The organism is Flavobacterium sp. LK-23, assembly GCF_058135255.1.
Genome location: NZ_JBYUVT010000020.1, coordinates 1 through 88,523, shown reverse-complemented (window position 1 = coordinate 88,523; position 88,523 = coordinate 1). Strand labels below are relative to the sequence as shown.

The 88,523-nt window shown below is 34.1% G+C and carries 78 protein-coding genes; 44 read left to right on the top strand and 34 right to left on the bottom strand.

The genetic code is table 11. From position 1 onward, the window contains the following. Nucleotides 1-94: 94 nt before the first annotated feature. Both AC3Y25_RS21220 and AC3Y25_RS21215 read right to left on the bottom strand, forming a co-directional pair. A complete protein-coding gene (locus tag AC3Y25_RS21220) occupies nucleotides 95-232 on the bottom strand; it encodes a hypothetical protein (protein ID WP_489904111.1) in 138 nt (45 codons plus the stop codon). A gap of 434 nt (nucleotides 233-666) precedes the next feature. Beyond that, nucleotides 667-1,347 carry a DUF4294 domain-containing protein gene (locus AC3Y25_RS21215; RefSeq protein ID WP_489904110.1) on the bottom strand — a complete coding sequence of 227 codons (681 nt, stop codon included), beginning with the start codon at nucleotides 1,345-1,347 and terminating at the stop codon, nucleotides 667-669. Nucleotides 1,348-1,428: 81 nt separating this feature from the next. Here AC3Y25_RS21215 and AC3Y25_RS21210 point away from each other — a divergent pair, with 81 nt between their 5' ends. The 6 genes from AC3Y25_RS21210 to AC3Y25_RS21185 all read left to right on the top strand — a co-directional run bounded on the left by AC3Y25_RS21210 (nucleotide 1,429) and on the right by AC3Y25_RS21185 (nucleotide 10,154). Beyond that, complete coding sequence (locus AC3Y25_RS21210) at nucleotides 1,429-2,517, top strand: M42 family metallopeptidase (RefSeq protein WP_095929999.1); 1,089 nt, start codon at nucleotides 1,429-1,431, stop codon at nucleotides 2,515-2,517. A gap of 65 nt (nucleotides 2,518-2,582) precedes the next feature. Continuing rightward, complete coding sequence (locus AC3Y25_RS21205; RefSeq protein ID WP_489904109.1) at nucleotides 2,583-3,263, top strand: response regulator transcription factor; 681 nt, start codon at nucleotides 2,583-2,585, stop codon at nucleotides 3,261-3,263. Next, nucleotides 3,260-4,621, top strand: a complete 1,362-nt coding sequence (locus tag AC3Y25_RS21200) for a sensor histidine kinase (RefSeq protein WP_489904108.1) — start codon at nucleotides 3,260-3,262, stop codon at nucleotides 4,619-4,621. Before AC3Y25_RS21205 ends, AC3Y25_RS21200 begins: the two co-directional genes overlap by 4 nt. Nucleotides 4,622-4,705: 84 nt before the next feature. Next, nucleotides 4,706-5,953, top strand: a complete 1,248-nt coding sequence (locus AC3Y25_RS21195) for a TolC family protein (protein ID WP_489904107.1) — start codon at nucleotides 4,706-4,708, stop codon at nucleotides 5,951-5,953. Nucleotides 5,954-5,965: 12 nt separating this feature from the next. Further along, nucleotides 5,966-7,051, top strand: coding sequence for an efflux RND transporter periplasmic adaptor subunit (locus AC3Y25_RS21190; protein ID WP_489904106.1), 1,086 nt, complete (start codon nucleotides 5,966-5,968; stop codon nucleotides 7,049-7,051). Between the two features lie 4 nt (nucleotides 7,052-7,055). Then, a complete protein-coding gene (locus AC3Y25_RS21185) occupies nucleotides 7,056-10,154 on the top strand; it encodes an efflux RND transporter permease subunit (RefSeq protein WP_489904105.1) in 3,099 nt (1,032 codons plus the stop codon). A gap of 164 nt (nucleotides 10,155-10,318) precedes the next feature. Here the strand turns inward: AC3Y25_RS21185 and AC3Y25_RS21180 are convergent, their stop codons facing one another. Continuing rightward, a complete protein-coding gene (locus AC3Y25_RS21180) occupies nucleotides 10,319-10,699 on the bottom strand; it encodes an ankyrin repeat domain-containing protein (protein WP_250837538.1) in 381 nt (126 codons plus the stop codon). Between the two features lie 386 nt (nucleotides 10,700-11,085). Here AC3Y25_RS21180 and AC3Y25_RS21175 point away from each other — a divergent pair, with 386 nt between their 5' ends. After that, nucleotides 11,086-11,622, top strand: coding sequence for an SRPBCC family protein (locus AC3Y25_RS21175; RefSeq protein WP_489904104.1), 537 nt, complete (start codon nucleotides 11,086-11,088; stop codon nucleotides 11,620-11,622). Between the two features lie 69 nt (nucleotides 11,623-11,691). Here the strand turns inward: AC3Y25_RS21175 and AC3Y25_RS21170 are convergent, their stop codons facing one another. From AC3Y25_RS21170 to AC3Y25_RS21135, 8 genes are all read right to left on the bottom strand, one after another. Then, entirely contained in the window at nucleotides 11,692-12,087 is a 396-nt protein-coding gene (locus tag AC3Y25_RS21170) for an ankyrin repeat domain-containing protein (protein WP_489904103.1), read from the bottom strand. Nucleotides 12,088-12,232: 145 nt separating this feature from the next. Further along, nucleotides 12,233-13,366, bottom strand: coding sequence for a glycoside hydrolase family 26 protein (locus AC3Y25_RS21165; RefSeq protein WP_489904102.1), 1,134 nt, complete (start codon nucleotides 13,364-13,366; stop codon nucleotides 12,233-12,235). Between the two features lie 31 nt (nucleotides 13,367-13,397). Then, entirely contained in the window at nucleotides 13,398-14,351 is a 954-nt protein-coding gene (locus AC3Y25_RS21160) for a phosphoribosylaminoimidazolesuccinocarboxamide synthase (RefSeq protein WP_427873872.1), read from the bottom strand. A gap of 91 nt (nucleotides 14,352-14,442) precedes the next feature. Further along, nucleotides 14,443-15,036 carry a hypothetical protein gene (locus tag AC3Y25_RS21155; RefSeq protein ID WP_427873873.1) on the bottom strand — a complete coding sequence of 198 codons (594 nt, stop codon included), beginning with the start codon at nucleotides 15,034-15,036 and terminating at the stop codon, nucleotides 14,443-14,445. Between the two features lie 114 nt (nucleotides 15,037-15,150). Then, the gene (locus AC3Y25_RS21150; protein ID WP_427873874.1) at nucleotides 15,151-15,981 is read right to left on the bottom strand and encodes a Cof-type HAD-IIB family hydrolase; all 831 of its coding nucleotides are present in this window, start codon (nucleotides 15,979-15,981) and stop codon (nucleotides 15,151-15,153) included. 138 nt (nucleotides 15,982-16,119) lie between these two features. After that, nucleotides 16,120-16,482, bottom strand: coding sequence for a DUF1801 domain-containing protein (locus AC3Y25_RS21145; RefSeq protein ID WP_489904101.1), 363 nt, complete (start codon nucleotides 16,480-16,482; stop codon nucleotides 16,120-16,122). A 14-nt stretch (nucleotides 16,483-16,496) separates the two neighbouring features. After that, nucleotides 16,497-17,183 (bottom strand): hypothetical protein, encoded by a 687-nt coding sequence (locus AC3Y25_RS21140; RefSeq protein ID WP_427873876.1) that lies wholly within the window; start codon nucleotides 17,181-17,183, stop codon nucleotides 16,497-16,499. A 140-nt stretch (nucleotides 17,184-17,323) separates the two neighbouring features. Then, the gene (locus AC3Y25_RS21135) at nucleotides 17,324-18,274 is read right to left on the bottom strand and encodes a PhoH family protein (RefSeq protein WP_144212431.1); all 951 of its coding nucleotides are present in this window, start codon (nucleotides 18,272-18,274) and stop codon (nucleotides 17,324-17,326) included. Nucleotides 18,275-18,535: 261 nt separating this feature from the next. Between AC3Y25_RS21135 and AC3Y25_RS21130 the strand changes: the two genes are divergently transcribed. From AC3Y25_RS21130 to AC3Y25_RS21105, 6 genes are all read left to right on the top strand, one after another. Beyond that, nucleotides 18,536-19,363 carry an SAM hydrolase/SAM-dependent halogenase family protein gene (locus tag AC3Y25_RS21130; protein ID WP_095930015.1) on the top strand — a complete coding sequence of 276 codons (828 nt, stop codon included), beginning with the start codon at nucleotides 18,536-18,538 and terminating at the stop codon, nucleotides 19,361-19,363. A gap of 322 nt (nucleotides 19,364-19,685) precedes the next feature. After that, the gene (locus AC3Y25_RS21125) at nucleotides 19,686-19,982 is read left to right on the top strand and encodes a putative quinol monooxygenase (protein ID WP_095930016.1); all 297 of its coding nucleotides are present in this window, start codon (nucleotides 19,686-19,688) and stop codon (nucleotides 19,980-19,982) included. Between the two features lie 147 nt (nucleotides 19,983-20,129). Further along, the gene (gene gldF, locus AC3Y25_RS21120) at nucleotides 20,130-20,855 is read left to right on the top strand and encodes a gliding motility-associated ABC transporter permease subunit GldF (protein ID WP_489904100.1); all 726 of its coding nucleotides are present in this window, start codon (nucleotides 20,130-20,132) and stop codon (nucleotides 20,853-20,855) included. Beyond that, nucleotides 20,855-22,540 carry a gliding motility-associated ABC transporter substrate-binding protein GldG gene (gene gldG, locus AC3Y25_RS21115; RefSeq protein WP_489904099.1) on the top strand — a complete coding sequence of 562 codons (1,686 nt, stop codon included), beginning with the start codon at nucleotides 20,855-20,857 and terminating at the stop codon, nucleotides 22,538-22,540. The genes gldF and gldG overlap by 1 nt, the downstream gene beginning before the upstream one ends. A 107-nt stretch (nucleotides 22,541-22,647) precedes the next feature. Beyond that, nucleotides 22,648-23,766: a DNA polymerase III subunit beta gene (gene dnaN, locus AC3Y25_RS21110; protein WP_095930019.1), complete on the top strand. Its 1,119-nt coding sequence runs from the start codon at nucleotides 22,648-22,650 to the stop codon at nucleotides 23,764-23,766. A gap of 693 nt (nucleotides 23,767-24,459) precedes the next feature. Then, nucleotides 24,460-25,089: a DsbA family oxidoreductase gene (locus tag AC3Y25_RS21105; RefSeq protein WP_489904098.1), complete on the top strand. Its 630-nt coding sequence runs from the start codon at nucleotides 24,460-24,462 to the stop codon at nucleotides 25,087-25,089. Nucleotides 25,090-25,179: 90 nt separating this feature from the next. On the opposite strand, the gene AC3Y25_RS21100 is transcribed toward AC3Y25_RS21105, so the two are convergent. Further along, nucleotides 25,180-25,311, bottom strand: a complete 132-nt coding sequence (locus AC3Y25_RS21100) for a hypothetical protein (RefSeq protein ID WP_256469706.1) — start codon at nucleotides 25,309-25,311, stop codon at nucleotides 25,180-25,182. 222 nt (nucleotides 25,312-25,533) lie between these two features. Between AC3Y25_RS21100 and AC3Y25_RS21095 the strand changes: the two genes are divergently transcribed. The 6 genes from AC3Y25_RS21095 (at nucleotide 25,534) to pdeM (ending at nucleotide 32,103) form a co-directional block, all read left to right on the top strand. Further along, complete coding sequence (locus AC3Y25_RS21095) at nucleotides 25,534-25,851, top strand: hypothetical protein (RefSeq protein ID WP_427873881.1); 318 nt, start codon at nucleotides 25,534-25,536, stop codon at nucleotides 25,849-25,851. A 17-nt stretch (nucleotides 25,852-25,868) separates the two neighbouring features. Continuing rightward, the gene (locus tag AC3Y25_RS21090; RefSeq protein WP_489904097.1) at nucleotides 25,869-26,255 is read left to right on the top strand and encodes a YidH family protein; all 387 of its coding nucleotides are present in this window, start codon (nucleotides 25,869-25,871) and stop codon (nucleotides 26,253-26,255) included. Between the two features lie 41 nt (nucleotides 26,256-26,296). Then, on the top strand, nucleotides 26,297-27,307 hold the full coding sequence (locus AC3Y25_RS21085) for a ligase-associated DNA damage response exonuclease (protein ID WP_489904096.1): 1,011 nt from the start codon (nucleotides 26,297-26,299) through the stop codon (nucleotides 27,305-27,307). An 89-nt stretch (nucleotides 27,308-27,396) separates the two neighbouring features. Then, on the top strand, nucleotides 27,397-28,998 hold the full coding sequence (locus tag AC3Y25_RS21080) for an ATP-dependent DNA ligase (protein WP_489904095.1): 1,602 nt from the start codon (nucleotides 27,397-27,399) through the stop codon (nucleotides 28,996-28,998). Next, nucleotides 28,999-31,458: a ligase-associated DNA damage response DEXH box helicase gene (locus AC3Y25_RS21075; protein WP_489904094.1), complete on the top strand. Its 2,460-nt coding sequence runs from the start codon at nucleotides 28,999-29,001 to the stop codon at nucleotides 31,456-31,458. It abuts the gene before it with no gap. A 6-nt stretch (nucleotides 31,459-31,464) separates the two neighbouring features. Beyond that, nucleotides 31,465-32,103, top strand: coding sequence for a ligase-associated DNA damage response endonuclease PdeM (gene pdeM, locus AC3Y25_RS21070; protein WP_489904093.1), 639 nt, complete (start codon nucleotides 31,465-31,467; stop codon nucleotides 32,101-32,103). Nucleotides 32,104-32,272: 169 nt separating this feature from the next. Here pdeM and AC3Y25_RS21065 read toward each other — a convergent pair whose 3' ends face one another. From AC3Y25_RS21065 to AC3Y25_RS21055, 3 genes are read right to left on the bottom strand one after another with little or no spacing between them, the layout of a single operon-like run. After that, nucleotides 32,273-32,794, bottom strand: a complete 522-nt coding sequence (locus tag AC3Y25_RS21065) for a hypothetical protein (protein ID WP_489904092.1) — start codon at nucleotides 32,792-32,794, stop codon at nucleotides 32,273-32,275. Beyond that, nucleotides 32,772-33,233 (bottom strand): hypothetical protein, encoded by a 462-nt coding sequence (locus AC3Y25_RS21060; RefSeq protein WP_250837554.1) that lies wholly within the window; start codon nucleotides 33,231-33,233, stop codon nucleotides 32,772-32,774. Before AC3Y25_RS21060 ends, AC3Y25_RS21065 begins: the two co-directional genes overlap by 23 nt. A 4-nt stretch (nucleotides 33,234-33,237) precedes the next feature. Further along, nucleotides 33,238-33,684, bottom strand: a complete 447-nt coding sequence (locus AC3Y25_RS21055; protein ID WP_489904091.1) for a hypothetical protein — start codon at nucleotides 33,682-33,684, stop codon at nucleotides 33,238-33,240. A gap of 247 nt (nucleotides 33,685-33,931) precedes the next feature. On the opposite strand from AC3Y25_RS21055, the gene AC3Y25_RS21050 reads away from it, so the two are divergent. From AC3Y25_RS21050 to AC3Y25_RS21040, 3 genes are all read left to right on the top strand, one after another. Further along, a complete protein-coding gene (locus AC3Y25_RS21050) occupies nucleotides 33,932-35,950 on the top strand; it encodes a sensor histidine kinase (protein WP_489904090.1) in 2,019 nt (672 codons plus the stop codon). A 2-nt stretch (nucleotides 35,951-35,952) separates the two neighbouring features. Continuing rightward, nucleotides 35,953-36,693, top strand: a complete 741-nt coding sequence (locus AC3Y25_RS21045) for a LytR/AlgR family response regulator transcription factor (protein WP_489904089.1) — start codon at nucleotides 35,953-35,955, stop codon at nucleotides 36,691-36,693. Nucleotides 36,694-36,826: 133 nt separating this feature from the next. Next, nucleotides 36,827-37,156, top strand: a complete 330-nt coding sequence (locus tag AC3Y25_RS21040; RefSeq protein WP_095930035.1) for a DUF4870 domain-containing protein — start codon at nucleotides 36,827-36,829, stop codon at nucleotides 37,154-37,156. 132 nt (nucleotides 37,157-37,288) lie between these two features. Here AC3Y25_RS21040 and AC3Y25_RS21035 read toward each other — a convergent pair whose 3' ends face one another. After that, a complete protein-coding gene (locus tag AC3Y25_RS21035) occupies nucleotides 37,289-37,582 on the bottom strand; it encodes a winged helix-turn-helix transcriptional regulator (protein WP_250837557.1) in 294 nt (97 codons plus the stop codon). 89 nt (nucleotides 37,583-37,671) lie between these two features. Here AC3Y25_RS21035 and AC3Y25_RS21030 point away from each other — a divergent pair, with 89 nt between their 5' ends. The 7 genes from AC3Y25_RS21030 to AC3Y25_RS21000 all read left to right on the top strand — a co-directional run bounded on the left by AC3Y25_RS21030 (nucleotide 37,672) and on the right by AC3Y25_RS21000 (nucleotide 50,795). Further along, entirely contained in the window at nucleotides 37,672-37,917 is a 246-nt protein-coding gene (locus AC3Y25_RS21030; RefSeq protein WP_489904088.1) for a hypothetical protein, read from the top strand. Between the two features lie 103 nt (nucleotides 37,918-38,020). Next, nucleotides 38,021-40,375, top strand: a complete 2,355-nt coding sequence (locus AC3Y25_RS21025; RefSeq protein WP_489904087.1) for a mechanosensitive ion channel family protein — start codon at nucleotides 38,021-38,023, stop codon at nucleotides 40,373-40,375. A 211-nt stretch (nucleotides 40,376-40,586) separates the two neighbouring features. Then, nucleotides 40,587-41,174 (top strand): phage tail protein, encoded by a 588-nt coding sequence (locus AC3Y25_RS21020; protein ID WP_489904086.1) that lies wholly within the window; start codon nucleotides 40,587-40,589, stop codon nucleotides 41,172-41,174. A gap of 49 nt (nucleotides 41,175-41,223) precedes the next feature. Continuing rightward, nucleotides 41,224-42,354: an ABC transporter substrate-binding protein gene (locus tag AC3Y25_RS21015; protein ID WP_489904085.1), complete on the top strand. Its 1,131-nt coding sequence runs from the start codon at nucleotides 41,224-41,226 to the stop codon at nucleotides 42,352-42,354. A 14-nt stretch (nucleotides 42,355-42,368) separates the two neighbouring features. Continuing rightward, the gene (locus AC3Y25_RS21010) at nucleotides 42,369-48,671 is read left to right on the top strand and encodes an MBG domain-containing protein (protein WP_489904084.1); all 6,303 of its coding nucleotides are present in this window, start codon (nucleotides 42,369-42,371) and stop codon (nucleotides 48,669-48,671) included. A 29-nt stretch (nucleotides 48,672-48,700) separates the two neighbouring features. Continuing rightward, nucleotides 48,701-50,017 carry an OmpA family protein gene (locus AC3Y25_RS21005; RefSeq protein ID WP_489904083.1) on the top strand — a complete coding sequence of 439 codons (1,317 nt, stop codon included), beginning with the start codon at nucleotides 48,701-48,703 and terminating at the stop codon, nucleotides 50,015-50,017. 181 nt (nucleotides 50,018-50,198) lie between these two features. Then, nucleotides 50,199-50,795: a Crp/Fnr family transcriptional regulator gene (locus tag AC3Y25_RS21000; RefSeq protein ID WP_489904082.1), complete on the top strand. Its 597-nt coding sequence runs from the start codon at nucleotides 50,199-50,201 to the stop codon at nucleotides 50,793-50,795. Between the two features lie 140 nt (nucleotides 50,796-50,935). Here the strand turns inward: AC3Y25_RS21000 and AC3Y25_RS20995 are convergent, their stop codons facing one another. Genes AC3Y25_RS20995 through AC3Y25_RS20965 form a run of 7 tightly spaced genes read right to left on the bottom strand, consistent with a single transcriptional unit; the run spans nucleotide 50,936 to nucleotide 57,609 of the window. Then, a complete protein-coding gene (locus tag AC3Y25_RS20995; protein ID WP_111376616.1) occupies nucleotides 50,936-51,307 on the bottom strand; it encodes a group III truncated hemoglobin in 372 nt (123 codons plus the stop codon). 30 nt (nucleotides 51,308-51,337) lie between these two features. Next, on the bottom strand, nucleotides 51,338-52,105 hold the full coding sequence (locus tag AC3Y25_RS20990) for an ABC transporter permease subunit (protein ID WP_489904081.1): 768 nt from the start codon (nucleotides 52,103-52,105) through the stop codon (nucleotides 51,338-51,340). Further along, nucleotides 52,089-52,811, bottom strand: coding sequence for an ABC transporter ATP-binding protein (locus AC3Y25_RS20985; RefSeq protein ID WP_489904080.1), 723 nt, complete (start codon nucleotides 52,809-52,811; stop codon nucleotides 52,089-52,091). The genes AC3Y25_RS20990 and AC3Y25_RS20985 overlap by 17 nt, the downstream gene beginning before the upstream one ends. Further along, nucleotides 52,808-54,040: a nitrous oxide reductase family maturation protein NosD gene (locus tag AC3Y25_RS20980; protein ID WP_489904079.1), complete on the bottom strand. Its 1,233-nt coding sequence runs from the start codon at nucleotides 54,038-54,040 to the stop codon at nucleotides 52,808-52,810. The genes AC3Y25_RS20985 and AC3Y25_RS20980 overlap by 4 nt, the downstream gene beginning before the upstream one ends. 29 nt (nucleotides 54,041-54,069) lie before the next feature. Then, nucleotides 54,070-55,071 (bottom strand): nitrous oxide reductase accessory protein NosL, encoded by a 1,002-nt coding sequence (locus AC3Y25_RS20975; RefSeq protein ID WP_489904078.1) that lies wholly within the window; start codon nucleotides 55,069-55,071, stop codon nucleotides 54,070-54,072. A gap of 54 nt (nucleotides 55,072-55,125) precedes the next feature. After that, entirely contained in the window at nucleotides 55,126-57,099 is a 1,974-nt protein-coding gene (nosZ, locus tag AC3Y25_RS20970; RefSeq protein ID WP_379800731.1) for a Sec-dependent nitrous-oxide reductase, read from the bottom strand. Between the two features lie 33 nt (nucleotides 57,100-57,132). Further along, nucleotides 57,133-57,609 (bottom strand): c-type cytochrome, encoded by a 477-nt coding sequence (locus tag AC3Y25_RS20965; protein ID WP_379800732.1) that lies wholly within the window; start codon nucleotides 57,607-57,609, stop codon nucleotides 57,133-57,135. Between the two features lie 125 nt (nucleotides 57,610-57,734). Here AC3Y25_RS20965 and AC3Y25_RS20960 point away from each other — a divergent pair, with 125 nt between their 5' ends. The 10 genes from AC3Y25_RS20960 to AC3Y25_RS20915 all read left to right on the top strand — a co-directional run bounded on the left by AC3Y25_RS20960 (nucleotide 57,735) and on the right by AC3Y25_RS20915 (nucleotide 67,928). Next, nucleotides 57,735-58,100: a hypothetical protein gene (locus tag AC3Y25_RS20960; RefSeq protein WP_489904077.1), complete on the top strand. Its 366-nt coding sequence runs from the start codon at nucleotides 57,735-57,737 to the stop codon at nucleotides 58,098-58,100. A gap of 72 nt (nucleotides 58,101-58,172) precedes the next feature. Beyond that, the gene (locus tag AC3Y25_RS20955) at nucleotides 58,173-59,015 is read left to right on the top strand and encodes a hypothetical protein (protein WP_489904076.1); all 843 of its coding nucleotides are present in this window, start codon (nucleotides 58,173-58,175) and stop codon (nucleotides 59,013-59,015) included. 60 nt (nucleotides 59,016-59,075) lie between these two features. Next, nucleotides 59,076-61,073 carry a TonB-dependent receptor plug domain-containing protein gene (locus tag AC3Y25_RS20950; protein WP_489904075.1) on the top strand — a complete coding sequence of 666 codons (1,998 nt, stop codon included), beginning with the start codon at nucleotides 59,076-59,078 and terminating at the stop codon, nucleotides 61,071-61,073. A gap of 193 nt (nucleotides 61,074-61,266) precedes the next feature. Then, nucleotides 61,267-62,199 (top strand): quinolinate synthase NadA, encoded by a 933-nt coding sequence (gene nadA, locus AC3Y25_RS20945; protein WP_489904074.1) that lies wholly within the window; start codon nucleotides 61,267-61,269, stop codon nucleotides 62,197-62,199. Between the two features lie 29 nt (nucleotides 62,200-62,228). After that, nucleotides 62,229-63,743, top strand: coding sequence for an L-aspartate oxidase (gene nadB / locus AC3Y25_RS20940; protein WP_489904073.1), 1,515 nt, complete (start codon nucleotides 62,229-62,231; stop codon nucleotides 63,741-63,743). A 30-nt stretch (nucleotides 63,744-63,773) separates the two neighbouring features. After that, complete coding sequence (gene ric, locus AC3Y25_RS20935) at nucleotides 63,774-64,505, top strand: iron-sulfur cluster repair di-iron protein (protein ID WP_489904072.1); 732 nt, start codon at nucleotides 63,774-63,776, stop codon at nucleotides 64,503-64,505. 14 nt (nucleotides 64,506-64,519) lie between these two features. Then, nucleotides 64,520-66,643 carry a ribonucleoside triphosphate reductase gene (locus AC3Y25_RS20930; RefSeq protein ID WP_489904071.1) on the top strand — a complete coding sequence of 708 codons (2,124 nt, stop codon included), beginning with the start codon at nucleotides 64,520-64,522 and terminating at the stop codon, nucleotides 66,641-66,643. Further along, nucleotides 66,624-66,791 (top strand): anaerobic ribonucleoside-triphosphate reductase, encoded by a 168-nt coding sequence (gene nrdD / locus AC3Y25_RS20925; RefSeq protein ID WP_172426906.1) that lies wholly within the window; start codon nucleotides 66,624-66,626, stop codon nucleotides 66,789-66,791. The genes AC3Y25_RS20930 and nrdD overlap by 20 nt, the downstream gene beginning before the upstream one ends. Beyond that, nucleotides 66,745-67,461 (top strand): anaerobic ribonucleoside-triphosphate reductase activating protein, encoded by a 717-nt coding sequence (locus AC3Y25_RS20920; RefSeq protein ID WP_489904070.1) that lies wholly within the window; start codon nucleotides 66,745-66,747, stop codon nucleotides 67,459-67,461. Before nrdD ends, AC3Y25_RS20920 begins: the two co-directional genes overlap by 47 nt. A gap of 20 nt (nucleotides 67,462-67,481) precedes the next feature. Continuing rightward, complete coding sequence (locus AC3Y25_RS20915; protein WP_489904069.1) at nucleotides 67,482-67,928, top strand: copper resistance protein CopD; 447 nt, start codon at nucleotides 67,482-67,484, stop codon at nucleotides 67,926-67,928. Between the two features lie 79 nt (nucleotides 67,929-68,007). On the opposite strand, the gene aspT is transcribed toward AC3Y25_RS20915, so the two are convergent. The 10 genes from aspT to AC3Y25_RS20865 all read right to left on the bottom strand — a co-directional run bounded on the left by aspT (nucleotide 68,008) and on the right by AC3Y25_RS20865 (nucleotide 79,582). Beyond that, nucleotides 68,008-69,702 carry an aspartate-alanine antiporter gene (gene aspT / locus AC3Y25_RS20910; protein WP_489904068.1) on the bottom strand — a complete coding sequence of 565 codons (1,695 nt, stop codon included), beginning with the start codon at nucleotides 69,700-69,702 and terminating at the stop codon, nucleotides 68,008-68,010. Nucleotides 69,703-70,063: 361 nt separating this feature from the next. After that, nucleotides 70,064-71,626 carry a vitamin K epoxide reductase family protein gene (locus AC3Y25_RS20905; protein WP_489904067.1) on the bottom strand — a complete coding sequence of 521 codons (1,563 nt, stop codon included), beginning with the start codon at nucleotides 71,624-71,626 and terminating at the stop codon, nucleotides 70,064-70,066. Nucleotides 71,627-71,660: 34 nt separating this feature from the next. After that, nucleotides 71,661-72,911: a thioredoxin-like domain-containing protein gene (locus AC3Y25_RS20900; RefSeq protein WP_489904066.1), complete on the bottom strand. Its 1,251-nt coding sequence runs from the start codon at nucleotides 72,909-72,911 to the stop codon at nucleotides 71,661-71,663. 112 nt (nucleotides 72,912-73,023) lie between these two features. Then, the gene (locus AC3Y25_RS20895; RefSeq protein WP_141248145.1) at nucleotides 73,024-73,209 is read right to left on the bottom strand and encodes a hypothetical protein; all 186 of its coding nucleotides are present in this window, start codon (nucleotides 73,207-73,209) and stop codon (nucleotides 73,024-73,026) included. Between the two features lie 824 nt (nucleotides 73,210-74,033). Next, on the bottom strand, nucleotides 74,034-75,470 hold the full coding sequence (locus tag AC3Y25_RS20890) for a serine hydrolase (protein ID WP_489904065.1): 1,437 nt from the start codon (nucleotides 75,468-75,470) through the stop codon (nucleotides 74,034-74,036). 126 nt (nucleotides 75,471-75,596) lie between these two features. Beyond that, nucleotides 75,597-76,733 carry a helix-turn-helix domain-containing protein gene (locus tag AC3Y25_RS20885; RefSeq protein WP_489904064.1) on the bottom strand — a complete coding sequence of 379 codons (1,137 nt, stop codon included), beginning with the start codon at nucleotides 76,731-76,733 and terminating at the stop codon, nucleotides 75,597-75,599. 91 nt (nucleotides 76,734-76,824) lie between these two features. Beyond that, on the bottom strand, nucleotides 76,825-77,325 hold the full coding sequence (locus tag AC3Y25_RS20880) for a GNAT family N-acetyltransferase (RefSeq protein ID WP_489904063.1): 501 nt from the start codon (nucleotides 77,323-77,325) through the stop codon (nucleotides 76,825-76,827). A 127-nt stretch (nucleotides 77,326-77,452) separates the two neighbouring features. After that, on the bottom strand, nucleotides 77,453-77,821 hold the full coding sequence (locus AC3Y25_RS20875; protein ID WP_489904062.1) for a hypothetical protein: 369 nt from the start codon (nucleotides 77,819-77,821) through the stop codon (nucleotides 77,453-77,455). A gap of 46 nt (nucleotides 77,822-77,867) precedes the next feature. Further along, the gene (locus AC3Y25_RS20870; protein ID WP_489904061.1) at nucleotides 77,868-78,563 is read right to left on the bottom strand and encodes a LytR/AlgR family response regulator transcription factor; all 696 of its coding nucleotides are present in this window, start codon (nucleotides 78,561-78,563) and stop codon (nucleotides 77,868-77,870) included. After that, complete coding sequence (locus AC3Y25_RS20865) at nucleotides 78,560-79,582, bottom strand: sensor histidine kinase (RefSeq protein WP_489904060.1); 1,023 nt, start codon at nucleotides 79,580-79,582, stop codon at nucleotides 78,560-78,562. Before AC3Y25_RS20865 ends, AC3Y25_RS20870 begins: the two co-directional genes overlap by 4 nt. Nucleotides 79,583-79,723: 141 nt before the next feature. Between AC3Y25_RS20865 and AC3Y25_RS20860 the strand changes: the two genes are divergently transcribed. The 3 genes from AC3Y25_RS20860 to AC3Y25_RS20850 all read left to right on the top strand — a co-directional run bounded on the left by AC3Y25_RS20860 (nucleotide 79,724) and on the right by AC3Y25_RS20850 (nucleotide 83,744). Beyond that, complete coding sequence (locus AC3Y25_RS20860) at nucleotides 79,724-82,111, top strand: outer membrane beta-barrel protein (protein ID WP_489904059.1); 2,388 nt, start codon at nucleotides 79,724-79,726, stop codon at nucleotides 82,109-82,111. A 168-nt stretch (nucleotides 82,112-82,279) separates the two neighbouring features. Then, a complete protein-coding gene (locus AC3Y25_RS20855) occupies nucleotides 82,280-82,867 on the top strand; it encodes a TetR/AcrR family transcriptional regulator (RefSeq protein WP_489904058.1) in 588 nt (195 codons plus the stop codon). Nucleotides 82,868-82,934: 67 nt separating this feature from the next. Then, complete coding sequence (locus AC3Y25_RS20850) at nucleotides 82,935-83,744, top strand: SDR family NAD(P)-dependent oxidoreductase (RefSeq protein ID WP_489904057.1); 810 nt, start codon at nucleotides 82,935-82,937, stop codon at nucleotides 83,742-83,744. A 74-nt stretch (nucleotides 83,745-83,818) separates the two neighbouring features. Here AC3Y25_RS20850 and AC3Y25_RS20845 read toward each other — a convergent pair whose 3' ends face one another. Then, a complete protein-coding gene (locus AC3Y25_RS20845) occupies nucleotides 83,819-84,550 on the bottom strand; it encodes a hypothetical protein (RefSeq protein WP_427873930.1) in 732 nt (243 codons plus the stop codon). A gap of 370 nt (nucleotides 84,551-84,920) precedes the next feature. On the opposite strand from AC3Y25_RS20845, the gene AC3Y25_RS20840 reads away from it, so the two are divergent. Beyond that, on the top strand, nucleotides 84,921-85,820 hold the full coding sequence (locus tag AC3Y25_RS20840) for a carbohydrate kinase family protein (RefSeq protein WP_489904056.1): 900 nt from the start codon (nucleotides 84,921-84,923) through the stop codon (nucleotides 85,818-85,820). 162 nt (nucleotides 85,821-85,982) lie between these two features. Beyond that, nucleotides 85,983-88,160 carry an HAD-IIB family hydrolase gene (locus AC3Y25_RS20835; RefSeq protein ID WP_489904055.1) on the top strand — a complete coding sequence of 726 codons (2,178 nt, stop codon included), beginning with the start codon at nucleotides 85,983-85,985 and terminating at the stop codon, nucleotides 88,158-88,160. The last annotated feature ends 363 nt before the right edge of the window (nucleotides 88,161-88,523 follow it).

The following is an 88,523-nucleotide window of genomic DNA, read 5'->3' as shown; positions in this document are numbered from 1 at the left end:
TGAACTTTCCGTGTTTTGCGGGGTGCAAATGTAGAAAGCATTTTCAAATCTCGCAAGCTTTTTCGAATCTTTTTTTTTGAAAATTTCTTTCCGTCTAATTCTCCTTTCCTGCCAGTATTCCGATGAACGCCTTCGCTGTTGCGGGTGCAAAAGTAGAACCTTTATTTACATTTCCAAGCCTTTTTTTTACATTTTTCCCATCTTTTTTTGCTTTATTTCTTAACTCACTCATAACAGCATATTTACATTTTAAACTTTTTTGAACACTTGTGAGGTTTTTCTTCGTTTTGCTTTTCTTTGGGGTATTCCGCCACAAAGGCGCTAGGGCTCAAAGCTGGATTTTATTTAATCTCGCAAAGGCACAGAGGCACAAAGTTTCTTTTTGGTGCTGTTTTTTCTTCTGGGACCGTCCATTCTTCCCTGTTTTTTTTCTTCTGGAAACCTGTGCCCTAGCCCCGATAGAAGTGGAAATCCTTTTGTGCCGGGGTTCGGCACAAAAGATTGGAGCGGATAGCGGGATTAAGCTCCTTATTATATATTGTATAAAAGGCTTCGACTTCGCTCAGCCAGACAATCTAAGTTTTCTACTTATATATATGTACAAAAACAAACCCGACAGATTTTAAAAAACTGTCGGGTTTATATACCTTATATATATATGTATACTTATTTCTTATTTAGATCTTTTGCTTTTTGCTGCCACTTTTCCGCTAGATCTTCATAATTCAGAGGATTGGCTGGTTTTTGATTTGACAATCGACCAGATTCAAATGCTCTGACCAAAATGGTTTCTATCAAATAGTCTTCATTGACATCATAGGGTTTGTATTCTTCTTTTAAACTAATATCAAACAAATTGGCTGTTGTATTCGAAACGAAGGCTTTGAATCCGCTTTTTAGTGTTTTTATGAGTTCGTACGTTGTAATTCCTGTTTGGCGGTGGACTAGCTTTACTAAAATCTGTCCTTGTTTTCTAGAAAGTTTTTTAAGTCTTTCTTCGAATTCATTATTTAGATAATCTTCTACAATTTTGAAATACTTCTTTTTTTCACGGTTGGTTTTCAAACGCGCCATTCCGTTATTCAGTGCCGTTAATCGTTCTGCAGCCAATTTTGCATACGGATAAACTTTATAAACTCTATTTTGAAGAATTTGAAATTGTTTCATTTCTTCTGGACTCATCTTCTGCCCTTTTGAAATAATTATTTCTGGCAATTGAATGGTGTCGCCTAAAATAGAATCTTTCTCTGTTAATATATATCCCATTTGTTCGTTCTCTTTGGGAGTAACTTGGGCTTTAGAAGAAAAACAAACTAAGAGTATAAATAAAATGGTGGTTAATCTCATTGAATCATAATTTAAGTGTAAAATTATATATTTATACACAACTCTAATACCAAATTTATATTTTAGCAGAAAAATATTTTTATGAGCACAAATTCTATCTTAAATGATACTTCTATAGCATTCTTAGAAAGCTACCTTAATAACGCTTCTCCTACCGGTTACGAAAGTGAAGGCCAAAAACTTTGGATGGAGTACTTGAAACCATATGTTGACACTTTTATAACTGATACTTACGGAACTGCTGTGGGAGTAATCAATCCTGACGCTCCGTATAAAGTTGTTATTGAGGGACATGCTGATGAAATTTCGTGGTATGTGAATTATATTACGGAAGATGGTTTAATATATGTTATTAGAAATGGTGGTTCTGATCATCAAATTGCTCCTTCTAAAAGAGTCAACATTCATACTAAAAATGGAATTGTTAAAGGCGTTTTTGGATGGCCTGCAATTCATACTCGTTTACGCGACAAGGAAGAGATTCCTAAACTAAGTAATATTTTTATTGATTTAGGTTGCGAAAACAAAGAGCAAGTTGAAGCTTTAGGCGTTCATGTTGGATGTGTTATTACTTATCCGGATGAATTTATGATTTTGAACGAAAACAAATTTGTCTGCCGTGCGATCGACAATAGAATGGGCGGTTTTATGATTGCTGAAGTTGCTCGTTTATTAAAAGAAAACAATAAAACCCTTCCTTTTGGTTTATATATTGTAAATTCTGTTCAGGAGGAAATTGGTCTTCGCGGTGCCGAAATGATCGCACATAGAATAAAACCAAATGTTGCGATTGTAACCGATGTTTGCCATGACACCACTACTCCAATGATTGATAAAAAAGTGGAAGGCGACCTTAAAATGGGGAAAGGTCCTGTTATTGGGTACTCTCCTGCTATTCAGAATAAACTTCGCGATTTGATTGTAGATACTGCCGAAGAAAACAAAATTCCTTTTCAGAGACATGCTACTTCTCGTGCTACAGGGACAGATACTGATGCTTTTGCTTATAGCAATGGAGGTGTTCCTTCTGCATTGATTTCGCTTCCATTGCGTTACATGCATACAACTGTAGAAATGGTTCATAGAGAGGATGTTGAAAATGTTATTCAATTGATTTATGAGTCATTACAGAAGATTGAGAACAATGAGACGTTCTCTTATTTCAATTAAAACAATACCTTATATTAAATTCGGCTGTTTCTCAAAATGGCCGAATTTATAAATTTCCTTCAAGAATGAAAATACTACTACTCGAAGACGATTTTACTTTGTCTAAAGAAATCTCAGCATTCTTTACCTCTAAGAAGTTCGAGTGTGTTCCTTATTATGATGGTTCGTTATTGCTGAAGAAATATTTTCCTTACGAATACGATTTGATTATTCTTGACATCAATGTTCCTGGATTAAACGGAATAGAAGTTTGCAAAGGCATTCGCAAAATTGATAATAAAACGCCAATAATCATGCTGACCGCTTTTAGTGAAATCGAAGATAAACTATCTTCTTTTGATAATGGTGCAGATGATTATTTGGTTAAACCATTTCATTTTGAAGAATTATACGCTAGAGTACAATCTCTTTTAAGACGAAAGGAAGTTCCACAACAGATAGAAAGCAAAATTGTAGTCAAAGATTTAGAAATTTTTGAAGAAGATATGAAGGTCTTTAGATCTAATGAAGAAATTAAACTTACTCCGAAAGAATTTAAGTTGATTTTAATTTTGGCTCATGCCAAAGGAAAAGTGCTTTCGAAACAATTTATTGCTGAAAAACTTTGGGACTACCATATTGAAACCAATCAAAATACAATTGAAGTTTACATTAACTTTTTGAGAAAGAAAATAGACAAGGATCACGAAATAAAACTTATCCGTACTAAGGTTGGCTACGGCTATTATCTAAGCGATCAGGAATGACATTAAAAAATAGAATATCACTTTTAGTAAGTTTACTGTTTACCATCCTTTTCGGGCTGGCATCTACAGTGATATTCATTTTGTATTCTAATTATAGAAAAGAAGAGTTCCGTGATCGATTAGAAATTAAAGCTTTATCGAACATCAAATTATTGGTGAATGTCAAACAGATTGATAACCAGCTTTTAAAAATAATAGATCAAAATTCTATTAACAAACTATATGACGAGAAAACCTTAGTTTTCGATTCTAATTATAAGCTAATCTATAGCAGTATTGACGATGCCAAAATTAATTGGTCGGTTGAAGACTTGAAATATTTAAAAAAGAATAAAACTTTTTTTAAGCAACAAGGAGATTATGAAGTCTATGGCGTTTTTTATGATACAAACGACAAGGACTTTTATGCTTTGATATCAGCAACTGATGATTATGGCAAAAAGAAATTACTTTTTTTAAGATACACATTAGTTGTTTCGTATATTTTCTTTACTACGATCTGCTGGCTATTAACCTCTTTTATGGTTAGAAAAGCGATGAATCCGCTTCTTGCTTTTCATCAAAAAATAAAAAACATAAACGAAAATAATCTCGATACCAGAATTGCATCCAACAGCACCAGAAATGAAGTCGATCTGCTTGCCGATGAGTTTAATTTTATGATGGATCGAATTGAAGTTTCGTATCAAAAACAGAAGGAATTTACTGCTCATGCCTCACATGAATTAAGAACACCGCTTTCTAGAATGACTTCTCAGATTGAAAACGCTATTGCTGATCCAGATCTAAAACCGAAGAATAATTCTTTCCTTAAAAATATATTGGCTGATGTTAATCATTTGGGCGAACTAATTAATTCGCTGCTTATTCTTTCAAAAATCGACAATAGGAACACAGAAAACATAGAAGTTCAACGTCTAGATGAAATTTTATTTTCTTCAATAGAAAAAATCAACAAAACATTTCCCGATTTTGTTATTCTTTTTGAAATGGAAGAAAGTGACGATCTGGATACTGCTTTGGAAATAAAAGGAAATAGAAATCTTTTGGAAATTGCTTTAACTAATATCTTAAAAAATGCCTACATCTATTCGGACAATAAACAGGCAAAAGTAAAAATAAGCACTGACCATTACCATCTTATCATTTCCGTTTCGAATACTGGAGACACTTTAAACGAAGAAGAACAAAAAAATCTTTTTGAGCCTTTTATGCGCGGACAAAATTCAAAAAGAACTTCTGGCTTTGGGCTTGGTTTAAGAATTGTTCATCGCATTCTGACGGTTCACAAAGCTAACATAACCTACTCAGCACCAAATATTAACACGAATTTATTTCAATTATTTTTCGAATTGTAAACTTTTTTAAGCTATTTTTAAGGTAGATTTTAAGCTCCCCTAAAGCCTGTTGATAGCATATTTGTATAACTCAAAATCAATACAATGAAAAAGTTATTCGCATTGCTGTTATTTGCAGTTTTGAATCAGACTGCAATAGCGCAAAAAACAGTCACTCTTCAGGACTGTGAAAGCCAATTTTTAAAAAAGAATTTATTCTTGCTGGCATCGCAATACAACATCGATGCTTCAAAGGCTCTAACCATTCAGGCGCGCATTTGGGAAAACCCTGTAATAACAGCCGAACTGAATGCGTACAACCCCGAAAGAGATAAGTTTTTTGACATAGGCAAAGAGGGGCAAAAAGTATTTGGCATTGAACAACTTATTTATCTTGGCGGTAAAAAGCGCAATGAAATCAAACTTGCGCAAACCAATGCGCAATTGGCCGAACTTTCATTCAATGATTTATTGCGTACTTTAAAACTACAACTTCGCAAAAGCTTTTACACCGTTTATTACAATACCAAAAACCTTGAAAATACTGATAAACAGTTAGCTCATATCGAAAATTTGATCAATTCTTATTCCGTTCAAGCTCAAAAAGGAAATATTCCTTTAAAGGATGTTGTTCGTTTGCAATCGTTGTATCTCAACTTTAAAAACGAACGTTTGGAAGTAATTAACAACAATATAGAAGAACAAGCTAATTTGAAATTGCTGTTGAATGAAACTGAAAATGTAATTCCTTCTGTTAGCAAAGAGGATTCGAATAAATATTTAAAAGTTATTGCTTTTGACCTTAAAAGCTTTGAAGAACAAGCTATTGCAAATCGACCTGATTATTTAGCAAAACAGAAAGAGATTGAAGCCAATGAATTGAATGTAAAATGGCAGAAATCACTTGCGATTCCAGATCTTACTTTAGGAGCCAATTATGATCAGCGAAGTGGAGCTTTCAACAACGAAGCCAATGTTAGTGTTGGGATTCCGTTGCCGTTATGGAATAAGAACAAAGGAAACATTAAGTATGCCCAAACTATTTTAGAACAATCTAAGGTTGAAAAACAGAATTTTGAACTGCAACTTCAAACTGAAATTACTTCGGCTTGGACAAAATGGGATGAATCGAGACAAAACTACAGTGTGATTAAGCCAACGGTAAACTCAGACTTTGAAGCCGTTTACAATGGAATGCTAACCAATTTTCAGAAACGAAATGTAAGCCTTTTAGAATTTACCGATTTTATGGAAAGCTACAATCAGGCAATAATTCAATTAAACGAATTAAAGAAAAAAGTAGTAATAGCCGGCGAAGAATTAAATAGTACCATTAACAAAGATTTATTTTAAAACAGCAAAGAAATGAAACATACATTATTCATAGGAATCGCAATTGCAAGTCTATCCCTAACAGGCTGCAAAAAACAAGTAGAGAATCCTGAAACAAATACGTCTTTTGTTTTAAGTAATACTATGCTAAAAAGCACTACAACAGCCGAAGCTAAAACTCAGCCGTTAAAAAACGAACTTAGTTTTTACGGAAAAATTACTGCTGACAACAATAAAATGATTGATGTTTACCCACTAGTTGGCGGAAATGTTATGAAGGTAAATGTGGAACTTGGGGATTATGTAAAAAAAGGACAAGTTCTGGCAACGATAAAAAGTACCGATGTCGCCGATTTTGAAAAACAAGCTATAGATGCTAAAAGTGATTTGCTTGTTGCTAAAAACAACTTGAAGGTTGCACAAGAATTATTTGACGGAAAATTAAATTCTGAAAGCGATGTTCTCCAAGCGAAATCGGAAGTAAATAAAGCGCAGTCGCAATTAAGCAAGATTCAAGAAACGTATAAAATTTACAATATCAAAGCGGGATCTATTTACGAAGTAACAGCACCTATAAGCGGTTTTATAATTCAAAAAAGCATTAATCAAGATATGCTTTTGCGTAACGACCGTTCTGAAAACATATTTGATATTGCAGAAATTAGTGAAGTATGGGCAATGGCCAATATTAATGAAATAGACATTAATAAAGTAAAGTTAGGAACTTCTGCTGCGGTAACTACTTTAAGCTACCCAGATAGAATATTTCAAGGAAAAGTAGACAAAATCTACAATGTAATTGATCCAGAAACTAAAGCAATGCAGGCTAGAATCAAACTGAGCAATCCAGATTATATGCTTAAGCCAGATATGAATGCTAATATTAAATTGTCTTTCAATGAAAATCAATCTATGATAGCCGTGCCGAGTAAAGCAATTGTTTTTGATAAAAGTAAAAACTTTGTTGTGGTATTTAAAGACCGTAATAATATAGAAACAAGACAAGTAGAAGTTTACAGAGTTGTTGGTGATACTACTTACATTTCAAGCGGATTAAAGGAGAATGAAAAAGTAATCACAAACAATCAGCTATTTATTTATGGTGCTTTAAACAACTAAGAACATGAACAAATTCATAAAAAACATTATTGCTTTCTCTTTAAAGAATAAAGCATTCACCTTCTTTTGGGTAGGATTATTGGCTGTTGCTGGATTTATTTCATTCAAAAATATGCCTATCGATGCTTTCCCAGATGTTACCAATACACAGATTATCATCATCACGCAATGGAACGGAAAAAGTGCTGAAGAGGTAGAGCGTTTTGTAACCTCTCCAATTGAAATTGCGATGAACTCTGTTCAAAAGAAAACAAGTGTTCGAAGCATTACCATGTTCGGTTTATCGGTTATCAAAATCATTTTTGATGATGGCGTTGATGATACTTTTGCTCGTTTTCAAGTAAACAATTTATTGAAGAATGTTTCACTTCCCGATGATGTAGAACCAGATGTTCAGCCACCTTACGGGCCAACAGGCGAGATTTTTAGGTATATTGTAAAAAGTGACAGCAGAGACAGTAGAGAATTATTGACGTATCAAAACTGGGTTATCGACAAACAATTGCGCTCGCTTCCAGGTGTTGCAGATTTAAATGTTTTTGGAGGTCAGACTAAAACGTATGAAATTGGAGTTGATCCTATAAAATTAGCCAAATACAATATTACGCCTTTGCAAGTTTACAATGCCGTAAATGCTGGAAACATAAATGTTGGTGGTGATGTTATTGAAAAAAACGGACAAGCTTTTGTGGTTCGTGGTGTTGGTTTGTTAAAATCAAAGGCAGATATTGGAAATATTATTGTTGATGATGCTGCTGGAAATCCAATTTTGGTTAAAAATCTAGCCGAAGTTTACGAAAGTTCAATGCCAAGAGTTGGTCAGACCGGTCTTGGAGATAATGACGATGCCGTTGAAGGAATTGTAGTAATGAGAAAAGGTGAAAACCCTCAAGAAACACTTGCCCTTATAAAAGCAAAAATCAAAGATCTCAATGATAATGTCTTGCCAAAAGATATTAAAATTGAAACTTTCTACGATCGTGATAATTTGATGAATTTTACGACCGAAACCGTAATGCACAACTTATTTGAAGGTATTATTCTGGTTACTGTCGTGGTATTCTTATTTATGGCAGACTGGAGAACTACTTTTACAGTTTCGATCGTAATTCCGCTTTCTTTATTATTTGCTTTTTTATGTCTTAAAATGATGGGAATGAGCGCCAACTTATTAAGTTTAGGTGCTGTCGATTTCGGGATTATCATTGATGGAGCCGTTGTAATGGTCGAAGGCTTGTTTGTAGTTTTAGATCATCGAGCGCATCAATTGGGCATGGAGAAATTTAATAAAATTGCCAAAGGAAGCTTGATCAAAAGAACAGGAACTGAAATGGGTAAAGCTATTTTCTTTTCAAAGTTAATCATTATCACGGCTTTGCTGCCTATATTCTCGTTCCAAAAAGTAGAAGGAAAAATGTTCTCTCCCCTAGCCTTTACATTAGGTTTTGCATTGTTGGGAGCGCTTATATTTACATTAACTCTAGTACCCGTTCTTTCGCATATTTTATTGAATAAAAATGTAAAAGAAAAACACAATCCGTTTGTTAATTTTTGGGATCGAATTGTTTCTAAAGGTTTTGCATGGACATTCAAACATAAAGTACAAACTCTAATTGCTTCTACGGCGCTACTGGTTGGTGTTTTCTTTTCTGCAGGTTTCTTAGGAACAGAATTTTTACCTCAATTAAATGAGGGCGCATTATGGGTTACTGCCGAATTACCAATGAGCACTTCTCTTCCCGAAAGTGTTAAAACAGCGGCAATAATTAGAAAAGACTTAGAAAGTTTTCCAGAGGTAAAAAAGGTATTATCGCAAACTGGACGAAGCAATGACGGAACCGATCCAAATGGTTTTGGGTTTATCCAGCTACAAGTAGACTTAATTCCGCAAAAAGAATGGAAACGTAAAATTTCTATGGATGAATTGATTAATGAAATGGATGAAAAACTAAAAGTTCACCAAGGGATAACCTATAATTACTCGCAACCAGTAATTGATAACGTTGCCGAATCGGTAGCGGGATTTAAAGCATCAAATGCGGTTAAGATTTATGGCGATGATTTGAATAAATTGGATCAGCTCGCAAATGAAGTTTTGGCACAGATTAAAAATATTCCAGGTATTAAAGACGCAGGTATTTTAAGAAATGTTGGTCAGCCAGAAATAAGCGTTATTCTTGATAGAGAAAAAATGGCTGCTTACGGAGTAACTTTAAGTGATGCTCAAGCCGTTTTAGAATTAGCTTTTGGAGGAAAAACAGCAACTGAAAAATACGAGGATGAGAAAAAATTTGATGTTCGTGTTCGTTTTTCAAAAGAATATAGAAAAGACGAAAAAGATTTAGAAGAAATTAAAGTTCCAACCATCAGCGGAATCAAAATTCCTTTAAAAGAAATTTGCGACATCAAAACCATTACAGGTCCTGCGTTTATTTACAGAGATAATACCAAGCGTTTTATAGGAGTTAAATTTTCTGTTCGTGATAGAGATTTAGGAAGTACCATTGCTGAAGCACAATCAAAAGTAAATAAATTGAAACTTCCTGCAGGTTACACAACAGGCTGGACAGGAGAATTTGAAAATCAAGTTCGTGCTAGCGCTCGCTTAGCACAAGTTGTACCGATAAGCTTAATTGGAATTTTTGTTCTTTTATTTATTTTGTTTGGAAACTTTAAGGATTCTCTTCTTGTTCTTGCCAACGTTCCATTTGCCATTATTGGCGGAATCATTGCACTTCATATTACAGGAATGAATTTCGGAATTTCTGCTGGAGTTGGATTTATTGCTCTTTTAGGAATTTGTATTCAAAATGGAGTTATTCTGATTTCTAAATTTCACCACAATCTCAAAGCAAAATTCTCTCTAGAAGAATCTATTTTTAGAGGGGTAAAAGCTAGAACAAGAGCTGTAGTTATGACTGCCTTAATGGCTTCTATAGGTCTTATGCCTGCTGCAATTTCTACGGGAATTGGTTCAGAATCTCAAAAACCACTTGCTATTGTCATTATCGGTGGTTTAATGACCGCTACAGTCTTAACTTTATTAGTATTCCCAATTTTATTCTGGGTATTCAATAGAAAAAAAGATGTGCCAATAGAATAAGCAATCAAAATATTTAGTTTTAAATCAATTTGTTGGGATTTAAAAAAGAAGAAGCATCATTTTTATAATGATGCTTTTTTATTTTAGAGTTCATTCTAAAACAAAAAAAAGACCTTCTGCTCACAAAGGTCTTTTTTTCTACTAACTCAAAACTTTTTATACTGTTATTTCAAATCTTTCAAAATCGCAATAGATTCTGAAGCATTTGATAATTCTGCATATTTCAATGCAGTAAAACCATTTTCATTTTTTGCACTAGCTTTTGCGCCATTTGCCAATAAAACTTTAATGATTTCAAATTTGTTATAACGTGCAGCTGTCATTAATGGAGTAAGATCTTCTGAGATTAAATTTACATCTGCTCCGTACTCAATAAATTTCTTAACTGTTTCAATATCTCCTTTGCTAATAGCAACATTTAAAGGGTTTGCTGTATAACCTGTACGTTCAATTGGATTTTTAACAGTTGAAACTCCGTTTGAAGCCATTGCTACATTTCCAAATGCTACTAAGGCTAGTCCTAAATAAATAACTGATTTTTTCATAATGATTGATTGTTTATTAATTGATTATTGATGATTTTTAATTTCTGATGTAAAAGTAATTCATTTCATCGTATTATGTATTACAAAGTACCATGTTTTAACCAATTCTTAACAGTTACTTAATAATACGATAATTAAAGAACCCAAACGTTACCAAATTAATGGTTTTACTATAATAGACTACATAAAAAAGAAAATGTTACAATAAATCTTATTTATTTTTAATCTTTTTTGCAACCACCCTCATTTCAAACTTTCAAATAATTTTTTAAATTTACTATAGGATTAAAAATCAAAAAGATAGCTTTTCAATCTAATGCCCTATAGTTCTTTACTTAGTCAAAAAAAATCTATCCAAAAACCACTAACCTTAAAAACAAAAAAACATGATTTTCATTAAAAGATTACTAGTTATTTTAATTTTATTTATTTCGATTGTTTTAATTGCAGCCTACTTTATGCCGAAGGAATATTCGGTTGAAAGAGAAATTACGATCAACAAACCTGCTGATAGCATTTTTAAATATGTCAGATCATTAAAGAACCAAAATGAGTTTAGTGTTTGGGCCAATAGGGATCCAAAAATAAGGATTACTTATAAAGGTACCGATGGCGCAGTAGGCACTGTATCTTCTTGGGAAAGCAATGTAAAAGAAGTTGGAGTTGGCGAACAAGAGATCACGAAAATAACAGAAAATAGACGCGTTGATTTTGCTCTTCGTTTTAAAAAACCTATGGAAGATACTGCAGTTGGATTTATGTCTACCGAACCTGTTTCGGAAAATCAGACAAAAGTAAAATGGGGAATCAGCGGTGTAATTCCTTATCCAACAAATATTATGCTTCCGATGCTAAAAATGGACCAAATGATTGGAAACGATCTGCAAAAAGGCCTAGAAAATTTAAAAGAGAAAATGGAATAACATTTTATATTTCTAAAATAAAAAAGTGCAATTCCGTTTTTTTGAATTGCACTTTTCTTTTTCTATTTACTATTTATTCTTACGATTCTCTTTTAGCGTCTTCAAAATAGTAATCGAATCTGCTGATTTTGCGTACTCTGCATAATGCAAAGCGGTTAAACCGTGTGAATTTTCGATTGAAGAATCTGCTCCATTCGCAAGCAACAACTTAATAATGTCACAATGGTTAAATCTTGAAGCAACCATTAGTGGTGTCATATTATTTTCCATTTTATTTACATTGGTGCCATACAAAACGAATTTCTTAACGGCCTCAATATCGCCTTTGCTAATGGCGAGATGCAACGGAGATTTTCCATAAACTGAAAATTCTACTTGATTTTTAGCTGCAAATGCCGAATTTGATGCAATTGAAACATTTCCAAAAAGGAAAAATAATCCTAAAATAACTACTGATTTTTTCATGATGATTGTTTATTAAATGATTGATGATGATGATTTACTAGTTAGACGACTTAAAACTCGAGAAGGTTGCATGATTACTTCAAAAAAATAAAAAAACGCAATTTAGTTTGACCTAAATTGCGTTCTTAATTTGTAGAAGAATACACTATATCTTAAATTTTTTGCTGTAAATATTCTTCAAATCCTTTTCAAATAAAGTAAAAGGATCATTATAGAATTTTATAAAGTCTTTTTCGCTTACTTGTCCTGGAAAAGGCGCGTAATAATGCGTTGGACTTGTAACATCGTTTCTCCAAACTAAAACATAAGCTAATTGCAGATTTTGGGATTTTAAAGTTTTAAGTAAAACTTCTGTCCACCACTTTTCATTAGGAATTGACTCCAGTCCAGTTTCTGTAAATGCAGCTAATTTTTTCTTTTTTATAGCCAAATCAGAAAATATTTTAAGTTTTTTTAGCCCAGCATCTAGATCGTATTTACCATCTCTTCCAAAATCTCCATAATCATCCATACCAAGCATATCAACAAATTCATCACCTGGATAACGTTCTAAATATTCTGCTTCAGAATTAAATTTATTATCAGGAGAAAAAGCATAAATAAAATTATGAACCCCTAAAGTATCTTTTAAATAAGAAACCGTAAACTGCCAAACCGCAATAAAATCTTCTCGAGAAGTATGCGTTCTCCCCCACCAAAACCAATCGCCATCAAATTCATGAAAGGGCCTGAAAATCATCGGGGAAAGTTTTCCATCTTTTGCTTTAACAGAATGCGCAAAATCGGCAATAGTTTTTAAAATCTCTTTGTATTCCTCGTGATGAGAACCTCCGGGCTTTATCAAAGACATGGAAGCAGCTGAAATTCCGTCTTTCCAATAAAATCCTCCTTCAGAAGCTGGATTATTAAAATGCCAAGAAATAGTTGTAATTCCGCCTCTTTCATAAGTATCGATTACATTTTTTCGCAATAAATCTTTAGCCTTTTCAATTTGGTCTTTGGAACGACCAGAAAAATCACTAAAATCAATCCCAACAATGGCAGGATGCGAACCCGTAACCGATTTTACATCCGATCGATTAGGCTCATTACTCCATCCGTGCCCGTATTCAAGCGCATGCTGATGCCCGAAAAGAATATGCTTTTTGGAAATAGTTTTAAGATTCTGATATAAGTTTTTAGTTTCCTTTGTCGCATTTTTATCAATCTGCGCAAAAAGAAAATGCCCTGCTGTAAAACATACAAATAGCAGGGCATTTTTTTGGGTTATAAATTTCATGGTTTAAATCGTTAGTTTAAACCCGAAATTACTATTTTGAAGAAAGGTAATCTAATACGTTTTTTTCAATACGTTGATCAATATTGTCAATATCAGCTTTTACAAATTTTTCTCCTAAAATATTCTCAAATAATTCGATGTATCTTTCAGAAACAGACTCGATATATTCGTCTGTCATATTTGGAATTTGCTGTCCTTCCTGGCCTTGAAAACCATTTTCGATCAACCAACGGCGAACAAATTCTTTAGATAATTGTTTCTGCTCCTCTCCATTAGCCTGTCTTTCAGCATATCCGTCAGCGTAGAAATAACGAGAAGAATCTGGAGTATGAATTTCGTCAATTAAAACAATAACACCGTCTCTTGTTTTTCCGAACTCATATTTGGTATCCACTAAAATCAATCCGCGTTTTGCTGCGATTTCAGTTCCTCTTTGAAATAAAGCGCGAGTATATTTTTCTAAAACTAAATAATCTTCTTCAGAAACAATTCCTTTCGCTAAAATATCTTCACGAGAAATATCTTCGTCATGAGAACCATTATCTGCTTTTGTAGTTGGTGTAATAATTGGTTCTGGGAATTTATCGTTTTCTTTTAAGCCTTCAGCCATAGTAACACCGCAGATTTGTTTTCTGCCTGCAGCATATTCACGAGCTGCATGACCAGATAAATAGCCACGAATTACCATTTCAACTTTAAAAGGCTCACATAAATGTCCAACAGCAACGTTTGGATCTGGAGTTGCAATCAGCCAGTTTGGAACGATATCTTGCGTCAATTCCATAAATTTTGTTGCAATCTGATTTAGGATTTGTCCTTTGTACGGAATTCCTTTTGGCAAAACTACATCAAAAGCCGAAAGTCTATCTGTTGCCACCATTACTAAAAGTTCATCATTAATATTATAAACTTCTCTAACTTTTCCGCGGTAAACTGATTTCTGATTCGGGAAATTAAAATCTGTAGTTGTGATTGTGTTACTCATTATCCTTTTGGTTGTGTTGTTTTTAATGAATGCAAATTTAAAACTATTTGACAGAGCAAACAAAGAAAATATTACTTCAATTTTAACTGATCTATTTAAAGCTTAAAATTCCTTTACCAAAAGATTTTATTGACTCGTCTAAACTAGAAATTGTCGTTTGTGGCAACTTTTTAAAATCTCCTGATTGTACAATTAAAATTTGCCCTTCGTTATGCGTTGGTGCATTGGGCAAAAAAATTACGGCATTTCCCATTTCATCTTCCTCAATTAAATGGGCCGGTTGCCAAAAATTTCCATTTTTAAACAAAACTGGCAAGTCTGTAACTGGTTTTGGTTTACTATTTCGCTTTAATAACTTTTCTTCTGCTTCTTTTTTATTCTTTTCGTAACCTGGTAAAAAGATCATTAATTTCTCGTCTACCCACTTTGTAAATCTTTTTAAGAGAGATAATCGCATTAGAAAACCGCTGAAATAAATTAGTGCCAACAGAATAATTCCGCCAGCAATATCAGTTGCATATTTCCCTAATACCAGATCTAAACGAAGAAAGTGCGCAAATTTTTCTCCATAATTCTGAAAGAACTTCCAAACTTTTTCTAACAAAATAAAAAAAACTAAAAGCGGTAATAAAACCAATGCTCCCGAAATACAATTTCGTTCAACTTGAAGTAAAAATCTTTTCATTGTTAAAACAAATTAAGGTTAAAAAAATAAGAGCTAACTCTTTGCGAATTAGCTCTTATAAAAATAACTTATTATTTAATATTCAGCAACAAAGTGAACACAAAACATTCTGAATTAAGTTGTTGCAAACTCTTTATCTAAAATTTTAGATGCAATATATCTTGCAACTCCGTCTTCTGCATTGGTTTGAATTACTTCTAAATTAGGCAAAGCATCTTTTAAAATTGAAGGAGCATTTCCCATAATCAATCCTTTTCCAGTTGCTGACAACATTTGCAAATCGTTAAAACCATCGCCAAACGAAACCGCTTGTTCCATCATAAATCCTTCTTTTTCTAACACTTTTGCAATGGCAACCGCTTTATCTACCGATTTGTCCATAAATTCTAGACAAGTTGGCAAACTAAAAGCATGATGCAAATGCTCTGAAGAGTTAGCTAAAACAGCATCTCTCACTTTTACCAACTTCTCGTGACTATCGCATGAAAAGAAGATTTTAATTGCTTTGAAATCCTCTATCGTTTTGTAATCTACTAATTCTGGACGGTATTTTAATTCGGCTTGAAAAGAATTCAATCTTTCATTCCATTTATTGGTCTGCCACACGTTTTCCTTAAATAACACAACCGTAACATCTGGATCGATTTCGATATTTAATGCCGCTTTAACCACATCGCTGTCCAAATTAAAAGCGAAAAGTTCTTCTTTATCTGGCGAATGAATTCTTCCTCCGTTAGAACTTACCAGATAAACTGGTACTGCAAGTGTTTCGATAATAGCCATGGCATCAAGATGATGACGGCCTGTAGCTACAACAATCAAATAACCTTGATTGTGAAGTTCTTGAAAAATTGATTTGGTGTAATCTGAAATTCTGTGTTGTGGGTTGAGTAAAGTTCCGTCAAGGTCACTTACTACAACTTTTATATTTTTAAGTTTTGTCATATTAATTATCAAATTCGATGATGTGCAAATTTACGGTTTTAAGCTCGGCTAGACAAAGATTACAAGCTCTGAAGGCTAAAATTGAGGTAAGTTTATTATTTATTTAACTATTCCGTTAAATATTGCTGTTTACACATTTTAAATCTTCACAATTCCTATTTTATATAAATTTATTGCTTTTTGAATTATCGTTTCAATCTGATCCAAAGGTAAATCTTCATTACTATCAAACATCATAATCTTCATTCGAGAACGATTTTCCTGAACCAAAAAAGGCTCATCAAAATGTTTTCCTTCTACAATTCCGATATAAGGCTTTTTGATTTTTTTATGAATCCATAAATAGCAGAACATCTTTTCTCTATAACAGAAAAATGGCATTCCGTATTTTAAAGTATTTGTAATATCTGAATCTTGTTTTAGAATGATTTCTTTTAATGCCAAGAATAATCCTTTTATAGGTTCTTCTTGGTTTAGGTAGAAATCATCTAGTTGTTTCATTTTTTAAATTAAATTTAATAATCAAATCCGTCTTTCCAATCTATAATTTCTTTTGGATGATTATAATCATTTGGATAATTCGCTTTGACAAACTCAAATTGTTCTTTAGTTAGCAATACAATTCTTCCATCATTACCACAACTTATTGGATAAAACTGTTCCTTACTTCCTTGCATTCTAAGCTGATCATTTAACATTTCAATAAAATTCAAATACGCTATAGTCCAATCATAATTGCCAAAATTATTATTGAAAGCTATATGTTCTTTTCCGTTTAATTTTATCTTATGAAGTAAATGTTTATCAGTCTGATCTTCGAATTCATCTGATATCAAAAGTTTTAAATTTAATTTATTAAACAAAACTTTTATAGTTTCTAAATATTGAATTAATCCCTCTCCTTCAAATAATGTTTCTGAATCAATAAAATAGAATCTATTATCGGTAAAACTTAAATCATCTCTCATGTGACCTTCAAAAAAACTTAATTCATCATAAGATTTTTCAAAATCATCTTTCACAATTTTTAAATCTTTTTTGTCAGTGAGATTGAAAAAATTTAATCTATTTAGTTCTGAAACAATTTCTTTTCCTGATAATTTCTTTATATAATTATCGGAGTTTTTATTTTCACTTTTTTGAGCATATAATCTAAATGCGGCAAATAGTAATCCCACTACCAAAATAATTTTACTTTCCATTAATTAGAATAAACAATTCGTTTTTATTTTTAAAAAAAATATTCGTTTTGTATTTCTCCGAATGGAACATACAAAACGAATATTAATAAATGTTAAAACACAATTCACGATTTACATTTAACATTTCACTACAATAATTATTAATCGTGATTTTCGATTTGTTTATAAGCGTCAATCACCTTTTTAACCAATCTGTGGCGAACGATATCTTTATCATCCAAATAAATAATTCCGATACCCTCTATGTCTTTTAGAACCAAAATAGCTTCTTTAAGACCAGAAATAGTTCTTCTTGGTAAATCGACCTGTCCTGGATCACCTGTAATCATAAATTTGGCGTTTTTTCCCATACGGGTTAAAAACATTTTCATTTGTGAATGTGTGGTGTTTTGTGCTTCGTCAAGGATTACAAAGGCATTGTCAAGCGTACGCCCACGCATAAACGCAAGTGGCGCAATCTGAATTATTCCTTTCAAAATATAATCCTCTAATTTTTCATTCGGAAGCATGTCACGCAAGGCATCATATAATGGTTGCATGTAAGGATCTAGTTTTTCTTTCATATCCCCAGGAAGAAATCCGAGATTTTCTCCCGCTTCAACCGCTGGACGCGTTAGAATGATCCTTTTTACCTCTTTATCTTTTAGCATTTTAACCGCCATAGCGACACCGGTATATGTTTTTCCGGTTCCAGCAGGACCAATAGCAAAGACCATATCGTTTTTCTTAATCGTATCAACCAGCAATTGCTGATTTGGTGTCATTGCTTTGATAATCTTACCGCCAACACCATGAACTAAGATTTTATCATGATCATAAGCCCTTTTTTCTTCCTGACCATCACTCATAATTACACGCTCAATTACATTATCGTCAATATTGTTGTAACGTGTAAAATGAAGCATTAATCTTTGAAATCTTTTTTCGAATTCGTCTAAAACTTCTTTTTCGCCAAATGCCTTTAAAGTTGTCCCTCGCGCTACGATTTTAAGCTTCGGGTAATACTTTTTAATGATTTCTAAATGGCTGTCCTGCGCGCCCCAAAATTCTTTTGGTGCAATATCTACTAGCTCGATTATTCTTTCGTTCAAATGAAGTAGTTTTAAATTAAAAATTCCTTTTAATATTTAGTGGTTGTCGGGTCTTTTTTTAATCACCGTATTCAGTTCCCGTTTTCAGTTTTATCAAAATAAACTTAAATCCGTGTTACTGAATATTGTAACTTGCAAATGCTTTAAAAATTATAAATTGTCTTTTCTTTCTTTCAATTTGTGTTTACTATTATTAGCTTTGCATTTCTCAAATTTAATGAAATTTAGATTTAAATACTATCAATAGTTATAAACAAAATTATGTCAATAATTACCCTTACTACAGACTACGGCTTGAAAGATCACTTTGTGGGGTCGCTGAAGGGTAAAATACTTTCTGAAAATCCAGAAGTTCAGATCATTGACATTTCTCATGACATTGATCCCTTTAATACTGCCGAAGCAAGTTATATTATTGGAGCTGCTTATTTGAGTTTTCCAAAAGGAACGGTTCACCTTATTGGAGTTGATATTGAACGCAATAAAGAGAACCAGCACATTGCTATGCAGTGGAACGATCATTATTTTATTTGTGCCGATAATGGAATCTTAAGTATGTTGACGCAAAAAATCGTTCCGCAGAAAATTGTGGCAATTAATATCCATGATCGTTTCCCGATTGAAGCTACCGATTTGGATATTTTTATTCAAGTGGCTTCTCACTTATCTAGAGGCGGTTTATTGAATGTAATAGGAAAAGAGATTTCATCTATTAAAGAAGCTACCGAATTACAAGCTCTTGTAGCCGACGACGGAAATTCTATAAAAGGAAACATCATTTACATCGATCATTTTGGAAACGTGGTAACGAATATTTCTAAAAAACAATTCTTAGAAATTTCACGCGGACGTCCGTACGAAATTGTGATGAGTCCAAAAAGCATCAAAACCATTCTGCCCAATTATTCGGCTATTGCAACTTCAGACAAATATCCGATTAAAACGTATGAAGGAGAAAAACTGGCTATTTTTAATGAAGCCGGTTTTCTTGAAATTGCTATTTTTAGAAGCAATCCTTCTAAAGTGGGCTCTGCTAATAGTTTACTTGGTTTAAATTATCGTGATGTGATTACAATTAAATTCTCGTAAAATTAATTTTAGATTTTAGAATTCAGACTTTAGATTAATTCTCTCGCAGATTTTGCTGATTGAGCAGATTATTCATTACATCATAAACATAGCCCGTGGTTTCAACCACGGGGACGCATTATTATAAACGTTGTGTTCCCGTGGTTGAAACCACGGGCTATATTTGAAAAACTTGTTCTGATTATAATTTGAAAAACATGATTTTATAATATTTCATTTTTTATTTAAAACAACAATCAAATTTGGTATTTTTGCGCACCTGTAAGACTTTAGACAATTCAAAAAATCTAAAATCAACAGTCTAAAATCTAAAATTGAATACATGTTTGTTCGAATAGTAAAAATGAGTTTTCACGAAGAAAAAATTCCTGATTTTCTGGAGAATTTTGAATCGGTGAAAGAGAAAATACGAAATGCCGAAGGAAATCGTTTTTTAGAATTGTATCAGGACAAAAATGATAAATGCATCTTTTTTACCTACAGTTATTGGGAAACCGAAGAAGATTTAGAAAATTACAGAAACTCTGAACTATTTAATACCGTTTGGGATTTTACAAAAAAATTATTCAATGCAAAACCAGAAGCATGGAGCGTTGATAAATTGGTGAGTTTAAATTAAAATGATATCTAACCGCAAAGAACGCAAGTTTTTTTCTTAACAAGCTTTATAAAAACGCTAAGTTCACAAAGCTTTCAGCAAAAATTTTGCGAACATTGCGTAAAACTTTGCGTTCTTTGCGGTTAGAAAAAACTTGAAACAAAATATATGAAGTCTATAATTCTAAGAGAAATAAAATCCTTTTTTGGTTCTCCTATTGGCTACTTGGTCATTGCGATTTTCTTAATCAGCAACGGACTCTTTTTATGGGTATTTGAAGGAGATTACAATATTCTAAATACTGGTTATGCCGATTTAACTCCGTTTTTCACTTTGGCGCCATGGATTTTAATTTTCTTGATTCCAGCAGTAACCATGAGAAGTTTCTCTGACGAAAAAAAACAAGGAACTTTAGAATTACTTTTGACAAAACCTTTATCAATCTGGGAAATTGTAAATGGTAAATTTTTTGGTTCATTTTTGTTGATCATTTTAGCCATTATTCCAACCTTAATTTATGTAAAAGTAATTTCAGATTTAGGTTCGCCAGAAGGCAATATTGATATAGGAAGTACAATTGGTTCTTACTTTGGACTGTTATTTCTAATTGCTTCTTATTCCGCAATCGGAATCTTTACTTCTACCCTTTCCGAAAATCAGATTGTGGCTTTTATTGTTGCCGTTTTCTTATGCTTTTTCTTTTATTTTGGTTTCGAAGGGCTGGCTACTTTAATACCTGGTTCAAACAATTTTATTTCGGTTTTAGGAATGCAGAATCATTTTAAAAGTATGAGCCGTGGTGTCATCGATACTCGAGATATTATTTATTTCTTAAGCATTGCTATCGCTTTCTTGTCTTTTACTGTTTACCAATTAAAATCTTTTAAAGCCTAATGAAACTATCTACAAAGCAAAATTTAAAGACATTAGGCATCACTATTTTTATTTTAGTTTTTCTAAATGTTCTCGGAACACTCTTTTTTCATCGTTTTGATTTAACAAAAGACAAACGTTATACCTTATCGCCAACTTCGTTAGGGATTGTAAAACAAGTTCAGAATCCGCTTTCTATAAAAATTTATATGGCTGGCGATCTTCCTGCAGATTTTAGACGTTTGCAGCAGGAAACCAAACAGTTATTAGAAGAATTTCAAGCCTATAACAGCAATATTGTTTTTGAATTTGTTGATCCTTTAGAAAATGAAGAAGAAAGTGACGAATTGACAAAATCACTTTTCCAAAAAGGCTTAACTCCAATAAATATTACAGTCGACGACAAAGGAAAACAATCTCAAGCAATGGTTTTTCCTTGGGCAGTTGCAGTTTATAATAACAAAGAAGTTAATATTCCATTATTAAAAAATATAATGGGAGCTTCTACGACTCAGAAAGTAATCGGATCAATTCAGCATTTAGAATATTCTATTGCCGATGCTATCAATAAAATCACCAAAGACAAACAGAAAAAAGTTGCGATCATAAAAGGAAATGGCGAATTGAAAGAAGTTCACGTTGCAAAAATGCTAATGCAAATTCGCGAAAGCTATTTCATTGGCCCTTTTACTTTGGATTCTGTTGCTAAAGATCCGAATGGGACTTTAAATGCATTAAAAAAATACGATTTAGCCATTATTTCTAAACCAACAGAAAAATTCTCTGACGAAGAAAAAGAGGTCCTGGATCAGTTTATTATGAACGGCGGAAAAACGCTTTGGCTAATTGACCAAGTGGCTGCTGATATGGATAGTTTGTATAATGATATGGGCGCAACTCTGGCCTATCCAAGAGATTTAAATCTAAACGATATGTTCTTTAAATACGGATTTAGAATTAATCCTGATTTAATTAAAGACGAACAGGGAACTCCGATAAAATTAGCAACTGGCGAACAAGGAAGCGCTACACAATATCAGGATTTTATCTGGAAATTTGCTCCACAGGTTTTTCCTACGAGCCAACACCCTATTGTTAAAAATCTAGGCGGAATTAAATTCGATTTCACAAATCCGATTGACACTTTGAAAAACGGAATCAAGAAAACCGTTTTATTGCAATCTTCTCAATACTCAAAGACAATTGGTTCACCTGTAGAAGTTAACCTGAATATGGTTACCGAAAAAACAACTCCGCAGGATTATTTGAATAAAGGAAATAAACCACTTGCTGTTTTATTGGAAGGTTCTTTTCATTCTGCTTTTCAAAACAGAGTATTGCCTTTTAAAGACAATTCTTTTACAGCGCAAGGAAAACCAAACAAAATGATTGTGGTTGCTGACGGAGATATTGCAAGAAATCAATTGGATAAAAACATGATGCCAGTTGAACTAGGTTATGACCAAAGAACAGGAAACCTATATGATAATAAAGACTTCGTAATGAATTGCATCAATTATCTTTTAGACGATACTGGACTTATTAACATTAGAAGTAAAGATGTAGAACTGCCTTTATTAGATAAAGAAAAAGTTTACGAAAGCTACACCTTTACGCAATTCATAACTATCGGAGTTCCAATTCTAATTTTATTGGTTTTCGGACTTGTATTTACTTTTGTAAGAAAAAGAAAATACAGCAAATAGATGTTAATAAAAAAATGTAATACTTTAGATAGTTTAAGATATATTTGTAATCCGTATATTTAGCCCTTTATTTGCTAAAGCATCCATCAAAAAATAAAATAAAACAGATGAAATTTATAGTATCGAGTTCGTACTTATTAAAACAATTACAAGTTTTAGGTAGTGTAATCAATAGCAACAATACGTTGCCAATTTTAGACAACTTTTTGTTTGAACTAAACAATAATGAGTTGACCGTTTCGGCTTCAGATCTAGAAACGACTATGTCGGCTACATTATCAATCGATTCTACAAGCAAAGGAAGTGTAGCTGTTCCAGCGAAACTTTTGCTTGAAATTTTAAAAACTTTCCCAGAGCAGCCGTTAACTTTTACTGTTGAAGACAATAACACAGTTGAGATTAGCTCTAATTCTGGTAAATATGCCTTGGCTTATGCTGCAGGAGAAGAATTCCCTAAAGCAGTAAGTCTTGAAGATCCATCTGTAACACTTGTTCCTGCAGAGGTTTTAGCAACTGCGGTAAGCAAAACTATCTTCGCAGCAGGAAACGATGATTTACGTCCGGTAATGTCTGGAGTATTCTTCCAGTTTTCACCAGAAGGATTAATCTTCGTGGCAACAGATGCTCACAAATTGGTAAAATACTCTCGTACAGACGTTAAAGCGTCTCAAGTTGCAGATTTCATCATGCCTAAAAAACCTTTAAACATTTTAAAAAGTATTTTAGGAACTTCTGATGCTGAAGTAAAAATTGAATACAACGATTCAAATGCGACTTTCTCATTTGACAATTATATCTTAATGTGTCGTTTAATAGACGGGAAATATCCAAACTACGAAGCGGTAATTCCGAAAGAGAATCCAAACAAATTAATGATTGATCGTTCTTTATTCTTAAGCTCTGTTCGTCGTGTTGCGATTTTCTCTAACAAAACTACGCACCAGATTCGTTTGAAAATTGCTGGAGCAGAATTAAACGTTTCTGCAGAAGACATCGATTACTCAAACAAAGCAGAAGAAAGATTGACTTGTGATTATCAAGGTGATGATTTACAAATTGGTTTCAACTCTCGTTTCTTAACAGAAATGCTAACAAACCTGCAGTCTGACATGATCATGCTTGAAATGTCTTTACCAAACAGAGCTGGTATTTTAACGCCTGTTGATGGTTTAGAAGAAGGAGAAACAGTAACAATGCTTGTAATGCCTGTAATGTTAAATAGTTAACATTAAAGTTTCTTTCTGTTACAGGGATATTTTTTAGTTTTAAATAAAAGATCTATCATTGTAAAAAAAAAAAAGATATCGCTATTAACCAACCATTTTTTATACCTAGAAACCGCAATTCCTATAAAGAGTTGCGGTTTTTTATTTTGTTTCAGGTTTCAAGTCTCAGGTTTCAAGTTGATATGCTTTGTCTTTAATTTTTACCGCAAAGTGCGCTAAGATTTTACGCAAAGTTCGCTAAGTTTTCTTTTCTCTAGGTCTTTATAAAGAGTAAAAGTTTGCAAAGCTTTGTGTGCTTAGCATTCTAAAAAAAATAAACATAAAACTTAGCGAACTTTGTGTAAAATCTTTGTGCACTTTGCGTTCCAAAACAATCCGAAACAAAAACTTTAGCGAACTTTGCGTAAAACCTTTGTGCACTTTGTGTTTCAAAACAATCCGAAACAAAAACCTTAGCGAACTTTGCGTAAAATCTTTGTGCACTTTGCGTTCCAAAACTATCCTAAACAAAAACCTTAGCGAACTTTGCGTAAAACCTTTGTGCACTTTGTGTTTCAAAACAATCCTAAACAAAAACCTTAGCGAACTTAGCGTAAAATCTTAGCGCACTTTGCGGTTAGAAAAACGCATAGCATATCAACTTGAAACCTAAAACATGAAACCTGAAACAACAATTTTCTATATCTTTGTAAAATGAAAATAGAAATTTGGTCGGATATCATGTGTCCGTTTTGTTATATCGGAAAAAGACAGTTGGAAACTGCGCTTGCAGTATTTCCTAATGACGAATTTGAAATTGAATGGAAAAGCTTTCAGCTTGATCCAACAATCACATCGCAACCAGACATGGATGTTTACACGTTCTTAGCAGAAAGAAAAGGCATGTCCATTGAACAATCTAAAGAAATGCACAAAGGTGTCGCAGAACGCGCTAAAAGTGTTGGTTTAGATTATAATTTTGATAAGGCTGTTATCTCAAATTCTTTAAACGCGCATAGAATCATTCAATTGGCTAAAACTAAAAATATGGGCGATCGAATGGAAGAAATATTCTTTAAGGCTTATTTTACTGATGGAGAAGATTTAAACAATGGTCAAACCTTGATTAAATTAGGAATGCAGGCCGGTTTAGAAGAAAATGAAATTAGAGAAGTTCTAGAAAGCGAAGACTTATTTCTTAAAGAAGTACAATCAGATATTAAAGAAGCTGCCGAAATAGGAGTTCAAGGAGTTCCTTTCTTTGTATTTGATCGCAAATATGCTGTTTCGGGCGCTCAGCCTATTGAAACGTTTGTAAAAACAATTCAGGAAGTTTTAAAATAAAACTTTAAGCTTAATAAAACGTAAAAGCGTGCTGTTTATATTTAAACAGCACGCTTTTATTATTTAGTTTTACTTAGAAAACTAAAAAAATTAATGCCCAGCTCTACCTTTTGAATCTGTTGATTTTGTTGTAGTACTTTTTGCTCTAGAACCAGATGTTGATTTTTGAGTTTTTCCAGAATCTTTCATTCCAGATTTCGAATCTTTTCTTGAAGTTTCCATAATGTTATAATTTTTTAAATTATTAATATATACAAAGTTGCAAAATACGTAAGTGCTTATTTTACAGAATTATAATTGAATTTTATAAAATAAAAATTAAGACAAAATTTTACAGAAACGAATCATATAAAATTAAAATCAAATCTTATAATTTTTTCAAGTATCTAATTTTCAAATTTGTATATATCAAAAGTCGAAAATTACAACTTAAAAATAGTAGTTATGAGAACAGATACTGACAACCTAAAAATTGCAAGATTAAACAATCTTAAGTGCAGAAAACCTGATCATATTGATACTGCACATGAAAATGAAGCTTTGGATGAAGAGTTTACTTCAGGGCAAAATCATGATACCAATTATAGAAATCAATGCGATCATTTTTCTGATGGTTGTTACGAAATCGTAGAGAGCGGACTAAATCTGGCTGAGGACAATACTTTTCCTTCCTATAACGAATCAAATCCTTATGACAGCTACAATCTAGATAATGAGGATGACAAATATAACTGTCCACCTTATACCAATTTTGAATACTAAAAAATCTTAAAACAGTTATGTCGCCAAAAAATGATCAGGAAGCTATGAATGAATACTTGTCTAATGAAAGAACTTTATTAGCATGGCTTCGCACTGGAATTGGGATCATGGTTTTCGGATTTGTAGCAGTAAAATTTTCCTTATTTCTAAAACATGTTCCAGCTAAACATTTAGCAGAAACTGTCCCGCCCAATAGTAACTTTACCATCTATTTAGGTATTGGTTTATTAATTGCTGGAGCATTGACTATTTTGCTATCATACTTACGCTACATTCACACTATCAAACTATTAAAAAAAGGAAAGTATCAATATTCGACCGCAATGCTTACCTTTATTACAATGATGCTGTTTGTATTAAGCATATCACTCATAGCCTATCTCATTATCGCTGCAAGCGCATAAAATGATCTAATTGCCAAATTTTCTAATTATGAAATTAAAAAATGAATCCGCCATTATTACAATTTAACGACAAAGGAATCTACTGCCAGCAGGCCGATGTTTATCTCGATCCGTGGCGGCCGGTAACCAATGCCATTATTACACATGGCCACTCTGATCATGCTAGATGGGGACACCAAAATTATATTACACACTATTCTAATATTCCGATTATAAAACATCGTTTGGGAGACATTAATGTTTCGGGCAAAAACTGGAATGAAACTTTTACTATAAATGGCGTAAAATTCTCTTTTCATCCAGCAGGACATATTATTGGTTCAGCACAAATTAGAGTGGAATACAAAGGCGAAATCTGGGTTTTTACAGGCGATTATAAAACAGAAGACGATGGAATTTCAGTTCCATACGAAGTCGTAAAATGCCATTCTTTCATAACCGAATGCACTTTCGGTCTTCCCGCTTTTAAATGGGAACCGCAAGCAGATGTTATGACTGAAATTAATAATTGGTGGGCTGAGAATCGAGCAGAAGGAAAAACTTCTGTCTTATTTGGATATTCTTTAGGAAAAGCGCAACGATTATTAAAAAATCTCGATACAAGCATTGGACAGATTTACACGCATGGCGCAATTGAAAATATGACCAATATCGTTCGTCCAATGATTGATTTGCCTCCAACTACACGAGTAACTGCCGAAACTAAAAAAGAAGATTTATTAGGCAATATTGTAATTGCTCCGCCAAGCGCACACGGAAGCACTTGGATTAGAAAAATGACTCCTTTTGTAACAGGAACAGCAAGCGGTTGGATGGCTTTTAGAGGCGCAAGACGAAGACGAGCCGTTGACCGCGGATTTGTCTTAAGCGATCACTGCGACTGGACCGGTTTATTGGAAAGCATAAAAGCAACAGGTGCAGAAAGAGTCATCTGCACTCATGGATATTCAGATATTTTCTCAAGATATCTAAGAGAATTAGGTTACGATGCCAGAACAGCCAACACTCAATACGAAGGAGAAACGAACGACGCAAATAATGATGAATTGTAAATTATTAATTTCAAACTCATAACTCATAACTCATAACTCATAACTCATAACTCATAACTCATAACTCATAACTCAAAATTCATAATTAAATGAAAAACTTTGCCGAGCTTATAAAAACCTTAGACAGTTCTAATAAAACATCGGTAAAAGTTGATGCGCTGACGAATTATTTCCTAAAAGCAAACGACAAAGACAAAGTCTGGACAATCGCTATTCTTTCGCATCGTCGCCCTCCCCGTCCCGTTAATACGACTTTATTGCGTTTATGGGCAAACGAATTGGCTAATATTCCGCTTTGGCTGTTTGAAGAAAGTTATCATATTGTGGGGGATTTGGCAGAAACGATTGCGCTTGTAATTCCAACCACAAAAGAACATTCCGATAAAAGTTTGACTGAATTTCTACAAGAAATCATTGCTTTAAAAAAGAAAACAGATTTAGAGAAAAAAGAATATCTGCAAACCAATTGGCTGAATTTGAATTATTATGAACGATTCGTTTTCACTAAATTAATAACGGGCAGTTTCAGAATTGGTTTAAGTCAGAAGTTAATGACTCGAGCGCTTTCTAAAGCCGAAAATATTGATGAAGACACGCTTGCTTATAAATTAATGGGCGACTGGAATCCAAATACGATTACGTTTCAAGAATTGATTTTGGACGAAAGAAGCAGCGATTATTTATCAAAACCTTATCCGTTTTATTTGGCTTATCCAATTGAAGGCGAACTTGAAAATCTTGGTAATCCTGAAGACTGGAGCGCCGAACATAAATGGGACGGAATTCGATCCCAAACTATTATTCGCGATAACGAAATTTATGTCTGGAGCCGTGGCGAAGAATTGGTAACCGATAAATATCCTGAATTTCAATCTTTCATTGGCAATATTCCCGACGGAACTGTTATTGATGGCGAAATTCTTCCCTTTATTGAGAATCAAATTGGGACATTTAACGATTTGCAAACCCGAATTGGCCGTAAAAATGTATCGGCTTCTGTTTTAAAAAATACACCTGTTATTATTAAAGCTTACGATTTATTAGAATGGCAGGGAAAAGATATTCGAAATCTTCCTTACGAAGAACGCCGAACCTTATTAGAAGAATTATTTACGACTTTGATTGGAAAAGAGATTCCGCTACAGCTTTCAGAAAGGATTCATTTTTCGACTTGGGAAGAGGTCACAAATGAAAGATTAAAATCGCGCGAAATGAAAAGCGAAGGTTTAATGCTGAAACGAAAAGATTCTCCCTATTTAGTTGGAAGAAAAAAAGGAGATTGGTGGAAATGGAAAATTGAACCTTTAACGATTGATGCTGTTCTCACCTACGCTATGCGCGGTCACGGAAGACGATCCAATTTATTTACCGATTACACTTTTGCTCTTTGGCAGGAAAATGAAAACAACGAACGTGAACTTGTCACTTTCGCGAAAGCGTATTCTGGTTTAACCGATGCGGAATTTAGAATGGTCGATGATTTCATCAAAAAAAATACTTTAGAACGATTTGGACCCGTAAGAAGCGTCACGCCAAAATTGGTTTTTGAAATTGGTTTTGAAGGAATTGCACTTTCCAAAAGACATAAAAGCGGAGTTGCAACCCGTTTTCCGCGTATTTTAAGATGGCGACACGATAAAAAAATTGAAGAAGCCAATTCAATCGAAGATTTAAAAAATATGATTTTATAGATGAATAGAGAGCAGTTATTTAAGATCGCCAGCGAATGGTTTGAAAGTCAGGGATGGAAACCTTTTCCGTTTCAGACTCAGACTTGGACTGCTTTTCTGCAGGGCAAAAATGGCTTGCTAAATGCTCCAACAGGAAGCGGAAAAACCTATGCGCTTTGGCTTCCCATCATTTTAAACTACATCAAAGAAAATCCGAATTACAAAAATAAACATAACTCAGGATTAAAAGCAATTTGGATTACGCCTCTACGGTCTTTATCTGTTGAAATAAAACAAGCTGCTGAGCGAGTTTTAACAGATTTAGATATTCCAATGACAGTTGGAATTCGTTCCGGAGATACATCTTCTGCAGAACGTGCCAAGCAAAAAAACAAAATGCCCGATTTGCTCATTACAACTCCCGAAAGTCTGCAGCTACTTTTAGCAACAAAAGGGTATTCGAATATTTTTAAAAATTGCAGTTCAATCGTAATTGACGAATGGCACGAATTACTCGGAACCAAACGTGGCGTGCAAATAGAATTAGGTTTGTCAAGATTGAAAACTATCGCGAAAAATATTCGTATTTGGGGAATCTCAGCCACAATTGGTAATCTACAGCAAGCGCAGGAAGTTTTGCTTGGAGTAGATTCTGAAGCGTATAATAATTCTGTTTTAATCAAAGCGGTAATTAACAAGAAAATAAAAGTCATTTCCATAATTCCAGAGAAAATGGATACGTATCCATGGCGCGGACATATGGGTTTGCATCTGATTGATGAAGCGGCAAAAATTATAAAAGCCAGTAAAACGACGCTTATTTTTACCAATGTTCGTTCGGCTTGCGAAATATGGTATCAGAGATTATTAGAGAAATATCCTGAATTTGCTGGCGAAATGGCGATGCATCACGGAAGCATTGACAGAGAAACCAGACTTTGGGTAGAAAATGCTATTCGGAATGAAGAATTAAAAGTCGTAGTCTGCACTTCTAGTTTAGATTTAGGTGTTGACTTTGCTCCTGTCGAATCGATTATTCAAGTTGGAGGGCCAAAAGGCGTTGCTCGATTTATGCAACGTGCCGGACGAAGCGGACATCAGCCTGGAAAAGAAAGCGTTATTTATTTTCTTGCCACTCATGCCATTGAATTAATCGAAGCTTCGGCCTTGAAAAAAGCGGTTGAAAATAGTGTTATTGAAGATCGTGTTCCGTATTTAAACAGCTGGGATGTTTTGGTTCAATACCTTAATACGTTGGCAGTTTCTGACGGATTTTATCCAAACGAAATTTTCAAAGAAATTCAGGGAACTTTTAGTTATCAAACCATTTCGGATGAAAATTGGAACTGGATTCTAAATTTTATTACACAAGGAAGTCAAAGTCTTCATGCTTACGACGAATTTAAAAAAGTGGAAATTGACGAAAATGGCTGTTACAAAATAAACAGCAGAATGATTGCCATGCATCACAGAATGCAGATCGGAACTATTGTTGGCGATGCCGTTATGAATGTAAAATATCTCAGCGGTGGTTATATCGGCACGATTGAAGAATGGTTTATTTCTAAACTAAAACCAGGTGATACTTTCATTTTCGCCGGAAAAAAACTCGAATTGTTCAAAATCAGAAACATGCAGGTTTTGGTAAAAAAAGCGAGTCCAAAGAAAGAATCTAAAATTGCGAGCTGGATGGGCGGACGTTTGGCTCTTTCTTCTCAAATGAGTGAATTGCTTCGACAGGAACTATATCGCGCCAATACCGATAATCTTTCGCCAGAATTAAAAGCTTTACAGCCTTTATTAAAAAGACAGCGCAAAGAATCAATCGTGCCCAGTTCAGATGAATTTTTAATTGAAACCTTCAAAACTCGAGAAGGATTTCATGCGATTTTTTATCCTTTTGAAGGACGTTTTGTTCATGAAGCTTTAGCCAGTTTGTTGGCGTTTAGAATAAGTTTATTGCAGTCGATCACATTTTCTTTGGCTTATAATGATTATGGTTTTGAATTGCTTTCGGATCAGGAAATTGACATCGAAGCCGTTTTAGACAATAATCTATTTTCAACCGAATATGTGCACCACGATTTGCAGAAAAGTTTAAATTCGACCGAAATGGCGCGAAGAAAGTTTAGAGATATTGCCGTAATTTCCGGATTAGTCTTTACTGGTTTTCCAGGAAAAATGGTTAAAACAAAGCATTTACAAAGTGGTTCTCAGCTGTTATTTGAAGTTTTCAGAGATTTTGAACCTGATAATTTATTATTGCATCAAGCCTACCGTGAAACTTTTGAGCACCAATTAGAAGAAGGACGTTTGATTTTGGCTTTGGAACGAATTGCAAATCAAAAAATAATCTGGAAACAATGCTTGAAACCGACTCCTTTTAGTTTTCCTATAATTACCGATCGATTGAGAGAAAAACTTTCCAGCGAAACTTTGGCTGAAAGAATTCAGAAAATGACTGCATCTTATATGAAATAGATCTTTATGAATATTCAAATACAAAACGAAAACTTTATACTTCATTCAAGCGGAGCTGTTTTTTGGGAAAAGCAAAAAATGGTCATTATTTCTGATGTGCATTTGGGTAAAGTAACGCATTTTAGAAAACACGGAATTGCCATTCCACAAGACGCCATTTCTGAAAATTTTAGAAAAATCACAGAAGTTTTGGATTATTTTCAACCTGAAAAAATCATTTTTTTGGGAGATCTATTTCACAGCGCCAAAAATGCTGAATGGGATTTATTTGAAGAATGGATTTCCAATCATAATCAAGAAACTTATTTGATTGCAGGAAATCATGATATAATAGACCAAAAACATTATTACCAAATTGGAATCCTTGTCATTGATTCACTAGAGATTGATCATTTTCTCTTCACCCATCATCCTAAAGAAAAAGAAAATTTTTTCAATTTCTCAGGACATATACATCCTGGAATAATCCTCCGCGGATTGGGGCTTCAAAGCTTGAAACTACGTTGTTTTTTTCAAAAAAGCAATCAAATGATACTGCCTGCTTTTGGAGAATTTACTGGAAAATTTATCATGAAACCTGAACCCGAACATACCGTTTTTGCTATTGCTGGAGATGAAATTATTTTGATAAACAAAAACAATTGAAACAATCTATTTAATTTATTTACAGTATTATAAAAAAGAAAATCTAAAGTATCTATTGAATTATCTCTAGCTCTCACTAGAGATAATTTAATAGATATTTTTCGTCTGCAGCATTGGCATCTGCCCTAACCTTTTAGTCTGCGTGAAAAAAAAGTCACGTCTTATCTAATTAATTATTGCGATTGGAATTTACATTTTCTTGAAGCTTACCGATTTTTACTAAAATCAGATTCTCGTACGCATCTTGCCTTTCGTCGCTTTTTCTCCCTGAACTAAATCCTTCACTAATTCTATAACTCTTAATAAACTGGCTTTTCTTTGCTCCTAAAGCATAATGCCAGCTTCCCATTTCTGATTGAACAAAAATTATGGCTTCATCCAGATTCATTATTTTCTTTTTTGAAATTAACGGACTTGTTTTATAAACGGCATTATTACGAGCATCAAACGTAAACCGAATTTTAGAAGCTATTTGAATATCATATAAAAAATGAATCAAAAAGTATACTAGAAATATACCAATCACCCAACGCATTTCTTCTCCTAGATCATTAAAAAACAATAGTAAAGCTATTACTCCTGCCGTTATTCCAGCCAAAAACCACCATGATTGATTTACTGATGGTTTTTGTGGATTAAATGAAAAAGAATACAGCGTTTCTTCGATGTTATATCTTTCTCGAATGTTCATCTAAAATTTCATTAATTTCATTAATCAAATTCTGCATGGATCTAGCTGTAAAACCTTGTGCAATTCCAGTGCATTTCTCCTTGTTATCTTTTCTGTAATAAAGATTTAAGCAAACGTTTGTTGTGATAAAATTATGTCTGACTTTGACCACTTCAAAATTGAGAAAATCAGCAATCGGAATCAGAACGGGTTTATTAACCAATCCGTTTTTTATTCTAAACTCCTTTCTGTCGAGATCAATACTAAATCCTTCCTGCCAAATCGAAATAAAACATAAAACAGCCAAGACTCCAAAAATGCCAATTACTGCATTATTTTTATAATAAATGCCTCCAATAGTAAAAGCAATCATTCCGAGTACCACAATTAGTCCAAAGCCGTATTGCCTTTTCATGACATACAGATTTCCTTCTTTTGTGAATTTCTTAAGTTGATTCATTTCTCTACTCAATTTTAACGCCATCAATAATCAGAGAATCACAAAGAAGTGAGATGTAAGCACTGGTATAATCGGCAGTTAATTGATCGCTTAAAGAATCTACTCTTCCTTTTGTGAAATCAAATTTTCTCGTAGGTAGCTTTCCAAATATATCGGTCATGGTAATCTGACCATCGACTCCAGCTTTATTTTTCATTAAAACTGCCAGTAAGGCAATATCTTGTTTTTCAAAATCAAGAGAAAAATAATAATTGTTTTTTACCTCCGATTCTGTTCCACTAACGGTAGATTTGGTAAAAGAAAATGTAGCAGATCGCAATACCGCTTTTGTCGTTTTGTTACCATCTTTCAAAGCGATTTCTATTTTAATGCGTCTATCTTCTTGCCCATAACTTAATGATGACATAAAAAGGCAAGCTACTACTAATAATGTAAAAAAATTCTTATTCATAATTTTATAGTTTTAAAAATAATTTATAACAGCAAGATTACTACGAAGATCAACTTGCCACAATTCGAAATTGGCAAATGGATGCTTTAGATTTTTATTTGGTAATTCTATACCAGTATCGAGAAAATACGCTCTTTAACCACTTCTACACAGAGACTTTGCAAGGGATTTTCTTGTCAAATTTGAGGAGTGATTTTTTTGGTCAGTCTATTTTCAATTTGTACTTTGGCCTTAATTACCACAATATATGCACGAAAAAACTACTTTAAATCAGATCAAAAACAGGAAAACGAAATGGTTGTTCTCGTTTCTAATTTTGTTTTTCATCACCACTTTAAATGCACAAATTTCGGCTGTCGAAAAGATTGCATCCTATGGCTATTCCAAACGTTTTTCTGATTCATCTGCCAGTAAAAAAATTCAGCAGCAAGCTCTTACTTTAGCCAAGAAAAAAAAGAATATCGACGATGAAGTTATTTGTTATTCGTATCTCGCTCTTACACAAAGACGTTTATTGCATTTAAAAGAATTTACTCGTTATGCAGACACTGCTTATATTTTAGCTCAAAAAAGCAACAAAATAAGAGTTAAAGCTTTTGCTTCGCTAGCAATGGGAAATTTAAAGTCTTATATAGATGACAAACCTCAGGCCATCGATCATTTATTGCATTCGTATACGCTTTTCTCAAAAATAAATGCTCATGATCAATGCGCTAAAATCGCGTCCGATATATCGTATCTATTTTCTCCAGCATCGCCAGAAAAGGTTCATAAATATGCGCAAGAGGCTCTTGAACATGCTTATAAAGCAAAAGATCCAGAAAGCAAACTGTATGCAAGATTGGCTTACGGAGGATATTTGACCGATAAACTCGAATCTGGAACGGAGAAAGATTGGCAAAAGACTTTGGATTTTTTGAAAACTACAGTGGCACTTGCCGAAAAAGAATCTTTTGATATCATTAGCAAAAGCAATATCGGAATTGCTTACATCAATCTGGCAGATCTTTATTCTAAAGGTCCGAAACCAATTAATGAAACTGCCTTGTTTGACAACCTCGAAAAAGCTACTGCAATTGCCAAAAAATACAATATTAAAATCATTTACAGAAGCGCCATAGGCCTTCAAGGTTTTTATTATACCGAAAAAGGAAATTATGTAAAAGCCGAAATGCTTTTTATTGAAGGAATAAAATACCAGCTTAGCCTACCTTATACCGATAATTATTTATTGGCTACTTTTTATAATTGCTTAAAAGAAGTTTCGGCAAAACGTCATGATTTTGAAGCCTATTATGCATACGATACCTTGTTTACGAAATACAATCAGTTAAAATATAATGAAACCACTCAGAAGCTTTTGCAAAATGCAGATGCCCGATTTGAGTCTTCCAAAAAAATGGAGCGTATAAAACAGCTTGAATTGGAAAATGAATTGGAGCAGCAAAATAAACTTTTAGGCTACGGAATTGCCGGCGTTCTTTTGCTTGGACTTGTTTTTATGTTTCGTTCGTACTATTTCAGGCAGCGTTATTATTTAAAGCGTGAGGAAATTTTAAAACAAGAACAAACCAATAGTGAATTGAAGCTGCAATTAATGGAAAAAGAAACCATTGAAAACCTTGCAACCAGACTTTCGTTAGAAAGAAGATTATTGCGCTCTCAAATGGATCCGCATTTTATTTTTAATGCTTTGGGAAATATTCAGAGTATGATTTTGCAGAAAGATACGATTCCGGCGGTTTCTTATTTAAATAAATTTGCCAAACTCACACGCCAGATTCTAGAACAATCAAGAAAGGAAACCATTTCGTTAGAAGAAGAAATTGGTACTTTAAAAAATTATATCGAATTGCAGCAATTGCGTCTGAATAATAGTTTTGAATATGCGATTGTTTGCGACGAATCGGTTGAAGAGGATATTCTTATTCCACCACTTTTAATTCAGCCTTTTATTGAAAATGCTGTTGAACACGGATTAAAACCAAAACCAAAAGAAGAAAAAGGTCAATTGCAGATTAATTTCTCACAGCAGACAGAACAAAAAAATCTAATCTGCACCATAAAAGACAACGGAATCGGACTTACAGCTTCGAGAAATTTGAAAACAAAAGAAAATCATAAATCTCTTTCTACCACAATTACTGACGAAAGATTAGCAAAAATGCAAAAAGATCATCCGCATGCTGGTTTTCAGGTTTTAGAGCGCAATGCAGACAACGGAGAAACGGGCTGCATTGTTATTATTAATATTCCAATATTGTAAAAATGTACAAAACTATCATTATAGAAGACGAACAACGCATTCGCGAAGCTTTATCCATCATGTTGGAAATGGTTGCCCCAGAAGAAATTCAGATTATCGCTTACGCGGAAAGTGTCGAAGAAGCTGTAAAATTAATTGACCGTATGCAGCCCGATTTGGTTTTTATGGATATTATGCTTCAAAACGGAACTGGATTTGATGTTCTAAAACAAATTTCCTTCAACTCTTTTCATCTTATTTTTACAACTGCTTACGAACAGCACGCCATTAATGCTTTCAAATACAGCGCAATAGATTATCTGCTAAAACCAATTGATCCAGACGAACTTAGAACTGCAATTGAAAGGATTTCGCTTCTAAAAGAAAGAGTTTTAGAAAAACAGCAATTAAGCGAATTGCAAAATAACCTTTCTAAAACTCCCGATCGTATTATATTACCCACTCAAGAAGCTATGTATGTAGTTAAATTAGAGCAAATTATAAGATGTGAAACTTCTGGTTCTTACACCACTTTCTTTTTGACTGATGGCCGAAAAATTATGGTTTCTAAACCTTTAAAAAATTATGAAGGTTTACTGGAACCGCCAATGTTTTTTCGCGTTCATCAGTCGCATTTGATCAATGTAAATTCCATTATAAGCTATTCTCGCGAAGGAATGGTTCACATGAATGACAAATCGGTTGTGCCCATTTCGCGAGGAAAAAAGGAGCAATTTTTCAAATTAATGAAAGAGGAAATTTAATCTTTTAAAAAACACATTTTACCTCTTACCGATTTAAATACAACCAATACCAACCAAAAAGCACAGTAGACAAAGTAACTATTTCAGGCCCTATTCCAAGTTTCTATCTTTGACCCAATAAATAACTTAAACTATGAATAATAAAACCCTTTCTATTCTTAGCTATGTCACTATTATTGGTTGGATTATAGCTTTTGTTAAAAGTAAAGATTTAACACCTAAAAGTGATTTGGTGAGATACCATTTAAAACAAGGATTCGGAATTTTTCTGGTTTCTTTAGTCGTAAATGTTGCTTTGTCTATTATTGTAACGATCGTTCCAGCGCTTTACTTTTTAAGCTATATCGGATACGTTATTTTTATTTTATGGATTTTCGGAATCATAAATGCGGCTAACGAACAAAAGAAACCAATTCCGTTAGTTGGACAAGTTTTTGAAGATAAATTCAGCTTTATTGACTAATCAGTCTTGCTTTTTTTAGCTGACGTTTTTATTTTTTGGATGTAGGAGATGATTCTCAGAGAACTTTTGTGGCTATGGTAGCACTGAATAGTATTTGAGGATCTTTCTACTTTTAAAGCAAAAACTAAAAATTTATGCCAACCCTTCCAATTGCTGAAAAACAGGAATTAAAGCTTTTCCTTTTTCTGTTAAATTATACTCGATATGAAGAGGTTTCAGTTTAATAGTTATCTTTTCTAGTAAACCTTCTTCTTCCAATTCCTTTAAAGCTGTAGCCAAAGATTGCTTATTTGAGCCCTGAATTTGGCGAAGCAAATTATTAAAACGTAAAGGCGATTCTGTAGCCAAACGAAAAATTTCTGCCTTCCATTTGCCCGATAGCATTTTTAGGAGTCTTTGTGCTGGACAAGTTTCTATTTCTTCCATAATTATTGTGGGTAGTCAAAAAAAATTGACCTATTGTTTTCGAACGTTTTTTACTTAAAATTTGCTTTAATTCTAAGTAAAAATATAAAATGAAAGCAAAGAAACCAAGCGAAATGACTGTCGAAGAGTTATTAAAAACGCAAAAAAAAATTAAAACAACCATTAAGCTTTTGATTCTAATTGCCATCTTATTACTTCTCCTTATTGTATTTATTTTCCTCAAAAAAGGATTTCTCTCTTTAATGGTCTTTCCTTTATCTATGGCTTTTCTTATTGTCAATTCTAATTTTCTTAAAGAAATTCAAGAGGAAATTGCTTCGCGAAACCTAGAATAGCATCACAAAATGAAATCGGCTTGTTTATTTAAATTTCATTTTTCTTAACTGAAAGTCTTGCAAAAAAAATTACATTTGAGCTCCCTAAATAAGCCCATAAATTATGATTATTAGCAAAAAGACTTTTTATTTTTCCGCTCTATTTTTACTTCTATTATTTTCGCAGTTTAACTACGCGCAACAGCAACAAACCGTTAAAAAAGAAAGCCGCGGAAGACTATTTAACGACTCTACAGCCACAGACAGCGATTATTTAATGGCCATTGAAAAAGCCAGCGAAGTATTAGAATCTGCCTACAATGATATTGATTTTGCAGGCGATACACGTCATCTTTTTGGCGATATGAAACGTACAGAAAGCAAGCTGGATTTAATCTTAGCTAGTTTAAAAGGAGCAAATCCGAATGTGCGCAACCAACAGATGTACCGACTGGTTCTACAAGAAATCCAACAAGAATTAGAAGAGCAGAACAAAGCAATTAATGCTAAAAATCTGGATCTTGAGAACATCAAAAAACGTGTAATTGATCTTCGTAAAGACAAAACTTTAATTAGTTTATTAAAAGATACTATTCGTCGCAAACAGTTTCAGAAGGAATTCGGAAGTCTTAGAAAAAGATATCTTGCCACTGATAGTTTAATGACGAGTAACCAGACTACTTTAAACAATAAAAAACGACTTACCGTACAGCGAAAAATTTCTGTTTCTAATGCTTTGGTGGCCGTTGAAGGAAAACTGGAGAAATCTGGAATCAGTATTTTCAATAAAGAATATCCTTCTTTATGGCAGATTAACGATTCTGCAGCAAAGAAAAAAGTAACACACAATATAAAAGCAAAAATCATAATTGAAGAAAATGTTGCCGCTTATTACTTAGGTTACAAAGCAGGGGGACTTATTACGCTATTTTTCTTTATGGGTCTTTTATTTTGGTATATTTCTCGAAATATCAAATACCTTAATACAAACGGTTATGCTGAAAACCTACAGCTTTTAAACTTTAAATATTTAAATCGAGGTGTTTTATTGCCTGTTTTAGTCATTGCACTAAACATTGCTGTAGTGACCAATTTATACGCTCCTGCCCTATTTTTAGAATTAATTCAGCTTTTCTTGCTTGGGGTTTTAATCTTCCTTTTCAAAAATCAATGGTCTGGAGTTGCCATGAGAAATTGGCTTTTCTTGTTAGGATTGTTCTTTGCTCTTTGTTTCCTAGACTTGTTTATTACAATCGGATTATTGCAGCGATTTGCTTTTGTAGCGATTAATATTTTAGGCATTCGTTACGGTTTGGTTCAGATTAAAACACTTAAAGAAGAACTTTATATAAAAGGCTTTTTTAAATGGGCAAGTATCATTTTTATTAGCTTGAATGTCTTGTCTATTCTTTACAATTTATTCGGAAGAGTTTCTCTCTCTAATATGTTAAGCATTACAGCTTTTATATCGCTTACTCAAATTGTTGCTTTAAGTGTGCTTTTGAAGATTATTTTGGAAATTATTTTGCTTCAAATCTATACGACTAGAGTAAAAAGAGGAATTGAAAAAATGTTTGATTACGAAAGTTTATCAGACACTTTGAAAAAGCCATTTATTATTGCCATTAGCTATATGTGGCTGATTGTAATTGCTTCAAATTTGAACATCTGGGAATCACTTCGCGGTGCTTTAGCGAAGTTATTAAGCCATCCAAATACCATTGGAAGCATTACGTTTACTTTAGGCAATGTTGTTTTATTCTTTATTATTATTTGGGCGGCGCACTTACTACAGAAATATGTTGCTTATTTCTTTGGCGAAATTGACGATGAAAACGAAGAGAACATCAATAAAAGACAGCATTCCAAATTGCTTATTACGCGATTGGTTGTTTTAATAAGCGGTTATCTGCTTGCAGTTGCAGCTTCTGGAATGCCATTAGACAAATTGAGTATTCTTTTGGGAGCTTTAGGTGTCGGTGTCGGACTTGGGCTTCAGAATGTGGTGAATAATTTTGTTTCGGGAATTATTTTGATTTTTGATAAGCCAATTCAGGTTGGAGACGTTGTAGAAATTAGTTCAGAATCTGGTCGAATAAAGTCTATGGGTCTTCGTACCACTAAAATTAATGCTCCAAACGGCGCTGAAATTATTATTCCGAATGGTAACTTGTTATCTCAAAATATCACTAACTGGACGTACACTGACAATTTTAAATTGGTTGAAATCACTTTTGAAATTAATGGAGAAACAATTCCAGAAGAAATTAATACTGTAGTAAATGAAACGCTTGCTAATCTTCCATTAGTAAACAATTCAAAACCATCACAAATATATTACAGCTCAATTTCTGATGGTAAATATAAACTTCTAATCAAGTTTTGGTGCAGTATTTATCGAACGGAAGAAACGATAAGTTCGGCGCGACAGGAACTTTATATCAGTTTTAAAAATAAAGGATTAACTTTCTCCAGTTAGATTTAAGACAAAAAAGGCGGTAATTGATTACCGCCTTTTTTTATGCCATACAATTTGCAATTTTTTCTATCTTTTTATAGTAATATGTTAAATAATAGCATTTTACTAAAAACAGGTAAAAACCCGTGTACCCAGAATTTAGTTATAAAGTAATTTAGCATTGTAGTAAAATACTACGAAAACTAACATTAACTATTAAATCTTAAAAATTATGATGGAAGTATACATGGGAACAATTTTGAGTTTCGCATTTAATTACCCACCTAGAGGCTGGGCTGCTTGTAATGGCCAGCTGGTAGCAATCACTCAGAATTCAGCTTTATTTTCATTGCTTGGCACAATTTATGGCGGTGATGGTGTCACCACATTTGGTTTACCTGATCTAAGAGGAAGAACTCCTATTCATTTTGGTCAAGGACCAGGTTTAAGCAATTTTGTAATAGGACAAAAAGCAGGTAGCGAAACGATGACTTTATTAACGCCAAACATGCCTGCCCACGTACATAGCCTTACAACTGGTACTGTTTCATTAGCTTTAACAACTAATTCTGCAACTGGAGGAACGATTTCTAACGACACTGATAATGGAAACAACTCTTTATCTTCAGGTGGTTCAACACCAAATATCTACAGTGAACCAGGAACTGGAACTGCTAAAATAGGCGGTATTTCTGCAACTGCAACTTTAGGAGGAAGCACAAGTATAGCTGGAGGCACTCAACCTTTTGATTTACACAGTCCATATCTTGCTGTCAATATGTGTATTGCATTATCTGGGCTTTTTCCATCTAGAAACTAATAATTCAAAATAGAGGCAAAAAATGCCTCTATTTTTTTAATCTCATTTTATGGATAACGACATTAAGATAGGTATTTTAATTCCAAAGTCGCAACAGTATCCTTCATTAGATAAAGATTTTATAAGGGGTTTAAAACTCAATAATTTAAATGTAAAATTTTTTGTAGAGAGTATTGGTGTTGGCGCTGATGAAAAACTAATAATTGACAAAATTCAGAAACTTAACTTTCAAGAAGATGTATCAATTATAATTGGTTTTATGGGACATTGCAACATGTCTGAGGTTTATAATTATGCTTCTAATAATGATATCTTATTTTTGGCCGCAGATTTAGGAGCAACAACTCCTTATCGAACATCTGAATATGAAGGTATATTTATAAATTCATTAGGACTAACAGATTCTTGCTATTATTTAGGACAATACTTTACCGCTAAAAAATATCAAATAGCCTCTTCTACTTCATTTTATGATTCAGGATATGGTTTGCTTGCTGCATTAGAATATGCATTTAAAGAAAAAAATCAATTTACGGGACATTATATTACTCCTTTTATGCCAAGAGAAAATGAAGCATTACATATGGATCACACTATAAATACACAGCAACCCAATGCTGTTTTTGCGTTTTATAGTGGTTTATATGCTGAAGAGAATGCTACTTTTCTGAAACAAAATAAACTTACTCAAAAGTATCCTTTTTATGTAACTCCTTTTTTTATTAACGATAAAATTTTGGAGGAGTATAAAAATAATCCTTCTGAGCTTTATGTAGTGAGCAGCTGGATGCAAAATGATACTACTTCAACCAATTTCACTTCACTTTATAAAGAGGTTTACAAAGAGATTCCTTCTTTCTTTTCAGTTTTAGGATACGAAAATGGATTAATATTAAAGAATATACTTTTAAATGCTGACAGTTTAAAAACTAGCTCTTTAATTGAAGAAATGTACAAATTAGATATTGATGGACCAAGAGGTAATATCCGATTTGATACCACAACCAACAGAACACTATTCAATCATTATATATACCAATTAAATTTGGATTCTTTTAACACTATAAGCTTTAGAAAAATTGAAACGTTATTAAACGATGGCGGTTTTATTAAAGCTTTTGCCTCACTAACAAAACCCGACCATATAGGAGGCTGGGACAATGCTTATCTATGTCATTAACTAAATTGTATGTTATGAAAAAAAAATTACTCTTATTTTTTACGTTCTTTTGCGTCTTTGGTTTACATCAAAATATAAAAGGACAAACTTTAGGACCCGGTGATATTGCTTTTATCGGCTTTGATACTGGAGGTCTAGATGGTTTCAGCTTTATAGCCCTAAAAAATCTACCAGCAGGAGAAATTATATACTTCACTGAAGAAGGGCTCTATGCAAATGGCTGGATAGGCAGTAACGAGCCACACATCAAATGGACAATACCTGCTGGCGTTACTTGTGGAAAAATCATTTCTTTTATAGAAACTTCAACAAACAATATTTTTACAGTAACAGGCGGATCAGTGGCTGATTTTGTAATTAATCCAGAAGGTCCCGTTTACAGTTTTAACTTATCTTCAGGAGATCAAATGCTTGCATACCAGAGTGTTAGTAACACCATGAGACCCGTAATTTCACCAACTACCATAACTTTCTTAGCAGGTATTCATGGCGATTTTAATTCTTCCAATTATGACCCTGATACACATTGGAATAATGACGAAGTTTTATTAAATCTCGGCGGTGCTGAAAGTATCATACCACCGGGATTAACTAACGGAGTAAATTGTGTTGCCTTATTTCCTGGTGTAACAGAGCCAAGTCAATATTTCGCAAAATATACAGGTACTTTAACTGGTACTTCTACTGCTTTAAGAGCAAGTATCAATAATTATTCTAATTGGACAATCACATCCGCAAGTACAACTCCTCCTGGTACTACCCAAGGAATTTTACCTAGCAACTATTCTCCAAATTTAACTTGTACATCAGTTCCAACAGTAACTACAACAACTCCTGCTACAAATATTGGAGCACTAACTGCTACATTAGGAGGCTTTAACAATAATGGTGGCGATACTGGTACTCTAGATAGAGGTATCGTTTGGTCATTAACGACAAATCCTGTGATAGGTGGTGGTGGAGTAACAAAATTATCAACGGCTACACTTAATGGTATTGGTGCTTTTACCGTAAATGTAACTGGACTTCCTCCAGGAATACCGATATATTATAGAGCATATGCGGAAAATTCAGTAGGAATTGGATACGGAAGTACGGCCTCATTTACAACTAATGCAGCTCTATCTGCTACACAATCACAAACAAATACTTGTAATGGTACCAATAATGGGACAGCGACAGTAGTTCCTGCGGGAGGAAAATCACCTTATACTTATGCATGGTCTAATGGTTCGACTACTGCAACAATAACAGGTTTATCGCCATCTAATTATTCTGTTAATATAACAGATGGCGAAGGAACTTTGATATCCAAAATCTTTAATATAGGACAAGATTCAGCTATACAAGGAACAACCAATATTACTAATGTATCTTGTAACGGAGGCAATAATGGATCTATAGACCTTACTCCTTCAGGTGGCAGTGGATCTTACACTTATAACTGGGGAGGCGGAATAACAACTCAAGACAGAACAAATCTTGCTGCAGGTACATACTCCGTAACCATTACAGACTCGAACAATTGCAGCGCAGTTGTAAGTAATATTGCGGTTGGTCAGCCAACAGCGCCTTTAAGTTTACTAACTGGAGGAGGCAAAACAGATGCTTCTTGCTTTGGAGGTGGTAATGGTACTGCAACCGTTGCGCCAACTGGAGGAACTTCTACTTATACTTATTCTTGGAATACAACTCCTGTTCAAACAACTGCTACCGCAATAGGGCTTATTGCTGGTACTTATACTGTAACGGTAACTGATGCTAATGGATGCCAAGCAACCAGAAGCTTTACCATTAATCAGCCTGCAGCAGCACTAAGCGCCGCAACTGGTGGAGGGAAAACAGATGTATCTTGCCGTGGAGGTAATAATGGTACTGCGACTGTTGCGCCAACCGGCGGAACTCCTAATTATACGTACTCATGGGATACAACTCCTGTTCAAACAACTGCTACCGCAGTAGGACTTATTACAGGTACTTATACTGTAACGGTAACTGATGCTAATGGATGCCAAGCAACCAGAAGCTTTACCATTAATCAGCCTGCAGCAGCTTTAAGTGCAGCAACAGGAGGAGGAAAAACAGATGTATCCTGCAATGGAGGCGCTAATGGTACTGCAACTGTAGCGCCAACTGGGGGAACTCCGGGTTATACCTATTCTTGGAATACTACTCCTGTTCAAACAACTGCTACAGCAACAGGACTTGCTGCAGGTACTTATACGGTAACGGTAACTGATTTTTATGGATGTCAAACAACTAGAAGCTTTACGATTAACCAGCCAGCAACATCTTTAAGCGCATCTCCAGCTGGACAGACCGATATTTTATGTAACGGATATGCCACAGGATCTGCAACTGTTAGTGCAACAGGAGGAACACCAGGTTATACTTATTCATGGTCTCCATCAGGAGGAACTGCTGAAACAGCAACAGGTCTTACTGCTGGAACTTACACTGTAACGGTTACTGATGCTAATAGTTGTCAAGCAACACAATCCTTTACTATTACAGAACCAGGGGCTTTAGTTGCAAGTCCAGCAGCTCAAACCAATATAGCCTGTCGTGGCGGTCTAACTGGATCTGCTACTGTTACTGCAACAGGAGGAACAGGAAGCTACACTTATTCTTGGGCACCTTCTGGAGGAACTGCGGCAACAGCAACAGGACTTGCTGCCGGAACTTACGTCGTAACTGTTACTGACGCTAATAATTGTCAAGATATTCAATCATTTACACTTATAGAGCCCGCAACGGTACTTACAACCACAGCAGGTACTATAAACAATACTTCGTGTTATGGAGGCGCTAACGGAACAGCAACGGTTATAGCATCAGGAGGAACTCCTAGTTATTCTTACTCTTGGAATACAAATCCCGTCCAAACAACTGCTACCGCATCAGGACTTTCTGCTGGTACTTATAGAGTAACGGTAACCGATGCTAATGGCTGTACAGCAAACAGAGACTTTACTATATCCCAGCCACTTGCTCTATCAATAACTCCAAGCCAAACTAATGTTTCTTGCAATGGAGGGACGAATGGTACGGCTACGGCATCTGTTAGTGGAGGAACTGGAACTTATACTTACTCTTGGTCTCCTACTGGAGGAAATGCAGCATCAGCAACTGGTCTTCAATCTGGTACCTATACGGTTACAGTTACAGACGCTAATAACTGTCAGATTACACAAAGTTATACTATCGACCAACCAGCAGTCCTAACAGCAACACAATCACAAACGGAAGTTTTGTGCAATGGTTCTGCAACAGGTACAGCAACAGTTGTTGCCTCTGGCGGATCTCCTAACTATAGCTATTCATGGTCACCATCTGGAGGAACTGCTGCAACAGCAACTGGATTAGCCGCTAACACCTATACTTGTACCATCACAGATAACAATGGTTGTTTCATAACAAAAACATTCATTATTACTCAGCCAGCTGCTCCATTAACTGCTACTACTTCTCAAAATAACGCTACCTGTTCAACAGGTGGACAAGCAGGTGTGTCACCAGCTGGTGGCACGCCAGGTTATAGCTATCTTTGGTCACCAGGAGGTGAAACAGCACCTATCATTACAGGTAAAGCAGCAGGTAATTACAGCTGTATAATTACAGATGCAAACGGATGTTCTATTACCAAGAACTTTACTATCGGTACAACTAATACGCTCGTTGCTAGCACCTTTAAAACTGATTTACTTTGTAATGGAGGAAACACTGGTTCTGCTGGCGTAGTTCCCTCTGGAGCTCCTGGGCCATTTACTTATGTTTGGGCTCCTTCTGTCAGCGCTACTGATACAGCGGTAAATCTTACCGCAGGAAACTATTCGGTAACGATTACTTCTTCAAACGGATGCTCTATTGTGAAAAACTTTACAATTACTGAACCTTCAGCACTTAATATAACTCCATCGCAAACAAATGTTAGCTGCAACAGTGGATCAAACGGATCTGCTTCTGTAACCGTAACTGGAGGAACTGGAACTTATACCTATGCATGGTCTCCTTCTGGAGGAACTGCAGCAACTGCAAATGGACTTTCGGCTGGAACTTACACTGTAACTGTTACAGATGATAATTTATGCTCCAAAACACAAAGTTTTACCATAGCAGAACCTGACGCACTTACTCCATCAGTATCTCAAACAGATGTTTCTTGTAATGGTGGTTCAAACGGATCTGCAACTGTAAGCGTTACAGGAGGAACTGGTACTTATAGCTACCAATGGTCTCCTTCTGGAGGAACTGCTGCAACCGCAACAGGCCTATCGGCGGGAACTTATAGTGTTCTTATAAAAGATAGCAACTTATGTGAGACAACAGCAAGTGTAACAATTATTGAACCTGCTTTACTTACTGCGACAATAGACAAAACAGACGTTTTATGCAATCAAGCAAATAACGGAACAGCAACTGTAACTGCTTCAGGAGGAACTGGAACTTATACGTACTCTTGGTCTCCATCGGGAGGAACTGCTGCAACAGCAACTGGATTAAGTCCGAACACTTACTCTGTTACCATAACCGATGCAAATGGATGTTTTATAACAGAAACTGTACAAATTACAGAACCTACGGCTCTTTCGGCTACAAACACACAAACAAATGTATCTTGTAACGGAGGAAATAATGGTACCGCATCTGTAGTGGCTTCTGGAGGAACAGGAAACTACAGCTATTTATGGGCACCTTCTGGCGGAACTGCTGCAACTGCAACTGGCCTTACAGCAGGAACTTATACCGTAACCGTTACAGATGAAAACGCATGTTCTGTTACCAATACAATTGTAATTACAGAACCAAATGCTTTAAATTTAACATCGACTCTTGCAGAAGTTTCATGTTATAATGGAAATAATGGCTCGGCTACAGTAAACGTAACTGGTGGAACAGGTTCTTACTCCTACTCTTGGTTTCCATCTGGAGGAACGGCTGCAACAGCAACGGGTCTTACAGCAGGAACTTATACTGTAACGGTAACAGACGACAATTCTTGTACTGCTTCATTAACTGTAGAAATATTGCAGCCTGCAAATCCTGTTACTTTAAATACTGCTGTTATTTCACAAATAACAGCAAGTGGTGCTTCTCTATCTGGAAGTGCATCTTCTAACGGAATAAATACAGATAGCGGATCTTGTTTAACAGAAGTTGGATTTGTATATGCACAGCACGCAAACCCAACTACAGCAGATACTAAAATCAATATTTCTGCCGCATTAGGAACATTCACAAATTCTTTATCTGGACTTAGAGGAAATAGAACTTATTACGTTAGAACTTATGCGATAAATAGTAATGGTTTTGTGAATTATGGAAACGAAGTTAGTTTCACGACTCAAAAATATACTCTTACTATAACTGCAGCAACAGGACATACAAAAGTATACGGTACAGAAGATCCTGCATTTAATTACACACCACTAGGTTTTGCTAACGGAGATACACCTTCAATAATTACAGGTCTGCTTTCTAGAGATGCTGGTGAAAATGTTGGAAAATATAATATTAAGTTAGGATCAATTAGCGCTGGTGCAGATTATACAATTGCTTTTACTGGTGCAGAATTTGAAATTACTAAAGCGGACCAAACAATCACTTGGGACCAAACTTTAGAATTTGGATGTATAGATTCTAATAACGTAGCCTTAACTGCAACAGCAGACAGCGGATTGCCAATTTCGTACACTATTGCAAGTGCAGCATTAGGAACAATTTCTGGATCAACATTAAACATCACTGGATCAGGAAGCTCAACAATTACAGCTGTACAAAACGGTGATCAAAATCATAATGCTGCTACAGCGGTTGTTAAGCCAATAGGAGTTAGCCATTCTGGACTTGTAACACAACAGTGGGCAAATGTGCTATTCTTTGATAATAAATCGAACAATTACGTGGCATGGCAATGGTATAAAAACGGAGTAGCTGTTTCTGGTGCAACTCGTCAATATTATAGTGAGGTTCAACCTTTAAACGGAAGCTATTACGTAATTGCAAAAGACAAAAACGGAAATTCAATTAAATCTTGTCCAATTGAGACTACAGGAACAGTTTTTACCAAAAAGATAAAAATCTATCCAAACCCAGTTAAACCTGGAGCTGAATTTACTTTAGAGTGTGATTTTAGCGATTCTCAATTAAATGGATCTGAGGTGGTTATTTATGACATTACAGGAAAATTAGTTCAGACTATTTCAAATGTAAAAGCCAAAAATGAAATCATCGCTCCATCGCAGGCAGCCTTATATGTTGTCGTTCTTAAATTGGCAAACGGCCAGTTAAAAACAATCAACTTATTGGTGAAATAAAAATGAGATTTAATTTAAAATTACAAGCAATGAAAATTAAAACCACAATAGCCATACTACTTCTGTGTAGTGTCACAATAAAAGCGCAGGAAATTAATGTCAAGATTAATGGAGGTCCATCAGGAATTCTTTATGATAGTACTTTTGGAGATGGCAAACTCAAATTTGGCGGAGGAATAGGTGTCGGTTACACCTATTTCTTCAGCAGCCACTGGGGAATTTCGACAGGAATAGATGCAATGTACAATCAGAATAGTTTTGAACTAAAAAACGGAACAACAATTTCGACTTATGAAGTTGATGACCAAACTTCTGCATTTGAGTATCAAGTAACCCCGACAAACTACAAAGAAGATCAGCATTTCATTTCTGTTGCGGTTCCGCTTATGATGCAGTACAGAACATCAATTGCATCTCAAACTCAACTTTATTTTGGGTTTGGAGGAAAAATTCTGTTTCCAGGAAAACAAACCGCAAAAGCTTCTGCATCAGAATTGCAATTGAGCGGCTACTATCCTGATATGAATCTTTTAATTGATGATCTGCCTTCTCACGGATTTGGTAAAGTAACCAATTGGCAAGATAAAGCAACCGTAAGCTTAGATCCTTCTTTTCTTTTAAGTGTTGAAACAGGTCTTACTTTCAAACTAAAAGAAAATACGCAGCTTTATACTGGTGTATATGTAGACTATGGTTTGACAGAAATGGCAAAAGAAAATGCCAATCTTAACATTGTTGCGTACAACCCGAGCGGATTGGATAACATTCAAGCAAATGGTACGAGTGGCAATAGAAAAATTGTTCAAGAAAGCCGTTACTTCTCTGCAGGTGTTCAACTGAAATTAGGTTTTATGCTAAATAAAAACAAGCCAGAACCAGTAGCCGTACAACAAAAAGAAGAAGTGGTAACTAAAACTGAAACACCTGTTCAAGAAAAAGCGCCTGTGCAGCAAAAAGTGGTTGAAACTCCACCAGCTAAAAAGGAACTTACCACAACTGAGCGCACATATGTTGAAAAACCGCTTGCTTTCCAAGAAGTCGGTAACACCGATGTAACGCCACAATTGGCTACAAGATTGGATGAAATTGCTAAAATTCTAAAATCAAATAAAGACATAGATCTAAATATTACAGGATATACTTGTGATATAGGAACAGAAGCACGCAATCTTGAAATTGGAATGAAAAGAGCGCAAGCAGTTTCAGATTATTTACAAAATAAAGGAATTGAATCTAATCGCATGCATTTATTTTCGAAAGGTGAAAGCGAACCTTTGGTTCCAAATACTCCAGCAGAAAATAGACCGCTGAACAGAAGAGTTACTCTAACATTAGTAGATAGATAAATTCTGAAAATCTATAATTTTAAAAAGCATGAAAAGAACTTCCTTTTCATGCTTTTTTTTTGATAAAATTCAAAAGCTAACAATTATCATATTTTATTCTCCTCTTTAAAACGTTCTTTGTCTTAATTAAAACTATACCAATTACTTAACCAATCGTTTACAACGTATTAATTGTTTTGTCATGCACATTGATACTGACTTACTTTATACTTGGGGAGCTGTAGCCAAAAAGATTCCTAAGAACTCCATTATCTTCTTCGAAAATGATGTTGCCATTTCTTACTATCAAATTTTAGAAGGGACGGTAAAAATGAGCTATACCAACGAAGATGGCAAAGATTTAACGGTTGGTATTTTTAATGAAGGTAATAGTTTTGGCGAACCACCACTTTTTATCGGACAACCCTACCCTGCTTCTGCAATTGCTCAAACAGATTGTATCATTTTAAAATTATCCAAAAACAGTTTTTTTTCTTTTCTTGAAGAAAATCCAGAAATGCAATTTAAAATACTTAAACTATTTGCATGGAAAATCTATAACAAAATTGTTTTTTCTAAAAACATAGTCAATCATAAGCCCGAATATCGTATTCAGTATTTTTTAGATAATCTAAAAAAACAAAATAACATAGCCACATCAATAAAAATGAAAATTCCGTATACGAGACAAGAAATTGCTGATTTTACAGGACTACGGGTAGAAACCGTAATACGCACATTATCACTTATGAGCAAGAACAAAAAAATTGAAATTATAGATCACAAATTATTTTATTAATTTGATATCTTATGATTTGAGTCATACCAAAACAAGACGATTTTTTCTTTTTTTGTATAAGGTTAAAAGAAATTATTAATTCATCTCTTATATCTTTAAAAACTAAAAACGGGAACTTTTTTTGAGTTCCCGTTTTTATATTAAGAAATGACTTTGTTCATCATCCATTTAGAAATATTCTCTGCCCTTACTTTTATTTCATCGGCTTTTTCACCTTCAAACAAATCATCTACTGTTTTTTTCCAAAGTTTGGTCCAATGCTTAAAATGAGCTTCTGTAAGTGTACTTTTCTGATCCAACATTCGATGTTTCAACATAGGGTTTCCGTCAAAATTTCCGGTATGAAAAATAATATTATCCCAAAAATCATACATAATCGGAAGGTGTTTCTGCCAATTGACCATAGCAACCTCAGTAAACAAATACCCTATGGTGGAGTCTGTTTTTACTTTTAAATAAAAAGCATCGACCAATACGGTTATATCATCTTTATTTCTAATATCTGTTTTCATATTTTTTGATTCTGAGTGAATAATAAAATATTAAAGATCCTTGCGGTCAAATTTTCTAATCGAAATTAGAAACGGAACCGCAATCCACAAAACGAGTAACACGAAAGAAACTAACAAACCACTAGCTGTTCCAAAAAAGTCTTTAAAAATAGCTCCTGTATATCCCATCATGGCAGACTGATCTAAATGCAACAATATCTGTATTCTGGCCAAATCAATAGGGCTCGAAGCTGTAATACCCACCATGGCTTCTTCTATTGGATATTCTGCAAACTGAAACAAAAGGAACAATACCAAAGCATCAAACAATATAGCGAAATACATCCAAAATAAAATGGCCAAACCTATTCCTTTTGCTTTATCGCGAGTTAGAATACAGCTCAAAAAAGCCAATGATACAAAAACAATCGAAATTAAGCTTCCCGACAAAAGCATCATCAAGCCCGCCATTCCTGATGCATTTAATAAAAGTGGAATTCCTGCACCAAGAAAAAAAGCTAAAAACATTGCAATGGCAAGACCTGCAAACAAACTAATCCATATTTTTTTTCTTTTGATGGGCTGGCTAAGCAAAAGCTCTATAAATTCTGAACTATTGTAAATATAAATAGTCGAAAAAAGAATAGATACCAACGGAACGGTAAATAAAATAACATTCAAAATCGTCAGTAAACCTTTGGCAGTATTGTCTTCAAGCATAAAAGATCCCCAAGAAAGCAATGCCAGAATTAAGGTATAACTCACAATAATCTTATTTTTAAGAATATCTAATAATATAATTTTAATTATTCTGTTCATGCTGTTTCTCTTTTAATATAGTAGCAATAGATTTCGAAATTTTAGTTTCGCCAGTTGATTCCAAAAGATCTGTAATCGTTTTATGAAAATGTACTTTTCCGTCCTGCATAAAAATAATCTGGGTAATCATATCGTCCAATTCACTCAACAAATGTGAAGTAATCAAGATTAGCTTTCCTTTGTTTTTCTCTTTTATGATTTTTTCTTTCAGAATTTCTGCCGCCAACGGATCTAGTCCTGCTGTGGGTTCATCTAGAATTAAAACATCGGGATTAAAAAGAAAAGCCAATGTTGCACTTACCTTTTGCGTTGTTCCTCCAGAAAGCGTTCTCATTTGCTTCTCACTCATTTTATCGAGCTTAAAAGCTTTTATCAAATCTTCATCCAATTGGTCTTTCGAATTTCTAATCTGCTTGATCATTTCTATAATCTGAGCAATGGTCATATGATCAGGATAACGGCCAATTTGCGGCATATAACCAATTCTTTTTCGGTATTCAAACTTCTTTAAAATAGATTCGTCATGCAGCAAAATGTCGCCACTGTCGGGTAAAACCATTCCTAAAACAGATTTTATTAAAGTGGTTTTTCCACAGCCATTCGGACCAATTAAAGCGATGCATTCTCCGGCTTTAAACTCGAGGTTTACATCTTGCAAAACCTGTAGTCTTCCAAATTTTTTATTTATATTTTTTAACGTAATCATAATAAAAGAGATTTTATTTCGGGAGATTCATCAACAAAATTATCAGGCGTAATACTTGGCAGGATTTTCTCTGATTTGTCTAAAAGCGTAATCATAAAACTTCGAAACAAAAGCATCGCCGACGGATTATTCTCTGTAATTACAGCAAAAAGGCTTAGCGGATGAAAAGGCACATCGCCAATACCATCCCGGTTCAAATCATAGCCTTCATATTTATCCCAGTAATTATTATTGAAATGATTTAAAACTAAACTACCGTTTGTGCTGATATCGAAAGTATTCGAAAGAAAATTATTAAACGAGATCACATTTTCCATACAACTTGCCTGAACTTTCATTCCCCAGCCATTATCCTTAAAAATATTCCGTTCCAATTTTACACGGCTCGTCCCTTCCATATAAATTCCTGAAGTGTTGCGGATAAATTTATTTCCATTTATATAACTATCCGAAATTTCTTTAAGCAGCAAGCCGTAAGCCGCATCTCCCCAATTCTCCTCGAAATAATTGTTGAACATTTTTACATTTTTGGTAAACATTACTGCTACTCCTGCTCCATTATTTTTAAAGACATTTGAAATATAGGCATCATCATTAGAAAACATAAAATGAAGACCGTAACGTATATTGGCTTTAGAAACATTTCGCCAGATTACAGAATTAGAAACAAATTCAAAATAAATTCCGTCGCGATGACCAGAAATTCTATTTCCTATAATCTGCATACTCTCGCTTTTCCAGCAATGAATTCCGTTTCCAATACGCTGTTCTTCCTTTTGATAGGCTTTTATAGTATTGTTTTTCACAATGCAGTTAATACCTTTTTGAACATAAATTCCAAAAAAATTATTCTCTAGAAAATTGTCTTCTACGACAACTCCTGTTTTGTTGTATATTTTAATTCCACAGGGATCATTCAGGGAGGCATACCCTGAATTGATAACTTTAAATCCAGAAAAAATTACGCTATCGGCTTTAATAGAAACTACTTCATATTTTCTTTGTCCGTCTAGAATTGGCCAGTCTTTTCCCTGCAGAATTACTTTTTTATCTACAATTATATTGCCTTCGCGGTAAACTCCTTTATTTACTATAATGGTATCACCAGATTTTGCGAGTTCGATCGCCTTTTTAATGGTTTTAATCGACTTGTCTCGCCCTACTTCAATCTTCTGAGACCAAAGACAGTTTAAAAAAAATAAGAGTGAAAGACAAAAATGTAGCTTCATGATTTTATATTTTAATTTAAGACCGTATTTTACTTATTCAAAATTGCTGTCCATTCTTTTTCCTCCCCTTTTGATTGTACTTCAAATGCTTTGGCTTCACTTTTATTGGTAAAAGCGGCTGTATTACCATTCATTGGACTTTTTATCGTTCCACCCCAAACAAAAAAAGCGCTTTCAGCAGGAATCAATTCGTTGTTTTTTGTATAATCATGCACGTAGTATGCCTTAATCTTAGTGTTTGCATTGTCTCTGCAGTAATGTGACATACACGCAATATCATCAAACTTGTAAACTCTCCCTTTTTCTGTAATAATTTCTGCGCCATGTCTTCCATCACTAATTCCCATCATACAAAAATCGCAGTTGTCAACATTTAGTTTAATAGGAACAGGTTTGTCGCTAGAGCATGAAAAAAGAAAAACGGGAACCAGCAAAATGCCCAAGAGCCGACCAGATGGTTTAGCATACTTTTCTTTTACAATAGCAGCAAAAAGCAGTATTCCAACTGCAATAAGCATGCACCCTCCTAGATCGGGAATTGAATAGGCGCCAAAGTTTAACAATTGCTTATACCCCAACATTGGAGGCTGATAGGCCATTCCAGGGACTCTAATTGCAGCATTCGGATCAAGATTATGTCCATATTCATAATTCCATCTATAGAAATCGCAGGCAGACAATATTCCAAACAGCACAAAAGAAAAGAAGAATACAAAAAGTCCTTTTCTATTTGCTTTCCATGCACATAGTATCGAAATAGCGCCTAATCCAGCTAAAATAAATGGTAGAACTTTAAACTCAATAAAATCTTCTGTATGCAACGTTTTCATTCCGATATAATGGTTCAACCCGTTGATAATGTCAACATCCCCGGCAATTTTAGAGGCGTGAAGTTTTAAGGCCAAACCTTCAGGATATTGTGGCGCCGTAAGCTCTATTCTCCAGATCGGAAAAAATATAGCCCCAATCAATAGAAGTCCAGACAAGAAGAGCGCAATTTTGGAAAAAGCGGTTATTTTTTTATATCTCATAATAATTCAAAATAAAAGGGAACAAAGAATACTTTGTTCCCTTATGGTTACTGGCTATTCTTTTGGTAGATTGGTACCTACACTATAAGTAATTGGAACATTACTTCCTGCTGGTGAAACTCTCACATAACCTTGCATTTCTTGGTGCAGTGCACTACAGAAATCGGTACAATAAAATGGGAAAATTCCTTTTTTCTGAGGAACCCATTTTAATGTTAAGGTTTCTCCTGGCATAATAAGCAACTCGGCAGTATTAGCTCCTTTAATTGCAAATCCATGAGGCACGTCCCAGTCTTGTTCTAAATTCGTAACATGGAAATAAACTTCGTCGCCCACACGAATTCCTTCGATATTATCTGGTGCAAAGTGAGAACGAATACAAGTCATATAAATGTGTACTTTATTACCTTCTCTCACTACCTTAGTTTCTTTTTCTCCTTTAGTAGCATAAGCATGGTTATTCTCTGCAATTTTGTAATACTTCAACTGTCCGTTATTAATCACTTTTTCTGCGGGAATACCTTGTGCATAGTGTGGCTCGCCAATTGTTGGATAATCTAGAAGCAATTTCATTTTATCTCCACTAATATCAAATAACTGAGCACTTTGTGCCAATTCTGGACCAGTTGGCAAGAAACGGTCTTTCGTAATTTTATTGTAAACCACCATATATTTTCCAAATGGCTTTTCTGTATTTCCACCAGGAATCATTAAGTGTCCTGGAGAATAATAAGTTGCTTTTCTGTCTAAAACTTTTAAATCTTTGATATTCCATTTAACCACTTCAGACGAAACAAACATTGTAGTGTAAGCATTTCCTTTTCCGTCAAACTCTGTATGTAAAGGCCCTAAACCTGGTTTTTGAACTTCTCCATGAAGAGCAGCTTCGTATTTCACAACTGGAATTCCAGCATAATTGCCATCAAATTGTTTTTTAGCAATAGCATCTTTCAATTTTGTAAAACTGAATACAGGAATTAAAGCCGCTAATTTTCCACTACCTACAATATATTCACCTGTAGGATCAATATCGCAACCATGAGGCGATTTCGGACAAGGAATCATATAACAGATATCTTTAAGCTCAGAAGCATCAAGAGTAAGAACTTCATTTTTAATCTCAGATTTAGCAGTTTGAGTTTTTTCATCCCAAGTATTGTGAGCATATTTTGCAGGAATTCGTTTTCCTTTTCCAGCTTTAATATATTCCTCTGCTTTTTTCCAGTTTACCGCCATGATAAAATCTTTATCATTTTTAGAAGCATTAACCTCCAATAAAGTATTAGCTTGTTCTGTATTATAGCAAGAAAAGAAAAACCATCCATGAGATTCTTTTTTACCAGGGTGGCTAAGGTCAAAATTTACACCTGGAGCTACAATTTGAAAAGCAAGATCCAATTCTCCTTCTTTTCCAACTTTTACAAAACTCAGATATCCTTTAAAATTTTTCTTGTAAGTATTAATTGGAACATCTCCATTATCATTATCAGCAGGAACGCTGAAACGGCTTGCTCCTACTACATACTCTGTGTTTTGGGTAATAAAAGGAGAAGAGTGATTTCCTCCACAGTTTGGAAGTTCAATAATTTCTGCTGTCTTGAACGTTTTCAAATCAATACGTGCAATACGTGGCGTATTATTGGCATTGGCAAAAATCCATCTTCCATCAACTTCTCCATTGGTTTGTGACAAATCCAAGTGATGCTGATCATCCCAAGGCACATAACCATGCGAAGTATTCAACATAGGTTTTGTTTCTTCGCTGTACCCGTAACCACTTTGCGGATCTTCAGAAAACACCGGCATCACTCGTAACAATCTTCCGCTTGGAAGTCCGTATACACTCACCTGACCGCTAAATCCGCCCGATACAAAGTTGTAAAATTCATCATATTTTCCAGGTGCCACATATACTTTTGAGGCCGCATCGCCTTCAACAGCATCCGTAGAGTCTTTTGGTTTACACGAAACAAAAAGAGCACACCCTAACGTAACAACGAAAATCGATTTTAAAAATTTATTTTTCATAAGGCTATTTATTTTTGATTTTGATTTCTTTATTTATTTTACCCCATCATTCTGGCGCATATATTCCAAGATAGATCTTGCTTCATCTTCCGTTAATCCTTGATTAGGCATACGAATCATGCAAAGCTCTAATTGCGCCTGTAATTCAGGATCTTTATCAATCATTGGGTCTGGATTGGTAATAAAATTCATGATCCATTGAGGTGTTCTTCTTTCTGTAACTCCTTTCCATCCAGGTCCAACTAATTTTTCGTCAGTAGGTTTATGACATGAGGTACATTTTACTTCAGCCGTTTTAAGTCCTTTTTCAGCCAGTGCTTTATCTAAAGAAGCTCCTAACTCAACTGTTTCATATTTCCCGATACCTCTTTTAGGATCGTAGGATTCTGCATCAGCTGTTTTTTCTGTAGGCGCAGGAGCTGAAAAATCCTGATCGGTATTTGACTTTTCTTTTCCGCACGATACCATAAGGAAAAAACCAAACATTGTTAATAGGAATAATTTGTTCATGACTTTGTTTTTTTAATTGTTAAACTTTTGATCAAAATTCTAAAACTTGTTTTTCACAAAGTATGATTACAATCATATCCTCAAAAAAAAGTTCATAATACCTTCGTATTCTCAAAAAACAACCAATGAAGTTTTGCGTTTACATATTTTTATTTGCAGTTGTGTTTAGACCCGCTTTTCCGTTTTTGGATTACGTCGTCAACTACCATTACATCACAACTGAATTATGCGAAAACAAAAATGCTCCCGAACTTCACTGTAACGGAAAATGCCATTTGAAAAAAGAGCTGGCAAAAAGCTATAAAAATGATACGCCAGCTTCTAACGAAAAGAAAAGTGAAACAGAAACTCTAGTGCTATTTATGGTCAAAATTCCAGTATTTTACTTTAATGAAAACAGGGTTTCCCATTTCATAATGCATACATTTTACAACAACTTATATTCTCATTTAGAGGCCGTCAATATCTTTCGTCCTCCTATTATCATCTGATTTTATTTGATTTTTTTTCCTTCCGAATAGTTTCGGCAGACCCTTTATTATCATTACTTAAATCACAATCACATGAAAATTTTAAAACACACAGCACTTTTATTTTTATCAATTGTTTTATTCTCTTGCTCTTCTGATGATGCTTCAGAAATTCCAGCAGATGAAACCACGGGACTTCATAAAATACAGGAAATCGCAAATGACACTCATACAATAGAGTTATTTTCATCAACAGGTTCTTTGGTTCAGGGATATAATCATGTTTCTCTTCGAATAAAAGACAAGAAAACCAACACTTATATTCCAGATGCCGAAATCAGCTGGACACCGTTAATGCATATGGCCATGATGCAGCATTCTTGCCCAAGATCGGAAGTAGAAAAAGTAGACAAGAAAACGATTTTTGAAGGAGATATTATCTTTCAAATGGCGCAAAACGAAACGGAATATTGGGAACTAAGCATTTCATACAAAATTGATGGTGCCAGTTATACCGCAACCGACAAAATAAATGTTCCAGCATCGGCAAAACGTACCGTAAACTCATTTAAAGGAAGCGATGGAAACAATTATTTAATTGCTTACATCGCACCATCTTCTCCAAAAGTGGCACTAAACGATATGACAGTCGGTATTTATAAAATGAAGGATATGATGACTTTTCCTTTCGTTGATAATTTAAAAGTCAAAATAGATCCAAGAATGCCAAGTATGGGAAATCACGGTTCTCCAAACAATACAGATTTGCTTCAATCTGAAGCCAATGGCTTTTATAAAGGAAAACTTTCTCTAACTATGACAGGATATTGGAAAATAAATCTTCAGATTTTAAATGCTGATAATGAAATTCTAAAAGGAGAAGCGGTTACAACAGACAATCCGTCAAGCAGTCTTTATTTTGAAATTGAGTTTTAGATCTAAAAAACAACAAGAAAGAGGCAAAACACAATTTGTCTCTTTCTATTAAAGTATGAAATGATGAAAAATCTAACAGCACTCTTTTTGGCTGTGTTTTCAACAATATGCTGGGCGCAGGAAAAAGCAAATGATAGTCTTGAAACCGTAAAACTAAATGAAATAATTGTCATTGGAAATAAACCTTCTTTACATCTAAAACAATCAAAATCATTGACTTCTGTAGAAGAATATCTCTCAAAATCATCAAAAGTAAATATGATCAAAAGAGGAGCCTATGCTTGGGAACCAGTTATAAATAACATGGCTACAGAACGCACCGTGATTACGATTGACGGAATGCGCATATTTGGCGCGTGTACCGACAAAATGGATCCAATTACTTCTTATGTTGAGGTTTCAAATTTGGCCGAAGCCAGTGTAGCATCTGGACAGCAGGCAAGCTGTCACGGTGCCGGAATTGGCGGATCTGTCGATTTAAAACGCAATCAGTTTAGTAATAAAAATACAGGCTGGAACGGTAGTTTAAATTCTGGTTTTGAAAGCAATAATCTTCAAAAAATTATTGGTGCGTCTTTAGGGTATAATGATTCTCAATTTTATACCCATATCGATTTTATGCATCGTGATGCCGATAATTATAAAGCTGGTGGCAATAAAGAAGTCCCTTTTTCTCAATTTACCAAATACAATATTTCTGCTAGTGCAGGTTATTTTATAAACCAACAAAACCTTTTAGAAGCCTCTGCAATTTATGACAAAGCCAATAATGTTGGCTATCCAGCACTTCCTATGGATGTTTCTTTGGCTGAAGCTAAAATTGTATCTCTAACTTATAAATACTTGCCAAAATCTAATTTCGTAACCAATTGGGAAACAAAAGGATATTTTAATTCTATAACGCACAAAATGGATGACACCAAAAGACCTAGCGTACCCATACATATGGATATGCCAGGCTGGTCTGATACGTACGGCTATTACTCAAGAATTAAAGGAAAATTTGAAAAGCATAGTTTTCTAGCTGACTTAAACGGATTTTACAATAAATCGATTGCCGAGATGACAATGTATCCTTCAGATCCCAAAGAAAATCTGATGTTTATGTATACATGGCCCGATGTCAGAACTTTTTACAACGGATTGTCTTTAGAAAATAATATTAAAATTTCTGAAAATGATCAGCTAAGAATTGGTGCTAATCTCGGATTTCAAAACAATACCGTAGCGAATGATTTCGGATTAGCGAGTCTCCGCATTTTTTATCCGGAAATGGATGCTTCAAAAAACCGTTTCTTAAAAAGTTTTGCAGCAAATTATACCAAAAAAAACAACATGTTTGAGTTCGGATTTGGTTTGGCTTACGCCGAAAGAGCACCTTCTGTATCTGAAGGCTACGGATTTTATCTCTACAACAGCAGTGATTTTTATGATTATATCGGAAATCCAAATCTAAAAAATGAAAATGCTCTTGAAGGAAACTTTTCTATTGGTTATAAAACATCGCAATTAACCGCAAAAATTACAGGTTCTTATTTCTATTTTTCTAATTATATAATAGGTAAAATCGACCCGAATACGCTTCCTATGACTATTGGCGCTTCTGGAGTAAAAAGATATGAAGCTATAGATAATGCCAAAATATTGAATACCGACTTTAATCTGACTTACGACTTTTTAGAAAATTGGCAATTCAAATCACAACTTACTTATAGCACTGGAAAAGATAATGATGGAAACAATTTGCCCTTTATAAGTCCGATCAAATACAGCGCTGGAATCGACTTCAAGAAAGAAAATTTTAATGCTGGAATTAGTGCTTTAGGAAATCTGGCTCAAAATGAATTTGCCCAAACTTACGGACAAACCAAAACGCCAGACTATCTCATTTTTGGATTTAACGCTGGATATGCTTTTCATTGGAATCAAAACATATTGAAACTGCAAAGTGGTATTGAAAATATATTGGATCGATATTACACCACTTATGACGACTGGAATAAAATTCCGCGAATGGGTCGCAACATTTTCATCAATCTTACTTTCAGTTTTCATTAAAAATGAAATTATAAAGGTTAGCATATAAAAACAAAAATTAAACAGTATGATTAGAATCATGTTTTGAAAAAAATGATGATAATATATTTACCCTATTAAAATTATGTATTAAAATATATTTTGATACAAGCTTAAAAAATAAATCCCCAACAGCTTTATAGGTTAGAGAAGCCGAAAACACAAAGAATAAAAAATGAACAAGAATTTTTTAGTACAGGAGATCATCCGATTGAAAAAAGAAAAAAATGCCGTTATCCTGGCTCATTATTATCAAGATGAGAATATTCAGGAAATAGCAGATTTTATTGGAGACAGTCTTGAATTGGCTAAAAAAGCTCAAAACACAAATGCTGATATTATCGTTTTTGCAGGAGTTCATTTTATGGCAGAGACGGCAAAAATTTTAAATCCAAATAAAAAAGTAGTTCTACCAGATTGGAATGCTGGCTGCTCTCTTGCAGATGGCTGTCCTCCGGAAGATTTTAAATTATTTAAAGAACAGCATCCCGATCACATTGTGGTCACTTACATTAACTGTTCTGCAGAAATTAAAGCCATGAGCGATTTAGTTTGCACATCGGCAAATGCCAAAAAAATAATCGAATCTATTCCAGTAGAACAAAAAATAATATTTGCTCCAGATGAAAATTTAGGTAAATATCTTCAAAAAGAAACCAAGCGCGAACTTGTCTTATGGAAAGGCTCATGCGTTGTGCACGAAGCCTTTTCATTAGACAAATTAATAGAAATATATAACAAAAATCCGACTGCAAAAATTGCAGCTCACCCGGAATCTGAAAGTCATATTTTAAAAGCAGCACATTTTATTGGCTCAACTTCGGGAATTATTAATTTCATTAAAACGGATCCTGCTGCCGTTTTCATTGTGGCCACAGAAGCCGGTATCTTGCATGAGCTTACAAAAGCGGTACCTGATAAAACGTTGATTCCGGCTCCTACCACAGAAGACAACAGCTGTGCTTGTAGCGAATGTGCTTTTATGAAAATGAATACACTCGAAAAATTGTATTTGTGCCTTAAAAATGAAAGACCAGAAATGCTGATTAAAGATGAGCTGAGAATAGAAGCATTAAAGCCTATCAAAAGAATGCTTGAATTATCATAAAAAACGCAATAACCTTAAATCAAAATAACATGCTTAAAACAGATATACTTATAATCGGTTCTGGTATTTCGGGATTATTTTTTGCCATGAAAATAGCAAAAAAACGTCCAGATTTATCTATTGTTATAATGACGAAAGAAACAGCCAAAAATACCAATACACAGCTCGCTCAAGGCGGTATTGCTGTAGTTACAGATCATTTAAAAGACAGTTTCAACAAACACATACATGATACGCTTCGTTCTGGAGGTGGTTTGTGCGATAAAGAAATTGTTAATATGGTGATTACGCAAGCTCCAGAAAGACTTCAGGAATTAATTGAAATTGGAACTTCTTTTGACAAAGATGAAAAAGGCCAATGGAATCTAGGTTTAGAAGGAGGACATTCACAACACAGAATATTACATCATAAAGACAGCTCCGGACAGGAAATTGAGAGTAAACTACTCAAGATTATTAAGAAGATGCCCAATATTGAACTCTTAGAGAATCATATGGTCATTGATATCAATACCGAAACAAAAAAAGCTAAAACTACTTGTACCGGAGTCTTCTTTTATGAAAAAAAATACAATCGCATCAAATACATGAGAACTCGTACTATTGTTATGAGTACAGGCGGATGCGGACAGCTTTTTGAAAATACAACAAATCCGAAAATTGCAACGGGAGACGGACTTGCAATGGCAGCACGCGCGGGAGCAGAAATTGCAGATATGGAATACATGCAGTTTCATCCAACTGCTTTATATACCGGAAAAGAGAATCCACTGTTTTTGATTTCGGAAGCTGTTAGAGGTTTTGGCGCTCATATTGTAAATGATGAAGGAAAAAGATTTTTATTTAAATATGATATCCGAGGCGAATTGTCTACTCGAGATATGGTTTCAAATGCCATCAGTAAAGAACTTCAAATAAGCGGAAAAAATCATGTTTATTTAGACTGCAGACATTTAGATCCAAAAGCTTTTTCGAATCAATTTCCTGTCATCACGGCGCATTGCAATGAGTTAGGCATTAGACCTGAAAAAGATTTAATTCCAGTTGTTCCAGCTGCACATTATCAATGTGGTGGAATTAAAGTAGATCAAAATGGTGTTACTTCTATTAAAAATCTCTACGCTATTGGAGAATGCGCTAGAACAGGTCTTCATGGTAAAAACCGTCTGGCATCAAACTCTCTTCTTGAAGCTCTGGTCTTTGCACATCAGGCTTCAGAAAATGTAGACAAAACTATTGCCGAATTTATTTTTTCAACCAAAATATTAATTCCGAAGTTTCCAAAAGCACATCAAATCGACGATTACCTTGCTTTTGAAATACTTAAAAAAGAATTGCAAAAGCTCGTTACTTCATTTTATACAAGTGAAGAACGCGATGGCGAATTGGCTTTTGAAAAAATAAAAGAGCTTCATAATTATGCCGTTTCGCTTACAGAAACACACGAAATTACGATTCCGTTTATCGAATTTTCAAATATGATTGCTGTTTCTTTATTGATAATTAAGCAATGTAAAACTGCAACGGACCAAAAAATATGCTGAAACCAAAATTAATCTATACCCCTAACCATTATGAAATTAACAAGCAAAACAACCATTGGTGAAATCGTAGCAGATGATTTCAAAACAGCAGCCATTTTTACAAAATTCCATATCGACTTTTGCTGCAAAGGATATCGAACAATCGAAGAAGTTTGTAAAAAAAGAGACATACAAGAAAGTGTTCTTATTGAACATATTGAAAAAGCAAGAAGCAGTTCTGCCAATCAGTCTTTTGATTACAAAAGTTGGTCACCCGACATGATTGCAGATTATATAACCAAAACCCATCATAGATATGTAGAAGAAAAATCTCCTGTTATTTTGGAGTATTTAAATAAATTGTGCGGTGTTCACGGTGCGATTCATCCAGAGCTTCATGAGATCCATACTACTTTTTCTAAAACGTATTTGGATCTAACAGCTCATATGAAAAGAGAAGAGTTGGTTGTTTTTCCTTTTATCAAAAAAATGAAAATCGCACACAGTAAAGGTCAAGAACTGGAAACACCGCCTTTTTTATCTATCGAAACTCCAATAATAACATTAAAAGAGGATCATGTAACCGAAGGACAGCGTTTTAAAAGAATTGCGGCATTAACCAATAACTATACCCCACCTCTTGGCTCATGCAATACTTATAAAGTTGCTTTTCTGATGCTGGAAGAATTTGATAAAGATTTAAAAAAGCATATTCATTTGGAGAATAATATCTTGTTTCCAAAAGCAATTGAACTTGAAAAAACATTTGAAAAAGTGTCTTAAATAAAAAAAATACCATGGAAAAATATGTAATCAAACGCAACGGAGATTATAAGCCTTTTGAAGCTTATAAAATTCAAGATGCCATTCAGAAAGCCTTTCAAAGCGTCAATCAGCCTATAGACAAGAGAATTTTTAAAAACGTTCTTTCTGGTCTTGAGGTAAAGTTTTCGTGGCCTGTAGAAGAAATTCAGGACATGATAGAAAGAGCGCTTTTTGAAAATGGATATTTTCAGGCCATGCGTTCGTTTATCATTTATCGTCATACCAGAAAATTGCAACGAGAACATATTAATGGTTTAAACGATGACACCACTTATATAGACAGTACACAAACTGTTGAAGAATACATTAATCAATCCGATTGGAGAATTAATGCCAATGCCAATATTTCGTATTCAAACGCTGGCTTAGTCAGCAATACCGCAGGAAAAGTTATTGCCAATTATTGGCTCGATAAAATATACAATAAAGAAGAAGGTTCTGCTCATAGGAATGGCGACATACACATCCATGATTTGGATTGTCTTACCGGATACTGCGCTGGTTGGAGCCTACGTGTGCTATTAAATGAAGGTTTTAATGGCGTGCGTGGCCGTGTCGAGAGCAGACCTCCTTCTCATTTTAGAGAAGCATTGGGGCAAATGGCAAATTTCTTAGGGATTTTGCAAAGCGAATGGGCAGGCGCTCAAGCTTTCAGCTCTTTTGACACCTATTTGGCTCCTTATGTTTTTAAAGATCAGCTTTCTTATGAAGAAGTTTTAAAAGGAATTAGAAGTTTTGTTTACAATCTAAATGTGCCTGCACGTTGGGGACAATCGCCTTTTACGAACATTACTTTGGATTGGAATGTTCCAGAAGATTTAAAAGAACAGATTCCGACAAGAAATGATCAGCATTTGTTTTTGAAGGTTACTGATGAAAACTTGATTTCGGAAGCTAAAAACAGAGGTGCTCAAAAATTGATAGACTTAAAATATGGAGATTTTCAGAAGGAAATGAATCTCATTAATAAAGCCTATTATACCATTATGACCGAAGGAGATGCAAACGGACAGCCGTTTACGTTCCCGATTCCAACCGTAAATATTACAGAAGATTTTGACTGGCAAGGAGAAAATGTCGATTTACTTTTTGAAAATACAGCTAAAATAGGTTCTTCATATTTCCAGAATTTTATTGGAAGCCAATATATTTTGGACGAAAATGGAAACCGAATTGAAAACCCAGAAGCTTACAAACCAAATGCCGTACGAAGTATGTGCTGCCGTTTACAGCTCGATTTAAGAGAATTATTAAAACGCGGAAATGGTCTTTTTGGTAGTGCAGAAATGACGGGAAGCATTGGTGTTGTAACTATAAATATGGCGCGTCTAGGATATCTACATAAAGGAAATATCCTCACTTTATTTGAACATTTAGACGAATTACTTCAAATAGCCAAATCGACTTTAGAGAAAAAAAGAATCTTTATTCAGCAAATGTACGACCGCGGACTTTATCCGTACACACAGCGATATCTAAAACATTTTAGAAATCATTTTTCTACCATTGGTGTAAACGGAATGAACGAAATGGTGCTCAACTTTTCTGAAGGGAAACAAAATATAACGGACACCTCAGGAATACATTTCGCTACAGAGATCCTAGATCATATTCGATTGCGAATGAAGCAGTTTCAAGAAGAAACTGGAAATCTCTATAATCTAGAGGCAACACCAGCCGAAGGAACAACATATCGTTTTGCAAAAGAAGATAAAAAGCGTTTTCCAGAGATTTTACAAGCGGGTCAAAATGAAAATATTTACTATACCAATAGTTCACAAATTCCGGTCGATCATACCGATGATCCTTTTGAGGCTTTATTGCTTCAAGACGAATTGCAATGCAAATATACTGGAGGTACAGTTTTGCATCTTTATATGAGAGAAAAAATAAGCAGTCCAGCAGCCTGTAAAAACTTCGTGAAGAAAGTTTTAACTGGCTTTAAACTACCATACATAACCGTAACACCAATTTTTAGCATCTGCCCTATTCATGGCTATCTAAACGGAGAACATGAATATTGCCCAAAATGCGACGAAATTTTACTCAATAAAAACAATCAAAAACACTTGGCTTATGAAAACGAAAACGCTTAAAATTCTAGAAGAAAAAAAATCCCAAAGAAGCAAATGTTTGGTTTATACACGTGTAATGGGATATCACAGACCTGTAGAAAGTTTTAATATTGGAAAAAAAGGTGAACACCAACAACGTACCCATTTCGAAGAAAGCATTATCTATTAAAGGAATATTTAGCCTCACGCCTTTTACTTTATTAGATTATCCGCACAAAACAGCCTGCATAGTGTGGTTTGCGGGCTGTAACATGCGGTGTTTGTACTGCTACAATCCAGACATTGTTTTAGGTAAAGGAAAGATTGATTTTAATGAAGTTCTTTCTTTTTTAAAAACTAGAAAAGGACTGTTAGACGGTGTTGTATTGAGTGGTGGCGAATGCACTTTACATAAAAAAATAATTGATTTTATAAAAGAAATCAAAGCAATGGGATTTGAGGTTAAAATAGATACCAACGGTTCCAATCCAAAAATATTAAATAGCCTGATTCGTGATCAATTAATTGATTATGTCGCGTTAGATTATAAAAGTCTTCCTCATACCTTTAAAAAACTAACGCAATCAGGCTTATTTTCAGAATTTGATGAAAGTTTAGAACTTTTGATTCAATCGAATATTCCGATTGAAGTTCGTACCACTTTTCATTCTTCTTTAATTAAAGAAAATGATTTTGTAAAGATGATCGAATATTTAGAAACAAAGAATTTTGAAGGAAATTATTATATACAGCATTTTATGAATAATGTGCCAACACTTTCAAAACTAGACGATTCAAGTAAAGAAATACAACTTAAAAACTTCTCCACTCCAAAAATAAAAGTTATTTTTAGAGATTGATAACTCAAAATGAATACGTTATGACTTTACATCATTTTGTACTTATAATTCATCTATTGGCAGCGACAATTTGGGTTGGCGGACATTTACTTTTGGCTATTTGTTATCTTCCCACAGCGTTGAAGAAAAAAGATCCGGAGATTATTTTAAATTTTGAAAAGAAATTTGAAGCACTAGGCATGTCTTCTCTTGCTTTACTAATTATTACAGGAATCTGGATGGCCTATGATTTTGGCGTAACAGCCGAAACTTGGTTTCATTTTTCGAGCGGATTTGAAAAAGTAGTTTCCATAAAACTGATTTTACTCTTCTGCACTTTTATCTGTGCCGTCTGCGCTCAATTTTTTGTTATTCCGAATCTTAAAGAAAGTAATATTTACAGAATTGCCATAATTATTCTAACGGTTACTTCAATAGGAGTTGCAATGCTGGTTTTAGGATCGACACTGCGTTATGGCGGAATTTAATTAACTCAACTAACTGATTTTTAATGCAAACGCAATCTCGATTTTTTAGGGATTGCGTTTTTTACTTTATAACATATTATTACGACATCATACCTACAAGTATAGGCCCGAATGCCGTCAATAGTATATTGGCTAATGCGTAGGGAATAGTATAACCTAAAACGGGAAATTTGCTCCCTGATGCATCTTGAACCGCTTTTAATCCAATTGTTGAGGTTCCAGCACCTGTTTGAGCGCCAAGTAATATTAATGGGTTTATTTTTAATACATATCTTCCAAAATACAGTCCGATGATATGAGGAATTAAGGCAACCGCTACACCCGCTAATAAAATACCAAAGCCAGTTTCTTTAAGACCTGAGATAAAACTTGGACCAGCAGCAAGACCCACAAGTCCTATAAATGTTGCAAGACCAACATTGTCAAATATCCACAAGGCGGGTTCTGGAATTCTGCCAAAAACCGGAGTTCTCGAATGCAGCCAACCAAAAATAAGTCCCATTACCAACGCGCCACCACTTGTTGTTAACGTTACTGAAACGCCGAATAAGGTTACCGAAAGCAAACCTAAAAGTCCACCAAGGACAATACCCAGACCAACAAAAATGATATCGGTCTCGGGGCTTAAACGATCCAGATAACCTATTTCTTTCGCTGCTTCTTCTAGTTTTGCAGGCCTGCCTGAAAGATTCAAAATATCACCTCTATTTAAAACCGTCTTCGATTCAAGCGGTATCTCATGATTTTCTCTGGTTATTTTGTTTAGCATTAATCCATGATAAAAACTGCTTTTTCGAAGAGACTTTACTGTCATCCCTTCAATTGCCTTATTGGTAATTGTAACATCTAAATGTGCTAGTGGGAAATTTAGCAATTCTTCGTCCAAAACTTCTGGTCCAATAGAAAAGAGGCTGTCCAAAATGATTCCATGCTGTGCCATAATAACCATTACATCATCTTTTTGAATTATAGTATCGGGATTTGGATCTAGCAATTGATCTTTATGGCGTATCCTCTGGATCACAATATTCTTGTTAGAAATTAATCTTTCAAACTCACTTATACTGATTCCGGTCCATTTCTCATTGGTTATTCTGTAAGCACGAATAATCCATCTCTGATAAGCGCTTTTCATTCCTGGACCATATTCAGTTTCTCCTGAAATGGTTTCAGCCAATTTATCGCTTTCTTTCACTAAATCAATACCAAGCAATTTTGGAGCAATTCCAGTCAGAAAAAAAACAAAAGATGCTGCTCCTACCAGATAAGTTACAGAATAAGCTACGGGAATATTATTGATTAATCGGCTTTTTTCTGCATCAGCAAGATTTAAGTGGCTGATAGCATCTGATGCAGTACCAATCACGGTAGATTCAGAAAACGCTCCTGCTAATAATCCGGCTGCTGTTCCTACATCGTATCCTAAAAAAGTAGAGACCGAATATGCCACTAATAGGCACGATAAACAAATTACCAAGGTGAGCAGTAATTGCGGAAATGCATTTTTTTTAAAACCTTGAAAAAATTGAGGTCCAACTTTATATCCTGTAGAAAACAGGAAAAAGTCAAAGAAAATAGTTTTTACAATATCTGGAATTTCAATATCCAACTGGCCAATTAACACTCCAGCAAACAAAGTTCCTAATACAACACCAATTTTAAATGTACCTATCTTAATACGCCCTATTAAGAATCCAAGAGCTAAGCATAAGAAAAGTGCCAGTTCAGGATGTGCTCTAAGTATAGCTGTAACCATATTGCCTTTTTTTTTCATATAAATTTAATCAAAAAAAGACAGCAACACATTATATTTCAATTATTTACAAGAAATTAATTATACCCACATTATAATAAACAGAAAAATAAAAGTGGCGGATATAAAAACTAACTCTTAAATAATTTTTCATCCAAATAAACAAACCTGTCTGGCCGGCTTCATCTTCGCTGGAAAAAACAGAAAACTAAAAAATCTAAAACCAACTGGCAAGCAGCTTGAATTAGAAACAATATAAAAAAAACAGCCCGAAGGCTGTTTTAATTTTTATGAGATATCGCCATAAACATCTGATTTTCCACAAATATTAGAGGGAGTATTTGCTTTCGGATTTCTTTCCCAAGACCTCAATTATCTTCATTTAAAGATCATCCTCAATCAATTCATTTATGAAATATTCTAAATTTTGCCTATCATACACCTTAGGATAATGATATCCATTAATAAAAAGTGTAGGCGTTAATTGGAAATGGTTATTTTGGCACCAGATGAACTGTTTGGCAAATAATTCATCGATTTTCAAAATATCAAAATCTATTTTATATTTCTGTAGCCATTCGCCAATATTTTTCTCTTCAAACCAATTGGCTAATGCTTCGCTATAAGCCTCTTGTCCCTTTTCCAGATAAATTGCCATCAGGCTCCTTAACAGCAGTTTTTTCTCATCTCTTTCTTTTTCAATATCAATCCCCATCAGCACATTGATTTTTACTTTTTCTCCATGAAGCTTCAAAATTTTAGCCAATAATGCATCGGCATCCTTACAGTAGCCGCAAAAAGGATTTGTGATTATGGTTATTTGGACTTTACTGTTTGCATTTCCAAGTTGGATTGGACTTTGAAGCATATCTAATTTTGATCTGGATAACAAGACAATCTTAAAAATTTTATAGTTGCGTATAAATCTCGTCGCTTTAAAATTCATTTCTTTCAGCTCATTATGCTTTGCCAACATCTGTTTGAGCAGTGACCAAATAAATGATATAGCCAGAAATAGGAATGCAAATATTAAAATTGATCTGAGCGAAATGCCTACACTGTTTTCAAGAAATACTTCGACATACAATAGCTCTGCCAATAAAGTAAATATTATTGCCAAGCATATCGGGCACCATTTTTTTTCAACTATTTTTTGATAATAAAGCGATAGGACAATGATCGGTATAGTACAATAGAGCAATGCTTTTTGAATTATAAAAAAATCATTTGAATTTCCGGCAAGTATCAATACAAAGAGGCCTATAAACTGAGACGCAAAAAACACGATGCTTAAACTACTGAAATTTAAAAATTTGAATAATTTCCATTTATCTGAGTTAAGTATAGCCTCACAGCTTGTGTCGTTTGAAATATTGCAGAATTTTGCAATTAATGCGCTCTTTGTACCAAACAGATCTTTTAGTGCCGCAATTGAAAACAAAAGGCCGATCATTGGGAAAATGGCAAAAATCTTTGTCGTAAGGCTTTCATCAGCATTGAAATATAGGATGCCAAGCAGAATTAAAGATAAAGAGGGCAAAATGAATGAATAATTATTTTTAGATCCCGTTTCAATTTCATTAGTCTTTTCTGCCAATAAAACAGTCCCGCCCCATCTTTGCTCCAAAAGCTCTCTATCATATTCAACTATTTTTTTTCCTTTATATGTGAAATAGGAACTTTCTTTCCTTTCAATAAAATAGGGCGTCTTTTTACCATTGTCATTTTTTAGAACGGCAATAAATCTATCGGGCAAAATTTCAATATCATCGAAATCAATATTTATAGCAAAATTTTCTATAGAGAAAAAATTTAAAGTATCCGATATAGCCAGTAAAGTGGGGTAATCAGGATGCGACTGCACCTGGAATGAAAATTCAGATTTATCAATTGGTAGTTCTTCTTTTTCTAAATACTGAAAAAGATAAGTGAAATTTTCGGTCATATATTAAGCTCTTAATCTAAATGTTTTAGAAATTTTATTCTTTGTCAAAAGTTTTTTCAAGTATTTTTTTTAATTCCATTTTATTTTCATCTCCACTGCCTTTCCATCGTCCAATTATTTCGCCCCGTTTGTTAATTAGAATCTTAACAGGAATTGCTGTCACAAGATAATTATCTTCAATTTTTGTCTGATTTTCAGCAACGGATATATGCTTCCATAAACCAATTTTTTCATCGGCGATTGCTTTCCTCCATGAATTTAAATTCTTATCTCTGGATATGCTGATAATTTCAAATCCTTTATCTTTATATTTCTCATAGGCATCTTTAAGAAAAGGCAGATCATCCCTGCAAGGCTCGCACCAGCTGGCCCAGAAATCTATCAGAACATATTTTTTTTCCCGAAAGGTTGCCAGAGGGATCACCTCTCCATTATAATCTTTTAATATAAAATCAGGAGCAATGCTTCCCACTTTACTGTTTCTAAAGTCGGAGATTCTTTTAAAAAGCCTCACTCCCGATGGAGATTCTTTTACTTCTTTTGACAGTCCATCAGCAAGAGAAATAATAGTTTCATAATTTAAAAGCCCTTCTTTCTTAGCCAATCTGTAGTAAAGTAAAGAGGGAGCTATAAACGAAGACGGATTCTGCCTGATAAAATTAAAATCCATCTCCATTTCTGTGATTTTATTTTGATCTGACAGTTTTTCCAAAATTTCCAATTGATGTTCCAGTTCCAATTTAATCTGCGGGTCTGAGGCGACAGTGATCCTGTCAAAATACGATCTTATAAGCAATGAGATAGAATCTCTTTTACTATATACGCCGTTTTTTACTTTTTGAAGTTGGGAATATTCGTCTTGTGTTTTACTGCCCTTCACCTCTGCTGTTGAAAAATCATAAAAATCTAACTTTATTTCCATTATGGCTGGTTCAAGGAACAATTCTATAGAATTGCTTCTGCTCATACTAAACTCTCGATTATTGCATAAAGTGGCTCTTGTGGGATAATCGATATTTCCTTTCAAAATAAATTTGTTATTATCTATTTTAGCCGAGTCATAGATTCTTTTGTCGCCAACTTCGTAAACCAGATAGATCTTATCAATACTTAATCCTTTACCTGCACCCCTTAGTTCGAATGCAGTTCTATTGCCTAATTTCTGGGCAGATAGAGAAATGGAAACTAAAAAAAGAAGAAGAGCCGTTTTGAACATTTTTTTTGTGTTTCCTAAACAGCTAATTTCAGGACAGTTTAACAAGGAGATTTTTTTTAAATAATGCATTGGCTTATCTATTTAAAGAAGCAGGAATGACAATTCCTGCATTTCTATTTTTTAATGTCAGTAAAGGAATTGCATGCAATTCCTTTACTTTGTTAACTAGGATTGGATAATCTTAGCAGTCGCACTTTCCGTTTCTGCAGTAGTCGCAGTATCCATCACAGCCTCCTGCATCGCCTCCGCATTCCTCACCGCATTCTTTCGTTGCAGCTCCGCACTCGTCACAGCCTCCAGAAATCATTCTCATTTGATCTCTTTTAAGAGCATTTTCTTTCATGTCTTTAAAACTCATTTTTTTCATGATTTTCATGTTTGTTATAGTTAATAATTAATTGAAAATCTTTCGCAGATCATTTCTCTAAAATCTACCACGTGCACTTGGTTTGTTTTTTATAGTTATCTGCTATAGATTTACTCTTTTGTTCTTTGTTTCACATGATCGATATCTCAAATTAAGCCGTACTGTAACAATAATCAAAATTGATTTCTAATAGTGAGTATGCCATCAGGCAGTCAAAAAAAATTCCACCTACATTAATTAATGTCACTTCTTTTCCTGATTTTTTGTTTTGTTTTTTAAATTATATAATAATTTTTTTACACATTCATTAAATAAAATACAAATACACTTGTTAATATATTTTATAATACATTCTTCTATAATTTTTTGCAAATTGATTTAGATGTATTTTAAAATCATAATCACATTATCATTAATAAAAAATTTGTCAGATTTTATTTCGATGTAAATATATTAATTCTATCAAATTAATCAAATTTAAAATACAATTAATTCAATATTTTATCCAGCCGGAAGAACTAACAATATCTTAAAGAAATAAATCAATTTTGAACTTCAGTCCAACGACATTTTAGGATTTAAATTTCCTCAACAAATTAGGGCGTAAAATAGCAGCGAAACCACAACCCTTACCAATAATTCTACTAATCTTATTTAATCCTTAGAAATAAATTGTCCCTAAATAATCTTCTCATTCCCCCGTCACCAGTTAAAATCAAAAATAAAATAAGTCTGAGAAAAAAGATGAAAATTATAACTAACTAAAAGTACAAGAGGGAATTAAATAATTCCCTCTTATGATAAAAGTCAAATTTATGACATGACTAATTACTTTCTTTTATCTTCTCGATTTTCTCTATCATTTTTTCTGCGTTTCCGTTTGTTCCGCCAAGTTTTATTGCTTTTGCATAGCTATTTAATGCCAAATCGTACTGTTTATTAATATAATAGGCTTCACCTAAACTGTCAAACAGATTGGCATTTGAAGAAAACTCTTTTGTTGCCAACTTGAATATCTCTATTGCCCCATTAGTTTTGCCGGCCCTTAATAGTTCATATCCCAATGCATTGAGTTCGCTCGGATTCCCAAAGCTGTATTCCTTTTCAGATTTTTTTTTGAGCAGATAGTAAGCCTCAATGCCTTTCTCTACATCATTTAGCGTTTCCTTTCTGATAGCTAAATGAATAGATTTTTTAGGGATTTCGTATTCCTTTCCTAACATTAGGCTGTGGATGCTGTAGCCTAGATCCCAAACCCTATTCAGATTATTGGACAATAGGATTATCGTTATCTTATTTTTAAAATCGTTTAAGAAAATAGATTCAAATTTATACGATACCCCATTGTGCCTCTGCAGCTCGTCTTTTTCGAAGTATCTGCCAAGTGATCCGCCTTCGTCGACTGCATATGGGTTTTCTAGCAGTGTGTAAAAGGATTTCTCGGATATCAGACGGTTGCTATTCATTCCTTCAATCCATTTATAAAGATCATTTGTATCCGTCCAGAGCCATCCGCTAATAAATTCCAATTCTGGACATCTCGCATTATCCAAATCATAACAAGACGTTCTATTTTTATAGCCAGATTTCGGATCAAATACCGAGTTTGTCATTTTCAATGGTCCAACTATATTTTTAAGGACAAATTCCTCGTATGACATTCCGGATACCTTTTCAATAATTCGTCTCTGTAAAAACACATTGCTATTGTCATACCTGTAGGCAGTTCCGGGCTCAAACAGCAAACTGTCGCTGTTTCTCAAGATTTTCCAAGCCTCTTCGTCATTTTTAGGCACTATGGGGTCAATTCTGGCAATGCCGCTAGCATAATTGATAAGATGCCTTATCGTAACTTTTTCTGACCATTTTGGCAATCCCAAATCAAATTTGGATATATGGTCATCAAGATTAAGAAGCCCGCGTTCAGCTAGAATCATTATTGAAACGGCATTAAATTCCTTTGCGATAGAGCCAATATTGAATATGGAATTGTCACTTAGGAGAGTCTTCTTGGTTTCATCGGTAAAACCGAATGATTTCTGATAGATAATTTTATTGTTTTTAACGATAAGGACGTTCCCATTAAATAGCCCTCTTTCATAGGACGTTGCCATTAGGGAATCAATTTGTCCGAAAACGGCTGACTGTCGTGGGATGGAATTTTGAGGTGTCTTCTTCGCTTCTTTAACGTCACTTGATTTTTGGGCAGAAAGCACATTTGCAGATAGAATGGCTGCCAATAATAAAAACTTGATCTTCATTTTTAATAAATTTTTCGGAGATAGAATTTTGATTGATTGTCTAAAACTTTCTGCAAATATGCTTTAAAACGCTTCAATACGCGACCGATTAAAAAAAGTCGAACCCTTTTCTTGGAAAAAAATGAATTAATTCGAGTCTTTTCTAAAATCAGTCGGAGTTTTTCCGGTATATTTTTTAAAAGAAGAGCTAAACGATGATTTGGAATTGAAGCCTACCTTATAGAGAATTTCAAGAATGGTAAGCTCTTTCTCCAGAGGATCTTTTAGAATTTCTTTAGCTTTTTCAATCCTATACTCATTTACGAAATCGAAAAAGTGCTTATCCATATATAGGTTAATCAGCGCAGACAAATCTTTAACGGGCATTTTCAATTGTTCAGCCAAATCCTGGATCGTCAATGAAGAATCCAGGTAAGGTTCCTTTTCAATCATAAAATCTTTCAAGGATTCTATCTGTCTATTTTTTTCCTCATCCATTGCAGGAGGCGATTTCTGTTTCGAGACAGCATCTGCAATCGGTTTAAATTGGGAATTGATGCCTCTGAAAAACTCTGGATTATTTAACGCCGCAAACAGATACCAGCAAGTGCAGAATAAAAACGCAAACCCGTCAAGAGTTACAATCCAAGCTCTTACTTCTCCCAAACCAAAGATAAAAGTAACCAGCCACCTTAAAAGCACTATAAAATGTAAAGCATAATATAGAATTGTTACTCTATAAAGTGCATTAAGCAAAGAGATATCCGGATTCGTATAATTCTCAAGATAGACGGTTTTAGCTTTTTTAACCGCCAAAAATGAAGCGATAAAATAAACTTGAAATAAAATTTCGAAAAGAAAATAAAAAAACTGCATGACAGATGTTTGATTCATAGCGTTTATGAAACTCACTTTCGCGACTCTATCCTGAAAATATATCCCCGTCATTAAATACAGATTGAAAGCGGCAAACGGAATGACGTGCAGTAAATGCTTCGGTTTCAATCTAAAGCCAGAAAAACAGATCGACAATACATAGAGATAAAAAGAGGCTGGAGCCAAATAGTTGATGGTCCATCGAAATGCTTCTAGATTGATGTAATTAACAGGGAAATCACGCATCAAAAATTTCAATGCATCTGCAGCACATGCAAAAAGAAAAAAGGCAAGAAGGCAATTTGCCAATTTATATTTTGTTTTAACGGTAAACAGAAATAAGGCAAGAAACAGCACCAAAAATATTCCTATAAGTGCCGCTATTTCCAAAAAGCTGTATCTGTTCATAGTTTTTTAACTTAGGCGCAATTTAGAATTTAAATGGGAAAATCTAAAAAAGTATGTATGATTTTGTCCAAATTTTAAAAATAAAATGAAACTACAATCTCTCTATCTTAAAATAAGCAAGCTCCTCCCCGTTTCTTATCAGATTGTTTAATCGTTTGAACCCCACTTTTTGCAGCACATTTTGCGATCCGGCGTTCTCAAGATCTGTTATGGCTACAACTTCATTTGTCTTTGTATTTTCAAAGCTATATTGAGTCATAGCTCTGCATACTTCTGTGGCAATACCTTTTCCCCAATATGCTCTACTAAGCACATACCCGATCTCTATCTGATCTGTATTGTGAACAAAAATACGGGCAACACACATTCCGATAAAACTATTATCCGCAGGGTCGAATATTGCCCAACGGCTGAGATTTTTGTTTTTATAATTTTCTTGCAGTTCATTAAACATTTCGGCACATCTTTCTGGTGAAGTATCAGGAAGATATTGCGTCACCTGTTTATCTACAAAAAGATCAAAGAATGTCTGTTTTTCTTCAGGCAAAAATTCGCGGATAATTATTCTAGGGCTTTGATAAATAATATGCATTGGTAGTATTAGTATAAATGAATTATAAGCTATTTTCTAAATTAGTAATAGAATTTTTCTTTTGTAAATATATCGAAATTTTTAAATCACAAATAACATTCGCTGATTAGAGAGATCAAAACAAAAATTAAAAATAGTCCGAATCTTTCATCCAGGTTATTTGATTATCTTCATGAAATATGGGACAAAGAATTATACTTTTATCTCCTTTCTCATTGAGAATGTACCAATCTGTAGTAGTATCAACTATTAAATCAAGATATTTTTTTTTCTCTTCTGATTGAGCCAAAACCAAATCATCATCCTCAACTCCTTCACCTAATAAAATGCTATCATTTATAGAGAATTTAATATAGTCAGCCAAATGTTCATTTTCAGATGGTTCAGCCAAATAATCAAATTTAAACGAAATATCTCCCGAACTCCTCATATCCCAGTTGGTTTCAACAATCGATCCGATATTAAGGTCCCTCCAATACAATTCGAATTTCTTCATTTCTTTTTACTTTAGTTTAATTCTCTATTTATAAAACATTCCAAACTTACACCAACCATTCACTAACCAACTTCCTATACGTCTCTCCTATTGGTAAAGCATTACCGCTTTTCATTAGAATCTGATTTCCATCAATAACCTTAATTTTATCCTTTGGAATAATATACGAACGATGAATTCGAATAAACTGATTCGGAAGTTTCGCCAAAATATCTTTCATATTCTCCAATGCCATAATTTTTTCGTCATTGGTATGGATGCGGATATAATCTCGTAATCCTTCAATATATAAAATATCGTTTAGAGCAATTTTATAGTGCTTTCGGTCCGCTTTTACAAATAGAAAATCATCTCCCGCTTTTTCAGTAGTTTGAAACGTTTCCTGCCAGCGAATGAACTTTTCTACACTTTGATAAAAACGATTGAACGTAATGGGTTTTAGCAAATAATCAATCACATGAAATTGAAAAGCTTCAAGCGCATATTGCGGATAAGCAGACGTAATAATAAAATTATATTTCTGATTGAACATCTGCATTAATTCAATTCCTGTCAATTGCGGCATCTGGATATCAATAAAAATCAAATCGACAGATTCTGTATTTAAAACTTCAATTGCTTTAAAGACATCACTGTCAGCATACAGAACATTTAACCTTGAAATTTTAGAAGCGTAATCGGCAATTAATTTGACAGCAAACGGCTCGTCATCCAGAATTATGCAGTTTATTTTTTTAGTCATTTTAAATCTATTTCTAGTTCAGCCGTAAAATGGTTTTCGTCGTTTGTGATTTTTATTTGATGTTTTTCGGGATAATGAATCTGTAAACGCTTTTGCAAATTATCTAATCCGATTCCGCCCAAACTATCTTTTTTCTGCGTTCCGATTTTATTTTTCACTTTAAAAATCAATTTTTCAGAAGAAACCTTTAGCTGAATTTCTATGGGTTCTGAGTCTGAAACTTCTCCGTGCTTTAAAGCATTTTCTACCAAAGGCGACAAAATGTATGGCGGAATTTCTTCAAATTCATTTTTGATTTCGACATTCAAATCAACTCGAACATTTTCCTGATGCCTCAATTGTTCGAGTTCAATATACGCTTTTATATAATCAACTTCGTCTGATAATTTAATCTTTTCTTTCTGAGATTCATAAGTTGTAAAACGCATAATCTGGCTCAATTTATCAATCGCAGTCAAAGATTTATCTGATTGAAAATAAACCATGGAGTAAATGTTATTTAAAGTATTAAATACAAAGTGAGGATTAATCTGTGCTTTCAAAAATTTAATCTCGGTATTCTTATTTTCTTCTAGAATAAGCTTGTTATATTCCAAAAGACGAATCGAATAAATGACAAACCAAAGAAACGAACTCAAAATAATCGCCATACTGCTGTAATGCAAATTGTCGAGCATATAGTTCAGAAAATTAACATCGGTATAATTTACTTTATCAAATAAAAGTTTGGTTACAATTTGCTCAAAAAAGAATCTCAGAAAAGTAAAAACGAGATACGAAACAAAAACTCCTGCAAAAAGTCTTTTCCATTTAAAAGTCTTAAAAACCGTTTTCATTACAATCAAATAATTGAAATAAAACGTAATAATAAAAACGATAAAGTATGTACAAAGAAAAAGATCAGGTACAGAAAATTGTCTTCCAATCGGGTTTTTCACGAAAGTGAAATAAAGAATTAAAATCCAATAAATAAAATGAATTAGACATTCGAGCTTTTTGGTAATGGTTCCTTTATACATTCGGTATATTTTTAAAACAAAGATATACATTCATGAAAAAGCATTTTTACGGGTTTGCAGATTAATCGAAGGGGTTTGTCGATAAAAGTGGTTTTTGGGTTTTAATTCTAACAGTTTTGTCCTGTAATTAATTTTAAAACCATGAACAGAATCATTTTAGTATCAGTCTTATTTCTATTTCAAATTAACGTATTTGCCCAACAATTTTCAGTAAAAGGAAAAATCATCAATCAGAACAAAACGCCACTCGAATTTGCAACGGCAACTTTATTAAAAGGAGATAAAACTTTATATCAACAAGCTTCAACGGATAGTTTAGGTAACTTTATTTTAAATACTGAAAAAGGAAACTATAGCTTAATTATAGAACAGTTTGGAACCGAATTCACCAACGAAGAAATAATCGTAAATCAAGATCTTGATTTAGGAACAATCGAGGTGAAAGAATTGGTACAATTAGAGGGCGTAACTGTAAAATCAAGAAAAAAATTGGTAGAGCAAAAAGTAGATCGTTTGGTTTTTAATGTCGAAAATTCTGTTGTTGCAACTGGCGGAACTGCTTTGGATGCTTTAAAATCAACCCCAACATTGAGAGTTCAAAACGAAACGATTTCTATTGTTGGAAAGGGTGAAGTTTTGGTTATGATTGATGATCGTTTGAATAAAATGACTCAAGAAGATCTCGTTGCGTTTCTAAGATCGATTCCGGCAGATAACATTAAAAGTATTGAAGTAATTACAACGCCTCCAGCAAAATATGAAGCGGAAGGAAATAGCGGCTTAATCAATATTAAATTGAAAACTGCTAAAGCGAATTCGTGGACTGCTAATCTCGGAACTACCTATACACAAAGAAGTTATGCAAGCGGAAACATCAATGGATTATTTATTTACAATTACAATAAACTTTCGCTTCAAGCTTCAATCAATAAAGGAACAGAGCAATTTCGCACGACATCAGATAACCGAATTTATTATCCTAATGAAGTTTGGAAACAAGATATTGCAACCAAATCAAAAACCCATTTATTGAGCATTGGTTTTGGTGCCGATTATAAGCTGACCGAAAATTGGACTTCTGGAGTAAAATATTTGGGAAGTTTTAATGACAGAAATGTAGCAAATAATCCGCTCACAACTCGTTACAATACTGCGGGAGAAATCAATTCTTATGTATTGTCTCATGTAAATGCACAGAACAAACCGCAGATGAATTCGGTAAACTGGAATAACGTTTTTAATTTAAATAATGAAGGGGAAAACATTACAGTAGATTTGGATTATTTTGACTACCAAAAAGACGATTCACGTGCGTTTTCGGGAAATGAAATGGATAATCAGAAAGAAAATATTCCTGGAACTTATTTTGCAGCAATTAATTCTAACTTGAACCGATTGAAAAATTATTCAGCAAAAATGGATGTTTATCTTCCTTATTCTTGGGCGAATATTAGCTTTGGCGGAAAAGGATTTTATACGAATACTAAAAATAATTTAACGGTTTTTGACAACGAAACTGGAACTCCAATTCTGGACACCAATTATTCTAATATATTCACGTACAAAGAGTACAACGAGGCAATCTATTTTTCTGCAAATAAAAAATTAAGCGAAAAATGGGAAACGCAAATTGGTTTAAGAACCGAAGCAACACAAACAGAAGGTTATTCTGAAAATCGAAATCAAACTAACAAAAACAATTATATTAAATTGTTTCCAACCGCTTACGTGACTTACAATGCAAATGATAACAATTCCTACTCTTTAAATTACAGCCGAAGAATCCGCAGACCTGATTTTGATTATTTAAATCCGTTTGTGATTAGAACAAGTCCGTTTTATTATTCTGAAGGAAATCCGTTTTTGAAGCCTTCTATTATAGACAATTTACAATTCTCTTACATTCGCAATCAAAAATGGGTAAATAATGTTTATTTCTCTCAAGTTTCTGATTTCGGGCAAGAATTAGCGATTATTGATCCTGAAACCAATATCACGAAAAGCACGCCAATCAATTATGCTGACACTTACCAAATCGGTCTTTCAACATATTACAATTTCAATAAATATTCTTGGTGGAACAGCTTTATGGGATTCAATCTAAATTATCAAAATGTAAAATCGAGAACCAATTTAATTGCTTCTGTAGATGGTTACAATGGTTATATTTACACCAATAATGATTTTACGGTAAATCCATCTAAAACTCTTTTTCTGGGTTTAAATTATGGTTTGCAATTGCCAGGACGCTATCAGGTTTTTAATATTTCTACTTTGAACATTTTAGATGTTTCGGTGAAATTTCTAGCTTTAAAAAAGAACCTTTCGATTACTTTGACAGGAGAAGATCTATTGAATGCACAAAAACCTTTAATTTCTTATTATTCAAACGGAATTAAGAATACAATGAAAAATTATGGAGATTCAAGAGCTTTTAGAATTGCTTTAAGCTACAAATTCGGAAACCAAAGTGTAAAATCTAAAGAGAGAAACTTTGGAAATGAAGAGGAAAGGAATCGAGCGAATTAATTTTCCTCAATCATTTTAATCATGATAAACAGCTTCAAATGTTACTATTTTAGAGTATATGAAGCTGTTTTAGCTATTTGTAAAACAACTAATTAAACAAAAAAAGCAAAATTTATTTGCATAAATGACCAATCGGTCATATATTTGCATCATTAATTACAATCTATCATGACAAAAGGTGAAGAAACCAGACAATTTATTATAGAAAAAGCCGCTCCTATTTTTAATACAAAAGGAATTGCAGCAACTTCTATGAGCGATATTATGGACGCAACCAAATTGTCTAAAGGAAGCATGTATGTTCATTTTGAAAACAAAGATGTTTTAGCTTGTGCTGCCGTAGATCATAATATGAAAATACTAAGCTCTAAACTGGAAATGGCACTTAAAGAAGGAAAAAGCGCCAAAGACCAGCTTTTTGCCTATATCGAGTTTTTTAGTAATCCGATCAATCCACCGGTAATTGGCGGATGTCCTTTGCTAAACTTTGGAACCGAAGCCGACGATACCAACCCAATTGTGAAAGAAAAAGTAAACACCGCCATCAAACGTGGACATCAGCTTTTAACTTCTATTATAGAAAAAGGAATCGCTAATAAAGAATTTGATCCTGAATGGAATGCATCAGAATTTGCCATTGCGCTTTTTGCCATGCTTGAAGGAGGCCATTTAATGTCCCGTATGTCTGGCAATAACGATAATATGAAAACAATAGAAAAAACGCTTAAAAAAATTATATCTGAAAAATTGATATAATTTTTTTTACTCAAAAAGTGACCGATTGGTCATTTTTAAAAATTAATTAATTATAAAAACAAATACCATGTCAAAAACAATTTTAATTACAGGAGCTTCAAAAGGATTTGGAAGAGCTTGGGCAGAAGCTTTTTTAGCTAAAGGATACAATGTAGCAGGAACTGCTAGAAGCCTTGAAACCTTAAACGATTTAAAAGAAAAATACGGAAATGCGATTTTACCTTTAGAATTGGATGTAAATAACCGTCAAGAATCACTAGAAGTGGTTCAAAAAGTAAAACAGCATTTTGGAACTATCGATGTTTTGATTAATAATGCTGGTTACGCACTTACAGGCGCAGTTGAAGAAGCAAGCGAAAGCGAAGCTAGAGAACAATTTGAAACGAATTTCTTTGGGACATTATGGTTAACCCAAGCTGTTATTCCAATAATGAGAGACCAAAAAAGCGGCCATATTATTCAGGTTTCTTCTATCTTAGGATTAGCAACTTTACCAACGGGAATGGGACTTTACAGTGCTTCTAAATTTGCAATTGAAGGTTTAAGCGAAACATTGGCATCTGAAGTAAAACAATTCGGAATCAACGTAACTTTATTGGAACCAAACGGATACGAATCTAATATCTGGCATACTGGAATTACCAGCGAAAGTCTACCTTATTATGACGAAATTAAAAAAGCTCTAGCTGAAAGAGAAAACATATTCGGAAAAGTCCAAGCAACAGCTCCAGCAGTTGTAAATTTGGTAGAATCAGAAAATCCGCCGTTACGATTGTTGCTAGGAAAAGTAGCGTTACCATTCGTAAAACAAAGCTATGAGCAAAGATTAGAAAACTGGGAAAAATGGAATGACGTTTCAGTTGAAGCTCATGGTTAATTAGTTTCCAATTTAAAATAAGAAAGGCAATCGTATGAGATTGCCTTTCTTATTTTATCTGCTTTATTATCAAATCAAAAATTGCCAAACGTATTTCGATATTTATCCATCACGGTTTTGAACAAATCCTTATTGGATGGTGGCGAAAGCACAATTGCTTTTGAGCCCGAATGAATAGATTCTTCAATATTGTTTAGACTTTTCCCTCCAGTTGCCATTACAGGAAAATCGGGAAATTTAGTCGTAATTTCTTTTACAATTTTAGCAGTATGTGATCCTCCAGAAACATGGAAAATATTTACTCCTGCATCGATTTTTCCTTTTAAAAAATCATAATCAGATGAAGCAACAGTTGCTACAATCGGTATTGCAATTTTTTCTCTTATTTTTTTGATGTCCTTATTTTCAAACGGAATATTTACAATAATTCCCGATGCACCTGCTTCTTCCGCATAAATTGCCATTTCTACCGACTTCTTCCCTTTAGTTGTTCCGCCTCCAACACCACAGACAACAGGTTTTCCAGAGAAATCTATCAGCGTTTTGATTATTTTAGGTGATGGTGGAAAAGGATAAACCGCCAAAATAGCATCGGCATCATTATTTTCAATAAGCGCCATATCTGTCGAAAAAAGGAAAGATTTTAAATTTTCGTTTTTTAGCAACAAACCTTGACAATTTTGGCCAATAATCTCTGGTGTAGTCAGTGCTTTACTTACGGTTTTATTTCTTCTGAATAATCGATCCCAGAGAGAGATTTTCTTCTTATTTCCCCAAAATGAATCTGAAATTAAATTGATTTCCATGGTCTTGATTTTTGCATTATGACCAAATTTAGGTTATTGAAATTTATTTTTTTTATAAAATAAATACGAAAAATTACATTTTGTAATGAGTTGGGAAAAATTTGTAGTGAAATGAAATCTGCCTATTAGTTTAATGGGATTTCTAATCTAGGAAACCCCAGATTCTTTTCATCTTCAATTAAATTATAATTTTACAAAACAGGACTATATCGTAAACAAATAGAAATCAAAATCTTATGATTTGTAAAATGAACAGATTGTTATGATTTTTAGATTTGGGTTGCAGAAACCGTTATTCTTTTTTATTTTTATGAAATCGCGTGAAACTCTAATCACTCGATTTAATATTTACAAATAAGAGAAAATTAAAATGAGCAACGACAAAAAACTAAAAGCTGTCGCTTTCGGAGAAGTACTTTGGGATATTTTTGGCAATGAAAAAAAAATTGGTGGAGCGCCATTAAATGTAGCCCTTCGCATGAAAGCCCTAGGCGTTGATTCTAATATGATTAGCTGCGTAGGAAATGATGCAGATGGAGAGGCAATTATAAACGAAGTCAGCAAACTAGGCCTGGAAACAAATACTATTTTGAGATCTGATGATTTCCCGACAGGATTGGTAAATGTAACTTTAGACGAAAGCAAATCGGCTACTTATGAGATTCTTTATCCTTCGGCTTGGGACAAAATTATCCTAAACGAAGAAACTAGAGAATTGGTCGTAAACTCAGATGTTTTAATTTATGGAAGTTTGGTCTGCAGAGATGAAGTTTCTAGAAAAGCATTAGAAGAATTACTCCACACACATACTTATAAAGTTTTTGATGTCAATCTTCGAAAACCACATTATGATTACGAAACTCTACAGCACTTAATGCAGGCAGCCAATTTCATCAAATTTAATGATGAAGAGCTAATGGAAATAAGCGCTGCATTAGATTCTCCTTACAATACTTTAGAAGAAAACATGAACTTCATCTGCTCTTTAACCAATGCTACAGCAATCTGCGTGACAAGAGGAAAAGATGGAGCTTTACTTTTATGGGATAAACATCTGTACGAAAACGAAGGTTATACCATAAAAGTTGAAGATACCGTTGGTGCGGGAGATTCCTTTTTAGGAGCTTTGGTCACTTCACTTTTAAATGGAAAAGAACCGCAAGCGGCCTTAAATTTTGCTTGTGCTACAGGCGCTTTAGTCGCCGGATCTGCAGGTGGAAATCCCGAAATTTCAATCTTTGACATTGAAAATCTGATCAATAAAAACTAAAAGAAAAAACTACAGCCTGATTTAAAAAAATCAGGCTTTTTTTATACTTAAAGCATACCGTTTCTATTAAAAACATGGGAACTATGTAAATTTAAAATGTAATTATTTCTTCCTAATCGATACAAGCGCTGTAACTTGCATTTTTAAAATAATTAATGAAGAATGATGAAAAAATTACGAATTTCTCTTATCAATATACACGGACTTTTGAAAGGGTCTGGTCTCGAAATCGGTCGAGATGCTGACAACGGAGGTCAGACCAAATATATATACGAACTAGCAGAATTTTTATCGCAACATGAAGATGTAGAGCACGTTCATCTTTTTACCAGATTAATAGATGATCCCGCTCTTTCGGCAGAATACGCCGTACCTATAGAAATTATTAATGATAAACTGGATATAAGGCGTATTCCGTTTCTGGGGAAAAAATATAAAGCAAAAGAACAGCTTTGGGAAGGTCTTGATACTTTTGTGAACGGAGCGATGCAACACATCAAACAACACAATATTTTCCCAGATTGGATTCACTCGCACTACGCAGACGCTGGATATGCCGCAGCCGAATTATCAGCCGTTTTAAACATTCCTTTTGCCCATACAGGACATTCTTTAGGATTCTACAAAAAGAAAAAACTAATTGAAAGCGGAGAAACGGAAGAAGAACTGGAAAAAAAGTACAAGTTTAAAGCCAGAATCGCCGCCGAAGAAAGAACATTAGAACTCGCAGAGTTTATTGTCACTTCTACCGAACAGGAAATTGAAACCTACAAAGCATACAAAAACTTTGAATTAGGAAAATACCACGCCATTTCTCCTGGAATTGATACCAGAAAATTTGTTCCTTATTATTATCAAGAAAACGATTCGGACAAACATATGGAAGAAGCGCAACGAAAATACTGGGTTGCAGAAAGCATTTCTAAATTTTTAACCAATCCGCACAAGCCTATAATTCTGGCACTTTCAAGACCTGACCGTCATAAAAACTTGAACACTTTAATTGAAGTTTACGGAAAAGACAAAGAACTCCAAAGCATAGCCAATCTGGTCATTTTTGCGGGTATAAGAAAAGACATTGCCAAAATGCCAGAATCTGAAAAGAACGTTTTAACAGATTTGCTTCTTTTGATGGATAAATACGATTTGTACGGAAAAATGGCCATTCCGAAGAAACATGATGTTGAAAATGAAGTTTCGATTATCTATCGTTATGCCGCAGAAAAAAGAGGTGTTTTTGTGAATTTAGCTTTGCATGAAAACTTCGGCTTGACCGTAATAGAATCGGCTAGTTCTGGACTTCCCGTCGTGGTAACAAAAAATGGTGGACCCTCAGAAATTATTCCGGTTTGTCAAAACGGAGAATTGGTAAATCCACAAGAAGAAAGCCAAATTAAAAAAGCGCTACGTAATATTCTGACCGATGAAAATAAATGGAAATATTATTCGAATAATGGAGCGATCAATATTCAGAAACATTACAGCTGGGTTAGCCACGTCAATCATTATGTAGATATAATTAATGAAAACTTATCTGTTTCCTCGACTGGAATCAAAAAACAGCATTATCCCAATATCAATGTCGACCGATTGAAAAGAAAAATCGATCACATACTGGTTTCAGATATTGACGGCACTTTAATAGAACCAAAACTTGCAAATCCAGGTTTAAAAGAATTAAAAGCTCATTTAACCAATCGCACCGATAAAATGGCTTTTGCAATGGCTTCTGGACGCAATTTGGAACTCGTAAAAAAAGTAATTGACGAAGAAGAATTCCCTCTGCCCGATTTTATTATCTGTTCGGTTGGAACTGAAATCTATTATACAAACGGAAAGGATTATATTCTAGATAAAGGTTGGGCCAAGTTTCTCTCTGGAAGATGGAAAAGAGACGAAATTGTCAATAAACTGAAAGGCATCAAATGGATTAAACTTCAGGAAGAAGAAGCGCAAAACCCTTTTAAAATCTCTTATTATTATGATAAAGAACATTACGATCATGATGAGTTAATTCAAATTTTAGGAACGGGATGGTACAAAGTCAATATTATTCCGAGTCACGGTCAGTTTTTAGATTTTATTCCGAAAAGGGCTTCTAAAGGAAATGCTATTAAATTTTTATGCAGAAAATGGTCAATTCCTTTAGGAAATGTAATTGCTGCGGGAGATTCTGGAAACGATGTTGATATGTTTAGAGGTCCAGTGAAAGGAATTATTGTTGGAAATCGAAGTTCTGAACTTGCCGATTACGAAACAACCAAAAATATTTATGTCGCTAAAAATTCAGCTTCAGAGGGAATTTTGGAAGGTTTAAAACATTATAAAGTTATAAAATAAGCTTTGTTGAGTTTAAAATTCTAAACACATAGAAACATAGGTTTTATTCTGACTTAAAAGAGAAGAAAAAGAAACTAGTTTTCAAACATAGAACAAACTCAACGGTCAACTTTGTCAAAGTTTAGAACCAAGGGTATAATGAACATAAAACATAAATTATAAAATTGTTTTATGCATTTTTGTCATTTCGACGAAGGAGAAATCTCCGCGAGAAGCTCGACAAAGATTGGATTTTCGTTACGGAGTTACTTGCGGAGATTTGCTTCGCCAATTCGCTATCGCTCGAGTCTCCCTTCGGTCGAAATTGTAAAGGTTAGATAATTCGGTAACAAAATTTAACTTTAATAAATTTTGTTGCGATGA

Excerpts from the sequence above, each read along its gene's own strand:
- AC3Y25_RS21220 (WP_489904111.1), bottom strand. The coding sequence starts at position 232 with ATGAGTGAGTTAAGAAATAAAGCAAAAAAAGATGGGAAAAATGTAAAA.
- AC3Y25_RS21215 (WP_489904110.1), bottom strand. The coding sequence starts at position 1,347 with ATGAGATTAACCACCATTTTATTTATACTCTTAGTTTGTTTTTCTTCT.
- AC3Y25_RS21210 (WP_095929999.1), top strand. The coding sequence starts at position 1,429 with ATGAGCACAAATTCTATCTTAAATGATACTTCTATAGCATTCTTAGAA.
- AC3Y25_RS21205 (WP_489904109.1), top strand. The coding sequence starts at position 2,583 with ATGAAAATACTACTACTCGAAGACGATTTTACTTTGTCTAAAGAAATC.
- AC3Y25_RS21200 (WP_489904108.1), top strand. The coding sequence starts at position 3,260 with ATGACATTAAAAAATAGAATATCACTTTTAGTAAGTTTACTGTTTACC.
- AC3Y25_RS21195 (WP_489904107.1), top strand. The coding sequence starts at position 4,706 with ATGAAAAAGTTATTCGCATTGCTGTTATTTGCAGTTTTGAATCAGACT.
- AC3Y25_RS21190 (WP_489904106.1), top strand. The coding sequence starts at position 5,966 with ATGAAACATACATTATTCATAGGAATCGCAATTGCAAGTCTATCCCTA.
- AC3Y25_RS21185 (WP_489904105.1), top strand. The coding sequence starts at position 7,056 with ATGAACAAATTCATAAAAAACATTATTGCTTTCTCTTTAAAGAATAAA.
- AC3Y25_RS21180 (WP_250837538.1), bottom strand. The coding sequence starts at position 10,699 with ATGAAAAAATCAGTTATTTATTTAGGACTAGCCTTAGTAGCATTTGGA.
- AC3Y25_RS21175 (WP_489904104.1), top strand. The coding sequence starts at position 11,086 with ATGATTTTCATTAAAAGATTACTAGTTATTTTAATTTTATTTATTTCG.
- AC3Y25_RS21170 (WP_489904103.1), bottom strand. The coding sequence starts at position 12,087 with ATGAAAAAATCAGTAGTTATTTTAGGATTATTTTTCCTTTTTGGAAAT.
- AC3Y25_RS21165 (WP_489904102.1), bottom strand. The coding sequence starts at position 13,366 with ATGAAATTTATAACCCAAAAAAATGCCCTGCTATTTGTATGTTTTACA.
- AC3Y25_RS21160 (WP_427873872.1), bottom strand. The coding sequence starts at position 14,351 with ATGAGTAACACAATCACAACTACAGATTTTAATTTCCCGAATCAGAAA.
- AC3Y25_RS21155 (WP_427873873.1), bottom strand. The coding sequence starts at position 15,036 with ATGAAAAGATTTTTACTTCAAGTTGAACGAAATTGTATTTCGGGAGCA.
- AC3Y25_RS21150 (WP_427873874.1), bottom strand. The coding sequence starts at position 15,981 with ATGACAAAACTTAAAAATATAAAAGTTGTAGTAAGTGACCTTGACGGA.
- AC3Y25_RS21145 (WP_489904101.1), bottom strand. The coding sequence starts at position 16,482 with ATGAAACAACTAGATGATTTCTACCTAAACCAAGAAGAACCTATAAAA.
- AC3Y25_RS21140 (WP_427873876.1), bottom strand. The coding sequence starts at position 17,183 with ATGGAAAGTAAAATTATTTTGGTAGTGGGATTACTATTTGCCGCATTT.
- AC3Y25_RS21130 (WP_095930015.1), top strand. The coding sequence starts at position 18,536 with ATGTCAATAATTACCCTTACTACAGACTACGGCTTGAAAGATCACTTT.
- AC3Y25_RS21125 (WP_095930016.1), top strand. The coding sequence starts at position 19,686 with ATGTTTGTTCGAATAGTAAAAATGAGTTTTCACGAAGAAAAAATTCCT.
- gldF (WP_489904100.1), top strand. The coding sequence starts at position 20,130 with ATGAAGTCTATAATTCTAAGAGAAATAAAATCCTTTTTTGGTTCTCCT.
- gldG (WP_489904099.1), top strand. The coding sequence starts at position 20,855 with ATGAAACTATCTACAAAGCAAAATTTAAAGACATTAGGCATCACTATT.
- dnaN (WP_095930019.1), top strand. The coding sequence starts at position 22,648 with ATGAAATTTATAGTATCGAGTTCGTACTTATTAAAACAATTACAAGTT.
- AC3Y25_RS21105 (WP_489904098.1), top strand. The coding sequence starts at position 24,460 with ATGAAAATAGAAATTTGGTCGGATATCATGTGTCCGTTTTGTTATATC.
- AC3Y25_RS21100 (WP_256469706.1), bottom strand. The coding sequence starts at position 25,311 with ATGGAAACTTCAAGAAAAGATTCGAAATCTGGAATGAAAGATTCTGGA.
- AC3Y25_RS21095 (WP_427873881.1), top strand. The coding sequence starts at position 25,534 with ATGAGAACAGATACTGACAACCTAAAAATTGCAAGATTAAACAATCTT.
- AC3Y25_RS21090 (WP_489904097.1), top strand. The coding sequence starts at position 25,869 with ATGTCGCCAAAAAATGATCAGGAAGCTATGAATGAATACTTGTCTAAT.
- AC3Y25_RS21085 (WP_489904096.1), top strand. The coding sequence starts at position 26,297 with ATGAATCCGCCATTATTACAATTTAACGACAAAGGAATCTACTGCCAG.
- AC3Y25_RS21080 (WP_489904095.1), top strand. The coding sequence starts at position 27,397 with ATGAAAAACTTTGCCGAGCTTATAAAAACCTTAGACAGTTCTAATAAA.
- AC3Y25_RS21075 (WP_489904094.1), top strand. The coding sequence starts at position 28,999 with ATGAATAGAGAGCAGTTATTTAAGATCGCCAGCGAATGGTTTGAAAGT.
- pdeM (WP_489904093.1), top strand. The coding sequence starts at position 31,465 with ATGAATATTCAAATACAAAACGAAAACTTTATACTTCATTCAAGCGGA.
- AC3Y25_RS21065 (WP_489904092.1), bottom strand. The coding sequence starts at position 32,794 with ATGAACATTCGAGAAAGATATAACATCGAAGAAACGCTGTATTCTTTT.
- AC3Y25_RS21060 (WP_250837554.1), bottom strand. The coding sequence starts at position 33,233 with ATGAATCAACTTAAGAAATTCACAAAAGAAGGAAATCTGTATGTCATG.
- AC3Y25_RS21055 (WP_489904091.1), bottom strand. The coding sequence starts at position 33,684 with ATGAATAAGAATTTTTTTACATTATTAGTAGTAGCTTGCCTTTTTATG.
- AC3Y25_RS21050 (WP_489904090.1), top strand. The coding sequence starts at position 33,932 with ATGCACGAAAAAACTACTTTAAATCAGATCAAAAACAGGAAAACGAAA.
- AC3Y25_RS21045 (WP_489904089.1), top strand. The coding sequence starts at position 35,953 with ATGTACAAAACTATCATTATAGAAGACGAACAACGCATTCGCGAAGCT.
- AC3Y25_RS21040 (WP_095930035.1), top strand. The coding sequence starts at position 36,827 with ATGAATAATAAAACCCTTTCTATTCTTAGCTATGTCACTATTATTGGT.
- AC3Y25_RS21035 (WP_250837557.1), bottom strand. The coding sequence starts at position 37,582 with ATGGAAGAAATAGAAACTTGTCCAGCACAAAGACTCCTAAAAATGCTA.
- AC3Y25_RS21030 (WP_489904088.1), top strand. The coding sequence starts at position 37,672 with ATGAAAGCAAAGAAACCAAGCGAAATGACTGTCGAAGAGTTATTAAAA.
- AC3Y25_RS21025 (WP_489904087.1), top strand. The coding sequence starts at position 38,021 with ATGATTATTAGCAAAAAGACTTTTTATTTTTCCGCTCTATTTTTACTT.
- AC3Y25_RS21020 (WP_489904086.1), top strand. The coding sequence starts at position 40,587 with ATGATGGAAGTATACATGGGAACAATTTTGAGTTTCGCATTTAATTAC.
- AC3Y25_RS21015 (WP_489904085.1), top strand. The coding sequence starts at position 41,224 with ATGGATAACGACATTAAGATAGGTATTTTAATTCCAAAGTCGCAACAG.
- AC3Y25_RS21010 (WP_489904084.1), top strand. The coding sequence starts at position 42,369 with ATGAAAAAAAAATTACTCTTATTTTTTACGTTCTTTTGCGTCTTTGGT.
- AC3Y25_RS21005 (WP_489904083.1), top strand. The coding sequence starts at position 48,701 with ATGAAAATTAAAACCACAATAGCCATACTACTTCTGTGTAGTGTCACA.
- AC3Y25_RS21000 (WP_489904082.1), top strand. The coding sequence starts at position 50,199 with ATGCACATTGATACTGACTTACTTTATACTTGGGGAGCTGTAGCCAAA.
- AC3Y25_RS20995 (WP_111376616.1), bottom strand. The coding sequence starts at position 51,307 with ATGAAAACAGATATTAGAAATAAAGATGATATAACCGTATTGGTCGAT.
- AC3Y25_RS20990 (WP_489904081.1), bottom strand. The coding sequence starts at position 52,105 with ATGAACAGAATAATTAAAATTATATTATTAGATATTCTTAAAAATAAG.
- AC3Y25_RS20985 (WP_489904080.1), bottom strand. The coding sequence starts at position 52,811 with ATGATTACGTTAAAAAATATAAATAAAAAATTTGGAAGACTACAGGTT.
- AC3Y25_RS20980 (WP_489904079.1), bottom strand. The coding sequence starts at position 54,040 with ATGAAGCTACATTTTTGTCTTTCACTCTTATTTTTTTTAAACTGTCTT.
- AC3Y25_RS20975 (WP_489904078.1), bottom strand. The coding sequence starts at position 55,071 with ATGAGATATAAAAAAATAACCGCTTTTTCCAAAATTGCGCTCTTCTTG.
- nosZ (WP_379800731.1), bottom strand. The coding sequence starts at position 57,099 with ATGAAAAATAAATTTTTAAAATCGATTTTCGTTGTTACGTTAGGGTGT.
- AC3Y25_RS20965 (WP_379800732.1), bottom strand. The coding sequence starts at position 57,609 with ATGAACAAATTATTCCTATTAACAATGTTTGGTTTTTTCCTTATGGTA.
- AC3Y25_RS20960 (WP_489904077.1), top strand. The coding sequence starts at position 57,735 with ATGAAGTTTTGCGTTTACATATTTTTATTTGCAGTTGTGTTTAGACCC.
- AC3Y25_RS20955 (WP_489904076.1), top strand. The coding sequence starts at position 58,173 with ATGAAAATTTTAAAACACACAGCACTTTTATTTTTATCAATTGTTTTA.
- AC3Y25_RS20950 (WP_489904075.1), top strand. The coding sequence starts at position 59,076 with ATGATGAAAAATCTAACAGCACTCTTTTTGGCTGTGTTTTCAACAATA.
- nadA (WP_489904074.1), top strand. The coding sequence starts at position 61,267 with ATGAACAAGAATTTTTTAGTACAGGAGATCATCCGATTGAAAAAAGAA.
- nadB (WP_489904073.1), top strand. The coding sequence starts at position 62,229 with ATGCTTAAAACAGATATACTTATAATCGGTTCTGGTATTTCGGGATTA.
- ric (WP_489904072.1), top strand. The coding sequence starts at position 63,774 with ATGAAATTAACAAGCAAAACAACCATTGGTGAAATCGTAGCAGATGAT.
- AC3Y25_RS20930 (WP_489904071.1), top strand. The coding sequence starts at position 64,520 with ATGGAAAAATATGTAATCAAACGCAACGGAGATTATAAGCCTTTTGAA.
- nrdD (WP_172426906.1), top strand. The coding sequence starts at position 66,624 with ATGAAAACGAAAACGCTTAAAATTCTAGAAGAAAAAAAATCCCAAAGA.
- AC3Y25_RS20915 (WP_489904069.1), top strand. The coding sequence starts at position 67,482 with ATGACTTTACATCATTTTGTACTTATAATTCATCTATTGGCAGCGACA.
- aspT (WP_489904068.1), bottom strand. The coding sequence starts at position 69,702 with ATGAAAAAAAAAGGCAATATGGTTACAGCTATACTTAGAGCACATCCT.
- AC3Y25_RS20905 (WP_489904067.1), bottom strand. The coding sequence starts at position 71,626 with ATGACCGAAAATTTCACTTATCTTTTTCAGTATTTAGAAAAAGAAGAA.
- AC3Y25_RS20900 (WP_489904066.1), bottom strand. The coding sequence starts at position 72,911 with ATGCATTATTTAAAAAAAATCTCCTTGTTAAACTGTCCTGAAATTAGC.
- AC3Y25_RS20895 (WP_141248145.1), bottom strand. The coding sequence starts at position 73,209 with ATGAAAAAAATGAGTTTTAAAGACATGAAAGAAAATGCTCTTAAAAGA.
- AC3Y25_RS20890 (WP_489904065.1), bottom strand. The coding sequence starts at position 75,470 with ATGAAGATCAAGTTTTTATTATTGGCAGCCATTCTATCTGCAAATGTG.
- AC3Y25_RS20885 (WP_489904064.1), bottom strand. The coding sequence starts at position 76,733 with ATGAACAGATACAGCTTTTTGGAAATAGCGGCACTTATAGGAATATTT.
- AC3Y25_RS20880 (WP_489904063.1), bottom strand. The coding sequence starts at position 77,325 with ATGCATATTATTTATCAAAGCCCTAGAATAATTATCCGCGAATTTTTG.
- AC3Y25_RS20875 (WP_489904062.1), bottom strand. The coding sequence starts at position 77,821 with ATGAAGAAATTCGAATTGTATTGGAGGGACCTTAATATCGGATCGATT.
- AC3Y25_RS20870 (WP_489904061.1), bottom strand. The coding sequence starts at position 78,563 with ATGACTAAAAAAATAAACTGCATAATTCTGGATGACGAGCCGTTTGCT.
- AC3Y25_RS20865 (WP_489904060.1), bottom strand. The coding sequence starts at position 79,582 with ATGTATAAAGGAACCATTACCAAAAAGCTCGAATGTCTAATTCATTTT.
- AC3Y25_RS20860 (WP_489904059.1), top strand. The coding sequence starts at position 79,724 with ATGAACAGAATCATTTTAGTATCAGTCTTATTTCTATTTCAAATTAAC.
- AC3Y25_RS20855 (WP_489904058.1), top strand. The coding sequence starts at position 82,280 with ATGACAAAAGGTGAAGAAACCAGACAATTTATTATAGAAAAAGCCGCT.
- AC3Y25_RS20850 (WP_489904057.1), top strand. The coding sequence starts at position 82,935 with ATGTCAAAAACAATTTTAATTACAGGAGCTTCAAAAGGATTTGGAAGA.
- AC3Y25_RS20845 (WP_427873930.1), bottom strand. The coding sequence starts at position 84,550 with ATGGAAATCAATTTAATTTCAGATTCATTTTGGGGAAATAAGAAGAAA.
- AC3Y25_RS20840 (WP_489904056.1), top strand. The coding sequence starts at position 84,921 with ATGAGCAACGACAAAAAACTAAAAGCTGTCGCTTTCGGAGAAGTACTT.
- AC3Y25_RS20835 (WP_489904055.1), top strand. The coding sequence starts at position 85,983 with ATGATGAAAAAATTACGAATTTCTCTTATCAATATACACGGACTTTTG.